Origin of the sequence: Pseudomonas sp. SWRI179, assembly GCF_014268705.1 — a bacterium.
GTDB classification, from domain to species: Bacteria; Pseudomonadota; Gammaproteobacteria; order Pseudomonadales; family Pseudomonadaceae; genus Aquipseudomonas; species Aquipseudomonas zanjanensis.
In genome coordinates this window covers 1-115,343 of sequence record NZ_JABWRA010000016.1, presented here as the reverse complement: position 1 = coordinate 115,343, position 115,343 = coordinate 1, and the positions used below count along the sequence as shown (strand labels likewise).

Here is a 115,343-nt window from a genome sequence, read left to right as displayed (position 1 = left end):
CAGCGTGCCGTCGTCCGCGACTTCGCCTACCAGAGCCACCACCTTGGAAGTGCCGATATCGAGACCGACGATCATTTTCCCGCTTTGCACGTTTGCCATGGGTCCTGCCTCTTCTTAATTCTTCGCGACGGCGGGTTCGGCCGTCGTCGGCGCTACAGGTTCCCGCCAGCCAACGGCCAGGCCGTTGGCGTAGCGCAGATCGATGCGCGCAATGTTCGTAATCTGTTCTTTGAGCGTCTTGTCATAGATGGCGATGAAGCGGCGCATCTTTTCCACCAGGTTGCCGCGACCGAGCAACAGCTCGATGCCCGGCCCCGAGCTGCCCGCGCCAGTGGTCAGGAACCAACTGCCGCGCTCACGCAACTCCAGGCGCGCGATGGAGAAGCCCAACGGCCGCAACATCTGGCTCAACACCTGGTATTGCTGCATGACTTGCTGCTGGGCCCGCTGTGGACCGAACAGTTGTGGCAAATGTTCATAGTTGGCCAGTTCCCGCGGCGTAAACGCCTGGCCCTGGTTGTTCAACAGCGACTCGTCGCCCCAACGGGCCACCGGCAGCTGTTCTTCCAGGCGAATCGACACCTGGTCGGGCCACACCCGCCGGACTTCGGCGTGGGCGATCCAGGGCATCTGCTCCAGCTCCGTGCGCATGCCCGCCAGGTCGATGGTGAAGAAGCTCGACGCGACGAACGGCGCGATCCGCTGCTGCACCGCCTGCTGGCTGATGTAGCTCAGGTCGCCCTGGACGTTGATCCGCGCGATTGGCCGATCGGCATACGGCAACAACCGTTGCGCGCCTTCATACGTACCGAACCCCAGCGCAACCAGCATCACTGGCCAGAACAGGCTCTTGAGAAAGCCAAAATTGGCTTTCGGCAAGCGCGCCGACATCGGCTCTTTGGCCACCATTCGGCTGGCACCCCGCGGCACCGGCTTGCGACCGGGTGCGGATGGCTGATGACGAAGCGATGCGCCTTGCATGGCTTAACCTCTTGGCTCTTGTTGGCCGACACTGGCGGCCAGGATCGAGAGCACCAGTTGCTGGAAATCCAGGCCGGCGGCGCGGGCCGCCATCGGTACCAGGCTGTGATCGGTCATGCCAGGGGCGGTGTTGACTTCCAGGAACCAGAACTGCCCATCGGCGTCCTGCATCACGTCCGCCCGGCCCCAACCGGCGATACCCAGCGCCTCACAGGCCTTGGCCGTGAGGTCCATCAGTTGTTTTTCCTTGGCCGCATCCAGCCCGCAGGGAATGCGGTACTGGGTATCGTTGGCGATGTACTTGGCGTCGTAGTCGTAGAACGTGTGGGGCGTGCCCAGCGCAATCGGGGGCAACACCTGGTCACGCAGGGTAGCGATGGTGAACTCGGGACCGGTGATCCACTGTTCGACCAACACTTGCGAATCGTAGGAACTGGCGTCCTTCCAGGCTGCGGTCAACTCAGGCAGCGAATTCACTTTCGCCATGCCGATACTTGAACCTTCATGGGCCGGTTTGACGATCAAAGGGAAGCCCAGTTCCGTGGCCGCCGAAATACAATCGGCCTCGGACGCCAGCACGGCGTGACGCGGCGTCGGAATGCCGAGGCTGTGCCAGACCTGCTTGGTACGCAGCTTGTCCATCGCCAGGGCGGACGCGAGGATGCCGCTGCCGGTGTAGGGAATGCCCAGGCATTCGAGCAGGCCTTGCATGCTGCCGTCTTCACCGCCGCGACCGTGGAGAATGATAAACGCGCGGTCGATCTTTTCGCTGAGCAGGCGCTGCAGGAAATCGTCGCCCACATCGATGCCGAAGGCGTCGACGCCGGCACTTTGCAAGGCTTGCAGCACGGCGTTGCCGGACTTGAGGGAGACCTCGCGCTCGGCGCTCTTGCCACCGAACAGCACGGCAACGCGGCCGAAGGCTTTCGGATCGAGGGTCGAGACCAGGTTGGCGTAGGCAGCAGTCATTTCAGTTTCCCCTCGCTGGACGCCACGATGGCTCCGGCGAATAACGGACTGTTCAACAGTTTCGGGGCCAGGCCACCGATGTCGCCGGCACCCTGGCACAGCAGGATGTCGCCGGCGCGCAGCAGCGGCTTGACCAGCGGTGCGAGGTCCACGCCGCGTTCGATGTAGATCGGGTCCAACTGGCCACGCTGGCGAATGCTGTGGCACAGCTGGCGGCTGTCGGCCCCCGGGATCGGCTCTTCACCGGCCGGGTAGACTTCCATCAACAGCAGCACGTTGGCGTCGGCCAATACCTGGACGAAATCGTCGTACAGGTCGCGGGTGCGGCTGTAGCGGTGCGGCTGGTAGACCATCACCAGGCGCCGCTCCGGCCAGCCACCGCGCACGGCCTTGATCACCGCCGCGACTTCGGTCGGGTGGTGGCCGTAGTCGTCCACCAGCATCACGTTGCCGCCATCCACCGGCAATTCGCCGTAGACCTGGAAGCGTCGGCCCACACCCTGGAACCCGGACAGGCCCTGGACGATGGCTTCATCGCTGACGCCTTCGTCGGTGGCGATGCAGATAGTGGCCAAGGCGTTGAGCACGTTGTGGTTGCCAGGCATGTTCACCGACACGTCCAACGGCTCGCGATCAGGACGCAACACGGTGAAGAACGTCTGCATGCCCTGCTGGCGCACGTTGATGGCGCGTACGTCGGCGTCTTCGCCAAAACCGTAGGTCACGGTCGGACGCTTGATCAGCGGCAGGATCTCACGCACCACCGGATCGTCCAGGCACACCACCGCCAGACCGTAGAACGGCAGGTTGTGCAAAAACTCCACGAAGGTTTTCTTCAGCTTGTTGAAGTCGCCGTCGTAGGTCGCCATGTGGTCGGCATCGATGTTGGTCACCACGGCCACCAGCGGTTGCAAGTGCAGGAAACTCGCATCGCTCTCGTCGGCTTCGGCGATCAGGTAGCGGCTGGTGCCCAGTTGGGCATTGGTGCCGGCGGCATTCAGGCGGCCACCGATCACGAACGTCGGGTCCAGGCCACCAGCGGCGAACACCGAGGCGATCAGGCTGGTGGTGGTGGTCTTGCCATGAGTACCGGCGACGGCGATGCCGTGGCGATAGCGCATCAGCTCGGCGAGCATCTCGGCCCGTGGCACCACCGGGATGCGGCGTTCCAGGGCGGTGGCGACTTCCGGGTTGGACGTGTTCACGGCGCTGGACACCACCAGCACGTCGGCATTGGCGGCGTTCTCGGCACGGTGGCCGATAAAAATCTGCGCGCCGAAGGATTCCAGGCGCTCGGTGACCGAGGAAGCCTTCAGGTCGGAACCCGAGACCTGGTAACCCAGGTTCAGCAGCACCTCGGCGATCCCGCACATGCCCACGCCGCCGATACCGACGAAGTGGATGCGGCGGATACGGCGCATTTCCGGTTGCGGCATGGCTTTGCGATTCTCAACCATGGGCCACCTCCAGGCAGGTATCGACCACTTGGGCCGTGGCATCGGGTTTGGCCAGGCGGCGCGCGGCGCGGGCCATGTCTTCAAGTCGTTGCGGCTGCATCAAAACCTCTGTCAGGCGGGCGGCAAGATCCGCGGCGCCAGTCGTTCTTTGCGGCATCAGGAAGGCAGCGCCTTCACGGGCCAAATAATCGGCGTTACGGGTCTGGTGATCGTCGATGGCGTGGGGCAAAGGCACCAGCATCGAGGGCAGACCGGCGGCAGCCAGTTCACTGATGGTCAGCGCGCCTGCGCGGCAGACCACCAGGTCGGCCCAGCCATAGGCTTGGGCCATGTCTTTGATGAAAGGCTGCACTTGCGCCTCGACGCCGGCGGCGCGGTAGCGCTCGGCGGTCACTTCATCGTGGTTTTTGCCGGCCTGGTGAAACACTTCCGGGCGCAGTTCGGGGGCGACCTGCGACAGGGCTTCGGGCAGCAATTTGTTCAACGGTTCCGCCCCCAGGCTTCCACCCAGGACCAGCAAACGCGCCTTGCGTCCGGCCAGGGCCGGGCGCGGTGTTTCGAGGAACAGCTCGGTACGCACCGGATTGCCGGTGGTGCGACGGCTGCCCGACAGGGTAAAGGTGTCGGGAAAGGCTTCACAGACCCGGGCGGCCAACGGCACCAGTAACCGATTGGCGGTACCGGCCACGGCGTTCTGCTCGTGGACGATCACCGGCACACCGGCCAGTTTTGCCGCAACGCCGCCCGGCCCGGTCACATAACCGCCGAACCCGACCACGCACACCGGCCGCAGCCGACGAATGATTGCCCGCGCCTGCCAGACCGACTTGAGCAGCATCAGCGGTGCCTTGAGCAACGACAGCTTGCCCTTGCCCCGCAGGCCGCTGGCGTCGATCCGGTGCAGTTCGAGGCCGGCGCCGGGCACCAGTTCGTTCTCGATGCCCCGTGGCGTGCCCAGCCAGTGCACGGTGTAGCCGCGTGCCTGAAACTCCCGGGCACAGGCCAGCGCCGGGAATACGTGCCCGCCGGTACCGCCCGCCATGATCAGCACGTTAGCGCCCATGAGTCGGCTCCTCGGCGAAGTCGCTCTCCTGGAATTCCATCTCTTCGCTGCCCAGGTGGGTTCGACTCTCCCATTCGATGCGCAGCAACAGGCCGAGACAGGCACAGCAGATCACCAGGGAGCTGCCGCCGTAACTGAGGAACGGCAGCGTCAGGCCTTTGGTCGGCAACAGGCCGACGTTCACGCCGATGTTGATCAAAAACTGGCCGATCCACAGGAACGACAAGCCATACGCCACATAGGCGGCGAAGAACTGTTTGGCCTTTTCCGCCCACAAGCCGATGTACATGCCACGCACGCAGACGAACACGAACAGGGCGACGGTGCACAGGGAACCCACCATCCCCAGTTCTTCGGCCAGGACCGAGAACACGAAGTCGGTGTGGGCTTCCGGCAGGTAGAACTGCTTCTGCACGCTGTTGCCCAGGCCCACGCCCAGCCACTCGCCGCGACCGAAGGCAATCAGCGCCTGGGTCAATTGATAGCCGGAACCGAACTGGTCGGCCCACGGATCGGTAAAGGTGATCAGGCGCGCCATCCGATACGGTTGTGCTTGCACCAGCACCGTTACCGCCGCCACCGCCAGCGCGACCATCAAGGTGAAACGGAACAGCCCGACGCCGCCGAGGAACAGCATCGCCGCCGCCGCGCCCATCATCACCACCGTGGCGCCGAAGTCCGGCTCCATCAGCAGCAGGCCGGCCATCGGCAGCAACACGATGAACGGCTTGAAGAACCCCATCCAGCTCTCGCGCACTTCCTTCTGGCGACGCACCAGGTAACCGGCGAGGTAGATCACCACGAAGACCTTGGCGATCTCCGAAGGCTGGACGTTGAAGAAGCTGAAGCCGATCCAGCGCATCGAGCCGTTGACCTCGCGGCCAATACCCGGCAAGAGCACCATCACCAACAGGCCGAAGGCACCGAGCAACATCATCCAGCCCAGGCGTTGCCAGGTGGCGATCGGCACCATCATGGTGACGATGCACGCGCCCAGGCCGATCACCAGGTAAATCAGGTGGCGGATCATGTGGTAAAGGGTGTTGCCCGACTGCACGGCGGCCACTTCCGACGACGCGGAGGTGATCATCACCAGGCCCAGGCCCAGCAAGGCCAGGCAACCGGCGAGCATCGGGAAATCCAGATCGATGCCACGACCGGTGATCAGCGGCGACGGGTACGGCTTGATGATGTTCATCAGGTTCATGCCAAGCCCTCCGCGGCCTGGGCGAACAACTGCCCACGCTCTTCGTAGTTCTTGAACATGTCGAAACTGGCGCAGGCCGGCGACAACAGGACTGCATCGCCCGGTTGAGCAAGGGCGCGGCATTGCTGCACCGCCTCGTCCAGCGAAGCGACGCGCACCAGCGGCACGGCATCGCCGAGGGCCTGGGCGATCAATTCGCGATCACGGCCCATCAGCACCACGGCGCGGCAGTTGGCGGCAACGGGGTCGCGCAGGTCCTTGAAATCGGCACCCTTGCCGTCGCCGCCGGCGATCAGCACGAGCTTGCCGTCGATGTCCGCGCCCAGGCCGTCGATGGCCGCGAGCGCGGCACCGACGTTGGTGGCCTTGGAGTCGTTGTACCAGGCCACGCCATCGAGGTCGCGTACCCACTGGCAGCGGTGCTCAAGGCCGGCGAAGGTGCGCAGGGCCGAGAGCATGGCGTCGAACGGCAGACCGACCGCATGCCCCAGGGCCAACGCAGCCAGGGCATTGGCCTGGTTGTGGGCGCCGCGAATTTTCAACTCGCGCACCGGCATCAGGACCTGGAATTCGAAGGCCAGGTATTTCTCGCCATTCTCTTCACGCAGCCCGAAGCCTTTGAAATCCGGAACGCCCAGGCCGAAGGACCAGCACGGCATGCCCTCGCCCAGCAACGGCCGGGTCAAGGCGTCCTGGCGGTTGAACACCACTTGCCGGGCACCGCGGAAGATCCGGTGCTTGGCCAGGTGATATGCCGGCAGGCCGCTGTAGCGGTCCATGTGGTCTTCGCTGACGTTGAGCACGGTGGCCACTTCGGCGCCGAGGTGGTCGGTGGTCTCGAGCTGGAAGCTCGACAGTTCCATCACGTACAGCTCGACGTCATCGCTGAGCAGGTCCAGCGCCGGGGTACCGAGGTTGCCGCCCACGGCGACGCGCTTGCCGGCCGCCGCGGCCATCTCGCCCACCAGGGTGGTGACGGTGCTCTTGGCGTTCGAACCGCTGATGGCAATGATCGGCGCCTTGGCGTTGCGCGCGAATAGCTCGATGTCGCCGGACAATTTCACGCCACGGGCAGCGGCAGCCTGCAGGGCTGGGGTCGCCAGGGCCAGGCCGGGACTCACGTAGAGCTCATCGGCACGGCACAGGAATTCGACGTCCAGCTCGCCACAACGCACGTCCACCTGTGGATAGTCACGGCGCAGCGTGGCCAGCTCAGGCGGATTTTCCCGCGTATCGGCCACGGCAAACGACACGCCCCGGTTCGCCAGGAAGCGAACCAGGGACATGCCGCTCTTGCCGAGGCCGACAACGATGCGGAAGTGGTCAGAAGCGATCAGGGACACTCGTTCTACCTCAGCTTCAGGGTGGCAAGGCCGACCAGCACCAGGATCACGGTGATGATCCAGAAACGGACGATCACGCGTGGCTCGGGCCAGCCCTTGAGTTCAAAGTGGTGGTGGATCGGCGCCATGCGGAATACGCGGCGGCCGGTCAATTTAAAGGAGGCCACCTGAATGACGACTGACAGGGTCTCCATCACGAACACACCGCCCATGATGAACAGGACGATTTCCTGGCGAACGATCACGGCGATGGTGCCCAGGGCCGCGCCCAGCGCCAGCGCGCCGACGTCGCCCATGAAGACTTGCGCCGGGTAGGTGTTGAACCACAGGAAGCCCAGGCCGGCACCGATCAGCGCACCGCAGAACACAATCAATTCGCCCGCGCCCGGCACATACGGGATCAGCAGGTATTCGGCGAACTTCACGTTACCCGACAGGTAGCAGAAGATCCCCAGGGCGCCGCCGACCATGACCGTCGGCATGATCGCCAGGCCGTCGAGGCCGTCAGTGAGGTTGACCGCGTTGCTCGAACCGACGATCACCAGGTAGGTCAACACAATGAAACCAGCGCCCAGCGGAATGCTGTAGTCCTTGAGCATCGGCAGGATCAGGGTGGTTTCCACCGGCGAGGCGGCGGTCATATAAAGGAAGATCGCCGCGCCGAGGCCGAACACCGATTGCCAGAAATATTTCCAGCGGCTTGGCAGCCCACGGGAGTTCTTCTCGATGACCTTGCGATAGTCGTCGACCCAACCGATGGCGCCGAAGAACAGCGTCACCAGCAGCACGACCCAGACGTAGCGGTTCGCCAGGTCGGCCCAGAGCAAAGTGCTGATGCCGATGGACGACAGGATCAGCGCGCCCCCCATGGTCGGGGTACCGGATTTGGACAGGTGCGATTGCGGACCGTCGTTACGGACCGACTGGCCGATCTGCAGGTTCTGCAGGGTGCGGATCATCCACGGGCCCAGGAACAGCGACAACGACAACGCGGTCAGCACACCCAGGATCCCGCGCAGGGTCAGGTATTGGAAGACCGCGAAGCCTTTGTGGAACTGTTGCAGGTACTCCGCTAGCAGCAGCAGCATTAATGTTTCTCCGTGGTGGTGCCGCACAGCGCCGCGACGATGTTTTCCATCGCTGCGCTGCGTGAACCCTTGATCAATAAGGTGGTGTTCGGGTCCTGCTCGGCGCCCAGGGCCTGGATCAATTCGGCTTGAGTAGTGAAATGCCGTGCGTGCTCGCCAAACGCAGCGACCGCATGGGCCATCATCGGACCGACCGCATACAGCGCATCGACCTTGCCACGCGCATAGGCACCGACATCGTGATGTCCCTGTTGCGCCCATTCGCCCAGCTCGCCGATATCCCCCAGCACCAGCACGGTACGGCCGGAGAAACCGGCGAGGATATCCACCGCCGCGCACATGGACGACGGGTTGGCGTTATAGGTGTCGTCGATCACGCGCATGCCGTTGCTGGCCAGTTGCGCGACAGAGCGCCCCTTGACCGGCTGCACGGCGTTCAGTCCGGCAACGATGCCCGGCAGCGACACGCCCAGGGCATGGGCGGCAGCCGCGGCGGCCAGGGCGTTGGCAACGTTATGGGTGCCCAGCAGGTTCAATTGGACCCGCTCGGCACCGTCGGGGCTGTGCAGGTTGAAGGCCGGGCAACCGCGGGCATCACGGTCCAGGTCGCTGGCGTAGAAATTCGCGGCGAGGTTGCTCAGGGCAAAGGTCAGCACCTTGCGCTCCCCCGCCCGGGTCTTCCAGATTTCGAAGGCCTTGTCGTCGAGATTCAGCACGGCGACGCCATTGGCATCCAGCCCTTCGATGATCTCGCCCTTGGCCTCGACGATTTTTTCCGGGCCGCCGAACTCGCCGACGTGGGCGGTCCCGGCGTTGTTGAGCACCGCCACGTGGGGCTTGGTCATGGCCACGGTGTAGGCGATCTCGCCGAGCCGCGAAGCCCCCAATTCAATGACGGCGGCGCTGTGTTCCGGCGCCAGTTCCAGCAAGGTCAGGGGCACACCGAGGTCGTTGTTCAGGTTGCCACGGGTTGCCAACACCGGACCACGAGTGCGCAGGATGCTGGCAAGCATTTCCTTGACTGTGGTCTTGCCGCTGGAACCGGTAATGGCCGCGACCGGGTTGCCATACGCTGCGCGGTTCAGCGCACCGAGCTGGCCCAGGGCCTGGCGAGTGTCGCTGACGAGCAATTGCGGCAACGTGCTGTTGCTCACTTCCCGCTCGACCAATGCGGCGACCGCACCTTTGCCCGCGACCTCGTTCAAGTAATCATGGCCATCGAAACGCGGCCCGGCCAGGGCGACAAACAATTGCCCCGGCGCGATCGCCCGGCTGTCGATGCTCACGCCGCTGAAGGCGGCGTCCGCAGAAATGAGGCGCGCATTCAGGGCGTTGGTCAGTTCGCTGAGTTTCAAGGCTTTAAGCATGGGCCACCTCCCACGCGGTCAGGGCGTGATCGGCTTCCACCAAATCGGAGAACCCATGGCGTTCGCCGTTGATTTCCTGATAGTCCTCATGGCCCTTGCCGGCCAGGACGATGACATCGTCCGCCGAGGCGCTGGCGATCAACTGTGCAATGGCCTGGCCGCGGCCGGCGACGAAGGTGACGTTATCCACAGCGGTAAAACCGGCGCGGATGTCGTCGAAGATCCGCAGCGGGTCTTCGCTGCGCGGGTTGTCATCGGTGACCAGCACGCCGTCCGCCAGACGCTCCACCACTTCTGCCATCAACGGGCGTTTGCCGCGATCGCGATCGCCGCCGCAGCCGAACAGGCACAGCAGCCGACCCTTGGCGTGAGGACGCAGGGCCGTGAGGACTTTTTCCAACGCGTCGGGGGTATGGGCGTAATCGACCACAACCAGTGGCTGAGTCCCACCGCCCAGGCGTTGCATGCGTCCGGCTGGCCCCTCGAGTTTTGGCAAGACCTTGAGAATTTCGTCCAGCGCGTAGTCCAGGCCGAGCAAGGCGCCGATGGCCGCCAATACGTTGCTCAGGTTGAAGCGGCCGAGCAAGGTGCTGCGCAGATGGTGCTCGCCCTGGGGCGTGACCAGCGTGGCGCGCACGCCTTCATCGTCGAACTGCGCCTGGCGTATATAAAGGTAGGCGCTGGTATCTTCCAGGCTATAGGTGATCAGCCGGGACTCGCGCTTGTCGGCGGCCAGTTGCCGGCCGAACTCGTCGTCGAGATTGATGACCCGGCATTTCAAGTCATTCCAGGCGAACAGCTTGGCCTTGGCTTCGCCGTAGGCCTGCATGGTGCCGTGGTAGTCCAGGTGGTCGCGGGACAGGTTGGTCAACACCGCGACGTCGAACGCCAGCGCCGTCACACGACCCTGGTCCAGGCCATGGGACGAGACTTCCATCGCAACGGCCTTGGCACCGGCCTTCTTCAAGTCCGCCAGGGTCGCTTGCACGGCAATCGGGTTCGGCGTGGTGTGCAGGCCGCTTTCCAGCGCGCCATGAAAACCGTTGCCCAAGGTGCCGACAATGCCGCAATGCTGGCCGAGCAGGTCCAAGGCCTGGGCCACCAGTTGGGTCACGCTGGTCTTGCCGTTGGTGCCGGTCACGCCCACCAGGTTCAGGTGGCGGCTCGGGTCGCCATAAAACCGCCCGGCGATGTCCGACAGTTGCGCCGCCAGGCCCTTCACCGGAATCAGCGGCACGTCAGTGATCGGCAGCACGGTCGCGCCTTGCACTTCGTACGCCACGGCAGCCGCGCCGCGCTTCAGGGCGTCGGCGATATGGTCGCGACCATCGACACGGCCACCCGGCACCGCCAGGAACAAATCCCCGGCACGTACATTGCGGCTGTCCAGGGCCAATTCACGAATCAGCAGATCGTGACCGGCGTGGGCAAAAATCTTGTTCAGGCTCAGGGACATCAGCCACGCCCTCCTTCGGCTTTCAAGGGAATGACCGGTGCGGTATTGGCCTGCTGGGTCGGCGGCAGGTTATCCGGCGTAATGTTCATCAGGCGCAGGGTGCCTGACATCACTTTGCTGAACACCGGCGCCGAGACCAGGCCACCGAAGTAGCCCGCCTTGCTCGGTTCGTCGATGACCACGACGATGGCGTAGCGCGGGTCGCTCATCGGACCGAAACCGGCAAACAGCGAACGGTAGGAATTCTCGGCGTAGCCTTTGGTGCCCACGGAGGTTTTGCGGGCCGTACCCGACTTGCCTGCCACGTGATAGGCCGGCACCTGGGCGCGGTAGACACCACGCGGCGCCTCGATCACCTGTTGCAGCATGCCCTGCATGGTCTTGGCGACGTTTTCCGGGATCACCTGGGTGGCCTGCGGTGGCTTGTCGGTCTTGATCAGGGTCAGCGGTGCCATGCGCCCGTTGTTCGCCAGCGCGGAAAACGCGTGGACCAACTGGATCGCGGTCACGGAAACGCCGTAGCCATAGGACAACGTCGCGGTCTCAGCCTTGCGCCAGTCACGGTAGTTCGGCAGGTTGCCGACACGCTCGCCCGGAAAGCCCAGGCCGGTGTCCTGGCCGAGGCCGATTTTCTGGGCCAGGCGATAAATCGTCTCGCCGCCGATATCGAAGGCGATCTTGCTCATGCCGACGTTACTGGAGTTGATCAGGATGCCGGTCAGGTCGAGCACCGGGCCTTCAGTCTTGGACACGTCACGGATGGTGTACTTGCCGATCTGCAGGGTGCCCGGGTAGACCTCGACGGTGTCGCTTGGCTTCCAGCGCCCGGTTTCCAGGGCGGCGGCCATGGACACGGCTTTCATGGTCGAACCCGGCTCGAACACGTCGATCATCGCGCGGTTGCGCATCATCGCCGGTTGCAGGTTGCGGCGGTTGTTCGGGTTGTAGGTCGGCTGGTTGACCATCGCCAGGATCTCGCCGGTCTTCACGTCCATGATTACCAGGCTGCCGGCCTTGGCACCGTTCTCGACGATGGCGTTGCGCAGCTCGCGGTTGGCCAGGTATTGCAGGCGCAGGTCAATGGACAACGCCAAGGGCTTGCCGGCCTTGGCGTTTTTGGTGACTTGGACATCCTTGATCAGCCTGCCGCGCCGGTCCTTGATAACCTGGCGTTTGCCGGCGACCCCGGCAAGCCATTCGTCATAGGCCAGTTCGACCCCTTCGCGCCCTCGATCATCGATGTCGGTAAACCCGACCATGTGGGCGGTGACTTCACCGGCCGGGTAGAAACGCCGGAATTCTTCGATGCCGTAGACACCGGGCACTTTCAGGTCGAGCACGCCCTGGCCTTGCTCGGGCGTCAATCCGCGCACCAGATAGATGAATTCTTTATTGGCTTGGGCTTCAAGACGCTCGGCCAGGGCCTTGGGGTCCTGCCCGAGGGCGGCGGCCAAGGCCGGCCATTTTTCCTTGGCTTGCTGCATTTCCTTGGCGTTGGCCCACAAGGTGGTCACCGGGGTACTCACGGCCAGGGGTTCGCCGTTGCGGTCGGTGATCAGGCCACGGTGCGCCGGAATTGGAATATGACGCACACTGCGAGCGTCGCCCTGCCCCTTGAGGAAGTCACGGTCGATGACCTGCAGGTCGATGATGCGCCACGAAATCGCCGCCACCATGATCCCGAGCAAGCCCAGGACCAGACGAAACCGCCACGGGAACAGCGCCCCTTCGAGTTTCATCATGGCGCCACCATTTGCACTTCGGCGGCGCCGGGAATGCGCATTTTCAGCTGTTCGGTGGCCAGTACTTCGATACGGCTATGGGCGGTCCAGGTGCTTTGCTCCAGGATCAACCGGCCCCACTCGGCCTGCGCCTTGTCGCGCACGCTCAGCTCGTTGTAGAGGGTATTGAGCAACTGCCGGTTCCAGTGCGCGCTATAGGATACGGCGATGGCCGACACGAGCACGCCGATAAACAGCAGCAGCATGAAAAAGCTGCCGCCAGGCAGGGGCTTGGCGAAGAGCTTGCTCACCGCAACTTCTCCGCGACACGCATGACGGCGCTACGGGCACGTGGGTTGGCCTTGAGTTCGGCGTCGGAGGCGAACTGCGCTTTGCCATGGATCTTGATTTTCGGCACGAAGGCTTCGAAACGCACCGGCAGGTTGCGCGGCAGGTTATCGGCTTCGCCTTTGGTGAGCTTGCGCATGAACAGCTTGACGATGCGATCTTCCAGGGAATGGAAGCTGATCACCACCAGCCGACCACCGATCTCCAGCGCTTCAAGCGCCGCTTCGAGACCGACTTCCAGGTCGCCCAGCTCGTTGTTCACGTGGATGCGCAAGCCCTGGAAAGCACGGGTCGCCGGGTTCTTGCCCTTTTCCCAGGCCGGGTTGGCCACTTTCAGCACTTCGGCCAGGTCGCCGGTACGCTCGAAGGGCTTGATGTCGCGGCGCTCGACCACGGCGCGGGCCATGCGGCCGGAGAAACGCTCTTCGCCGTATTCCTTGAAGACACGGGCGATTTCTTCCACCGGAGCGGTGTTGACGAATTCGGCGGCGCTGATCCCACGGGACGGGTCCATGCGCATGTCCAACGGACCGTCATTGAGGAAACTGAAGCCGCGTTCCGGGTCGTCCAGTTGCGGCGACGACACGCCCAGGTCGAGCAGCACGCCACTGACCTTGCCGGCCAGGCCGCGCTCGGCGACTTCGGCGCCCAGCTCGGCAAAGCTGCGCTGCACAACGACAAAGCGGCCGTCTTCGGCCGCCAGCGCTTGCCCGGTGGCAATCGCTTGAGGATCCTTGTCGAACCCCAGCAACCGGCCGTCCGGACCGAGCTGGCTGAGAATTAGCCGGCTGTGTCCGCCACGCCCGAACGTACCGTCCAGATAGCAGCCATCAGGACGTACGGCGAGAGCCTCGACGGCTTCGTCAAGCAGTACGGTGATGTGGTTAAAGCCGCTATCAATAGTCACAGGATCAAATCACGCAGTTCATCAGGCATGGCGCCCGGTTGTTGAATAGCAGCGAGGTCAGCGGCAGAAACCGCATTCCAGGCATCTTCGTCCCACAGTTGGAACTTGTTCAGTTGGCCCACCAGCATCGCGCGCTTGTCCAGCCTGGCGTACTCGCGCAGGCGCGGCGGCACCAGGAAACGACCGCTGCCATCGAGCTCGAGGTCGACGGCATTACCGATCAGCAAGCGTTGCAGCCGGCGGTTTTCTTCACGCAGCGAAGGCAATGCGCGCAGTTTGGTTTCGATGATTTCCCACTCATCCAGAGGGTAAACGCACAAACATGGGTCAACGGCGTCGATCGTGACGATTAACTGCCCCGAACTTCGCGAAACGAGCTCGTCACGATACCGGCTAGGCATGGCGAGCCGGCCTTTTGCATCGAGACTGATAGCGTTAGCTCCGCGAAACACGTCTGCGTTTCTCCACTTTTTGGCGTTTTACCTTCAAGAAAACCCACTTCATGCCACTTTCCGCCACTTGCGCACACTATAGGAATGCGCCCACCGCACCGTCAAGGCGCGCAATGAAGGAAAAGCCTTATAGATCGGAGATTTAGGAGCGTTTCAGGAGGGGTAACAAAGAATCTGACGTAGGAAAAATCGCCCTAACCTGAAGCAGCACAGGGGACTGCGCGCACAAGTTAAAGTGATTTGTTAAGAGTAAGATTTTTTTGGTATTAGGAACTGCGTCTGCCAGTGATTCCGGCAGGAAGGGAAAAGGTGGAGAGTCGATCTGTAAGCCGGGTTCTGTCTTGAACAGTCATTCGTCTACGATGGCCATCACTGGACATCTTTAGCAACCTACCCGGTCCCAGCGCGGGCCACGCCTTGGGACCCTATTTGGTCTTGCTCCAAGTGGGGTTTACCTAGCCACGAACTGTTGCCAGCCGTGCGGTGCGCTCTTACCGCACCTTTTCACCCTTACCGGCGCCGAAACGCTTAGGCGGTTATTTTCTGTGGCACTTTCCGTAGGCTCACGCCTCCCAGGCATTACCTGGCACTTCGCCCTATGGAGCCCGGACTTTCCTCCCCCCTCTAATTTTCATAGAGGGCAGCGACTGTCCGATCGACTCTCCGCCGCGAAGGTTAACGGTAGAGCGCTTGAAGAACAAGCGCTAAAAGCCCCGGGCCAGCACCGTGTCCCGGTTTCACTGGTCTTTCTGTTTTTCCAGTGCGACCTGGTACAGCACATTCTTGCGCTCGCCGGTGATCTGCGCCGCCAGCGCCGCGGCGCGCTTGAGGGGCATTTCCTCCAGCAGCAGGTTCAGGACGCGCATCGCCTCGCTGCTGACGGCGTCCTCGTTTTGCGGCGGTGTCCAGCCCGCCACCAGCACGACGCACTCGCCACGCTGCTGGTTGCTGTCGCTTTCGACGAAGGCGCGCAACTCGGCCAAGGGCAGGCCCTTGAGGGTTTCAAAGGTCTTGGTCAACTCCCGGGCCAGCAGCGCCTGGCGCTCGGGGCCGAACACCCACTCCATGTCTTGCAGGCATTCGAGGATACGGTGCGGCGCCTCATAGAAAATCAGCGTGCGCGGCTCCTCCTTTATAGCCTCCAGGCGCGCCCGCCGGCCCACCGCCTTGGCCGGCAGGAAACCCTCGAAAATGAAACGGTCCGACGGCAGGCCTGCCGCCGACAGCGCCGCGATCAACGCGCAAGCTCCCGGTACAGGCACCACACTGATGCCGGCCGCCCGGGCCTGGCGCACCAGATGATAGCCGGGGTCGGAAATCAGCGGCGTACCGGCATCGGAAATCAGCGCAACGTTATCGCCCGCTAACAGCCGAGTAATAAAACGACTGCCTTCGTCCCGCTCATTGTGCTCATGACAGGCCGCCAACGGCGTGGAAATGCCGAAATGCTGCAGCAGGCGCTGGGAGTGGCGCGTGTCTTCAGCCGCGATCAGTGCGACCTCCTGCAGGATTTTCAGCGCCCGGGCACTGATATCGTCCAGGTTGCCGATGGGCGTCGCCACCACATAAAGCGAGCCGGCAGCGGAATTCAAAGCACCTGGAGCAGTCAAAACGCGCACCTCATGATCGGTAAAAACCGCCATTGTAGCGTGTAGCGGCGGTCTCGGCTGTTCGCGGTAACGGGTAACCCGAAGCAATGCCGGCCTCTGGAAGGTTGCACCAGCCTTTGTGGCGAGGGAGCTTGCTCCCGCTCGGCTGCGCAGCAGCCGTAAAATCTGCCAGCCACATCCTGAGGTAGCGTGTTGAATGTTTTTTGGGGCTGCTACGCAGCCCAGCGGGAGCAAGCTCCCTAGCCACAAAGGGTCAATGCCTGTCTTTTGTGCTGCGCCGCACTCTTTGAAATACCTAAATTGATCGATTCACGCCACTAACATCGCGCCCCGGCCAGTGCTTGGGTACAATTCGACGCTAATTTGATCTCGTATCAGGAACACTTACATGATCGCTTGCCTGCGGCTGCTCTCCGCCCTCTGCCTCGCTGCCCTCCTGGCGGCTTGCGCCAGCTCGCCCTCGTCCAGCCTTGGCGAACTCCCACGGACCCCGGATGCCAGTATCGAGCAACTGCTCGAACAGGCCACCCAAAGCAAAAACCCGGAAAAAGCCGCCCTGCTGCGCCTGAGCGCCGCAGACCTGGCCTACCGCCAGGGCAATGCCGGCCAGTCCGCACAGATCCTGCAACAAGTGCCGATGGAGCAACTCAAGCCCGGCCAGCAGATTTTCGCCAGCACGCTGTCGGCTGAACTGGCAATGACCCGCAACCAGCCCAAGGCTGCGCTGACCGCCCTGAGCCATCCAAGCCTGCAACACCTGAGCGAAATGCCGGTGGAGCAGCAGGTCCGCACCGGCACCGTCCGTGCCCGCGCCCTCGAGGCCGATGGCCAGACCCTGGCCGCCGCCAAGGAGCGCATTTTCATTGCGCCCCTGCTGGAGAACGACGCCGCGGCGAAAAACCACGAAACCATCTGGTCGCTGATCGCCTCGCTGCCCACCGACCAGTTGCAGCCCACCTCCGCCGACGACCTCGGCGGCTGGCTGAGCCTGGCCCAAGTCGTCAAGACCGCTGGGACCCTGGAACAGCAGCAGGCGGCCATCGACCACTGGCGCGAACAGAACCCGAAGCACCCTGCCGCCCTCCAACTGCCGACACCCCTGGTCAAGCTCAAGGAACTGGCCAGCCAGCCACTGAGCAAGATCGCCCTGCTGCTGCCACAGAATGGCCAGTTGGCCGCGGTTGCCAAGGCCTTGCGCGAGGGCTTCATGGCTGCCCACTACCAGGCCCAGCAGGCCGGGCAGACGCCGCCAAGCATCCAGTTCTATGACAGCGCCAGCCTGACCTCCATGGACGAGTTCTATCGCAAGGCCCAGGCCGACGGCGTGCAACTGGTCATCGGCCCGCTGGAAAAACCGCTGGTCAAGCAGATCAGCACCCGCCCGCAATTGCCGATCACCACCCTGGCACTGAACTACAGCGAAGGCGAACAAGGGCCACCGCAACTGTTCCAGTTCGGCCTGGCGCCTGAGGATGAAGCCCGCGAAGTGTCCCGCCGCGCCCGTGCCGATGGCCTGCACCGCGCCGCCGTCATGGTACCGAAGGGCGAATGGGGCGATCGCGTGCTCAAGGCCTTCAGCCAGGACTGGCAGGCCAACGGCGGCACCATCGTCGCCATCGAACGTGTCGACCAGCCGGTCCAACTGGCCCAGCAGATCGCCGACATGTTCCAGTTGCGCCAGAGCGAAGGTCGCGCCAAGAGCCTGCAAAACACCGTCGGCACCACGGTCGCGGCCCAGCCGTCCCGTCGCCAGGACATCGAGTTCATCTTCCTTGCCTCGACACCGCAGCAGGCCCAGCAGATCAAGCCGACCCTGAACTTCCAGTACGCCGGCGACGTGCCGGTCTACGCAACGTCCTCGGTGTTCAGCGCCAGCGGCGACCAGAACCAGTACAACGACATGAGCGGCATCCGCTTCTGTGAAACCCCCTGGCTGCTCGACGCCAATGACCCGTTGCGCAAGCAGGTCACCGCGCAGTGGCCCCAGGCGGGTGGCAGCCTGGGTCGGTTGTACGCGATGGGGGCGGACGCCTATCGCCTGGCGCCGCGCCTGGGCCAGCTCAAGACGTTGCCGGACAGCCGCATCGAAGGCCTATCGGGCAGCCTGGCCGTGTCTCCCACCCAGCGCGTACAGCGTCAACTGCCTTGGGCCGAGTTCGTCAATGGCCAGGTGCAGCGCCTGCCGGACACCCAGCGCTAATGCCTGACCGATCACGCCAGCAAAGCGGACGGGATGCCGAGGGCCAGGCCCTCGCGCATCTCGAGCAACACGGCCTGCGGCTGCTGGCGCAGAACTGGTTGTGTAAACGTGGTGAGCTTGATCTGGTCATGCTTGACGGCGATACAGTAGTATTCGTCGAAGTCCGCTATAGAAAAAATACCCAATGGGGTGGCGCGCTCGACAGCATTGACGGGCGCAAGCGCCAAAAGTTGATTTTCGCCGCGCAGTACTTCCTGCAACGCGAGTCTCGCTGGGCCGATCATCCCTGCCGCTTCGACGTGGTTGCCATCGACAGTAACGCCGACCAGTTGAACTGGCTGCAGAACGCCTTCGACAGTTGAGCGCCCATGCTGAGCCGGACACCTTCACCTAACTTTTTTGCTCTTTGCTTTGCGCGCCGCACATGTTTGTGCCGATAAGTCGCGCTACTTAAGGTCACACAGATGGACATGCAATCGCGAATTCGCCAGCTTTTTCAGGCCAGTATCGACACCAAGCAACAGGCGATGGACGTACTTGCACCGCACATCGAGCAAGCCAGCCAAGTGATGGTCAACGCCTTGCTCAACGAGGGCAAGATGCTTTCGTGCGGCAACGGCGGCTCGGCCGGCGACGCCCAGCACTTCTCCTCGGAACTGCTCAACCGCTTCGAGCGCGAACGCCCGAGCCTGCCGGCAATCGCCCTGACCACCGACAGCTCGACGATTACCTCGATCGCCAACGACTATAGCTACAACGAAGTCTTCTCCAAACAGATCCGCGCCCTCGGCCAACCCGGCGATGTCCTGCTGGCGATTTCCACCAGCGGCAACTCGGCCAACATTATTCAAGCGATCCAGGCCGCACATGATCGCGAAATGATTGTCGTAGCATTGACCGGTCGTGACGGCGGCGGCATGGCGTCACTGCTATTGCCCGAAGACGTCGAGATCCGCGTACCGGCCAATGTCACCGCACGTATCCAGGAAGTCCACCTGCTGGCGATCCACTGCCTTTGCGACTTGATCGACAGCCAACTGTTCGGGAGTGAAGAATGACCCCTAATCGCCTAGGCCTTCTGGCCCTGACCCTGTGCCTCGGCATCAGCGGCTGCACATCGGTGGTTAACGCCAGCCGGGAAAAGCCGATTGAAGATGACCGCGGCACCCGCACCTTCGGCAGCAAGATCGACGACTCCCTGATTGAAACCAAGGTCGGCGTGAACATCGCCAAGGCCGATCCGGACCTGGACAACAACTCGCACATCGTCGTCACCAGCTTCAACGGTGTCGTCTTGCTGGCCGGCCAGACCCCACGCGCCGACCTCAAGGCCAAGGCCGAACAGGAAGCCAGCGCTGTGCAGCGGGTCAAGACTGTGCATAACGAGCTTCAGGTTCTGCAGCCTTCTTCGCTGCTGGCGCGCCAGAACGATGCCTGGCTGACCACCAAGATCAAGACGCAGATGCTGACCGACGCCAGCATCCCTGGTTCGCGCATCAAGGTTGTGACTGAGAATGGCATCGTGTATCTGCTGGGGTTGCTGACCAAGCAGGAAGCGGCGCAGGCGACCAATCTGGTGCAGGGTGTGTCCGGGGTGCAGAAGATTGTGAAGTTGTTTGAGTACATTGACTGATATAGATGCTGGTACACGAACGGCGCTTTTCTTGGAAAGGAAGGCGCCGTTTTTTTATGGCTTCGTTTTGGGGCTGGTTGGTCGGTGTGTATATCCATTGCTGCGATAACGGCCGCTTAGTGTTCCGCCCTGACGGCGGGTCACCTTCGAAAAGCCCGGAAGCCGGCCCAGTCGAAAGTAACCAAAGCGCTTCTGCCCCACCACTCGGCGCCTCGCCTAGGCTCGGCATGCCTGAACGATGGCATTGCTCCGCGGGCCGCCGCGAAGGCGGTAACTCAGTCACATGGATGTTGGGTTTACTGACCTCATCGCGAGCAAGCCCGCTCCCACAGGGGTTCTGTGTTGGATATGAATTTTGTGTTCACTGGAGATTGAATGTGGGAGCGAGCCTGCTCGCGATGGCGATGGTTCAGTCAAATGGATACTGGGCTTGTCGGCCTCTTCGCGAGCAAGCCCACAGGACCTTGAAAGGGATGGTTGTAAGAGCGGAACCATAAGCACGCGTTACCGCAGAAACGGATATACACATAAAACCACGACACAAAAAAATGCCCGCATCTCACGACACAGGCATTTTCTTAACCAAGCTGCAGACTTTCACACGATCAGTGACTGGCACTTATCTACAACCTACTTCACCACTTTCAAACTCGGCCGCCCGCTAGGACGCGGCGGCTCGTCATCCGGTGGCGGCAAATCATCATCCGGCTCGAACTCTTCCTCACCGTCCAGCGGCGCTTCCAGCTCGAACACCATGCCCTGGCCATTCTCCCGGGCATAAATGCCCAGGATCGCAGCAACAGGCACGTACAGGGTATGCGGCACACCACCGAAGCGCCCTTCGAAACTGACAGCGTCGTTATCCATGTGCAAATGACGCACGGCGGCTGGCGACACGTTCAGGACAATCTGCCCGTCATTGGCAAAACCCTGCGGCACCTGCACCGACGGAAACTCGGCATTGACCAGCATGTGCGGGGTGCAATCGTTGTCCACAATCCACTCATAGAGCGCGCGGACCAGATAAGGTCGACTGGAGTTCATAGCGGCTCCCTAAGCCTTAGCGCATGTCGCGTTCGACACCAGACAGACTCGCCTGGAATGCCTCACGCGCAAATTGGCGCTCCATATAATCAAGCAGCGGCTTGGCAGGCCGCGGCAGTTCGATACCCAGAATCGGCAAACGCCAGAGTATGGGCAATAGGCAGCAATCCACCAGACTTTGTTCCTCACTGAGGAAAAACGGCTTGTCGACGAACAGCGGCGATACGCCTGTCAGGCTTTCACGCAATTCCTTGCGCGCCACGACCCGCGCCGGCTCCTTGGTCCGGGAATCCAGGATCAAGTCCACCAACCCGCACCAGTCACGCTGGATGCGATGGATCAGCAAACGGCTGTTGGCACGCGCGACAGGATAAACCGGCAGTAAAGGTGGATGCGGATAACGCTCATCCAAATATTCCATCACCACAGTCGACTCCCACAACGCCAGGTCACGATCGACCAAGGTGGGCAGGCTGCCGTAAGGGTTCACCTCGATCAGCTTCGGCGGCTGACGGCCCGCTTCGACGTAAATGATCTCGGCGCTGACACCCTTCTCTGCCAGTACGATGCGTACCCGGTGGGAATAGTGGTCGGCGGGGTCGGAGTAACAGGCCAACCGATTGGTCACGCCCATGGCGATCCTCCTCGCTTGTTGAAATTATCGAAAAACGGAAAAGCGAGCGCGCCCAGAGGGCGCCTCCCGTAACACCTGGCTGGCCAGGCTCGTTACATTTTCAGAGACGCCCTTGGGCGCGCACGATTAACAGCAATGGCTTACAGCTTTATCAATGCACGTCTTTCCAGTATTCACGCTTGAGCAGGTAAGCGAATACGAAGAAGAACGCCAGGTACAGCAATACATAGGTACCGATGCGCTGATGTTCCAGCTTCACCGGGTTGGCCGAGTAGGCCAGGAAGGTCACCAGGTTCTTGACCTTCTCGTCAAACTGCTCCGGGGTCAGGCTGCCGGTATTCGGCAATACGGTCAGTTGGTCGCAAGCTTCGTGAGTCAACGCGGAGCCGGTCAGCGGATCGAATTGCTTTTTACCGTCTTCAACGATCTGGACCTGTTTGCAGCCTACCACCTGGCGACCTTGGAGGCCGACCAGAACGTTAGGCATGCCGACGTTCGGGAAGACCTTGTTGTTCACGCCCCATGGACGCGAAGGATCTTCGTAGAACGAGCGCAGGTAGCCGTAAAGCCAGTCGGTGCCACGCACACGGGCAACCAGCGTCAGGTCCGGCGGCGCGGCGCCGAACCAGGTCTTGGCGTCCGCCGGCTGCATGCCGATGTTCATGTGGTCACCCAGCTTGGCACCGGTGAACACCAGCTTCTCGAGCATCAGCTCATGAGGGATGCCCAGGTCATCGGCAACACGCTCGTAGCGCTGGAACTTGGCACTGTGGCAACCCATGCAGTAGTTGGCGAACGTACGGGCGCCGTCCTGCATGGCCGCTTTGTCGGAAACGTCGATGTCGACTTTTTCGAGCTCCGGGCCACCGTGTTCAGCCGCGAAGGACAGTACAGGCATAGCAGCAAGAATCAGTACAGCAAATAGCTTTTTCATCAGCCAGTCACCCTTTCCGGAACCGGTTTGGTCTTCTCGAGCCTGGTGTAGAACGGCATCAAAATGAAGTAGGCGAAATACAGGAAGGTGCAGACCTGCGACAGCAGCGTCCGGCCCGGTGTCGGTGCCAGTACGCCCAGCACGCCCAGGATCACGAACGAGACGCAGAACACCACGAGCCAGATCTTGCTCAGCCAGCCTTTGTAGCGCATCGACTTGACGGGACTGCGGTCCAGCCACGGCAGGACGAACAGCACGGCGATGGCCGCGCCCATGGCGATAACACCCAGCAGCTTGTCCGGGATCGCCCGCAGAATCGCGTAGAACGGCGTGAAGTACCAGACCGGGGCAATGTGCTCAGGGGTCTTGAACGCGTTCGCCTGCTCGAAGTTCGGCTTCTCGAGGAAGTAACCGCCCATTTCCGGGAAGAAGAATACGATGGAGCAGAAGATGAACAGGAAGACCACCACGCCGACGATGTCTTTCACGGTGTAGTACGGGTGGAAGGCGATGCCATCCAGCGGTACGCCGTTCTCGTCCTTGTGCTTCTTGATATCCACGCCATCCGGGTTGTTCGAACCGACTTCGTGCAGCGCGAGGATGTGCAGCACCACCAGGCCGAGGATCACGATCGGCAGGGCCACGACATGCAAGGCGAAAAAGCGGTTCAAGGTGATACCCGAGATCAGGTAGTCACCACGAATCCATTGGGTCAGGTCGTCGCCGATGACCGGGATCGCACCGAACAGCGAGATGATCACCTGGGCACCCCAGTAGGACATCTGGCCCCACGGCAGCAGGTAGCCCATGAAGGCCTCGGCCATCAGCGCCAGGTAGATCAGCATGCCGAAGACCCACACCAGCTCACGAGGCTTCTGGTACGAACCGTAGAGCAAGCCACGGAACATGTGCAGGTAGACCACGATGAAGAACGCCGAAGCGCCGGTGGAGTGCAGCAGACGCAGGATCGAGCCGTACTCGACGTCGCGCATGATGTATTCGACGGAGGCGAACGCTTCTTCCGCCGACGGGGTGTAGCTCATGGTCAGCCAGACACCGGTGACGATCTGGTTGACCAGAACGAGCAGCGCCAGGGAGCCAAAGAAGTAGAAGAAGTTGAAGTTCTTCGGGGCGTAGTACTTGCTGAGATGGTCTTCCCACATTTTGGTCGCGGGAAAGCGCGCATCAACCCAATCCATAAGTTTGCTCATCACGCTTTCTCCGTATCGACGCCAACGACAATGATGTCATCGGTTTCATAGGAATGCGGGGGAACTGGCAGGTTCAGAGGTGCAGGCTGCGATTTGTAGACGCGACCGGCCAGGTCGTAGTGGGAGCCGTGGCAAGGGCAGAAATAGCCACCGACCCAGTCCTTGCCGAGATCGGCAGGGGCCACTTCAGGACGGAACGTTGGCGAGCAACCCAGGTGCGTGCAGATACCGATCAGCAGCAGAACCTCTGGCTTGATCGAACGCGTTTCAGGGTTGACGTATTCCGGTTGGACCGAGTTCTTGGAGGACGGGTCGGACAACTGACCCTCGATCTTTTTCAGATTCCCCAGGATTTCCTCTGTACGGCGGACGATGAATACCGGCTGGCCGCGCCACTCAGCAATCATCTGCTGGCCTGGCTCGATCTTGCTGACATTCACTTTCACCGGTGCACCTGCGGCTTTCGCCTTGGCGCTGGGAAACCATGACCCCACGAACGGGACCGCAGCCCCCACCGCTCCTGCAGCACCCACCACGGATGTGGCTGCTACCAGGAAGCGACGCCGGCCTGCATTCACGCCGTCATTGCTCATTCAGTCCTCTCCCATCAGCTTTGTGGCCTGTTAGATCAGGCGTCTACTAAGTAAAAATCTGAACTTATAAAAATTTTGCCGAATGGTAATGAAAAGCCCCAATTCTGACAAGGTAATTACCAAGCGGCCAAACCGCCAAGCCTTGTAGTATAGGGGCTCTACGAATGTGGCAAGTTGTCACAGAGCAATTCTTTTGCCCATAAAAAAACGCCCAGCTCCGTGAGGAACTGGGCGCCTTTTGAAAGCGGAAGCGAAATTAACGCTTCGAGTACTGCGGACGCTTACGCGCTTTACGCAGACCGACTTTCTTACGTTCAACTTCGCGAGCATCGCGAGTTACGAAGCCGGCTTTGCGCAGAGCACCACGCAGAGTCTCGTCGTAATCCATCAGGGCGCGAGTGATGCCGTGGCGGATTGCGCCAGCTTGACCACTTACACCACCACCGATAACAGTGACGTAGATGTCGAATTTTTCGACGGTCTCGGTCAGTTCCAGCGGCTGACGAACTACCATGCGGGCAGTTTCGCGGCCGAAGAAGTTATCCAGGGAGCGGTTGTTGATGGAGATGTTACCAGTGCCCGGACGCAGGAAAACGCGTGCGGTTGCAGTCTTGCGACGGCCAGTGCCGTAATTTTGAGTCGCCGACATAATGAACTATTCCGTTAAAACTTCAGTTCTTGGGGCTGCTGAGCAGTATGAGGGTGAGCAGCGCCCGCATAAACCTTCAGCTTACGATACATGTCGCGACCCAGTGGGTTCTTAGGCAGCATGCCTTTAACCGCGGTCTCGATCACGCGCTCAGGGGCTTTGGCGATCAGCTTTTCGAAGTTGATCGACTTGATGCCGCCAGGAAAACCGGAGTGGGAGTAGTACATTTTGTCAGTGGTTTTAGCGCCAGTAACACGTACTTGCTCAGCGTTGATCACGACGATGTAGTCACCGGTGTCAACGTGAGGGGTGTACTCAGGCTTGTGCTTGCCACGCAGACGGCTCGCGATTTCGGTGGCCAGACGACCCAGGGTCTGACCAGCAGCGTCGACGACAAACCAGTCGCGCTTTACTGTTTCCGGTTTAGCAGTAAAAGTTTTCATTCTTTATAGCCTCAGGGGCCGCCCTGTAAATTAGACGGCGGATCTTACTGAATAGTGCGTACTTTGACAAGTCAAAGGCAGCCGGATACAGACGCTTTCGGGGGCTCGGGTCGGCGCGTCCGTTCAACGGCAAGATTCTTCGGCGGCGGCGCATCACTTCCACTGCAGAAAGAGGTGCGCAATTATGCAGATTGCGAAAAATATTTCAACCTGCTTTTATGATTGTTTTGCCCAAGGAGTTCCCGATGGACTATCGCCAGCTAGGCCGTACCGATCTGAATGTCAGCGCCCTGTGCCTCGGCACCATGACCTGGGGTGAGCAGAACAGCGAGGCAGAGGCCTTCGCCCAGATCGAACGCGCCAAGGGTGCCGGCATCAATTTCATCGACACCGCCGAGATGTACCCGGTACCCCCCAAGGCCGAGACCTACGCCACCACCGAGCGCTACATCGGCAATTACTTCAAGAGCCGTGGCGACCGTGCCGACTGGATCCTGGCGAGCAAGATCGCCGGCCCCGGCAACACCATCGACTACATCCGCGACAAGAACCTCAAGCACAATCGCCGCCACATCGTCGAAGCGGTGGACGCCAGCCTCAAGCGCCTGCAGACCGACTGGATCGATCTCTACCAGCTGCATTGGCCCGAGCGCAGCACCAATTTCTTTGGTCAACTGGGCTACCAGCACAAGGCCGACGAAACGTTCACCCCGCTGGAGGAAACCCTCGAAGCCCTGGACGAGCAGGTCCGCGCCGGCAAGATCCGCCACATCGGCCTGTCCAACGAAACGCCTTGGGGCACCATGAAATTCCTCGCCCTGGCCGAGGCCCGTGGCTGGCCGCGGGCGGTGTCGATCCAGAACCCGTACAACCTGCTCAACCGCAGCTTCGAGATCGGCCTGTCGGAAATCGCCATTCGCGAACAATGCGGCCTGCTGGCTTATTCGCCACTGGCGTTCGGCTTCCTGTCGGGCAAATACGAAAACGGCGCACGGCCCGCCAAGGGCCGCCTGACCCTTTACAGCCGCTTCATGCGTTACTTCAACCCGCAATCGGAGGCCGCCTGCAGCCGTTATGTCGCCCTGGCCCGTGAACATAGCCTGGACCCGGCGCAGATGGCCCTGGCGTTCGTCACCCAGCAGCCGTTCGTGACCAGCAACATCATTGGCGCCACCACGCTGGAGCAGCTGGACAGCAACATCGCCAGCTTCGATCTGAAGCTGTCGGATGAAGTGCTGGCGGGGATCGAGGCGATTCACAAGGATCAGCCGAACCCGGCGCCCTGATCGCCAAGTAAAAAGCCTTCGCGAGCAAGCCCGCTCCCACATAGGATTTGTGATCGACACAAATTCTATGTGGGAGCGGGCTTGCTCGCGAAAGCAATCTTGAATTCACCCCATGATCAAAGCGACCGCGCAATGATCTCCTTCATGATTTCATTGGTCCCGGCATAGATCCGCTGCACCCGCGCATCCGCCCACGCCCGGGCAATCGGGTACTCCCACATGAAGCCGTAGCCACCATGCAACTGCACGCACTCGTCGAGCACCTTGCATTGCAGGTCGGTGCCCCAGTACTTGGCCATCGCCGCCGTCGGCACGTCCAGCTTGCCTTGCAGGTGCAACTCCAGGCAGCGGTCGACGAAGACCCGGCCAATCTGGATTTCGGTGGCCATTTCCGCGAGCTTGAAACGGGTGTTCTGGAAGTCGGCGATGGATTTGCCGAACGCCTTGCGATCCCGGGTGTAGTCCAAGGTCCATTGCAACGCCGCTTCGGCCGAAGCCAGGCCACCGATGGCGACGGTCAGGCGTTCCTGGGGCAGCTCTTGCATCAGGTAGGCAAAGCCCATTCCGGCCTGCCCAAGCAGGTTTTCCTTCGGCACGCGGACATCCTGGAAGAACAATTCCGACGTGTCCTGGGCCTTCATGCCGACTTTCTCCAGGCGCTTGCCTTTTTCAAAGCCCGGGGTGCCCGCCTCCACCAGGAACAGGCTGGTGCCCTTGGCGCCGGCCTTGGGGTCGGTCTTGGCGACCACAATCACCAGGTCCGCCAGGAAACCATTGGTGATGAAGGTCTTCGAGCCGTTGATGACGTATTCATCCCCGTCGAGCACCGCCGTGGTCTTCACCCCTTGCAGGTCGGAACCGGCGCCCGGCTCGGTCATGGCGATGGCCGTGACCATTTCGCCAGACACCAGTTTCGGCAGGTACTTGTGTTTCAACGCTTCGCTGCCGTAGTGCAGGATGTACGGCGCGACGATGTCGGAATGCAGCGAGAAGCCGATCCCCGTCAGCCCCAGGCGACCGATCTCCTCGATCACCACGGTGCTGTAGAGGAAATCCGCGTCGAGGCCGCCATAGGCCTCTGGCAGGTGCGAGCACAACATGCCCGCCTCCCCCGCCTTGTTCCAGAGTTGACGGTCGACATGCCCCTGTTTTTCCCACTGACTGTGGTACGGCACGGCTTCTTTTTCGAGGAAGGTTCGTACGCTGTCGCGAAACAATTCGTGCTCGGGACTGAACAGGGTTCTTGGGATCATGGCGCACCTTTGGTTATTGTTGGGCGTGGTTATCCGACAAAGCCTAAGCCTGCGATGTACGACAGGACACTGGACACATCCGACAAAAAATAAGACGATCCAGCCGTCTGTTGACCACTTTCCCCTATAAAAATAAAGATGAATTATGTCTATGCACGCCTCCACGCCCTTGCGGCGCGTCAGCATCCTGGCAGTCGACCGGGTCTTCGCCTCTACCCTCATGCAAGCCAAGGATTTTTTCCACCTGGCCAGCCTGCGCTATGGCAAACAACTGGGCCACGGCCTGACGCCGGCGTTTGAAACCCGGCTGGTCAGCCCCGATGGCAAACCGGTGAACAGTTTCAGCGATGTGATCATGCCGGTGGACGGTGGCCTGGAAAATACTGACGTCATCATCCTGCCGGCCTTCTGGGATGATTTCGCCGGCCTCTGCCAACGTTATCCCCAGGTCTTGCCTTGGCTGCGCGAACAACACGCTCGCGGCGCAGTACTCTGCGGCGAAGCCACCGGGGTGTTCTGGCTGGCCGAGGCCGGGCTACTCGACGGCAAGGAAGCCACCACTTACTGGCGCTTCTTCAATGCCTTCAAGGAGCGCTTCCCCCAGGTGCACCTGAACCAGGACAAGCACCTGACCGACGCCGACAACCTGTTCTGTGCTGGCGGCACGACCTCAGCCTGCGACCTTTACATCTACCTGATCGAACGCTTCTGCGGCGCCAACGTGGCCCAGGCCGTGGCGCGGGACATCCTGTATGAAGTGCAACGCAGCTATTCGCCAGGACGGATCGGCTTCGGCGGGCAGAAACTGCACCAGGACGTGATCATCCTGCAGATCCAGCAATGGCTCGAAGAGCACTTCGCCGATAAATTCCGCTTCGAGGACGTTGCCCGGGAGCATGGCATGAGCATCCGCAATTTCATGCGCCGCTTCCAGACCGCCACGGGCGACAAACCGCTGCATTACCTGCAACGGCTGCGGATCGAAACCGCCAAGGGCCTGCTCTCCGGCAGCCGCAAGAGCATCAAGACCATCAGCTACGAAGTCGGCTACGACGACGCGAGCTTTTTCGCACGACTGTTCCGGCAACACACCGACCTGTCGCCGAACCAGTATCGGCAGCAGTTTCAGCAGGCGGCGTGAACCGAAACTGAATACGATCCAGTGTGGGAGCGGGCTTGCTCGCGAAGGGGGCGGCATGTTCAGCATAGATGCAAGCTGACCCGCCGCTTTCGCGAGCAAGCCCGCTCCCACAGGGTTATGCAGTGAACTGCTCAACTCACGCGTACAAAAAAGGCCTGCAATCGCAGGCCTTTTTTGTTTTCCGATGCCTTAAGGCTTATGCGCCCGCGCCAGGAATTCGTGGGACTGCATCTCCAGCAAGCGACTCAGGGTCCGCTGGAATTCGAAGGTCAGGCGACCGCCGGTGTAGAGGTCCTTGAGTTCGACTTCAGCCGAAATGATCAGCTTCACGTTACGGTCGTAGAACTCGTCGACCATGTTGATGAAGCGACGGGCGATGTCGTCGGTGGTGACGCTCATCTGCTCGACGCCGCTGAGCAACACGGCGTGAAAGATCTTGCCCAGTTCGATGTAATCGTTCTGGCTACGCGGGCCATCGCACAGTTCGCGGAAGTCGAACCAGGCGACGTCGTCGCAGGTGCGAATGGCGCGGATCTTGCGATTTTCGATGATCAGCTCGTCGTTTTCGACCGCTTGGGTGCATTCCGGTGTCAGGGCGCGGAAGCTCTTGCGCAGGCTTTCTTCGGCGGCCGCATCCAACGGGAAGTGGAACAGCTCCGCTTGTTCGAGGTGGCGCAGACGGTAGTCGACGCCGCTGTCGACGTTGACGATTTCGGTGTGTTCCTTGATCAGCGCGATGGCCGGCAGGAAACGCGCTCGTTGCAGACCGTCCTTGTACAGGCCGTCCGGCACGATGTTCGAGGTGGCGACCAGGGTCACGCCGTTCTTGAACAGCTCTTCCATCAAGGTGCCGAGGATCATCGCGTCGGTGATGTCGGAAACGAAGAACTCATCGAAGCAGATCACCCGGGTCTCGTCGGAAAAACGCTTGGCGATGATGGTCAGCGGGTTCTTTTCGCCACCCAGGGTCTTCATTTCCTCGTGCACGCGCTTCATGAAGCGGTGGAAGTGCGTGCGTGTCTTTTCCTTGAACGGCAGCGCTTCGAAGAAGGTATCCACCAGGTAGGTCTTGCCACGGCCAACGCCGCCCCAGAAGTACAGGCCCTTGACGGGCGCCTGGTCTTTTTTGCCGAACAGTTTGCCCAACAGGCCCGGCTTGTTGTTCGAGGCCGCGACCAGGTCGTCGTACAGGCGCTGCAAATGCCGCACCGCCGTTTCCTGGGCTGCGTCGTGGAAGAACTCCGGGCGTTTCAGATCAGCTTGATATCGTTCTAGGGGCGTCATATTCGTTAGCAAGGCAACAAAAACGGGCCGTCACTGTAGCGATGGCCCAGAAGAATGGCAATCGGCCCTTATTCGGGCCGATGGTCGGGTGACGTGCCGGATCAGTCCTGGGCAGGCGTCAGGGCAATGCGCAAGGCATCAATGGCCGCGTCCCGGGCGGCACTGTCGGTGAACGCTGCGCTATTCGCCACGCATTCGCCTTCGAGCCAGACGCTGAAACTCAGCTCGTCGCTGCGTACGTCCAGGGGTTGGCCGGCCTGCAATTGCTTGGTCACCTGCCCTGCGGTCTTGCCGTCGGCAAAATTGTTCGAGAGCAACAGTTGCTCACCCTCGGCGGAAAGCAGGCGGAAACGGAAACTGCCGTCCTCCTCGCGGAAGCTGACGAAACGTGCCGCCTTGGCCGCTTTCTTTTTGGTCTGGGTGGCCACCTGGACCTGGCTGACGAAGGACCGCAAGCCAACGGCCTCGCGCAGTTCATTGAGGAACGGCGTTGCCACGGCCCGGGCTTTTTTCGCGCCCAGTTGCAGGATGTCTTCAAGGTCCGATGGACGTTCGATGAACTGGTGATAACGCTCGCGGGCCTCACCCAGCTCGCTGTCGAGCAACTGGAACAGGCGGTTCTTCGCTTCGCCCCAACCCAGGCCCTGCAACAGTTCGCTGCGGAACTCGGCGGACTGCTCGGCAGTGGCGAAAGCCTGGAACAGGGTGAACAGGTGCGAATTGTCCGGGTCCTTGGCTTCGCCCGGGGCACGGGAGTCGGTGACGATTCGCGAGATCGCGTCCTTCATGTCCTTGGCGCTGCTGAACAACGGAATGGTGTTGTCGTAGCTCTTGGACATCTTGCGGCCATCGAGGCCCGGCAATGTGGCGACGCTTTCTTCAATCAGCGCCTCGGGCATGGTGAAGAACTCCTTGCCTTGGCCGAACAGATGATTGAAGCGCTGGCCGATGTCCCGGGCCATCTCCACGTGCTGGATCTGGTCGCGACCGACCGGCACCTTGTGGGCGTTGAACATCAGGATGTCGGCGGCCATGAGGATCGGGTAGCTGTAGAGGCCCATGGTGACGCCGGCGTCCGGGTCTTCGCCGGCCTCGACGTTCTTGTCCACCGAGGCCTTGTAGGCGTGGGCGCGGTTGAGCAGGCCCTTGGCGGCGACGCAGGTCAGCAGCCAGGTCAGCTCCGGGATCTCGGGAATGTCGGACTGGCGATAGAACGTCACGCGGTCCACGTCCAGGCCGCCGGCCAGCCAGGTAGCGGCGATTTCCAGGCGCGAACGCTGGATACGCAGCGGGTCATCGCACTTGATCAGGGCGTGGTAGTCGGCCAGGAAGTAGAACGAATCGGCGTTGCTGTCGCGGCTGGCGAGGATCGCCGGACGGATGGCGCCGGCATAGTTGCCCAGGTGTGGGGTGCCGGTGGTGGTGATGCCGGTCAGGATACGGGTACGCGTCGTCATGGGTTATCGCTTGTCAGACTGCTGTCAATTCGAGAGGCGCGGCAGGATCAGATCCTTGAGATCAGTCAGCTTGCCATGAAAAAAGTGTCCGCATTCTGCCACTTTCAGCAGCTCATGGGGACGTTGGAGCGTGTCGGACCATGCGTAGACCAGCTGCGGATCGACCACTTCGTCGGTTTCCGGCTGGATCACGGTCAATTCGCCACCGGTCGGCAAGGGCGACTGCTCATCCAGGCGCATCACCGCCGGGGCCACCATGAACAAGTGCTTGACCGGTTGTCCCTGGGCTTCCAGGCGCCCGCCCAGGCTGGCGGCGACGAATCCGCCGAAGGAAAAGCCGAACAGGGTCAGGGGCAATTGCGGGTATTTTTCCCGCAGCCATTGGGCGACCGCCTGGGCGTCGTCCACTTCACCAGTGCCCATGTCATGAGTGCCGGCACTGGCGCCCACGCCACGATAATTGAAACGCAACGTAACCAGCCCGGCGTCCCGGGCGGTGCGTTGCAGGGTCGAGACCACTTTGTTGAGCATGGTCCCGCCCTGCACCGGGTTCGGGTGGCAGATCAGCGCCAGGCCACGGGGGGCCTCGTTGTCCAGGTACAAGGCTTCCAGTTGGCCCACGGGGCCATCGATGACTACAGGGGTTTCGCGCATAAGCAAGGGAAAGAACTCCGTGACCCCGAATGGGGTCGACTCGTCTAGCTAAAAGTCTGTGCCTGGCATGATTGCGATGTTCTTCGCGGTATACAGCGCAGGTCCGAGCCGTTAACGTAAAGCAAAGCCGTTTATAGAGGAAGGACTCGTGGAACACTCGCTCTTAGTTTGGTTGTTGCCGACTCTTGCCCTGGTTGCCGGTGTCGCCATTGGATTCCTGCTTGCCCGCCTGCTGCCCAACGCGGTGCCCAACAGCACCCAACGTCAGCTGGACGACATCCAGGAACGTTTCGACAGTTATCAGAATGAAGTGGTCACCCACTTCAACAGCACCGCCTCTCTGGTGAAAAAACTCACCCAGAGCTACCAGGAAGTCCAGGATCATCTGTCCGAGGGGGCCAATCGCCTTGCCTTGGACGAGCAGACTCGCCAGCGCCTGCTGGCTGCCCTGCAAGCCGATGCGGCACAGACGCCACGGGAACGCCTGACCCCACCCAAAGGGATCCAGGAACCGCCACGGGACTACGCGCCAAAGGCCCCGAATTCGCCCGGCATGCTCGATGAGCATTACGGTTTGAAGAAGTAATTTCCAAGCGACACCCAAAAGCCCGCCCGATCCCATGATCAGGCGGGCTTTTTATTGGTTCCAATTCCCTATTTCAATTTGATCCCCCGTGGCGAGGGAGCTTGCTCCCGCTGGGCTGCGGAGCAGCCCTATAGCAGCGAACTCGATTTTCCTGGCACACCGAGTTGCCTGGTTTTGGGGCCGCTTCGCGGCCCAGCGGGAGCAAGCTCCCTCGCCATAGGGATCGGTGTACTGAGGCATCTCAGTTAAGCCAACACCTCTTCTGCCACCTGGTCGATAGCCCCTTTGGTGATGTCGACGATCAGGTCCGCATCCTCCCGGGTCAGGATCAGCGGCGGGGCGAAGCCCAGGATGTCGCCGTGGGGCATGGCGCGGGCGATCATGCCGCGCTCCAGGCAGGCAGCCGAGACCTTCGGGCCGACTTTGAGTGCCGGGTCGAACGCCGTGCGCTGTTCACGGTCGGCCATGAACTCCACGGCGGCCAGCATGCCGTCGCCGCGAACCTCCCCCACCAGCGGATGACCTTCCAGCGTTTCACGCAACCGACGGTTCAAGTAGCCGCCAACATCCTCGGCATTGGCCGTGAGGTTTTCCCGTTCGAGGATGTCGAGGTTGGCCAACGCCGCCGCTGCGCAGATCGGATGCCCGGAATAGGTCCAGCCATGGCCCATGGCGCCTTCGGCCTGGGAGGCCTTTTCAATCACGCTCCAGACCTTTTCGCCGATGATCACCGCCGACAATGGCGCATAGGCGCTGGTCAGCCCCTTGGCGGTGGTGATCAGGTCCGGCTTCATGCCGTAGCGCTGGCTACCCATCTTCGACCCCAGGCGACCAAACGCGCAGACCACCTCGTCGGCAATCAACAGCACGTCGTACTTCTTCAACACGGCCTGGATCGCATCCCAGTAACCGGCGGGCGGGACAATGATGCCGCCGGTGCCCATCAGCGGTTCACCGATGAACGCCGCCACGGTGTCCGGGCCTTCGGCAAGAATCATCTTCTCCAGCTCATCGGCGCAATAGCGCACGAATGCCGCTTCGTCCATGCCCACCGGGGCCTTGCGATACCAGTGCGGGCACACGGTGTGCTTGACCCCTTCCACCGGCAGGTCGAAATGCTGGTGGAAGGTCGCCAGCCCCGTCAGGCTGCCGGTCATGATGCCCGAACCATGGTAGCCACGGTCCCGCGAGATGATTTTTTTCTTCAACGGCCGGCCCAGCACGTTGTTGTAGTAGCGCACCAACTTGACTTGGGTCTCGTTGGCATCGGAGCCGGACAATCCGTAGTAAACCTTCTTCATCCCTTCCGGCGCCCAGTCCATGATGCGACGGGACAGTTCGATGATCGCCTCGCTCGAGTGGCCGACGTAGGTGTGGTAGTAGGCCAGCTCCTTGGCCTGCTTATAGATGGCGTCAGCCACCTCCGTGCGGCCGTAGCCGATGTTCACGCAGTAGAGCCCGGCAAAGGCGTCGATGAACTCACGGCCCTCATGGTCGCGAATGCGAACGCCCGACGCGCTCTTGATGATCCGGCCCTTGAGCGCGCCGCTGGCGTGGTCATGGGCGTGGGTCGAGGGGTGCATGAAATGCGCACGGTCTTGTTCGAACAGCGTGTTGAATTCTTGGCTCATGCGGACTCTCCTGGGAACTGGCCTTGATGGTGCAGGCAAAAATATTTGGTTTCGACAAAGGGCTCGAAGCCCTCGCTGCCACCCTCACGACCGAGGCCGGAGGCTTTCATGCCACCGAAGGGGATCGGGTGGCCGGTGAACTTGACGCCGTTGACCGCGACCATCGCGTGGTCGAGACGGCGGATCAGCGGATAGATGACGTCCAGGCGGTTCGAACAAATATAGGCCGCCAGTCCGTATTCGGTGTCGTTGGCCATTTCGATGGCTTCGTCCAGGGTGTCGAACGGCATCACCCCGGCAATGGGCGCGAAGTTTTCTTCACGGTAGATGCGCATCTGCGGCGTGACATCGGCCAGCACGGTCGGTTGATAGAACAACCCGCCCAAGGCGTGGGCCTCGCCCCCCAACAGGCGCTGAGCGCCTAGCGCCAGGGCATCGGCGACACGATCAGCGGTCGCATCGAACGCCGCCTGGTGCATCAACGGCCCGACATCCACGTCCTGTTCCTGTTGACCGACCATGGCCGGCCCGACGCGCAAGGCACGCACCGCTGCGGCGAAACGACTGAGGAACGCTGGGTACACCGGGCGTTGCACCATGATTCGGTTGGCCGCGCAGCAATCCTGGCCCGAGGTCTGGAACTTCGCTTCCACAGCGACTTTCACTGCCAGCGTCAGGTCGGCATCGGCGCAGACAATGAACGGCGCGTTGCCGCCCAGTTCCAGCGCGACTTTCTTCACGTCATGGGCCGCCGCTTGCAGCACCAGTTTGCCGACCCGGGTCGAGCCAGTGAAACTCACCGAGCGTACACGACGGTCCTTGACCAGGGTTTCCATGGCCATTTGCGGCTCGCCCAAGACCACGTTGAAGACCCCGGCGGGAAAGCCCGCTTCCTCGGCCAATTGCGCCAGGGCCAACGCTGAGTACGGCGTTTCGTGGGCGGGCTTGATCACCACCGTGCAGCCGGCAGCCAGGGCCGCGGCTGCCTTGCGGGTAATCATCGCCGAAGGGAAATTCCACGGTGTGAGCAGCGCGCAGACGCCCACCGGCTCCTTGATGGTGCCCAGGTGCGCATTCGGGATATGGCTGGGGATGTTCTGGCCGTAAAGGCGCCGGGCTTCCTCGGCGAACCAAGGGATGAAGCTGGCGGCATAGGCGATTTCGCCACGGGACTCGGCCAACGGTTTGCCCTGTTCCAGGCTGAGGATGTGTGCGAGGTCTTCGCTGTGTTCGGTGATCAACGCTGCCCAGCGCCGCAGGATCGCGCCGCGCGTCTCCAGGCTCTGCTCGCGCCACGTCGGGAAGGCGCGATGCGCTGCGTCCACCGCCGCGACGATCTGTGGCTGATCGAGCATCGGCACATGGCCGATAACCGTGCGGGTGGCAGGGTTGTGCACCGCGATGCTCTGGCCACTGTCGCTGTGGACCCAATGGCCATCAATGTAGCAAAGCGCTTTGAACAGCAGCGGATGTTGGTAAGGCATGACGTTCACTCCAGAGCGTGTGCGTGAATCCATGCTAGGGCAGCGGCGCTTGGGCTTTCGGGTGTTTGCGCGGGGTCAGACCTTGGCTTTTTTCTGGAAACGACCTGCTGGACAGTGTTTTCTGCGGTACTCAGGAAGAGGACGCCAACTCCGCCGGCAAGGCACCGGCAGTCTTGATGGTCTTGGTGACGATGTAGGTGAAGTAGCGTTCGATGCCGAGATCTTCGAGCAGCAGTTGATCGACGAAACGCTGGTAGGCATCGACGTCTGGGGACTGGATCATCGCCAGGTAATCCACACCGCCACCGGTGGCGTAACAGAACGCCACTTCGGGCGCGGCGATCATGCGTTGCTCGAAACGGCGCATGTCCTGGGCGGTGTGTCGGGCCAGGGTGATCTCCACCAGCACCTGCTGGCGCTTGAACACCCCGCCCCAATCGATCTGCGCCCGGTAACCGATGATCAAGCCCGCCGCTTCCAGCTTGCGCACCCGCTCCCAGGCCGGCGTCACCGACAGGTTGATGGCCTCGGCCAGGCTCGACTTGGTGATGCGCCCATCCTCGGCGAGGATCTGCAGGATCTTGAGGTCGTAGCGATCGAGTTTGTGCATGGGGCCGGGCTCCGGGTGGTTAAAAAACTCAGACTCAACGCAGGCCTTTGTGGGAGCGGGCTTGCTCGCGAAGAGGCCATCAAACTCAACATATCCATTGCATGTCACACCGCCTTCGCGAGCAAGCCCGCTCCCACATTTATCTGTGGCGGATCACCAACCTGCAATCACCGTAAATCCCTGTGGGAGCGAGCCTGCTCGCGATGAGGCCATTACATTCAGCACCTCTATCATCTGTTATACCGCCATCGCGAGCAGGCTCGCTCCCACAGGTTTTATATGTACACAGGAAATTTGTGGCTGGCTGTTATCAAGCCAACACATCCGCAATCACCGCCAAGGTATCGCCACACTGCACCAGCCCGGGAAAGTGCCGGGCCGCCAGGAGGCCGCTGCGGGCGGCGCGGTATTGGACCGGGGCGACGCCGCTGCGGGTGGTGTCATGGATACGCGCCACCACCTCACCCTGGGTGACGTTGTCACCAAGATCACGGCACATTTCCAGCAAACCGTTGTGTTCGCTGGCGATGAAACAACTGGCGTCCGGCATGTCGAGCACCAACGACGGCTGCAACTCGATCGTGCCCCGCAGGATGCCGGCGTGGATCAGCAGGTTGCGCACCCCGCGCTCGGCAATCGCCACGCTGCGGGCGGTTGATGAACCGCCGCCGCCCAGTTCGGTAGTGACAAACACCTTGCCCTGGGATTCGGCCGCCGTGTCGTACATCGCCTCGGCGTCCAGCTCCAACATGCGCATGCAATACGGCGCGTTGAACGCCAGCATCCCGGCCTCGCAGCGGGCCTGTTGCTGTTTGTCCGGCAAGACGTGGCAGGCGGCGAACGGCAGGAAATCCAGGGTCCGGCCACCGGAGTGAATGTCCAGGACAATGTCCGCCAACGGCAACAACGTGCGATTGAAATAGTCGGCGATTTTCTCGGTAACGGAGCCGTCCGGCCGGCCGGGAAAACTGCGGTTCAGGTTGCCCTTGTCGATGGGTGAAGTCCGGCGCCCGGCATGGAACGCCGGGGTATTCATGAACGGCACGATGATCACTCGCCCGGTGACGTCCTCGGCGGTCAACTGCTGGGCCAGTTTGCTCAAGGCCACCGGGCCTTCGTATTCATCACCGTGGTTGCCACCGCTGAGCAGCGCCGTCGGGCCGCTACCGCGCTGGATCACGGTGATGGGGATCATCACCGCCCCCCAGGCCGAATCGTCCCGCGAATACGGCAGCTTGAGAAAGCCGTGCTGCACGCCCTCGCGGCTGAAGTCGATCGTGGCGCTGATGGGATTGTTGGGCAAGTCGGGCATGGCTCAATCCTTCACAAACAATTGACGAGGCACGTTGCACAGCGTCTCGACGCCGGTTTCGGTGATCAAAATGCTCTCGGTGATTTCCAGGCCCCAATCGTCCATCCACAGCCCCGGCATGAAGTGGAAGGTCATGCCCGGTTGCAACACGCTGTTGTCGCCAGGGCGCAGGCTCATGGTGCGCTCGCCCCAATCCGGCGGATAACTGATGCCGATGGGGTAGCCGCAACGGCTGTCCTTGTGGATGCCGAACTTCTCCAGCACCTTGAAAAACGCCACGGCGATGTCCCCGGTGGTGTTGCCCGGCTTGGCCGCGTCCAGGCCGGCGGCGATGCCTTCGACCACGGCTTTTTCACCGTCGAGGAAATGTCGGGGCGGCTTGCCCAGGTAAATGGTCCGCGACAACGGGCAGTGGTAACGCTTGTAGCAACCGGCGATTTCAAAAAAGGTCCCGGCGCCCCGTTCGAACGGCGAATCGTCCCAGGTCAGGTGCGGCGCGCTGGCGTCGGCGCCGGTGGGCAACAGCGGCACGATGGCCGGGTAGTCGCCGCCATGACCATCCGCACCGAGAATGCCACTGCTGTAGATCTCGGCCACCAGTTCGTTCTTGCGCATGCCCGGTTCGATCCGTTCGAGGATCCGGCTGTGCATGTTCTCGACGATGCGCGCGGCGATGCGCATGTAGGCGATTTCCTGGGGCGACTTGACCGCTCGCTGCCAGTTCACCAGGCCCACCGCGTCTACCAGCGTCGCGTCGGGCAAGTGCTTTTGCAGCGACAGGTACGCGGCGGCGCTGAAGTAATAGTTGTCCATCTCCACGCCGATGCTCAGCGCCCCCCAGCCACGGGCGATGATCACCTCGCGGGACAGGTAGTCCATGGGGTGGCGCTCGCGGGACTGCACGTAGATGTCCGGGTAGCCGACGATGTTGTCGGCCTGCATGAACACCGTGCGCTTGGCACCGTTGGCATCCTGACCGCGACCGAACCACACGGGCTCGCCCTCCAGCGCCAGCAGCACGCACTGGTGCACATAGAACGACCAACCGTCATAGCCGGTGAGCCAAGCCATGTTCGACGGATCGGTGACCAGCAGCAGCTCCAGGCCCTGGGCCTGCATGGCCGCGCGAACCTTCGCCAGGCGCTGGGTGTATTCCTCCCGTTTAAACGGAAGATTGACGACGATCTCTGACATCCACCTGCCCTCTGTTCAATGACTCATGAAGAAAATGATCTAGCGACCGAACGCAAAGCCCTTGCCCGCCGCCCTCGCCCGCTCGAACGCCAGGTTGGCGATGGCGGTGTCCTGGGCGCCGGTGCCGGTGAGGTCGCAGAGCGTCACTTGCGCCGTATCGGAACGTCCAATCCGCTGCCCTGCCAATACTCGTCCCAATTCCAGAAGCGCCAGGTCATCGCGTACGGTGCCGGCCGCCAGGGCGTGGTGCAGTTCGCCGAGTACGCGGGTCTGGCTCAGGCGATCGGCGACATAGCAATCGGCGGCCGCCAGGGCTTGCGGGGAAATTTCATTCTTGTGTTCCGCGTCCGAACCCATCGCCGTGATGTGCAAGCCAGGGTGCAAATGGCGGGCTTGGATCAGCGGCTCGCGACTGGGGGTGCAGGTGATGGCGATGTCCACGCCTTCCAGGGCAGCGTCAATGGAGGCGCAAGGCGTGACGGCCAGTCCGCTGTCACGCGCCAAGTCTTGGCTGAACGCCTTGGCCTTTTGCGCATCCCGCGCCCAGACCCGCACCTCGTCGATGGGCCGCACCAGGCGCAGCGCCTGAAGCTGCAACGCCGCCTGTTCGCCGGCACCGATCAACGCGACGCTGCGGCTGTCCTCGCGAGACAGGCACCGCGCCGCCACGGCACCGGCGGCGGCGGTGCGCACGGCGGTGAGGTAACCGTTGTCCAGCAACAGCGCCTCCAGCAAACCGGTGCGTGCCGAGAGCAGCATCATCATGCCGTTAAGGCTGGGCAGGCCAAGCTTGGGGTTATCGAAAAAACCCGGGCTGACCTTGATGGCGAAGCGTTCCAGGCCCGGCAGGTAAGCGGTCTTCACATCCACTTCGCCGTTGTGCTCGGGGATGTCCAATCGCAGGATCGGCGGCATCGCCACGGCGGCGGTGGCCAACAGCACGAAAGCCTGCTCGATGGCGTCGATGCTGGCCAGGTCGAGGGCCACGCAACTGCGCAAGTCGGCTTCGCTCAATAGGGTGACGTCACTCATGACAGGGCTCCGTTAACGGTTATCAGGCATTGGCGCCAGCGATCACGCGGGCATGTTGTTCGATGTCGACGTTGCGCCCGCTGACCACCAGGACGATGGGGCCGCGCGGCTCGACCAGGCCGTCGAGCAGCGCCGCGATGCCCACCACGGCGGCGCCTTCGAGCACCAGGCGTTCGTGGTGATAGGCGTGGCGGATGGCATTGGCGATGGAGGCTTCCGAGAGCAGGTGCAGGTCATCGCGCAATTGCCGGGTCATGGCGAAGGTGTAGCGGTTGTCCAGGCCGATGCCGCCCCCGAGGGAGTCGGCCAGAGTCGGCAACTCTTCGATGTCCACCGGTTGTCCGGCGGCGAGGCTGGCGTGCATCGCCGCACCACGGGCCATGCTGATGCCGTGGACCTGGATCGCGGGGTTGGCACCTTTGAGGGCCAGGGCGACCCCGGCGAACAGGCCGCCACCGGACAACGGCACCAGGACCTGGGCCACGTCCGGCTGCTGCTCGAGGATCTCCAGGCCGAGGGTGCCCTGGCCGGCGATGATCGCTGGGTGATCGAAGGGCGGTAAAAACGTCGCCCCCTGCTCCCGGGCGATGCGCTCGGCTTCGCGCTGGGCGTCGTCCTGGGACTGGCCGACGATGCACACCTCGGCGCCCAAATCGCGAATCGCCTGCACCTTGTTGGCCGGTACCAGGTTCGACAGGCAGACAATCGCCCGGACGCCCTGCTGCGAGGCCGCGTGGGCGAGCGCCCGGCCATGATTACCGGTCGACGCGGTGACCACGCCCTGGGCCTTCTGCTCGGAACTGAGTTGCGCGACGGCATTGCTCGCCCCGCGCAGCTTGAAGCTGCCGGTGATTTGCAGGGCTTCCAGCTTGAGGTATACGGGCACGCCGATCCGTCGCGACAGGCTCGGGGAATGCTCCATGGGCGTGCGCCTGACCTGCGACTCAATGCGCTGGCGGGCGAGGTAAATGTCCTGAAGCTGCAACCCTGTCATGACTGCGTCCCGAGCAGATGTGTTGGGCGCAGTCTAAGAGGGCTGGATTGTGGTGATGAATGTACTAGGGCAATTTACTTTGCATTCAGTGTCGGCTGAAAGATCGACAAATTCAGCATGACCCACCTATCCCTGTGGCGAGGGAGCTTGCTCCCGCTGGGCTGCGCAGCAGACCCAAATCCATTCAACCAGATGTATCTGAAGACAGTTAACTGTTTTTACGACTGCTTCGCAGCCGAGCGGGAGCAAGCTCCCTCGCCACAAAAGCACATGCAACTTCGGAGAAAGCCCACTGCTTGCCTATCAAAAATCATGAATCTGCGGATACTGGTTGAAGATCTCGCGCATGCCGATCAGCGCATGGCGCATTTCTTCATCGCTGCATTCGGCGCCGACACACACTCGCACCGCGCGCGGCCGGGGAGTGCCGCGTACGGTGAACGGGTCGGGGGAAGTGACGGCGATGTGCTTGTGGCGCAGCGCCCGCACCAGGCTGTCCACTTCCCAGTGGGGCGGGATGCCGATCCAGGCGTTCAAGGCATGAGGATGCTGGGCCAACACATGCTCGCCCATGTATTCGGTGACCATCGTCTGGCGCCCGGCCAACAGTTGGCGCTGCAACTGCACCAGCGACTCGGCGCGGCCATCGCGAATCCAGCGGGTGGCGATCTCCGAGACCATCGGCGTGGCCATCCAGCTGTTGACCCGCAGGATGCTCTCGGTACGCAACGCCAGGCGCTTGGGCACCACCAGGTAACCGATGCGCAACCCCGTGAGCACCGACTTGGTCATGCTCGTGCAGTAGAACGACAACTCCGGCAGATAATGACTGATGGGCGGCGCGCGGCGTTCGTCCAGCAGCGGACCGTATACATCATCCTCGATAATGTGCACACCGAAGCGCCGGGCGATCTCGGCGATTTCCCGGCGCCGGGCGTCGGGCATCAGGCTGGTGGTGGGGTTGTTCAGGTTCGGTGTGCACACCAGCGCCGTGATGCGCTCGTTGCTGCACATGTCTTCGAAATGTTCGGGATCGATGCCATGGCGATCCATCTCCAGGCCCTTGAGGGTGAAGCCCAACACCTGGGAATTGCCGATCACGCCGTGGTCGGTCAAGCCTTCGCAAAGCACCACATCGTCGGGGCCCGCCAGGGAAGCGAGCGCCAGGAAGATCCCATGGGCCGCGCCGTTGGTGATCAGCACATCGTTACGGTCGACTTTCAGCCCTTGCCGGCCAATCCACTGCGCCGCCGCTTCGCGATGGGACTCGAAACCGGCGATGGGCCGAAACGCGTGAATCCACGGCTGGTCCTCTTCAGTGCTCAGCGCCGCGCAGGTATCCCGCCAGGCCTGGTCGTGCTCGCGAGTGTGGAGGATGCGAGTGATGGAAAAATCCACCAGCGCCCGCTCGGGGCTGTCGAGTATGTAGGTGGCGACCCGGTCGCTCATGCGCCGCGAAACAAAACTGCCGCGCCCTACTTCGCAACGGACCAGCCCTTGGCGTTCCAGCTCCTTGTAAGCATTGGTGACGGTCTGCACGCTGATGCCCATGGCGTCGGCCACCTGCCGCTGCGGCGGCAGGCGCTGGTCGTTGGCCAAGGCGCCCTGTTCGATATCGTCGGCAATGGCCTGCACCAGGATCTTGTATTTGGATTCACCGCTGCGGGCGAGGTCCAGGGCTGATTTCCACTTATCCATAACGGCTGCAACCGGCGTGAGAACGGGTGCGCACAGCATTGCGCGGCCATGGCGGCAAAGCAATTGTCCTAGTGCAATACAATCCGCGTCGGGGCTTTTGTATGCTCGGTCCAAGGTCGTCCTCCAGGCGGGTTCATTGCCCCGATAAAAAGCCGGATCGACCTGTACCGGCGCCGTTACCGCTTCCAGGCCCCGCCCGGATCCGCCGCTGTACGCTTTGCTCTTGTCACACTGCCTCCTAACACAGAACCGTCCGCTGACGGATCCACAAGAAACAGGAGATTTTATCGATGAGCAATTTTCTTCCCCGCACTTGCACACCCTTGCGCCGACTCTTGTTGACTTGTGCCGCACTGGGCCTGGCCGGCAGCGTTCAAGCGGCCACCTTGGATACCGTCAAAAGCAACAGCAGCATCCGGATCGGCTACGCCAACGAAACCCCATTCGCCTTCACCGAAACCGACGGCACCGTCACCGGTGAGTCGCCGGAGATCGCCAAGATCATTTTCGCCAGGATGGGCATCAAGCAGGTCAATGGCGTGCTCACCGAATGGGGCTCGCTAATCCCTGGCCTGCGCGCAGGTCGCTTCGATGTGATTGCCGCCGGCATGTACATCACCCCGGCGCGCTGCAAGCAAGTGTTGTTCACCGATCCGCAGTATCAATTGCCCGACGCCTTGCTCGTGGCCAAGGGCAACCCGAAAAAACTCCACAGCTATGAAGACATCGCCAAGCAACCGGACGTGAAGCTGGCCATCATGGCCGGCACGGTGAACCTGGCCTATGCCCGCGACTCCGGGGTCAAGGACGATCAGATCCTCCAGGTCCCCGACACCACCGCGCAATTGCAAGCCGTGCGCGCCGGTCGCGCCGACGCGGCCGTCGGCACCCAACTGACCATGAAGGGCCTGGCCAGCAAGGGTGGCGATAAAGTAGAGGCGATGACCGAATTCAAGGACGACCCGTCCCACATCGGCTACGGCGCCTTGGCCTTCCGCCCCGAGGACAAAGACCTGCGCGACGCGGTCAATGCCGAGCTGAAGAAGTGGCTGGGTTCGGAGGAACACCTCAAGGCCGTCGCGCCATTCGGTTTCGACAAATCCAACGTCACCAGCAAGACCGCGGCCGAGCTTTGCGCTCAGCCCTAATGGCACGCCGAAACGGGCATGACGCGCAGAGCGTGATGCCTGTTCCCTGCTTCATCGGATATCGGGTTGAACCATGGGCGAATTACTTCCGTTATTGATTCAAGGGGCCTGGGTTACGCTCCAGGTAACGTTCTTCGGCTCGCTGCTGGCGATTGTCGCGGCGGTACTCGCGGCCCTCGGGCGGCTGTCGCCGTGGCGCGCGTTGCGCTGGTTTTCGATTACCTACATCGAAGTGTTCCGAGGCACGTCGCTGCTGGTGCAATTGTTCTGGCTGTTCTTCGTGCTGCCGCTGCCGCCCTTCAATGTGGAGCTGAGCCCCTACGCCGTGGCCATCGTCGGCCTGGGCCTGCACATCGGCGCCTACGGGGCCGAAGTGATGCGCGGCGCCATCAGCTCGGTTGCCAAGGGCCAATACGAAGCCTGCACGGCGCTGAACTTCAGCGCCTTCACGCGCTTCAAGCGGATCATCCTGCCCCAGGCATTGTTGGCGGCGATTCCACCGGGCACCAACCTGTTGATCGAGTTGCTGAAGAACACCTCGCTGGTATCGCTGATCACCTTGTCCGACCTGAGCTTCCGGGCGCGCCAGTTGGATCAGGCGACGTTCCAGACCCTGGAGGTCTTCAGCCTGGCGCTGGTGCTGTATTTCATTCTCGCCCAAGCCATCAACTTCGGCATGCGCAACGTCGAGCGACGGCTGAGCCGGGGCCGGATGCGTGGAGGTCTGTCATGACGCTGTTCGACTGGTCCTACGCCGCACTGATCCTGCCGGACCTGCTGCGCGCCTCCCTCAATACCGTGGGCATTACCCTGATCGGTTTCCTCATCGCAATCGTGCTGGGGCTGTTCCTGGCGATTGGCCGGCGCAGTCGCAGATTCTGGCTGTCATGGCCGGCCACGGCGGTGATCGAGTTCATCCGCAGCACGCCGCTGCTGATCCAGGTGTATTTCCTCTACTACGTGCTGCCCAACTACGGCTTGAGCCTGACGGCCATGCAAGTCGGCATCCTCGGCATCGGCCTGCACTATGCCTGCTACATCGCCGAGGTCTATCGCAGTGGCCTCGACGCGGTGCCACGGGCGCAGTGGGAAGCGGTGACGGCGTTGAACATCGCGCCGTACGACGCCTACCGCAACATCATCCTGCCCCAGGCGCTGCGACCGATCGTGCCGCCCCTGGGCAACTACCTGGTGGCGATGCTCAAGGACACGCCGGTGCTGTCGGCGATCACCGTGGTGGAAATCATGCAGCAGGCCAAGAACATCGGTTCCGAGCATTTCCGTTACCTGGAACCCATCACCCTGGTCGGCCTGTTCTTCCTCGCCCTGAGCCTCGCCTTGGCTTATCTGGTACGGCGCCTTGAAACGCGCATGGAGCTACGCTAATGACTTTACCCCTGTCCACGCCCACCGATTTGTCCCGGCGCAGCACGCTGGCGTCACAGCAGGAGGCCCCGGCCATGCAAATTCCGACACCGTCCCGGCCGATTGTGAGTTTCCAGGACGTGACCAAAAGCTACGGCAGCTTCACCGTACTCGACCATCTGAACCTGGATGTCGCGCCCGGTGAAAAAGTCGCGATCATCGGCCCCAGCGGCTCGGGCAAGTCCACGCTGCTGCGGGTGTTGATGACCCTGGAAGGCATCGACCAGGGCCAGATCCGCGTCGAGGACGACTCGCTGACCCACATGCCCAACCGCAACGGCGTACTGGTGCCGGCCAACGACCGGCACATCCGCCGGGTGCGTGGCAAGATCGGCATGGTGTTCCAGAGCTTCAACCTGTTCCCCCACATGACCGCGCTGCAGAACGTGATCGAGGCGCCGGTCCAGGTGCTGGGCATGAACCCGAAGCAAGCCCGGGAGCGCGCCGCCGACCTGCTGGAACTGGTGGGGCTGGGCAATAAGCTCGACCATTACCCGTCGCAGTTGTCCGGCGGCCAGCAACAGCGGGTGGCAATTGCCCGGGCGCTGGCGATGCGGCCCAAGGTGATGTTGTTTGACGAGGTGACTTCGGCGCTCGACCCGGAGCTGTGTGGCGAGGTGCTTAACGTGATCCGCAAGCTGGGGGCCGAACACAACCTGACGATGCTGATGGTGACCCACCAGATGGGGTTTGCGCGGGAGTTCGCTGATCGGGTCTGTTTTTTCTACAAGGGCCAGATTCATGAGCAGGGCACACCGGCGCAGATCTTCGAAAACCCGCAGCAGGAACGGACGTGTGCGTTCTTGAGTGCGGTGAAAGAGGCGAACTAAACCTACCCACTGGCGTGAACACTGTTGTGGCGAGGGGATTTAGCGAAACGTCGCACCGCCCCGCTGGGCTGCAAAGCAGCCCTAAAAGCCAGACACCCTGTGTGTCTGGTTGATTGAATGGGTTTGGGGAATTCCGGACATGTGCGTCTCGAGTCAGGTCTTGACGATTAGTCTCCACAATCGTGGTCTGTCCCTGAGGTATACGGCTCGCTCGTGACCAGCGGTAAGCCGTCGGTCGGGTTCTTCACCGCCTGAACGTCAGGGTACGTTCGTTTGAATTTACCGGGCCACTGCTGTGGTAGAGGGAGGCAGCGTAAAATCTACAGAAACCTTCATCCCTTATGACTGTGGGTCTAGACCATACGCCGGTTATTGGATCGGCTCTCGCCACCCCCTGGAAAACCGGAGGGGTTTTACCGCTGTCGTATAACTCGACCAGACAGCCCTTACTTGCCTGCCCCGACAATGTCATTGCTCCGTAACGGGTGGCTCCGCCATTCGGAATCTCCTGTCCATACATATCCTTGACATTGTCAAGGCGCGGAGTCATTCGTTTGACCGTATAAGTGCGTGAAGGGAAGACTGTGGCCTGGCTCTCTTGGGTGCTTTGACCGAAAGCAACCTTGAACTCCAGCGTCAGCGTGCTGCCACCCCCCAGCTCCTGCAGATAATCGTAGGAATCTGAAACCAATTTGTTGTAAAACTCGTCCTCAAGCCAGCGTTCGTTGACCTTGGCGCTCGGCGCTGCCCATATGTCGAGGTTGTGCTCCGCTCCATCAGCCTTGCTGCCTTTCAAACGCAACCATAGGTACTGGCCTACGGCAATATGCGGCCATATGCCTGTTCGTACAGTGATATCACCCGACACGCTGTCCATGTCGAGTTCGTCACCGCTGCCGCTATCCGCAGCCTGAAGAATACGCGGCCGACCCGGTTCCAAATCACTCTGCGACAAAACGTCCACGGCCAGCGCCAAGGCAGCGGACGGCGGCTTGGTACCGCTATTGCGAGTGACAGTGTAGGAAACCGTCACCGACGTGCCCAAATTGAAGGCAATCACCGACACCGGCATTTCGATCTCCCGGTTGCTGGGCAGCGCTTGCACATCAGTAGTATGGGATCCGCCCTCGGCGGTCCCGGCCGCCCCCGTCCACGTCACGCTGACCTGATCGCCAGGTTGGATACCGTAGTCCGGAATCACCACCGTCAGATTGTCCTTAGCCTCCATCGGATTCAGTTGCTGGGTGGGCACATTGCCTCTGGCCTGCTTGACGCTAGGCGCGGACGCGTTAAAGGCTGCGCGAATGGTGTAGGTGCGTAAAGGGAAGGCTATGGATTGGGTCTCTTCGATGCTCTGACCGAAAGCAACCTTGAACTCCAACGTCAGCGCGCTGCCGTCGCCCAGTTCCCTCAAGTAGTTGGAGATTGCTGTACTCAGCCTATAATAACCCTGCGTCAGCCAGATCTCGCTGACCTTTGGGCCCGGCGGTGTCCAGATATTCTGGTTGTGCTCAGTCCCATCGGCCATATAGCCTTTCAAACGCATCCATAGATGCTGACCGACAGCGATATGTGGCCAGATGTCTATCTGTATCGAGACACTATCCGGCAGGTTGCCCACATCCAGTTCGGCACCATCCTCCTGCGCAACATGGCGAATATACGGCCTGCTCGGCGCCAGCGCGCTCTCAGCCAACGAGCCCACAACCAGCGTCAAGGGAGCGGACGGCGGTTTCACTCCAGTGTCGCGAGTAACGGTATAGGTGACCGTTACCGTTTGACCGAGGTTATAGGCGATCACCGACACCGGAACTTCAATCTTCCGGGTGGTGGGCAGCGGTTGCGGACCAACCGTTACGGTTCCCCCCCCAGCCGTCCCGGTCCACGTCACACTGACCTGATCGCCGGATTGGGTACCGTAGTCCGGAATCACCACTGTCAAACTATCCTGTGCGTCCAAGGGTTCCAGTCGCTGGTTGGGCGCAGTGTCCGTGGCCTGTTCGACGCTGGGGGCACCCGCGTCAAATGCTGCGCGAATGGTGTAGGTGCGCAGCGGGAAGAGAGTGGCGTGAGCTTCATCGGTGCTTTGACCGAAAGCGACCTTGAACTCCACCGTCAGCACGCTGCCGTCGCCCAGTTCCCTCAAGTAGTTGGAGATTGCTGTACCCAGCCTATAATAACCCTGCGTCAGCCAGATCCCGCTGACGGATGGGCCCGGCGGTGTCCAGATATTGTTGTTGTGCTCAGTCCCATCGGCCTTATGGCCTTTCAAACGCATCCATAGATGCTGACCGACAGCGATATGTGGCCAGATGTCTATCTGTATCGAGACACTATCCGGCAGGTTGCCCACATCCAGTTCGGCACCATCCTCCTGCGCAACATGGCGAATATACGGCCTGCTCGGCGCCAGCGCGCTCTCAGCCAACGAGCCCACAACCAGCGTCAAGGGAGCGGACGGCGGTTTCACTCCAGTGTCGCGAGTAACGGTATAGGTGACCGTTACCGTTTGACCGAGGTTATAGGCGATCACCGACACCGGAACTTCAATCTTCCGGGTGGTGGGCAGCGGTTGCGGACCAACCGTTACGGTTCCCCCCCCAGCCGTCCCGGTCCACGTCACACTGACCTGATCGCCGGATTGGGTACCGTAGTCCGGAATCACCACTGTCAAACTATCCTGTGCGTCCAAGGGTTCCAGTCGCTGGTTGGGCGCAGTGTCCGTGGCCTGTTCGACGCTGGGGGCACCCGCGTCAAATGCTGCGCGAATGGTGTAGGTGCGCAGCGGGAAGAGAGTGGCGTGAGCTTCATCGGTGCTTTGACCGAAAGCGACCTTGAACTCCACCGTCAGCACGCTGCCGTCGCCCAGTTCCCTCAAGTAGTTGGAGATTGCTGTACCCAGCCTATAATAACCCTGCGTCAGCCAGATCCCGCTGACGGATGGGCCCGGCGGTGTCCAGATATTGTTGTTGTGCTCAGTCCCATCGGCCTTATGGCCTTTCAAACGCATCCATAGATGCTGACCGACAGCGATATGCGGCCAGATGTCTACCTGCATCATGATATTGTCCGGCAGGTTGCCCACATCCAGTTCGACACCATCCTCCTGCGCAACATAGCGAAAATACGGCCTGCTCGGCTCCAGCGCGCTTTCAGGCAGAGGGATCACATTCAACGTAAGCGTATCCGGCGCCGGCAGCGACGTGCTACCACGCGTCACCGTATAGGTAACCGTCACCGGCTTGCCCAGAGCATAGGCGATCAACCCCACCGGCAGCTCGATCGACTTCGCCCCGACGGCTCCCACCTCAACCGGTGTCGTGCTGTGTGATCCCTCCTGCGGGCTGCCCGTCTCACCGGTCCAGGTAACGCTGATCTTGTCAGTGCCCCGCATGTCATCGTATTGCGGCACTACCGCCGTCAGAGTGGCTACCGCCGCAAGCGGATCGAGCTGATTGCCGTCCGCCTCGGCGATTGTCAAGGCAGGCAAACGGTTGGTGGTTCCCGTCCATGTCGGCGACTGTTTGAAGCGAATGCAGCCGAGGCTCAGGGTAAAGTCACCAATATCCACGCTTGACGTCGTAACGGTCCAAGTGAGGCCACCCTCGACCAGCGTTCGAGCCTCCGTCGGCTCAACTTGCAGCCTTGGCTCATCGACGGTGAGCGTCAGGTCCTCACCGATCATCACACTGCCGGACCGTGGCTTGAGCGTCACTTCGTAGGATTGACCGGGCAGTATCCGCCAAGGATCGCCAGGAGAAATATCCTCTGCGTCGACACTCAGTTCGAACTGTGTCCATTTACCGGTCGGGATGGTCTTGATGTCGAAGGCTTGCGCATGCGTATCAGACTCGGCCTTGTAAGGACTGTCGATGGTCGCGACCAATTGGGTATCGCCGGTTGGTGTGTAGCGATAGGCAGACCAACCATCATCCCGAGTGGGAATGGTGGTCAGTAGATCGCCATCATGACGCCATTGCACGTCGATACCAGGCTCAATCTTATCGGAAACGGTGTAACGAACTTTGACATGAAGGTCGATGGTTTCTCCTTCCTCCACGCTTGGCCAGAATTCCGGCAGGATGTGCCTGGTAATATCAAGCTTGTAGGGCCCGACAATGCAGGCCAACGTCTCATGGTTCGGGGCATGATAGACACTTTCGAAGCGCAGCGTGGCAGTCTTGCCGTCCACGCTGTCATCGCTCGCATCGGCATCGTTGCGAATGTCCCAGACCTTGGCGATATGCTGCGCCTCGTCATCCGCATCAGGTTCGGTCGGCGTCACTTGCAGCCTGGCCTGCCCGGCCTCGTCCTGATTGGTGAAGGATGCGTAGGCGCTGGTGCCTTTATAAATCCCGCCGCCGGCCCAGCCGCAGGCTTCGGTTACCGGCAAGTCAAGGTGATGCGACCCTCCTCCCCGGCAGATCGGCATATAGGTATGGCCGCCTTTTTCCACCCAATAGCGGGCGACGACGCCATCCAATTCGGGCATGGGTTGATCGGTGGCCAGTTGCAACGGTTTAAGGTGCAGGAATAACGACACACCGAATGCCACTTCGGGAGCGACATCCGATCCCTGGGCCTTGCCGGAAAAATGCAACTCACCACGACCACCCGGCCAACCAGGCTCTTGGGCGATAGGCTGGTCGTTTTCTGGCCCGCTCGTGATATCGACATCAGGGCTGGATGGATCGAACAGTCCGGATTGAAAGGCCAGGACAGCTTTTGGCTGGGTGTTCTCGTCGATCAGAGCGATCGTTTCGTCGCAGGTCAACCAGTCTCGTGGCTGCTCCACGCCCTCTCTCACGTTGCTCGTGTGCAACTCGTATTCCCAGTAGTGCGCCCTGGCGTTGAAGTACGCCCGCACTTTAGGATTTTCGCTCGACCGTTGTGTCGGTTGATAAAGAAACCTGACTTGATACCCGGCCTCTGCCGTCAGGTTAAGGTCGACTGGCAGATCGAATTCGATCGAGGCCTCCACCGCGCCATAGAGATAGACATAACGGCGTTCGATGTCGGGGCTCGTCACATAGACGAGATCGGCACCGCCGTCGTCCCCGTCTGCGCGCCTCGTCCATTGCGAAGGCCAAGTAGGCGTGAGCAAATCGCCTGCTTCTCCCAGCAAGTTGCGCTCGACTTTCTTCTGCACGCTCATGTCCACGCTCCCTGACAGGTTGTGTTACGTCAGTTCGGTGACTACAGGCCAAGCTTGAACGAGGTTTATGGACGCCTCGTCCTACTGGCGAAACACCGTCTCTTTTAAAAGCTCTGTGATGATCTCGGCAAAGTCGTTGCCGCCATCGTGGGCGGTGTATTCCACTTCGACGATGATGTCGGTCAACGACTCAAGAATTTCTGTTTGCTTGTCTGAGTCGGGCCGTGGAAAGGCGATTTGCCACGAAGCAATCGCGCCGGTTCGTTCGAAGGACGCATAACGGTCTTCGTCGAAAGCGAAGCGTGAGCCGATGCCGTCATCGTCCAGCCCGTCGGAAACGGCGATTTGCGGCTGGGCGCGCAGGTTATAACGCACATAAGTGGTATCGGCGTCGGCATGCGCCGGATCATAGAGATGCCGGGCGCCACCAGGATCGGGTTTGATCAGCAGCTTGCTGGAGAGTTGCGTGAGCGTCATGCACGCCGTCTCGTAGGGACCGAACAGCGCCGGCAGGGTGATCGACACGCGACGAATCTGGCGCAAATAATGGCCGGGATAATCGCTGTCGTAGCAGCGGCTATCGAGGGTGAAATCCAGTTTCCCGCTGGTTTTGAGCGTCTCGAATGTCTCTGGCCACGCATCCCCGAAATAGTCGCGTAGCGACACCAACTTCCTGATCGTCAAGCGCCGTTCATAGCGATGTAAAAAAGCTGACTCCATGCGCAGCAGGCCCAGCGTCAGCGTCTCGCCAGCGGTGAAGCCGTGATGGCTGTCGACCCATGCGCCGGGTAGGATGAAGTGGCTTTCATAATCGCCAATCTCGTATTGCCAACAGGCCTGCACCGACAAACACAGGGCGGTCACCGCATCGTAGGTCTGGAAATACAACGTGGCCATTTTGCTCTGCATCCAACGATAGAGCGATGCCCGGGATGTGCGGGTCTGGGTGAGAAAGGTGTACATCTCCTTGGCCTGTTCGATGGCCCGAACTTGCTGATTGACCGAGACCGTCGATGCCTGGATCTGGATCTGCTGGGCTTGTACTTGTTTTTCCAATGCCTCGAGTTCGGCATTCGCCGCCTTGTACTGGAAACTCCACTCTTCACGCAGGCGCTGTTGCGAGCCGTAGCGCTCATGGAGGTTGGACCAGAACGATTCACTTTGACTGTAAGCGCTCGTCGCTGCGGCAGCAGCGTGTGCCGGGGCACTCCACTTGATGCCGCCGGCCGCCAACCCAACAATGTTGACGGCAAAATCCAATGCGTGTCCGAAGCTGGTGGTGGACCCCGTAGCCACGGCGCCTTTTCTTGCATGCTTTAGATTTTCGGCCGCCTCGATTTCCTCCTTATTCAAATCCTTCTCGACCAATCCATGAAAATAGTTTTTGCGCTCACCCACCATCAGTTGGGAAGCCTTGAGAGCGTCAAGCGTGACTTCGGCGTGGCGCAACAATTCGGTTTGCAGCTCACGACTGAAATGGCTCATCTCGATGAGGTGTTCTTGTTGCAGGGTTTCCTGGTCGCAGCGATCCGCCTGCTCCATATATTGCCGAAGCTGGTCACCAAACCGGCACAGGGTCTGCACCGCTTGCTGCGCGCGGGGCAAGATGGCCATGAAGCGATAAGGCGGTACGATCGGTGGCGTCAGGATGTCCCGCAGGTTGAAGCCACCACCGCCAGCCTGGGCCCGCATCAGGTCCTTGGGATTGATGGGCGTGTCGTAAAGCGGCAAGTCGATGGGCTTGCCGTCGAGGGTCAGGTAATGCCGCAGGTTGTGCAATCGTGCCTTCAGGACGTCCCAGACATCCAGCAGGTCGCGATTGATTTCCGCGCGAAAATCCGGGTGATCCACCAGGGGCGCCAACAGACCATGGTCGGACGTCGGCGGCAGATTGATCAGGGTATCGACCGACAGCGATTGAATGAGCGCGTCGAAACACTCGAGGTTGCGTGCACCTTCCAGTTCACCGAGGGACTTTGGTGTCCAATTCGAAGCCCCGCGCACATCAGGCGCCGGTCCCATCATGCGCGCGGCCTTCAGATAGAGCATTTTGGCTTCGGTCAAACTGTCGCGTGTCAGTTGCCTGTAGAGCCAATCGCCCCATTCGATCAGGGTCTCGACATAATCGCGAAAAATCCGTTTGCGGTAATGAATCGGATTGCTGTAGGCGATGGCATCCGGATCGGCGGGCGATGCCACTTCGAAGCTGGGATCGCCCTCCATCAGCAACGGCCGCGAGCGCCAATAGGGGGTGGTTTCTGTACGTCCCGGATTGATCTTGGCGGACGGATCGAAGAGATAGTGCAACCATCCCAGCGCATCCTCGAAGCTCATTTCGCGGCGCAACTGTACGGCTACCAGATGCGGGAGATGGAAGAATATTTCCCAGAAATAACGCCCGTTCGCGCCATGGAAATCTAAAAACTCTGGTTCATTGGAGCCCGGGCGCGGCGGCTCTTCGGTGTGCTGGCTGTCCCAGGAGAGCAAATTGCCAATGGAAAGCCCCGCCCGCTCCACCAGCTCGCGACCGAACGTGGTGTTCAAGCGGATGGATTGGACGGCGTTACCCACTCCGAATTCAGCACCAAAATCGAGAAACTGACTGGCCTGGCCCTGACCAGTCTCGGGGCCTAAGACAATTTGTGGCCCTGTGGGTGGCGGGGCCTTGAGTGTAATTTCGTACTCTTGATAGCCTTCGCTCCAAGTATCCTCTTTATATTCCCCCAACCCGACGGCAACGATTTGCTGATTGCTATTCAACGGGAGCCGTTTCAAGTGCAGCGCAGCCCCATTGAATGTAAACGACCGAAGATCCCCTGCGGGCTCTTTGCCCTCGCCTACCCAGATGGGCAGAGAGAGAGGACCTACTGATCCAGTTCCACGGTTTGAAAACTGGCCATTGATTACAAAATCCGAACCGTTGCTGGTGATTTTCAACCAGGTTCCATGACGGGCATATTCGGCATCTGGCAGGTTTGCCATGTGCCGAAAAATACTCCTATAAGTGCCATCGTTATTTAGAACCGGAATAGCCAAGGAGATTACAGCGCTACCTCCCTCAAACGTCACGGTTGCCCCCGGCACACCCTGCTCGTCTATGAACTCGACCTGTGCAGGCGCCGTGAAGTTACCCGAGGAGAAGTCCATGACTATTTTGTAATATTGGTTATACCGAGCATCGCCGAAAGACTCATTGTAGGTATAAATATGAATGTCAAAAAAAGAATGCGTTACTAAAATATTTTTATGAACGCGCGTGCGGGAATGGGATAGCCGCTTCGCAGAAGCGCTATGAAAGCTACCGACTGTTATCCCGAGAAATCCAGCGACGTTTATTGCCCGTAGGTAGAGATAATTCGTATATCCCGGCTCGTCCTCGGGGTTCTTGACTTGAATGGATTCTACTCCCCACCCTTTGTAGTCTCTTTCGCCACCCAGCTGCGGCAGGCGTCGTTGGAGATAAGACGTCCCCGCCCCCTCCGGAAAATATTGCTCGAACAGCTCATCGATGTGCGCCTGCTCGGCTTGCGCGAGGTCGATGCGGTTCAGCAATTCATCCCATGCGTAATAGCATGTGGTGCACTCACCATCGGCGGTTGACAGCACCACGCCAAGCACCATCTGCGCGGCTTCTTTGGTAATCCCGCTTTCACTGGTGATTGCCAGAAGCTTATTGTTTCCTTCTGCCGCACGTGCGCGCCGATGGCGCCGATCGGGCTGCGGGCTTTCGCGCTTGAGCATGACCGTGTCAACGACAAACGGCGGGCTCCAGCCGCCGCTCAGGTTGCGATAAGAAAAGCGAATATCAAACTGGTCCCATTGGAGCCCTTCAACCTCGCCAATATCATTCAAGGATGATCTGCTCACCCAGAAGACATAAAGCCGGCTGCCAAAAGAAGTCAGGCGCACACTCACGGCATCGCCTATCGCGGCCTCAATGGGTTCCCACTCACTCCAGGCGCTGGGCGGAATCCGTGTCTGCCCCTCACCGCGAACGATGCCAACCTTGCGCCAGTAATATTTGTTATCGACGGGCTTGCGCCCGAGGAAATAATAGTCCGCTTGATAAACAGTTGAATCGGACAGCACAAAAGGCCCATCAATGTACCCGCTGAGCACCTGGATATCGGCGATATCTTCGAATTGCTCGAGATAATTGAGCACGGACGATTGTGCACGCTCGGTATTGAGACGTCCTTGCGCAAGGCCCCCTTCCAACTCTTCATAAAAGCGCGTTTTGACAATGCGCAATTGCGGATCGATATAGTTTTCCGGATAATTTTGCAGTTTCTCCGCGCCCGCCCAAATCGCATAACGGCTTTCCCACTGACGCCAGGTTTCCACTTCCCGCTCATCGAAGTGCTGCCCGAAACCCGGTTCGTCGCCGGAATAAATACCGTGGATATAGCGCTGCAAGCTGGCGATCATCTCGCCCACGGCGGATGTTTTCGGCGCCGTGTCGACATGGTGGTCGAACAGGTGATAGGCATCGAGGTCATCGGCCGCGGCCAGCACATGGGTATCGCCGTCCCGGGCCGCCACGGCGCCCAAGTAACATTCAAGAAGTGCCTCCTGGCGCTGCTTGTTCAAGGCTTCGAGTTTCGTCGTAAGATCCTTCATGACCGCGCCTCTGGGATTTCATACCTGATGGCTGATTCGCTGCTCCGATCCTGGGATCACCGCAGGGAGCGTCGATGTGGGTGTGAATGGGTAAGGACCCGTTCAGGATCCCGGTCGGCGGGATGACTGGCCATCCCATTGGATTTTCGTGCGCAGGATCCGGCTATAACGGGTGCCTTGCAGCGCCGCGCCGATCGAAAAGACCGCCCTGGGATCGGGCAGTTGTCGGCAGTCGATTTGCCAGCTCAAGAGTCCGTTCCCAGGAAGCTCGCGCATCTGCAAAAAGCTCGGGTTCGCCACCAATCCCTGGCCGACCGGATTAACCCCACTCCAGGTCAGGGCGATCTTGCGATCTGTCCTATCGCTGGCGTCGGACGTATCCACCAGGGTCAGGGTGTAGCGCTGGCCGACGACGAAGGTCAGCGAGTCCGACTCGGCTTCGGTCGCCTTCTGATCGACCCGCGTCAAGGTGAATTGCCAATTCGGCTCGGCAAGGACTTTTATCGTGAAGCTGACCACCTGCCCCCCAAGTGCATCGAGTGTTGCCGTGAGCGCATATTCGCCAGCTCGATCAATCGGTACGGCAAAAACCGCCATGCCTTCGGAATCGGTCCGCGTCTCTTTCGGTCCATCGGGGTCCAGAATCCATTGCACGGGATACTCGCCCACCCCCTCAAACCCCGCAGGGGTGCCCGGCTCGACCTCGGCTTCCACCCGCACCCGCATATGCGCCACCTCACCCGCCTGGGCAATCACCAGCACATTGGCTGGGGACGCCGCGGCAAGCCTGGGCACGGGGAGAATGGCCATGGCTTGTTCGAACGAGTCCTCTCGGTCGTCCTGCCTGCTTGGAGGCAAGAGGCTTGCGCGAACGGTCATGGCGCCTTCCTTGAGCTCCGCCGCGGGCAGCTCGAAAACTGCGTATCCATCAGAGTCTGAAACAGCCACTGCCGACGGTGTGTACTCTGTCCCATCGGCGAATTGCACGTGCCAGTCGATTTGTGCTTCCGACTTGCCCGCTCCGCTCAGCGAGAGAACGCGGCAGGCAATTGTTACGTCCTGGCCGAGCACATTCGGCCCCCTGAAGCGCAACCTGTAGAAATTCTTATCGATATAAGGCGCATCGATGAAGCGAAACGTGGCAAAACCTTGGAGGGTCAGCTCCGCACCGAGGGTGGCCTGGACCTTCGTTATCCCCTCCTCGTTGCTGAACAGCTGGGCGCGGGCGACACCGCTTGCATCGGCAATCGTCGTATCCTTCTTGAACTGACCGGCGCCTTCGACAACGCTCCAACGTACACGCCGATTACGTCCCCGGTTGCCAAAATCGTCGTACACCGTGGCGGACAATTCAAAGGATTCACGGCGACCGGCGAGTTTGGGCGCGCCGTCCTCTTCGGGCCTGGGCTGACGCAAGCCTAGCGTTTCCTCGTCGCAGTCGATTGTCACCGTAGGCATTGCAATACGCTGGTCGAGTCCGATGATCGCAAAAACCGTTGCAATGCCCATCTGCGAAGCTGACGTCAATGTGACATTCACTACCCCATCGAAATCGGTGTGGGATATATCCGAGTCCAAGACGCCTGGGCCTGTCAGGGCCCAACGCACCCGAATATTGACCAGCGGCTTTCCGCTCAGGTCCCGCACCAGCAGGCGATACCTCGCCTGTGCTTTTACCGGATCTAACTCCAGCGCGTTGGCCACCAGGCGCGTCCGGTCGACCGACGTCTCGCTCGTTGTCGCCTGGCCAACCTCGGGGGCGTTGCCGGAACCGCCCAATTGAAGCCGACCGGCGTAGAGACTACCGAGCGCGTATTGCACGGCGTTGCGATAATCTTCGGTATTGGCGGACACCGGCAGTCCGCCCAGTTCATGCAGGGCCAGAATGCTTAGCTCGCTCGTGCGAGCCATCTCCAGCATGCGGATCAAACCATTGAATTGACTCAGCTGTGTAAGCACTCCCGACGGTGCGATGAAACGTACCGCTTCAAGCACCTCGCGCGCGCTGAGGCCCAGCATCTCCGCGACCTTGACGGCGGCCGCATCCTGCATCAGCCGCGCGTAATCCTCACTCTCGATGAACAGATCAGGGTCAAACGCCTGTGGATCGTTGACCAAGGACAAGTAATCCATCAGTGCCGAAGGGGACGCCTGCATACGAGATGCGACATCACGGTAGGTTTGAAGGTGGTACAGCGTGGCGAGCGTGATCGCCCCGCTGTCATCCAAGCCTGGCCGAAATCCAAATAAATCGGGCGCGTCAGTCCAACCTTCCACCTGCCGCTTGTTTGCCGCATGACGACTCAGGAACTCGCCATCCAGCTCGAACTGACGGGCGATATCAGCCAAACGACGCAAGCTCCCCAGCTTCTGGAGCATAACGTCAACATTGCTCCAGTTTTCCAGGTCGTCTTCCTCGCCCATGAAGGCGGCGTCCTTGGGCAAGACGGCGGCGCGCAAACGTCGTGCAACCGGATCGGAGCGGCTCAACCGCTGCAAAGCCATCGCGAGCAAGGACGCCGCGGGGGTTACCACGCCATCCGTCTCCCACACCCAGCGCAAAATGTCGTAAACGCTCTGGTCGGCCCAATCCATAAGAGGCAGCACGAGATCGGACGATATCGCCAGGTAAGTGGCTAGATGCTCTTCGACCAGAGCGCGCTGGGAAGCCCGCATCCGCAGGATGACCGCCGTCACGGACTCCACCACCATATTTTTCAGGGTGTCCGCCTCCCCCCGGTCCTCCCGGATCAAATCCTCGTTTGAGGCGAGCCTTTCCACCACATCGGCCACAATGTTGCGAATGCTGAGCGCATAATCCGTATCCGAACCCGAGACGCCGTCAAGCACAATGCCCTGTGCATCGACAACGTCTGTAAGTGCTGAAACCCAGTCGATGCCAACCTTGGTGTCCATGTTATCCAGCGTTGTGGGAACACCGGCTTGCCTCAGGACCTCATTGGTAATACGCAGGCCTTCCAAGCTCGTATGCAAGCTGAAGACCAGTTGTCGCTCGCTATCACTGGCCACGGGGACGGTCGTATTTGAGCGCAGCGCTTGCACAAGCCAGGCCAGATCGATGCCTTTGTCCCGGCACCAACGCACACATTCGACAACAGCCATCAACGCGGCGGTAAAGTCCGTCGCGCCCAGCGAAGGCAGTGCATCGATCGATGGTACGCCAGCAATCTGCTTCAGAATCGGTCCCGTCTGGCCGAGCGTCTGCACGAGCCCGATCAAGACGGTCGGAGGAACTTGCAGGTACCGAGCGATGCTGGCAATGCGATAAAAGGAAGACAAAATTTCCAGGTTACGGGTGAGTTGTGGCGGGTCGTAGGCACTGGCGACAACCCGAGCCATATAAGTGTACTCGGACGTATCCAAGCCAAGGCTGGCACAAATCGCCTGGACGGTTTCCCGCCCGCGTTCATCCATGTTGTCTTCTACCCGCGCGCTGAACGGCGAATCGTCGAGAATCAAGGGCCTTCCCAAAAGCCCGTGATTGACAAAGATACGGTCGTACTGGGGAAGCATTTCTCCGGCGCCAAAAATCGATACCTTGTCGAGCCAAGCGGCAAAATCCTCGGCGGTCACGCCATAACGCGTGCGCATCTCACAGAAAATCCCAAGCACCTTCAAGGTATTGCGGGTGATTTGTGGCGTTCCGGTTTTCTTCTCGGCGCGATGGGCCGCGACGATCAGTTGATCCATCTCTCGAAAAGAGGTGCCAAGCCATCGGCTGAGCCGCATCAGCCGGTGGATCCGATCCGCGTGGTCATTCGTCAGGTTCTCAAGCTGAACCGGTGGATTGACTGGGACAGTTTCCATGTCCTCTGGCAGCTCTCGCAGATGGACGCGCCGCGTTTCATCCGTTGCCCGCAGCTCAATGGCAGGGGGCGTTGCACCATTGATGTAGACCGCTCCAAAATCCTGTGGACCAGGCTCCTGCTGGGAAACGGTCGATGGCGACACATGCGGGGACAACGTCGGCGCCTGTTCCCCCACCGCGAACAATCCTGGCAGTGCTTCGCGCGTCGCCCCAGTACGCGTGCAAAATTCCGCACTGTCTTCCAAGGATGACTTGGAATAAACCCGATAGGTCGTCCAGTAAAAGTCCGCTATTTGCGCTTCGTTTGTTGGTTGGGCGCCGTTGAATCGCGCCTCCAGGAGAAGTTCCCGGCGCGCCGGGCCGATCGGCAGGCTCAGGAGAAACGTATCGTCGCCGCGGTCGGTCTGCATGCTGGGCAAGGCAAAGTAATGAAAATCCGGATCGGTGGCACGCGCCAGTTCACCAAAAGCTGAAACCGACTGGTCAAAAAGCGACAAAATTACTTCAAGCTGCTCGACCCAATGCTCGTAGGGCATGCTAAGCGGATAACGTGCGCTCGCCAGTAGCTTATCCGCCTCAACGGCATCGGGATCCGATGATCGCCCAGCACTGAGCAGCGATGCTTCCAAGATCTTCGTCGACAGCGACAGCACCGAGCATTCCCGTGTCATCGCCGCCGAATCAAGCAGCTGGGCGGCGATATCCGGTCGCCGAACCTCTAGACGGTACCGTTTATCCTCGCCTCCCGCTTGTTCCAGCGAGAGCACTTTTTTGTACAGACTGACCAGATAAGCGACTGGCGAGGTTCGTGCTTCGATGGCGTTCGGGCGGGCCATGTTTGACCAGTCCTCATCGAACTCCATGTCATAGCGCGCCCCATCCGTGAGCGAAGCAAAACCCCGATGCACATCGTAAGTCAGGCTATCGGCTCCACGAAGTTCGCGCTCGCGATATTGGCGCACAATCCATATTGCCGCGCTCATCGCACGTTCGTGAAGCTCCTGCGCCGGACCGCTGCGCAGCCCCTGGGCAAGCCACCGCTCAGGGCGCCCGCGCGCAAGTTCAAGAATAGAACCTGCCTGCGCGACAATGGCATTGATTGTTTCGCTTCCTGACGGATTCAATAGCCCAGCCATGGTTGTCGTCAGCGGCGCCCGGGACGCTGAGGGGTCAGGATTCGAAGGCAAGAGGCGGTCGGATGGCATCAATTTCTCCAAGGATTTTGGAGCGCCCCTACGGGCATCGCTTCCAATAAATCCGGGGCACGTATCATTTCGGTATGCGGGGTAATCAAACTCCAGACTTTGGGGAACGGCTACTGTCAGGACTTACAGGTCGCCGTGGGTTTTAGATAAGCGGTTGAAGTGGATCTGTTCATCGCCAGGCCTGCCAGTTCCTGACTGGGGCCGGCTTGGAATTGCTGGAGAGCCTCGTTCGTCAGCGGCAGGCTGCTCAGGTTCATTCGAACCAAAACGTCGCCACCATTATCAAGTACGTCATTGACGCTCCGTCGGTTGACGAAACCACGATCAGCGATCAAAACATGACCTTCCTGCACAGAGCACAGAGTCAACGACTCGCCGGTTTTGGACGGTGTTATTTACACCAGCCTGGTGCCTACCTACGCTTCGCCCTATGCAAAACGAAATAAACCTGCGCCGCGTTTTCTTATTCCATTAACAACTAGGCAACTGTCAATCCTGACAGTAGATAGGCGCGCCGGTTCGCGCCAAATTGGGCACCTGCACACCCGTTCGGAGCCCGGCGATGGACCAGCAGGAACGCTTGAGCGTTACACTACCTTCCCTGCCCAAGGGCGGCGGCGCCATCCAGAGCGTCGGCAAAGGCTGGGGTGGCGTCGGAGCCACCGGCAAGGCGTCCTTCGACCTGCCCTTGCCAATTTCTCCTGGGCGCGGCTACGCCCCCACCCTGCAACTCAGTTACGGCAGCAGCGTCGGTAACAGCCTGTTCGGGATCGGTTGGGCGCTGTCCCTGGGCTGCGTGGCACGACGGACCAGCAAGGGGGTTCCGGATTACACCGACGACGATGTCATATTGGGCCCCGATGGCACCGTCTGGATGCCGGAGCGCAACAGCGCCGGGGAAATCATTCGCACGACAGTGAGCACCTATCGAGACCTGGCCTTGGGCATCGATTATCAGGTCGCACGTTATTTTCCGCGTATCGAGGGCGCGTTCGAGCGTATCGAACATTGGCGCTCAGCGGATGACTACCCAGGGTTCTGGCTGATCCACGGAGCCGACGGCAGCTTGCAGTTGTACGGTTTCAACCCATCGTCACGTAGCACGGACGTGGAAGACGCCCTACGCGTTGGCGAATGGCTGCTGGAAGAAACCATGAACGCCCGCGGCGAACATATCCTCTACGAGTATGCCGGCGAAGATCATGCCGGCATGCCCACCGATACGCCACGCGACTTCCGCGCCCAGTGCTATTTGAGCCGGGTGCGCTATGGCAATGCGCAGGCAAATGCCCACCTCTTTCATTGGGTGCCAGAGCAGTTGGCACAGGCGCAATGGCACTTCGACCTGATTTTCGATTACGGCGAGCGCGACACCGGGCTGGAGCAAATCCCCACCTACGATCCAGTCGGTACGTGGCCGGTGCGCAGCGATCCTTTCGCGACCTACGGCTATGGCTTCCTGCTGGGTAACCTGCGGCTGTGTCGGCAAGTGCTGATGTTCCACAATTTTGCGGAACTGGGCAGCGATCCGCTGTTGGTGCAACGCCTGCTCTTCGAATATCAGACCACCGACCTGGGCTACAACTTGCTATCCGCCGCGCACCAACAAGGCTATGACGAACAAGGGCAAATCGAATCGCGACCGCCAGTGGCGTTCGACTATTCGCCGTTCAAGACCGACGACGCCCAGTATCAACAGTTCGAGGCCATGCCCGGCCTCAACGACGGCCAGCAATACCAGTTGGTCGACCTGTATGGCGAGGGTGTTCCAGGCGTGCTTTATCGCAGTGACAAGGCCTGGTACTACCGCGAGCCGCTCCGCGCTCAACCGACGCGAACGGCCGATGAGGTGGTCTACGACGAGTGGCAACGACTGGATGCGATTCCCGTGATGGACAGCCGCAAACCGGTTCGCCAGTCACTGATGGACCTCACCGGCGATGGCCGTCTGGATTGGGTCATGGCGCAACCCGGTGCGAGCGGCTTTTTTACCCTCAACCCGGATCGCAGCTGGTCGAATTTCGTTACCTCTGCGGCCTTCCCCCGGGAGTTCTTTCATCCTCAAAGCCAACTGGCCGACCTGGTGGGCGGCGGCCTGTCCGACCTGGCGCTGATCGGGCCACGCAGCGTGCGCTTGTATGCCAATCGCCGCGAAGGCCGTTTCGCCAAGGGCCTGGATGTGCCGCATCGCATCGAAGCCGCACCTAAGGATCGCCTGCCTTTATTGAGCCAGGCACAGACCGAACTGGTGGCGTTCAGCGATGTATTGGGCACAGGTCAGCAGCATCTGGTGCGCATTCGCCACAACGAAATCGTCTGCTGGCCCAACCTCGGTCATGGCCGGTTCGCCCCAGGTTTTCACCTTGGCACCCTGTCCTATACTTACAAGTCTTTCGACGCCTCGCGAATCTTGCTCGCCGACCTGGACGGTTCCGGCGCCGCTGACCTGATCTACCTCACCAGCGAACATGCCGAGATCTACATGAACCGCACCGGCATGGGTTTTGAAACCAACCCGCGGATTTTGCCCTGGCCGACGGGCGTGCGTTACGACCGGTTATGCCAAGTGAGCGCCGCGGATTTGCAAGGGCTGGGTTGTTCGAGCCTCGTGCTGACCGTACCGCACATGAAGCCCCGGCACTGGCGCTGCGACTTTGTCGAGGCCAAGCCGTATCTGCTGCACCGGACAAACAACAATATGGGGGCGGTTGGGGAAGTGTTTTACCGCAGCTCGGTCCATGAGTGGCTGGATGAGAAACAGGAACGACGGGCGGCGGACGCGGAAGTTGCCAGCTATGTACCGTTTCCGATGCCGCTGGTGTCACGGCAAACCCAACAGGATGAAATCACCGGCAACCTGTTGACCCAACATTTCGAGTATCGCCAAGGCTTTTATGACGGCCAGGAGCGCGAGTTCCGTGGCTTTGGCCTGGTGATGCAAAATGACAGCGAAACCGCCGGTGACGAACAGCGACAGGCCGGTTTTACCGCGCCGGTGCTGCGCAAGAGCTGGTTCCATACCGGTCGTACCCCCGATCTACCGGGCCTGGATTACGACCAATCAGACCGCGTGGCCAAGCCCCTCGGCCCGGCGCTGCTGTTGGCACCGCAAGACGGCGAGCCGGACGAAATTATCAGCAACGCTGACGAAGACACCTGGCATGACATGGCCTATGCGATGGCCGGCATGCCGCTGCGGGTCGAAGTGTTCGCCCCGTTGCAACCCCTTCCCTATTCGGTGCAGCAGTCACGCCTTGCCGTACGTTTGTGGCAAACACGGGGTGACGACCAACCCTATTGCAGGACGCAACCGCTGGAACTGGAATCGATTGCCTATACCTACGAGCGCCTGCCGGACGACCCGCTGTGCCACCACCGTATCAGTCTGGCCTGGGATCGTTACGGCGGACTGATCCATGAGGTAACCGTCGCCTATGCCCGGCGCAAGGACATCGATGATGACCCTCCGTTCGATAAAGACCACGAACAAACCTGGTGGTGCGCTTCCCACGATGACGCGCAGAGTTTTTACTACCTGAGCGAAAACCGCGCTCAGTTCATTCATCTGGACAACGATCCGCAAGCCTGGCGTCTGGGCCTGCCCTATCTATCCCGAGGCAATGCGCTGGTGTTGTCAAAGGCCGTGTTGGGGCCGGAGGATATTTCCCATGAGGCGATGTTCGATCGCCTCAATGCACCGCCCAGCGAACCTTTCCAGCGGGAACTGGCCCACCTGTCCGAGCAACGGTACCAAGAGGAAGGCCAAACCCTGCCAGCGGGAGAAGCCAGCTTCGAGGCCTTGGCCGACTACCTTGAGTCTGCCGAATTGGATGAAACTGCGTTGCAGGCCTATGCGTCGGTGCTCAGTCCCGAGGAACTGGATGCCCGGCTGCCCGAACTCGGCTATCACCCCATGCCCGCTCAACTGCCGGCAGAACCCGACAGGGTGTTGTGGTCCGTTCGCAAGGGCTTCATGACTTATGCCGGACTGGAAGGCTTCTATCGCGTCATCAGCAGCCGAGCCACCCAAAGCCAGGGGCCAACGGACATCGGCTTCGATCCTTATTATTGCCTGCCCCTCAGTGTCACCACCGCCGACGGCTGCAGCACCCGCGTGGTCGATACGGACTATCGCTTCCTGCTGCCGCGTCGCATCGTCGATCCGAACCGGAACATCCAAGAGGCCCGCTATGACGCCTTTGGCGAACTGTCAGTCAGCAGTTTCCACGGGACCGAGCGCGGCGAAAACGTAGGTTTCGACCCACTGGACGAGCACCAACCCTTCACCCGCTCTCCCACTGAAGCCATTGCCGATCCGGAGGCCGCCTTGCAAGGCGCCGCCAGCGCCTGCTTTCGCGACCCTTTCAGTTGGATGCGCGACGGGGAACCGGTCCACGCGGTGACTCTGCAAGCCGACCGCTACCCGCAGTTCCCGGACAACCCCGAGCGCAAGATCCGCATCGCCGTTCAGTGCTGGGACGGCTTTGGCCGCGTCCTGCAAAGCAAGCAAAAGGTCGAGCCGGGAAACGCCTACCAAATCGCCGACGACGGCACCCTCGTGCTGGACGGCGACCAGCCCGTCACCGCCCCGGCCATCGAGCGCTGGCGAGTCAGTGAACGGGTCGAGTACAACAATAAGGGCCTGGCGGTGCGGGTTTATCGACCTTACTTCGCCGATGGCCATCGCTACATCAAGGACGAATCGTTCCGCCGTTTCGGGCATTGCGACCAGCAATTCTACGATCCGCTCGGGCGGCCTACGTTGACCGTGACGGCCATGGGGTATTGGCGGCGTCAGCGGTATCTGGGGTGGTATGGGATTTCGGAGGATGAGAACGATACGTTGGAAGAGTCTTCATTGGGGAATCCGCCGAGTCTATTAGCTTCCTAGTTGAAGGTTAAAAGAGGTTTGAGCATGTCGAGGTTTACCGCCAGCATTCACGTCCACACACCTACCTTGGCCGTAGTGGATCCTCGCGGGCTCGATGTTCGTTCAGTCGCCTATTGCCGCGCCATCGAAGCAGCAGAACCCGAAGAACGAATCAACCGCAGCGCTCGCGACGCCATCGGCCGCCTGGTCAAACAGTGGGATCCCAGGCTAGGGACTCTCAGTTCTGAAGGTGCGCCCGCTAATTTATCCAACCACTATTCGTTGTCCGGCAAAGTGCTGGGTTCGCTCAGCGTCGATGCGGGTGAGCGGATCAGCCTGTTCGGCGATGGCGATCAGCTTGTTCACACCTGGGACAGCCGGTACACCGAACGGCGGCTGGAGTACGACAATCTGCTCCGTCCTTTGGCCATCCTCGAACAGGGCAAAGGCGAAGAGGCTCGCTGCACCGAACGCTACGAGTATGCCAACGCCGATGATGATTTCGCCGCCCACAACCAATGCGCCCAATTGATCCGACACGACGATCCGGCAGGCACCCAGACCTTGGAGGAATACGCACTGACGGGTGGCGTCCTCGAGCAAACCCAGCGATTCCTGCAAGCGCTGGCCTCACCGGATTGGCCGCTGCTTGTGCCCGATCGCGATGCCCTCTTGGAACCCATGGCCCAAGCGGCCACCAGCGCAACACGCTTCAACCCGCTGGGCGATGTGCTGGAGCAGACCGATGCCAAGGGCAATCGGCAACTGTTCGACTACACCGTCGATGGGCAGTTGTTCGCCAGCCATCTGCAGCTGAGCAGTCGAACCACGCCTCAGACGCTGGTCAGTGATATTGCCTACAACGCCTACGGCCAGGTTGAGCAGGAAACCGCCGGTAACGGTGTGGTCAGCACACTGACTTACCGGGCCGAGGACGGACGCCTTCTTCAGTTGCGCGCCGCGCGCGGTGCCGGCGAACCGCTGCAGGATCTGCACTACGACTACGATCCTGTGGGCAATGTCCTGAGCATTAGAGACGATGCCCTGCCGATCCGCTACTTCGCCAACCAGCGGGTTGAACCGATCAACCGTTATAGCTACGACAGCCTTGATCAACTGATCAAGGCCACCGGCTGGGAGGCTGGAGCAGCCAGTCGCGGACCAGGGTTCAACCGTTTCGACGATCCGGGCGCCGTCGCCAACTATCAGCAAACCTACCACTACGACGCCGGTGGCAACTTGCTGGAACTGGTCCATGTCGGCCCGCAAGGCCACAGCCGCAAACTGAGGGCGGCGCGTTATAGCAACCGCTGCCTGCCTGAGCGCAACGGCCAGCCACCGACCGAAGCGGAAATCGCCGCCGCGTTTGATGGCAATGGAAACTTGCTGGAGTTGCAACCAGGACAAACGATGGCTTGGGACCTGCGTAATCAACTGCGCGAGGTGAGACCGGTCGAGCGTGAAAGTGCTGATGATGATCGCGAACTGTACCTCTACGGTGGTGACGGGATGAGACGGCGCAAGGTCCGCTCGACCCAAACCAACGCCCGTTCACTGATTTCGGAAGTTCGTTATTTACCGAGTCTGGAAATCCGTACCCACGCGGGCACGGGTGAAGTGTTGCAGGTGATCTGCGTGCAGGCCGGACGCAGTGCCATGCAGGTGCTGCACTGGGAAACGCCACCGCCCTCCGGTATTTCCAACGACCAATACCGCTACAACTTGACCGACCATATGGGCTCCAGCAGTTTGGAACTCGATAGCGATGCCCAAGTGATCAGCCGCGAAACGTATCATCCGTATGGCGGTACGGCCTGGTTTGCCGGGCGCGATGACGTGGAGGCGAGTTACAAAACCGTGCGTTATTCAGGGAAAGAGCGGGATGCGACGGGGCTTTATTATTATGGGTTCAGGTATTACGCGACGTGGTTGCAGCGGTGGGTTAATCCGGATCCCAGCGGAACCTTGGATGGCTTGAATTTGTATCTCATGGTCAAGAACTGCCCCATTGTATTGCGCGATATCGCAGGCTTGGCACCTGTCTTGGCGGACGGCTCAGAGCTCAAGTCGCCGATTGCGAACGAAACGCTTGCATTGCGCATCGAGAATAACAAACCGACCTCTCTCATTTCGTATGAGGTCGATGATCTGGGCAGTCGTTTAGCCAAGGTGGATAAAGAATCGCAAGGCAGGGCGGAACGTATCGCCGAACAGTTCAATCATAAAATCGTCCTAGGGTTCATTGCCAAAACGACCCCAAAAGTGACCGACCTGCAGGAACCGAGCAAATACTTCAATGTGTTCAATAAGCATGAATGGGAGTTCAAGCAAAACTTTAAATACGCCGACTCCGGCAAAATTTTCGCGAATGATGTGGCTCGACACCAATATCGGCTTGTTGCTGAAAAAAATAATTTTTTTGGCCATTTACCCAGTACGATCAGACGATCGAAAGTGATAAATGCCGAAACGCTAAACAAAACAAAGTCGCTGGAGAGCGGCTCTGCTGAGTTATTCAATGCCTTTTGGAGTACACCAAATGGCAAAACAACACAGAGAGTCATGGAAGATTTTGGTTTGAAAGCCTTGGCGGTCAGGAAAGAGACGAACGGAAAGTACACCGACTTTATCGTGGATGTCGAACCGATTGGAGCCTACCGCAAAGTTGAGTCCTGCACCACCGTTCCAATCGCCAACGCAAACCTTGAAGCCCCCGCTGCCGCAAGACCGATATCACCAGGATTCTTGGCACGCTTTCGAGCTCGAACAATGGCGGCGTGAGGGCATTAGAAACCTTCCGCTCCCAGCCGAGCCGGAGCAAGCTCTCATGGAACAAATTACAACCTACTGATTTTTAACAAGTAGATTTTTCCGCTAAAAACAGTTTGGCCATTTGCCTCAGTTGATCGCCCCCCATTGTGGCGAGGGGATTTATCCCATAAGCGCTAACCAAATTCCAAAATAGTAAACTGATCGTCAATGAAAGAGCTGCAAGGAAAGCAAGCGTGACACCAGGACTAGATGAAGTGTCTAGTCCTGAAATAGGTCTACACCTTTTTCACCTACAGCCCAGCGATCAAGGATACTGCTGGTAAGTTTGCCCCTGCTGCTGCGGCGCCTGGTACTGCTGCCCAGGAATCGCCTTGAGATTGACCTCGACCCGACGGTTCTGCGCGCGGCCATTGACGTCTGCGTTGCTCGCCACCGGGTTGTCCGGGCCGGCGCCACGGGCCGACAGGTTGGCACCGCTCACGCCCTGGGACGTCAGGTAGGTCGCCACGCTCTGGGCGCGTCGCTGGGACAGGTCCATGTTGTGCTGGCGGCTGCCGGTGCTATCGGTGTAGCCGACGATTTCGATCTGGTTCTGGTTGAACTCCTTGAGGGAGTTGGCCAGGTTGTTCAGCGGCTGGTAGAAGCTGGACGCGATGTTCGCCGAGTCGGTGGCGAAGGTGATGTTGCCCGGCATGATCAGCTTGATCTGGTCGCCCTGGCGCTGCACTTCAACACCGGTATTGGCCATGCTGGCGCGCAGTTTCTTTTCCTGCTGGTCGGCGTAGTAGCCGTAGCCGGCCGCGGAAGCCCCCACCACCGCCGCGCCGATCAAGGCGCCCTTGCCACGGTTATCGTGACCGATGGCCGCACCGGCCAGCGCCCCCGCCAGTGCACCGAGGCCGCCGTACTTGGCGGTTTTGCTCATGCCCGACGATTCGGTAGAGGCCTGGCCCTGGTTGTCATAGGGGTTGGGCGACGCACAGCCGGACAACAAGGCCACGGCAGTAGCGACAACGATCAAGCGACGCGAGGTGAACATGAAGATGCTCCTGGGATTTTCAGTCTGGTTGCCAAAGTGTAGGCAATCGACTCTGGCAGGCGTTGGAACGCGACAACCGTTAAAAATTCCGTCCCGCTGCGTTGCGCTTCGCCCGGCTGCCGGATAAGAATCCGTCGTCCGGGCGAAGTATCCTCAACCCTGCGCCAGACAGCGGCTCACGCCCCTGACAATCATCTCCACTTCGCGCCCATCGATCGTCAGCGGCGGCAGCAGGCGAATGGTCTGGCCCCGGGTGACATTGATCAGCAGGCCGTGGTCCTGGGCAGCACGAAGGGTCAGGTCGCGGACCGGTTGCTTGAGTTCGATGCCGATCATCAAGCCTTGGCCGCGAATCGCCAATACGTTCGGGTTGTCCGCCAGTTCGGCCCGCAGCCGACCCAGCAATTGTTCGCCCTGCTGCCTGGCGTTATCCACCAGGGCTTGTTCCTCGATGATGTCCAGCACCGTGCAGCCGACCCGACAGGCCAATGGATTGCCACCAAACGTGCTGCCGTGACTGCCCGGGGTAAACAGCTCGGCGGCCTTGCCCCGCGCCAGGCAGGCACCAATGGGCACGCCGTTGCCCAGGCCTTTGGCCAGAGTCATGACGTCCGGCACGATGCCCTCGTGCTGGAACGCGAACCATTGGCCGGTACGACCGATGCCGGTCTGGATCTCGTCGAGCATCAACAGCCAGGCGCGCCGGCTGCACAGCTGCCGCAAGGCCTTGAGGTAACCCGGCGGGGCGAGTTGCACGCCGCTTTCACCCTGGATCGGCTCCACCAGCACCGCGACGATGCGCTCGGCGTGAACCTGCTGGATTTGTTCCAGCGCCGCGAGATCGCCGAACGGCACCTTGATGAAGTCCCCCGGCAAGCGGTTGTAGCCCAGCCGCACGGACGGACCGTCACTGGCGGACATAGTGCCCAAGGTGCGCCCATGGAACGCGTTGTCCATGACCACCACCAACGGCTGCTCGATGCCCTTGTGCCAGCCATAGAGGCGCGCCAGTTTCAGCGCGGTTTCGTTGGCCTCGGCGCCCGAGTTGTTGAAAAACGCTCGCTCCAGGCCGGACAGCCGGGTGAGTTTTTGCGCCAGGCGCTGCTGCCAGTCGATGCTGTACAGGTTGGACGTATGCAACAGCAGGCCGGCCTGCTCGCTGATGGCAGCCACCAGCCGCGGGTGGGAGTGGCCGACATTGGTCACCGCCACGCCCGCCACCGCATCGAGGTATTCGCGGCCGTCCTGGTCCCACAGGCGCGTCCCCAAGCCATGGGTGAAATTCAACGCCAGGGGTTGGTAAGTGGTCATCAGGCAGGCAGCGGTCATGGCATCAAGCTCCATCGGGTGGTTTTTTCCAGTATGGTTAGCCACCCTCGATGGATAAACGTCACTTTACTTCAATCATCTATAAGCTGAGCTTGATAATGGACCTGTTCCAGGCAATGACCGTTTACGTGAAAGTGGTGGAGACCGGCAGCCTGACAGCGGCGGCCCAGGCCTGCGAAATGTCCACCACCATGGTGGGCAATCATCTTCGCGCGCTGGAGCAACGTCTCGGCGTGCGCCTGATCAATCGTACGACGCGGCGCCAACGCCTGACGGAATTCGGCTCGGCCTACTACCAGCGCTGCCTGGAAGTGCTGGGGCTGGTGGCCGATTCCGAACGCCTGGCCGAACAGACCCAAGGCGAGCCCACCGGCACCCTGCGCATCACCGCGCCGCTGACCTTCGGCACCGAACGCCTCGCGCCGGCCCTGGCCGAATTCAGCCAGCGCTTCGCTCAGGTCAAACTCGACGTGGTACTGACCAACCAGCGCTTGGACCTGCTTGACCATGGTTTCGACGTCGCCATCCGCCTCGGCCTTCCCGACCCGAAATTGATCGTGCGTCCGCTGGTGGACTACACCCTGACCATTTGTGCTGCCCCTGCTTACCTGGCGCGCAAAGGCACGCCGCAAAAGCCCGATGATCTGCAACACCACGATTGCCTGTCGTTTGCCTATTCCGCCGGCGACGAATGGCGCTTCGCCCAGGAGCACTGGCCAATCAACGGTCCGGAAGGGGAAATCAAAGTCCCGGTGACCGGGCCGATGCTGATCAACAGCTCCTCGGGCCTGCACCGCGCCGCGTTGGCCGGCATGGGTGTGGTGATGCTGCCCGACGCGCTGGTGGCAAAGGATCTACAGCAAGGGGATCTGGTGGCGCTGCTGCAGGATTATCAACTGCCCCATCGGCCAATGAGCCTGATGTACGCCCAGGATCGCTACCGTTTGCCGAAGCTGCGCAGTTTTGTCGAGTTTGCGCTGGAGAAATGGGGCAAACCCTGATGGGCGTGCTCGATAAGTGTTGGATAAATCCCGTGGCGAGGGAGCTCGCTCCCGCTGGGGCGCGAAGCAGCCCTGCTTTGGGGCTGCTACGCCCGAAGCGTCGGACCGGCCCAGCGGGAGCAAGCTCCCTCGCCACAGTTCAGGCGTTCACCCGAAGCGCTGCCCGCTAGTGACGCCGAGCCCCATCGGCTACTCTTCTCCCCTGAAGAGCATTTTGATATCAGGGCTGATTGAGGGAACAACGATGGACGACGCCTCGAAGATCGATTTGCTGCGGTTCGATTTGTCCGATCTGGACGAAAGCGTGCTGCACACCATCATGGAGCTGGTCAGCGACGGCATCTGGGACTGGAACGCCAATACCGGGTTCGTCTATCGCAACCCCGGCTGGTACACCATGCTCGGCTATACGCCCCATTCCCTGAGCAATACCGTGCTGACCTGGGAGAGCGTGATCCATCCAGAGGATTATCCCCAGGTGATGGCCCTGTTCGACGATTACCTGGAACAACGGTCGCCGAAATACCAAGCCGAATACCGCTGCCGGGCCCATGACGGCTCTTATATCTGGATCGAAGACCGCGGTTACGTGATTGCTCGCAACCCCGACGGCAGCGTTGCTCGAATGATCGGCGCCCATCGCAGCATCGACGACAAGAAGCGCCTGTTCGAGCAACTCGAACGGCGCAACAAATCCCTGGAAGCGATCATCGAAGAGCGCACTCGCGAGTTGTCTCGAGTCAACCATCAACTGCAGATCCAACTCGACGAAAACCGCAGGCTCGCCGAAACCGACGCGTTGACCCTGGTCGCCAACCGCTATCGCCTGGAGCAGGCGCTGCCACTGGCCTGTGAGCGTGCCCAGCGCTTTCGCGAACCGTTGTCGCTGATCGCCATGGACGTCGACGACTTCAAGGACATCAATGACCGCTACGGCCACGCCTTTGGAGACGCAGCGCTGGTGCAGGTGGTGCAGGCGGTCAAACGCTGCGAGCGCGACGGTGACCTGTTGGTGCGCTGGGGCGGCGATGAATTCATCATGATCTTGCCAAACACGTCGTTGGCCGATGCGGTCCTGATGGCTGAAACCATTCGCCGAGGCCTGTCCGACCTGCTCCCGGTGGGCGACTTCCCGATCACCATGAGCTTTGGTGTGGTGCAGCGGCTCGACGACGAGACGCAAGAGGTCCTGATGGATCGGGCGGACCAGGCGTTGTATCGCTCCAAGATGGCCGGCAAAAACGTGATCTGCCACTGAAGCCGCAATTGCCAGGAATGAACCCATGAGGCGTTTGTCGCGGTCATAGCTTTATCCCCCCCGCGATAGGTCTCCCACGTTGCCGACTCGACTCCCCCGCTCTCCTAACCTTTTCCTGGGCTGTGCCGGCTGGTCGTTGCCCAGGGCACATTGGCCGGCATTTCCCGATGAAGGCAGCCATTTGCAGCGCTACAGCGCACGCTTCCCGGCGGTGGAGATCAATAGTTCGTTCTATCGCCCACATCGTCCCGCCACTTACGCCAAGTGGGCGGACAGCGTGGGGCCGGACTTTCGCTTCTCGGTCAAGGTGCCAAAGCAGATCACTCACGATCGACGACTGCACGATTGCGAGGGGCTTGTGGATGAGTTCCTTGGGCAGTGTTCACAGTTGGGCGAAAAACTGGGTTGCCTGTTGATCCAATTGCCGCCATCACTGGCCTTCGACAACAGCCAAGCCGAGCGCTTCTTCGAGGCTTTGCGGGATCGGTATCAGGGCCCCGCGGTTCTCGAACCCCGACACCCGAGCTGGCTCGCGCCGCAGGCCATGGCGATGCTGGAGAACGAGCGGATCGGTCGTGTTGCTGCCGATCCGTCCCCCTTATCGGGGGGCGATCTACCGGCAGGCTGGCCTGGCATTCGTTATTACCGTTTGCATGGCTCGCCGCGAATCTACTATTCCCCTTATGACGAGACCTGGCTGAAGCAGCTCGCGCAACAGTTGAAGAGCGCTGCGGATACGCCGACCTGGTGCATCTTCGACAACACCGCCAGCGGCGCCGCAACGCCGGACGCATTGCGGCTGATGGAACTGATGCGCGAATGAAATACGTACCGGCCACCGCTCCGACCGTGACAACACCGCCCGCGTCCAATAGATTAGGCGGCCGGAAAAAAGCTCAATGCCTTTCTCGCCTCATCCCGCTAACAGAAGTAGTGAAATTTCAATGTCCGATTCCAACACCGCTGAATCCGTAGTCACCCTGTCGTCCAAAGCGGAATACGAAAACTCCATCAATCTTTCACAGCATCTGCCCCAGGCCAAGACCATCAGCGAAATGGTCCTCGATGCGTTCCAGTCGAACCGCGAAAGCGACCAGATCCGCGAACTGCGCAACGCCATTCGCCAGGCCCACGATGCGTTCGATGACGACAAGGCCTACGAGTTGATGGGTCAGCTCAAGCAGCTCAAGGACGCTGAGGCTGCGGATTTTGCAGCCTTGGAAGACCTGGGCAGCCGCTTCCCGATCAGCCGCATTCTTTCCAGCTACAAAGACGACCCGTCGTTCCAGGAGCTGGTCTACGGCCTGGCCCTGAAAGTGCTGAACCAGACTCACCAGGCCATCAGCAACCCGAGCGGCAGCAAGGGCAAGGCCTCGCGGCCCAAGAAGGAAGCCGAAGTGTTTGTTATCAGCAAGGACGGCATCAGCGTCACCCTGCCCCTGCGCACGCCGCGCTCCAAGCCGAACGTGGACCGCGAAGCCTTCGAGTTCCTGGGTTTCAACTTCGTCGGCGAAGGCGAAGAAGCCGAGCTGGAAAGCGAAACCTTCCTGGACAACGACGGCACTGAACAACCGGTCACCCGCAAAAGCATCGTCACCGCGCTGCAACAGCAGAAAGCGTTCGACGGCTACAGCATCGCCCAGCAATAAGCCCAGGTTGAGTTTCCCCTGTGGGAGCGGGCTTGCTCGCGAAAGCGGTGGGTCAGTTAAGTTGAAGTTGGCTGACCGGACGCATTCGCGAGCAAGCCCGCTCCCACAGGAACATCGTCAGCGGAAATAACACCCAAGAAAAAGCCCCGCACTTCTCTCGAAGGTGGGGCTTTCCCATGGCTATGAGCGGATCAAACAGCACCAAGCCGCTCGACCATATCCGGAAACTTCTCGACCAATTTGATCAACAAAGCCGCCTGGGCATTAGGCTTTGACTTTTCCTGCTCCCAGTTTCCAAGGGTGCCCGGGCTGGTCCTGATGCTCTTGGCGAAAACGGCTTAAGCGTGATCTTGCCCTCGCGGTGAGCGGCCATCTCCTCGACGCCTTGCATCATCTCGGCAAACAGATCGCGCTTTTTCATAAGGTACCTCGTACTTTCAACTCAGCTTCTATGGCGCACCGGATATTTTCTCTTGATCGGAGATCGGCTCCCACAACTCTCCCTTAGCGAACATCCTGCGCGGACCAGCATTCATAAAGCAATAATGGATACGCAGCAATCCTTGTGGGAGCGGGCTTGCTCGCGAAGGCGCCGTGTCAGTCAACATCATTTCAACTGACCCACCGCATTCGCGAGCAGGCTCGCTCCCACAAAAGTCAGAAGTAACACCCAAAAAAAGCCCCGCGCTTCTCTCGAAGGCGGGGCTTTTTTTTGCAGCTCTGGCGCTTAAGGCGCGTAAGTCAGCAACAACTCACTCGGCACCTTGAAATCCAGGGACATCATGACGCTCAGGGCGGTGATGGTGAAGATCGAGAACACGAACAGCTTGCGTGCCCAGACCGTATCGTCCACCGCCTTGTAGCCGGTCCAGGCCATGTACAGCCAGTACATGCCCATGGCAGCGGCGACGGCGAGGTAGCTCATGCCGGCGTAGCCGCTGAAGGTCAGCATCAAGGTCGCCACCAGGAAGGCCAGGATGTAGAGCAGGATGTGCTTCTTGGCCACGCGGATGCCGCGCTTGACCGGCAACACCGGAATCGAGGCTGCCAGGTAGTCGTTGAAGCGGAAGATCGCGATGGCGTAGGAATGCGGCATCTGCCACAAGCTGAACATCACCAGCAACGTCAGCGCCGCCATGTCGAAGCTGTTGCTCACGGCCACGTAGCCGATCACTGGCGGCATCGCCCCCGACAGGCTGCCCACCAGCGTGCCGTGGACCGACTTGCGCTTGAGGTACAGGCTGTAGAGGCCGACGTAGATGACAAAACCGATCACCGCGAACAACGCCGCCAGCGGATTGGCCACCCAGTACAGCAGCGCTACGCCGGCCACGCCCAGCACCGTGGCGAAGGCCAGGGCCAGTTGCACCGGAATCAGGCCTTGGACCAGCGCCCGGTTCTTGGTGCGTTCCATCTTGATGTCGATGTCGCGGTCGATGCAGTTGTTGAACACGCAACCGGACGCCACCACCAGGGACGTGCCGATCATCGCCGCCAGGAAGATGGCCAGATCGACATGCCCTTTCGAGGCCAGGAAAAACCCGCCCGCCACAGAAAGCACGTTACCGAAAATGATCCCCGGCTTGGTGATTTGGATAAAGTGCTTCAGTGACATCCGGACTTTCCTCAGTGCGCCATCATGTTGGTGTGGATGCTGAACATGATCCACAACGACAGGCCGACCAGCAGGACAATCACGATCGCGGCAAACACAAACGCGACCACGTTGTTACGTTGGGCAGCGGAGCGGTCCAGGTGCAGGAAGTACACCAGGTGCACCAGTACCTGGACCACGGCGAAGATCAGGATGATCCACAGGGTCAGGGTCTTGGGCAGCGACGGGTACATCACCAGGCCGAACGGAATGACGGTCAGGATCACCGACAGGATGAAACCGATGGCGTAGGACTTGACGCTGCCGTGGCCGGCGTCATGGCCATCATGGGAATGTGCGTTAGCCATTTACAGGGTCCCCATCAGATAAACAACGGTGAATACGCAGATCCACACCACGTCCAGGAAGTGCCAGAACAGGCTCAGGCAGCTCAGGCGCGTCTTGTTGGTGGCGGTCAGGCCGTTTTTCTGGACCTGGTACATCATGATCGCCATCCAGATCAGGCCGCTGGTCACGTGCAGGCCGTGGGTGCCGACCAGGGTGAAGAACCCGGACAGGAAGCCGCTGCGGCTAGGGCCGTAGCCTTCGGCGATCAGGATATGGAACTCGTTGATCTCCATGGCGATAAAGCCGGCGCCCAGCAGGAACGTCATGGCCAACCAGCCCAGGACCTGGGTTTTCTTGCCCTTGAACAACGCCAGCATGGCGAAGCCGTAGGTGATCGAACTGAACAGCAGCAGCGCGGTTTCGCCCAGTACATAAGGCAGTTCGAAGATTTCGTGGCCCGACGGGCCACCGGCGACGTTGTTAACCAGCACCGCGTACACCGCGAAGATCGACGCAAACAGAATGCAGTCGGTCATCAGGTAGAGCCAGAAACCGAATACGGTCATCTCGCCCGAGTCGTGGTGATGGTCATCGTGCCCATGGTCATGACCATGGGCGTGTCCAACATTGGTCACTAAGTTCGACATGGTTTAAGCCTGTTCCAACGAGGTTTCAACACGGGTGGCGGTGGCGGGGACTTTCCCGGCCGCGACCAGGCGCTTGTGCTGCTCGGCTTCGATGCGTTCGATGACATCCACCGGCACCATGTAGCCCTGATCGTCACGGGCGGCATGGATCACGAAATACGCCACGGTGCCGACCAGGCTGGCGATGGCCAGCCACCAGATGTGCCAGATCATCGCGAAACCGAACACGGTCAACAGCGCACCCATGACCACACCGGTGGCGGTGTTGTTGGGCATGTGGATCGGCTCGTACTTGGCCGGAACCTGGTACGCGGTACCGGCTTCCTTGGCTTCGGTGAACGGGTCGATGGTTTCCGCTTTCGGCAGCACGGCAAAGTTGTAGAACGGTGGTGGCGACGAAGTCGACCATTCCAGGGTATGGGCATTCCACGGGTCACCGTGTTCGCACATGTTTTCCGGTTTCTTGCGATCACGCACGCTGACGTACAGCTGGATCAACTGGCAGGCGATACCGACCGCGATCATCACCGCGCCGAACATGGCGACGTACAGGTACGGCACCCACTCAGGGTTGGTGGTGGCGTTCAGGCGACGGGTCATGCCCATGAAGCCCAGTGCATAGAGCGGCATGAACGCGACGAAGAAGCCCGAGATCCAGAACCAGAACGCTGCCTTGCCCCAACCTTCGTGCAGCTTGAAGCCGAACGCTTTCGGGAAATAGAACGCAAAGCCTGCGATGTAGCCGAACACGGCGCCGCCGATGATCACGTTATGGAAGTGCGCGATCACGAACAGGCTGTTGTGCAACACGAAGTCCGCACCCGGGATGGCCAGCAGTACGCCGGTCATGCCGCCGATGGCGAAGGTCACCATGAAGCCCAGGGTCCACAGCACGTGGCTGGTGAAACGCAGGCGGCCCTGGTAGATGGTGAACAGCCAGTTGAACAGCTTCACACCCGTCGGGATCGAGATCAGCATCGTCGCCAGGCCGAAGAAGGCGTTGACGCTGGCCCCCGAGCCCATGGTGAAGAAGTGGTGCAACCAAACCATGAAGCCCAGTACCGAGATCGCGCCGGAAGCGTAGATCATCGAGTGGTGGCCAAACAGCTTCTTGCCGGAGAAGGTCGAGATGACTTCGGAGAAAATACCGAACGCCGGCAGGATCAGGATGTACACCTCGGGGTGACCCCAGGCCCAGAACAGGTTGACGTACATCATCGGATTTCCACCCAGTTCATTGGTGAAAATGTGGAAATCCATGTAGCGGTCAAGCGTCAGCAGCGCCAGGGTAGCGGTGAGGATCGGGAACGAAGCGACGATCAGCACGTTGGCCCAGGTGCAGGTCCAGGTGAAGATCGGCATGTCCATCAACTTCATGCCAGGGGTACGCATCTTCAGCACGGTGGCCAGGAAGTTGACCCCCGTCAGCGTTGTCCCCAACCCGGATAGCTGTAGCGCCCAGATGTAGTAATCCACCCCCACGCCCGGACTGTATTGCAGCCCCGACAACGGCGGATAGGCAACCCAACCGGTCTTGGCGAATTCGCCGACACCCAGGGACACGTTGATCAGCACCACGCCGGACACCAGCAGCCAGAAGCTGAGGGAGTTCAGGAACGGATAGGCAACGTCGCGCGCGCCGATCTGCAGCGGCACTGCAAGGTTCATCAGGCCGGTGAAGAATGGCATCGCCATGAAGATGATCATGATCACACCGTGGGCGGTGAAGATCTGGTCATAGTGTTCAGGCGGCAGGTAGCCAGGCGAACCCTCGGTGGCCATGGCCAACTGGGTACGCATCATGATGGCGTCGGCAAAACCGCGCAGCAGCATGACCATGGCGACGATGATGTACATCACGCCGATTTTCTTGTGATCGACCGAGGTCAGCCACTCTGTCCACAGGTAGGTCCACTTCTTGAAATAAGTGATACCGGCGAACAATGCCAGACCACCGAGCGCGATGATGGCGAGGGTCACCATGACAATCGGCTCGTGGAACGGGATCGCTTCCCAACTTAATTTACCTAACATCGTTTACTCCTCTGCCCCGGCAGCTGAATGCGAGCTCATGTCCATCCCTTCCATGTTGTGAGCCACTTCCTTGTCTTTCTTCTCGTGGTGCATCGGCTTGCCCGGATTCATCCCTTCATACTTGTCGATGATGGTCTGGAACAGGTTCGGCGTAACCGACGAGTAGAGTTCGACTGGGTTGTTCTGGCTCGGCTTGGAAAGGGCTTCGTATTCAGCTTTTTCAAGCTGTTTAGGTGCCTTCTTCACTTCGTTGACCCAGGCGTCGAATTCTTCCTGGGTGGTGGCGGTCGCTTTGAACTTCATGCCGGTGAAACCCGCGCCGCTGTAGTTGGCGGAGATACCTTCAAGTTCGGTGTTCTGGTTGGCGATCAGGTGCAGCTTGGTCTGCATGCCGGCCATCGCATAGATCTGGCCGCCCAGGCCCGGGATGAAGAACGAGTTCATCACGGTGTCGGAGGTGACCTTGAAGTTGATCGGCGTGTGGGCCGGGAACACGATCTTGTTGACCGTGGCGATGCCTTGTTCCGGATAGATGAACAGCCACTTCCAGTCCATCGAGACCACTTCGATGGTGATCGGCTTGACGTCGGATTCAAGCGGACGATAAGGGTCCAGGGCGTGGGTCGACTTGTAGGTGACATAACCCAGGGCAATGATGATCAGCACCGGAATGGTCCACACCGCCACTTCGATCTTGGTCGAATGCGACCATTTCGGCGTGTAGGTGGCCTGGGTGTTGGTTGCGCGGTACTTCCAGGCGAACAGGAAGGTCATGACGATAACCGGCACAACGACCAGCAACATCAGCAGCGTGGCGGTGATGATCAGGTTTCGTTCATCCAGGCCGACCTGGCCCTTGGGATCGAGCAAGGTCATGTTGCAGCCTCCCAGCAGCAACGTGCCGAGCAGCGGCAACAAGCCTAGTAATCGGGGGTACCTGTTTTTACTCATCTCACGACCTCTAAAGCAGCTTGCGCAATGCAGTTGGGTTTTGATCGCCAACACTTCACCCTGCCAAGGGTTGGCATTTTCTTGGATTGAATAAGGGCTGCCCGTCGAACGTCAGCGGCTGTTCGACACATCCTGGGCCAGCAGTGAGTTCTTATTCGTTGGTCAAAAGGCCTAGTTCAAGCCCAATTCCATTTGGTGCGGATAGTTGGAGGCACCGACACCTGGGGTCGCATGGGGCGCTGGCGCCCTTCGACCACTCTCGTGCTCAAGCTTGAGCCGGGTCGGAAAATCGGTGCGGGCGATTGTAGTGAGGTGACGCGCTGTAGACCATGTCTCATCCCGAAATAATTTTTATCCGATCCGGCAACAATCTCTTGCTGATATTGCAACGGGCCAGCATCTTATCGAAATTCATTCTCAACAAGAACCCCAAAAAACGTAGGTCTACTACGCCCGATTTAGACAGCTCGAGCCGATTCGCAAGAGCTTTTTTGTCCGGCAAGCGCCCATTTTCAGGGGCCTGCGCCGCCTGACGCCGCGCTGTTAAAAATGCCTGCTGCAAGCGAGACGCTGGCTGCGAAACCAGACGTTTTTTTGTTACAGGAATGAGCGTTTAACTGCCGTCGGAAAGGCTGAGCGTCGCAAGATATGTGACAACGTGTCGCACGTTGTCGCAGGTCATTCTTGCCTCGGATCAAGGACGCTCCGGCTCAGGGGTGAAACAGAAAACGCCCCGGCTCTCCAAGGGAGAAACCGGGGCGTTTCATTGAGGCGTTTCAGCGAAGCGTTTTGCGGTTACGCGACACCAGCAATGGCACCAGCACCACCGTCAACACGAAGGCCACCAGTGCCCATTGCGCCAGGGACAGGCCCAGGATCGGTGGGTAGGGCGTGGAGCAAAAACCGTCGACCTGGAACCCCAGCGGAAAGATCTTCGCCAGCGGCAGGTCATCGACAATCGGTTGCAAGACATCGATACCGCAACTGACCGCGGGGAAGAACTGGGTGTACACGTGATGCCCGGCTACACCGGCCCCGGCCAGGGCGCAGAGCACCACCAGGCCTTCGAAGATCGTCAGGCTGCGGCGGGTGCGCATGGCGGCGCCGATGAAGGCGAAAATCGCGATCAGCAACAACGCATAGCGTTGCAGGATACACAGCGGGCACGGCGCCTCGCCGAGGGCCACCTGCATGTACAGCGCACCACCGATCAGTGCCAGGCAGATCAGCCCCAGCAGCACCAGATAGCGCCGCTCGCGGCCCAGCCGCATCATTTCCTCACTCATTGCGTTTCCCTTTGTCTGTATGGATCGACGCGCAGCCTCGCAACACCCGGCGCGCGATCGGACGTACCGAAGTCTACACGCTGACCATGACAGTGAACGAGCAGCGGGCGTCGACAATTGAAGGGAATAGAGCGCAAGAAAGTTAAGCGGGGATTAATGCGGGTCAGTTGGACAGGGGTGGAGCTGCGGCCGCCATCGCGAGCAAGCTCGGCTCCCACATGGGTTTGCGGGTTGTTCACAGATATCGTACTCATCACAAATCCCTGTGGGAGCTGAGCTTGCTCGCGATGGCGGTGGGTCAGTCAGTGAACAAGCTGGCTGTACTACCGTCTTCGCGAGCAGGCTCGCTCCCACAGTTTTTTGTGGTGCTCACAGGAATCGTGTCCACCGCAATTCCCCTGTGGGAGCGGGCTTGCTCGCGAAAGCGGTAGATCCGCCTGCATTGATGTCGGATGTGCCGACGTCTTCGCGAGCAGGCTCGCTCCCACCCTGGATCTGTGCTGGCCGTCAGACCTGTGCAAATCCCTTGTGGGAGCGAGCCTGCTCGCGATGAAGGCAACCCGGTCTCCCGGCTTGCCGCGACCTTATTCCAGCGCCGCCGCCGGGCCGAAGAACTCGTAGCGGCTCTGCCGGTCGGGCACGCCCAGGGCCTTGAGGTGGCGCTTGACGGCGCCCATGAAGCCCTTCGGCCCAAGGAAATAGGCGTCCAGGTCACGCTGCTCCGGTAGCCACTGCGCCAGTTGCTCCTGGCTCAACAGCCCCACCTTGTCCGCCGCCGGGCTTACCCCGTCGTCTTCGTCGTAGCAGTAGAAGCGCTTGAGTTGCGGATGCCGCTTGGCCAGATCGTCGATCCAGTCACGGAAGGCATGGACGCGGCCGTTACGTGCGCAGTGAATGAAATGCACCGGCCGCTCGGTTTGCAGCGCTGCCTGCAACATGGCCAGGGTCGGGGTAATGCCGACGCCGCCGCTGATCAGCACCAACGGTTTTTCGCTGGCAGTCAGGTAGAAATCCCCGGACGGCGGGAACAACTGGATGCGACTGCCGACCTCAAAATGATGATGCAGGAAGTTCGACACCCGCCCGCCCGGCTCGCGCTTGACGCTGATCCGGTACTGGCCATTGTCCGCCAGGGCCGACAGCGAATAGTTGCGGCGCACTTCCTCGCCATCGAGCACGAGCTTCATGCCGATGTACTGGCCCGGCTCGGCCATCAGGATCGGGCCCTTGTCCGCCGGCTCGAAGTAGAACGAGGTGATTTCCGCGCTTTCCTGGACCTTGGCCGCCAGGATGAACTCGCGCTCGCCACGCCAGCCGCCCAGCGCCTCGGCCTTCTTGTCGTACATGTCGGCTTCGGCGCCGATCAGGATATCCGCTAGCTGGTTGTAGGCAGCGCCCCATGCCGCGATCACTTCGGGGGTGGCGATTTCTTCGCCCAGCACCTCAGCAATCGCCCGCAGCAGGCACGCACCGACAATCGGGTAATGTTGCGGCAGGATCTGCAGGGCAACGTGCTTGTTGACGATTTTCGCCACCAGGTCGCCCAATTGGTCAAGCTGGTCGATGTGCCGCGCATACATCAATACACCGTTGGCCAAGGCACGTGGTTGGTCGCCGCTGGCCTGGTGAGCCTGGTTGAACAGCGGGCGGACCTGAGGGTACTCGGACAGCATCATGCGATAGAAGTGAGTGATCAGCGCCTCCCCACCGCTTTCCAGCAAGGGCACGGTGGAGCGAATGATGGCGCGTTCTTCTCGACTGAGCATAGGGTGACTCCTGGCGTATGATCGATAACAGTTGCTTATGTCATATCAGTTTCCGTGCCATATTTTTTTATCTTTAATATCAACAAGTTAAAAACAATGTAGTCATATCGACACGGCTCACCTTATAGTCGTTTCGACTACACGGAGTCATTATGACCGCAACCGCCCTGCTGACCTCCCTGCTGCCGCTGGTGGCCGACCTGTCCCGTGAACTGCCTGAAGGTGAACGTTATCGGCGCCTGCTCGGCACCCTGCGCGCCCTGCTGCCCTGCGATGCGGCGGCGTTGTTGCGTCTGGACGGAGATTGCCTGGTGCCGCTCGCCGTGGATGGCTTGAGTACCGATACACTGGGCCGGCGATTCCGGGTCAGCGAACACCCGCGCTTCGAAGCGCTGCTGGCCAACCCGCACCCCACCCGCTTCGCCGCTGACAGTGACCTGCCCGATCCCTACGACGGGCTGGTCGAGGGGCTGGCCAAGCATCTGGAAGTTCATGACTGCATGGGTTGCCCACTGTTCATCGACGAGCGCCCCTGGGGCCTGCTGACCCTGGATTCGCTGGACCCGGAGCGCTTCGAACCCATCGACCTCAGTGCCCTGCAAGCCTTCGCCAGCCTCGCCGCCGCCACGGTCAGCGCCGCCGAGCGCATCGAGCGCCTGGCCTTGAAAGCCGAGGACGAACATCGCCGCGCCGAGGTCTATCGCCAGGCCAGCGGCCAGCAACACCGCGACATGGTCGGCCAGAGCAAGGCCCACAAGCGCCTGGTGGAAGAGATCACGCTGGTGGGCGGCAGCGACCTGACGGTATTGATCACCGGCGAAACCGGTGTGGGCAAGGAACTGGTCGCCCAGGCCATCCACGCCGCGTCGAAACGCGCCGGCCAGCCACTGGTCAGCCTCAACTGCGCCGCCCTGCCGGATACGCTGGTGGAAAGCGAACTCTTCGGCCATGTCCGGGGCGCCTTCACTGGGGCCACGAACGACCGCCGCGGCAAGTTTGAACTGGCCGACGGCGGCACCTTGTTCCTCGACGAGGTGGGTGAGCTGTCCCTGACTGTCCAGGCCAAGTTGCTGCGGGTGTTGCAAAGCGGCCAACTGCAGCGCCTGGGTTCGGACAAGGAGCACCGGGTCGATGTTCGCCTGATCGCCGCCACCAATCGCGACCTCGCCGAAGAAGTGCGCAACGGCCGTTACCGGGCCGACTTCTATCATCGCTTGAGCGTGTATCCCTTGCAGGTGCCGGCGCTGCGTGAGCGTGGGCGGGACGTGCTGCTGCTCAGCGGCTTCTTCCTCGAACAGAATCGTTCGCGCATGGGCCTGGGCAGCCTGCGCCTGACCAGCGACGCCCAGGCCGCATTGCTGGCCTACGACTGGCCGGGCAACGTGCGCGAACTGGAACACCTGATCGGCCGTAGCGCCCTGAAGGCCTTGGGTCGCTACCCGGCGCGCCCGAAAATCCTCAGCCTCAGCGCCCAGGACCTGGATTTGCCCCACGCCCCTGTGGATAACGCCGAACCGTCATCCCCCAACCCGGCACCGGTCGCACCAGGCGTGACGGGGGATTTGCGCGAAGCGGTGGACGCGTTCCAACGCAATCTGATCGCCGCCTGCCTGGAGCGTCACCAGCACAACTGGGCCAGCGCCGCCCGGGAGCTGGGGCTGGACCGAGCGAACCTGGGGCGGATGGCCAAACGGCTTGGCCTGAAATAGTGGTTGGAGGTGCTTTTGTGGCGAGGGAGCTTGCTCCCGCTGGGCTGCGAAGCAGGCCCATCAACCGCAGCGCGGTTTCGAATCTTACGACCGCTGCGCGGCCGAGCGGGAGCAAGCTCCCTCGCCACAAAAGCTATCCCGCACAAGGATCTTGTTACAACGATCCATGCGATCGACAGGCTTTCACCCTAAAGCCTGCCCCCGACAAGTCGATAACCCAATATCACAAGCTGTTCTGGCGACCTTCATGCTCGCCCCACCTTTTTCCACAGAAGGTTTTTATGTCTTCCAACAAAGCCCGCGCAGATTCACTTTCGCTTCTGCTGTTTACCTTGCGCAGCGGCAAGCTGATGGCGATCAACCTGCTCAAGGTCAGTGAAATCATTCCCTGCCCACCGTTGACCAAGCTGCCGGAGTCCCATCCCCACGTCAAAGGCATCGCCACCCTGCGCGGGACCTCGCTGTCGGTGATCGACCTGAGCCGCGCCATTGGCGAGCGGCCGCTGGAAGACCCGGACGGCGGCTGCCTGATCGTCACCGACGTCAGCCGTTCCAAGCAGGGCCTGCATGTGCAGGCGGTCAGCAAGATCGTGCATTGCCTGACCACCGACATCAAACCGCCGCCCTACGGCTCCGGCGGCGTGCGCGCATTCATCACTGGCGTGACCTCGGTGGACGGCACGCTGGTGCAAGTATTGGATATCGAAAAGGTCATCCACGGCATCGCGCCGGCGCAGATCGAAACCGCGCCGACCGAATTGAGCATGGAAGACGCCGAAGTCCTGGGCAACGCCCGGATCCTGGTGGTCGATGACAGTCAAGTCGCCTTGCAGCAATCGGTGCACACCCTGCGCAACCTGGGCCTGCAATGCCATACCGCCCGCAGCGCCAAGGAAGCCATCGATTGTCTGCTGGAGCTGCAGGGCACGGCGCAGGAGATCAACCTGATCGTCTCCGATATTGAAATGTCGGAAATGGACGGCTACGCCCTCACCCGGACCCTGCGCGAGACGCCGGATTTCGCCCACCTCTACGTGTTGCTGCACACCTCGCTGGACAGCGCCATGAACAGTGAGAAAGCGCGATTGGCCGGCGCAAACGGGGTGCTTACCAAATTTTCGTCGCCCGAATTGACCAAGTGCCTGATCACCGCGGCCAAGGCCGTCGCCGAACAAGGTCGCTGAGCCCCCCGCGTCGATGCGGGCCAAGTTCAAGGAGGCTGCGATCGTCGCGGCCTCTGACCCCTGCCCCGACCTCATGCATACTCCTGTCCTCGTTCCCCCGAACAAGGACATTGTCGATGAAAACCCCTGCACTGATGCTCCTCGGCCTCACTGCCGCCATCGCCTTTCAGGCTCAGGCTTCCAGCCCCGACGCGTGGGCCGCCTACGACAAAAAAGTGCTCGCCAGTTGCCTCAAGGCCAGCGGTTTGAAAGATCCCGAACCTGTCGGTACCGCCGCGCAATTTGATGACCGGGTAGGCTATACGGCGCTGTTACTGCAAGGCCAATACCCACAGAAGCACATGAACGGCGCGACGGGCACCGAGCTGTGCCTTTATCGCAAAAAAACCAAGACCGCCTTCGTCACCGAGTGGGACTCGATCCGCCCGGCCGAAGCCCCTCAATGAATGGCGCATAACTTGCTTCGCACGGCTTATCGCGGCGTTTTTCTGTCGCCGCTTTCAGCCTATTGCCTTCGGTCGATCAATGAACACAACGTTTTCCTGCGTAGGGTGCGGTAAATGCTGCACCGGTCATCACGTTCCCCTGACGCTCGACGAAGCCAGGATGTGGGCGAATGACGGCGGCCAGGTGATTGTCCTGGTCGAGGCCTTCCTGCCCAATGGCCTCGGCCTTCCGGTGGCGCAGCGCGAACATGCCGAACGCCGTTCGGCAGTGGTCCGCAGCGGCACGAGCGAGGTGCTCGTGGCAATTACCTTCGCCGCTTATAACCCAGGCCCTTGCCATAATCTGGACGCCGACAACCTGTGCCGCATCTATGAGCGCAGGCCTTTGGTTTGCCGCATCTACCCCATGGAAATCAACCCGCACATCCCGCTCAATACCGCCGCCAAGGACTGCCCGCCAGAATCGTGGGAAACGGGGCCGCAGTTGATCATCGGCGGTGAGTTGGTGGACCAGGAGCTGGCTCGGTTGATCGAACGTTCACGCCAGGCCGATCGTGAAGAGATCGCGATCAAGGCGCGCATCTGCGTGTCCCTGGGCATCCACACAACGGCGTTGAAGGGCGACGGATTCACGGCCTACCTGCCGAACATGGCCGCGTTCGCCATCGCGATTGATCAGGCCCGCTCGCAGCCGTTGGACCCCGAAGCGGGTGAATGGCAGTTCCACCTGTCCGGCGAGGACGTTGCCAGCCAAGTGACGGCCAGTGGCGCAAGCGTGGTCACCGAGGCACCGGTCAACTACGCCTTCATTTCCCTGCGGGCTGCCTAGGATTATCAGAAGTTACAAAATCACAGCCCACCACAGATCAAATGTGGGAGCGGGCTTGCTCGCGAAAGCGGTCTGGCATTCAACATCAATGCAAACTGACCCGACGCCTTCGCGAGCAAGCCCGCTCCCACAGGTGGAGTTTGCGATATCCCAATCAAACTCCCCTCTCGCCTAACCCGCGCCAGGAATGTTAGCGTGCTTGGTATTCCCTGCAGATGAGCCTTGCACGATGAAAAAAACCGTACTTGCCTTCAGCCGTATCACACCTCCCATGATCGAGCGCCTGCGCCAGGACTTCGAGGTGATCGTCCCCAATCCGTCGAACGGCGACATCAACGCGCAGTTCAACGACGCCTTGCCCCACGTCCATGGGCTGATTGGTGTCGGTCGCAAGCTCGGCCGCGAGCAATTGCAGAACGCCACGAACCTGCAAGTGGTCTCCAGCGTGTCGGTGGGCTACGACAACTACGACCTGGCCTACTTCAATGAGCGCGGGATCATGCTCACCAACACCCCCGACGTGCTCACCGAAAGCACCGCCGACCTGGCCTTCGCCCTGCTGATGAGCAGCGCCCGGCGCGTGGCCGAACTGGACGCCTGGACCAAGGCCGGGCAATGGCAAGCGACCGTCGGTCCGCAACTGTTCGGCAGCGACGTGCATGGCAAGACCTTGGGCATCGTAGGCATGGGCAACATCGGCGCAGCCATTGCCCGGCGTGGCCGGTTGGGGTTCAACATGCCGATCCTGTACAGCGGCAACAGCCGCAAGACCGAGCTGGAAAACCAATTGGGCGCACAATTTCGCGAACTGGACCAGTTGCTGGCCGAAGCCGATTTCGTCTGCCTCGTGGTGCCATTGAGCGAGAAGACCCGCCATTTGATCGGCCAGCGTGAACTGGGGCTGATGAAGCCAAGCGCCATCCTGGTCAACATTTCCCGTGGCCCGGTGGTGGATGAGCCAGCGCTGATCGAAGCCTTGCAGAACGGTCGCATCCGCGGTGCCGGGCTGGATGTCTACGAGAAAGAACCGCTGGCTGAATCGCCGCTGTTCCAGCTGAAGAACGCCGTGACCCTGCCCCATATCGGCTCCGCCACCCACGAGACCCGTGAGGCCATGGCCAACCTTGCTGTGGATAACTTGCGCAGTGCCTTGCTGGGCGAGCGACCGAAGAACCTGGTCAACCCACAAGTCTGGAAATAAAACACACTGTGGCGAGGGAGCTTGCTCCCGCTGGGCTGCGCAGCAGCCCCTTGCGGTTTATCTGATGCACCGTGGCGGCAGATACACCTTGGGGGCGCTTCGCAACCCAGCGGGAGCAAGCTCCCTCGCCACAGGATCTATCGCCAGAGGCAATCGCTCAGCGAGCACCCAGCGCGACTTTCACGGCTACTGGCCGGGGCTTGCGAAACACCAGCACGTTCCCCAGCATCACCAGCACCAACCCCACCAATGCCGGCGCCGTCCACTGGTAGCCCTCGACAAACGCCGAGACGTTCAACGCCACCACCGGGAACAGCACGGTGCAATACGCCGCCCGCTCCGGCCCCATGCGCCCCACTAGCGTCAAGTAGGCGGTAAAGCCGATGACCGAACCCGGGATCACCAGATACAGCAGCGAGCCGACGTAACGTGCATTCCATTCCATATCGAACGGAATGCCTTGGAACAGACACCACACCGACAACATCGCCGCCCCGTAAGCCATGCCCCAGGCGTTGGTCGTCAACGGCTTGAGGCCAGCCTTCTGTTGCAGGCTCGAAAGCATGTTGCCCGCTGAAAAACACAACGTCCCCAGCAGCGCCAGCGCCAAGCCGAGCACCGTTTGCGGGCTCGCGCTGTGACCGGCCAGCTCCGGCCAGAACAACAACGCCAGCCCGAACAGCCCCAAGGCGCCGCCCAGCAATACGTTACGGGCAATCCGTTGACCGAAGAAAACCCGGGCATTGAGGGCGTTCCAGAGCGTGGCGGTGGAAAACACCACGGCGACCAAACCACTGGGGATCCACTGGCTGGCGGTCAGGAAGCACATGAAATTGATGCAGAACAGGCACAGGCCCTGGGCAACGCAAATCAAGTGGCCGCGCCGGTTCATCACCTGCAAGCGCCGGCTGAGCAAGAGCATGGCAAACAGGATCAATGCGGCGAGGCCAAAGCGATAAACGATCGACACCGGGATGGCGACGACACCCAACTGCAGTTTCAGGGCAATCCAGGTGGTGCCCCAGATGAGCACGGTGAGCAGGTACAACGAGAGGTTCATGACGGTGACTCCTGGCAATGACCCCCAGTGTCACGCCGATGCTTGCCCGTCGCTTGCGTAATCTTGCGGTTTTTATGAGCGATGGGCTGGCAGGGAACAGTCTACGGAGTAGGATGCAAACGTTGGAGAACCGATCATGTCCACACTGCAGACCCTACAAGTCTTCCAAGCCCTCAACAGCTCGCCCAACGCTCGCCTGGAGCACAGTGCCGAGCTCGGAGACGGCATGGCGGCCGCTTTGTGGACCAATCACCACGACGCCCGGGACTACGAGGCGCCGACGCACCATACGCTGTCGTGCTACATCGCGGGGGGCACCGGCACGTTTCGTCGTGAACGGCCCGATACCACAGGCGCACCGGACAAACTTTGCATCTTGCCGGCCGGGCATGAGTCCGCCTGGGTCATCAATGGCGACATCCGCCTCGCCCACCTATATTTCAGCGCGGAGCAATTCGCCCTTGGCTGCATCACCCTGCTGGACCGCGAACCCCGGCAAGTGCAACTGCACGAGGAAACGTTCCTCGACGACCCGCAACAGGCCCAGCGCTTTCGCCAGTTGATCGCACTGAACTGGGACGAACCCGGCGAACGCCTGCTGACGACCAGCCTGGCCCATGACCTGCTCAACCACCTGTTGCTCAGCCAGGTCGGCCAGCGCCAGGGGCTTCGCCTCAAGGGCGGCCTGGCGGCTCACCAGCGACGGTTGCTGGTGGATTACGTCGACAGCCATCTGGCCGAGGCCATCAGCCTCGGGCAATTGGCGGCGCTGTGTGCGTTGTCCGAATATCACTTTGCGCGGATGTTCCGCGAAAGTTTCGGGCTGCCACCCCATCAATATGTACTGGCCCGGCGGCTGGCCCGCGCGCGGCAATTGTTGCGCAGCACGTCCCAGCCGTTGGGCGACGTGGCGCTGGCCTGCGGGTTTGCCAGCGCCAGTCATTTCACCCACCGTTTTCGCCAGGCCTTGGGCGCAAGCCCCGGAGAGTATCGACAGGCATTCTTGCGCTAAGCACCCGCGTGCCCCGGCCAAATGAAACAACCAGGCACTCGTCCCGATTGCCGTAGCCACCATTGCGCCCCTACAATGCGAACAATTCTTGTTCTCTAGCACAGCTAAGCGCTGTCGGGATGTTCCTCGTTGCCGCCTGCACACACCGTCGAAGTGCTCTACAACGCCCATCACCGTTGGCTCAACGGCTGGTTGCGAAGAAAACTCGGCTGCCCCGACAGTGCCGCCGACCTGGCCCAGGACACGTTCATGCGCGTCCTGACTGCGCGCGATCCGCAGCCGGTCCTGGAACCCCGTGCGTTTCTCACCACCATTGCCAAGCGCGTCTTGTTCAACCATTACCGCCGTCAAGACCTGGAGCGCGCCTACCTCGATGCCCTTGCCCAATTGCCGGAGCTCGTGACGCCATCGGAGGAAGACCGGGCAATCATCCTGCAAACCCTGATGGAACTGGACCAACTGCTCGATGGGTTGCCGCGCGCGGTCAAGCAGGCGTTTCTGCTGGCTCAGGTCGATGGCCTGACCTACAACGAAATCGCCCGTGAATTGGGGATTTCCCTGGCGACGGTCAAGCGTCACCTGAACAAGGCAGCGATGCGCTGCTACTTTGCCTTATGACCCCACCGATCAACGGCGCACCGGGCGTCAGCGCGCAAGTCGCCGAGCAGGCCGTGCACTGGCTGCTGGAAATGCAGCAAGGCCCACTCGATACCCGCCAGCAGCAAGCCTGGGAACACTGGCTCGATGCCCACGGCGAACATCGCCGTGCCTGGGAGCATATCCAGCGGGTCAATCAGCGACTGCGCAGCGTGTCGCCTCCGCTGGCCCATGCGGCCCTCAATGCACCGAAGTCCGCGGCGCGGCGTCGAGCTCTGAAGATGTTGCTGGTGCTTGGCGCCGGCTCGGCGTTGACCTGGGGCCTGCGTGAGCGCCAACTGCTGCCGCCATTGATGGCCGATTTTCGCAGCCCGGTGGGCGAGCGGCGACGCCTGACGCTGGATGACGGCAGTCAGTTGCAGCTCAACACTGGCAGCGCGGTAGACGTTCGCTTCGACGCTCAACGCCGCTTGATCCGCCTGCTGGAAGGGGAACTGTTGCTGACCGTCGCCCGGGACCCGAGGCCCCTGCAAGTCGTGACGGCCTACGGCCTGCTGGAAAGCCGCGACGCCCGGTTCAACGTCCGCGAATATCCGGAACACACCCAGGTGACGGCGTTTGAAGGCCAGGTGGACATTCATAGCCGAGACGGTCCGGCCTTGTCACTGGCGACAGCACGACAACTGAGCCTTGGCGTCAACGGTGCCGGGCCCTCCACGGCGCTGGACGCCAACAGCGGCGCTTGGACGGAAGGCATGCTGATAGCCGCGCATATGCGCCTCGTGGACTTCCTCGACGAACTCGGCCGTTACCGACGCGGCCAACTGCACTGCGACGAGGCAGTCGCCAACCTTCTGATCTCCGGAACCTATCCGCTGGACAACAGCGAACGAATCCTCGACCTGCTGGAGGTCAGCCTGCCGGTAAAAGTGCGTCGTTTCACCCGCTATTGGGTCACGGTCGAGGCTCGCGCGTGAACCAATGGCCGCCCCTCCTGAAAAAAAGTGGTGCGCCAGTGAGCCGTTTTTCCCGTCTCGGGTGACAGAGAAGGAAAGCACTTCGATACAACCTTCTCGGGATCCTCATCCATGCCGCAGCAACCCACCCGCCTCACCCCGCTCGCCCGCACCCTGCGCCACCTGCTCCTGGGGGCCAGCTTGAGTTTCGTTACTCTGCCTTGCGTGCAGGCTGCCGAGGCCAAGGCCTATCACATCGCGCCGTCATCATTGGAAAATGCCCTCAATCAGTTCGGGCGCGAGGCCGGGGTGTTGATTTCCTTTGGCTCGCAGACAACCGCAGGCCTGCAGAGTCGTGGCCTGGAAGGCAGCTACAGCCCGGAACAAGGGCTGAACGCGCTGCTCGAAGGCACCGGCCTGCAAGCCCGGCCGGAGGGAAACAACGCCTTCAGCCTGCAACCGGCCACCAGCACTGCGCTGGACATCGGCACCACCACCGTGGTCGGTGACTGGCTCGGCGATGCCGCGCAAGCCAACGTTTTCGAACACCCTGGTGCCAGGGATGTCATCCGTCGTGAGGAATTCGAACGCCAGGGCGCGACCCAGGCCCGGGACGTACTCAATCGCATCCCCGGCGTCAACGCACCGGAAAACAACGGCACCGGCAGCCATGACATGGCGCTGAACTTTGGTATTCGCGGGCTCAATCCGCGCCTGGCCTCACGTTCTACGGTGTTGATGGACGGCATCCCGGTGCCGTTCGCACCTTACGGCCAACCGCAGCTCTCGTTCGCGCCGGTCAGCATGGGCAACATGGACGCGGTGGACGTCGTGCGTGGCGGCGGCGCAGTGCGCTACGGCCCGCAGAACGTCGGCGGCGTGGTCAACTTCGTGACGCGAGCGATTCCCGATGCCCCCACGGTGAAGGGCGGCTTCCAGACCGAGACGAGCCCGTCCTCCAGTCACGACGGCTTCAAGACCTCCTCCAATCTGCTGGCTGGCGGCACCGCCGACAACGGCCTGGGCGGCGCCCTGCTGTATTCCGGCACCCGTGGCGGCGACTGGCGCGAGCACAGCGACACACAAATCGACGATCTGATCCTCAAGGGCAACTACCAGCTGGACGACGCCAACAGCTTCAATGCCATGGCCCAGTATTACGAAGGCGAAGCCGACATGCCCGGCGGCCTGAATGTGGCCGACTACGACGCCGACCCGTACCAGTCCACCCGGCCGAACGACCGTTTCTGGGGTCGTCGCACCCTGGTCAACGTCGGCTACCGCTACCAACAGGACCGCCGGGAATTCACCGCCAGCACGTTCTTCACCAAGACCTTGCGCAGCGGCTACCTGGACCAGGGCAGCTTCCTGTCCCTGTCGCCTCGCGAATATTGGGTGCGCGGCCTGGAAACCCGTTTCGCCCAAGGTTTCGACCTCGGCCCGACCAGCCATGAGGTCGGCGTCGGCTACCGCTACATCAACGAGGCCGGCCATGAACTGCGTTATCGCACGCCCATCGCCAGCAACGAATTGCCAACCACCTCCAGCCGCAACGACCGGGATACGCGTGGCGGCACCGAGGCCAACGCGTTTTTCATCGATGACCGGATCGACATCGGCAAATGGACCATCACGCCTGGCGTTCGCTACGAAATGATCGAATCTCAGCAGACCAACAACCTGACGAATGTGAAATACAAGGGTGACTACAACACGGCCTTGCCGGCACTGAACGTGCTCTATCATCTGACCGATGAGTGGAATCTGTATGCCAATACCGAAGGTTCGTTCGGCAGCGTGCAGTACAGCCAGATGCCCAACCGTGTCAGCAGCGGCGAAGTAAAACCGGAAAAAGCCCGCACCTGGGAACTGGGCACCCGCTATGACAATGGCAACCTGCGGGCAGAGATCGGCGCGTTCCTGATCAACTTCGACAACCAGTATGAAAGCAACCAGACCAACGACTCGGTGATCGCCCGAGGCGAGACCCGCCACCAGGGCATCGAAACCAGCATCAACTACGCCCTCGACGACCTGAGCCCGGCGCTGGCCGGTTTTGATGTATATGCCACGTATGCCTTTGTCGATGCCTCCATTCGTGAGGACGGACCAAACAAAGGCAACCGCGTGCCCTTCTCTTCGAAGCACAAAGGTACGCTAGGCGTGGGTTATACGGACGGGCCTTGGAAGTTGAACCTGGACAGCACCTACCAGAGCGCGCAGTTTGCCGATAACGCCAATACCCGTAATGAAAGCGCCGACGGCAGTACCGGCAATATCCCCGGCTACATGCTGTTCAGCAGCCGCGCCGCCTATGATTTCGGCCCGCAACTGTCGGACCTGAACGTGGCGGTAGGCGTGAAGAACATCTTCAATACCCAGTACTTCACCCGTTCGTTCGATGACAACAACCGGGGCAAGTACGTGGGAGAGCCGCGCACGCTGTATGTGCAGACGTCCGTGGCGTTCTGACTCGGGGTCGCGGTGGATAGCTGAAGCGAAACGGGCCTGCGATTGCAGGCCCTTTTGTTCGGTGAGTATTTTTAAGTGATCGTGCTTAGCCGTTGAGTGCGGCCCGCTCGTTCTCCAGGAATTCTTCTTCCAGCATGGCATCAGCCAGGGCAATCGAGTCGGTCGGGCCTTTGGTGGCGGCGCGCTTGCCGCGCAGTTTGCCGAACAAATGCTCCAGTGCACTTTCAAGTTTGGTGGCTGCACCTTCGATCGCCAGTTCCAGCGAATCGGCCTTGTGGGTCACGGAAATCGGCTGATGGCCCTTTGGCCGTGCTTCAAGCTGGCAACGCAGGTCATGAGGGCCGGGCTTGTCGCCGTTCTCATCGCGCAAATGAACCTCGACCCGTGTCAGGTCTTCTTCGTAACGTTCGAGCGTGCTTTCGATGGTAGTACGTACCCACTCCTCCAGTCGGATGCTGCTTTGAATATGGTTATCGCTGTTGACTTGGATTTGCATAGTTCATCCCTTATTTCAGCTAGCTCGCCGGGGGCCGTCGACGTTAGCGCAGCGGCCCCTTGAATACAGAGTCGGGCTGGCGGAAGAACAATTCAAGCCCTAAAAAAAGATAAATATTCATATGCAAATAAAGCCGGACAACGGGCAAAAGCGCTGTTAATGTCGGGAGTTGCCCCGCCCTGCCTACCCGCTGCAAATCACCTCCACGCCTGCACCGTCAACGAACATCCGCACGTTATTGCCCCGAAACGGGCAGCCGCATTCCAGAGCGTTTGGCGCTTGGGCACCGGGATCATTGTCCGACGTTTTTTCCGGCATGCCCCTTGCTAACTCCCTTTAGGAGCTGCCGCAGGCTGCGATCTTTGATTTTGAAGCCTGCCTGGCCCCAGGAACCTTCAGATGAACACGATCATGGAATGGCCGATGGTCCGGTGTTGCGAACTAATCCCGATCACGGCCGGTCAACAACTGCACGTTCAATCAGGCGGTGACGCATCATGGACAACCCTTTTCAGCTCATTACCGACGCTTTTGCGCCGCATTATCAAATCAACCTGAGTATCCAGGGACTGGATGGCAGCATCATGCTGACCCTGTCCAAGAGCGGGCGCATCGTCGCCAAACGCATGATCAGCGCCCAGCAGCGCAACGACCCGGAGCGGCTCAAACGCCTGGTGCAAAGCATTCAGTTCGGCATCGCCATTGAGCAGGGCCACAGCGCCGTGGCCATCCTCGAAGCCATGACCGGCGGTGACAACATCAAGCTGCCACCGCCGCATGCACAGGGGCCGGCGCCCTCGGCCGCCGGGATCTAGATTTCGCCTTTCTCCACTTCGGCATGCTCGCTGGAACCCGCGCCAACCTTGCGGTGCGGGTGCTCGATCTTCACCGAGGGGAACTGCGACGAAGCGTAGCGCACCACCAGGATCGAAAACGCCAGCAGCAAGATACCACCGCACAAGTAGATGATCCCCAGGTCGGGCGGGCTGTGGTGGGAAACGTTGGAAATCAGCAGCCGCGTCAGCGCGGTAATCGCCACGTAGATCAGGAATCGCACCGGCATGTGGTTGGTCTTGAAGTAGATCCCGACCATCGCCCCCAATTCCAGGTAGATGAACAGCAGCAGGATGTCATCGATCTTGATGTGCCCCGCCTCGAGCATCTGCAAGAACTCCATCACCGCCGCCCACGCGGTCACCGCACCGATGGCGAACAGCGCCAGGTAGTGGAAGGTCTCGACGAAGAGGTTTCCCAGGGACTCGGCCAGCTGATGGACGTTCTGGCGCAGGTTCTCGGCCCAGTTGATTTTCACGATGTAGTTTCCTTAGGTCGGTTCGACCGGATGATGCGGGTTGGACGTGACGGTTGTTCTGCATGCAGAAAAAAGGCCAGCGAGTGAGGGTGAGATGGCGATAGGCTGGTATGCGGCACTTTGGAAGCTTCATGCGGCCTGATCGCGAGCAAGCTTTGCTCCCACAAGGCTTGCTCCTACCCAAGCTTTGTCCACATCATCTTGGCGCTCACATGTCGAAATCGGTCTACATTAAAAAGCCACTATCCAAAGCAAGAGGATTCGCTTATTCTTTTGCCTGTATATAAATACAGTAGTCGCAAAGACAAACCAATGTGAAGGCATGTGAGGTGGTGAATGGCCGTCGAAGTGGTATACCGCAGCAGCCGAGATCTGGAGCGCTTGTTCATGGATAAAGCCGAAGCTGACCGTCATGACAAAATGCTGGAACTCGCCGAATTGCTGGCCGAAGTGTTGCAAAAAGCCGTTCCATCGCTAAGCGAGCAGCAGGTCGAGGAAGCCGGGATCTACATGGCGAAAAATCGCGATGTGTTCGCCAAGGCATTCAAGAGCCAGCCGGACGCCTTGTCCGAACTGCTCAACCCGTCGGAAGAATAACCAAAAGATCGCAGCCCTCGGCTGCGCCTACACCGCGTAGGCGCTGCCGAAGGCTGCGATCTTTTTAGTAATAACGACGCGGATCCGAATCGATCAGGCTGGCCAACTTGGTCAGGGCGAAGCGCAGTTCGTCCTGGCTGGTGGGCGACATCAGCACCAGCCGCACGCACCGGGTGGTGCCTGAACGCTCAGCCTGGAACTGGGTGCCACTGAGCACCAATACGCCGTTGGCCCGGGCGAGCATGGTGAACTCGTCGCTCGTCCACGGCTCGGGCAGCGTCAACCAGACGTGATAGGAATACGGCTGGGTCTTGAGCTCGAAATTGGCGAAGATTTCCCGAGCGATCGCTTGCCGCCCCGCCGCCTCGTTGCGCTGGATGCGGATCAATTTCTTGTCCAGGCCTTCGGTAATCACGTTGCTGGCCAGTTGCGCAGTCAACGGCGACGGCATCCACACACTGCTGCGCACCATCGACGTCAGGCGCGAGAGCAATTTCGGCGGACTGTAGATGTAACCAATGCGCAGCGCCGGCATGACCGATTTCGACAGGCTGGTCAGGTAAACCGAGCGATCCGGCGCAAAGGCCGACAAGGGTTTGATCGACGGATCGGTGGCCAGGAAGCCGTAGATGTCATCGTCCAGGATGATGAAGTCGAATTCCTCGGCCAGCGCGGCAATCTGGGCCCGACGTTTCTGCGACATGATCGCCGCCGTCGGGTTCTGGCAGGTCGCCACGCAGACCAGCATCGCCGGCTTCTCCCGCAGGCACAGTTCGCGCAAGGCTTCGGGAATGATGCCTTCGTCATCCATCGGCACGCCACGCAGGCGACGCTCAAGACCGTGGGCCAGGGAAATGATGCCCGGGTAGCACAGCGTCTCGCAGAGCACCAGGTCGCCAGCGTTGGTCAGGGCGCTCATCGCGACCATCAAGCCATGCTGGGCCCCGGCGGTAATCACCACTTGCTGCCATTGCGCGTCGGGCAATGAATGACGCAACCATTGCGCCCCCGCCTCGCGATGGGCCGGGTGGCCGCCGTCCGGCGCGTAATCGAGCGCGCGGGCGAAATCGGTGCTTTTGGCCATGCCCACCAGCGCGCCGCGCAACCAGTACTCCAGCGTCTCGCTATAGGGCTTGATGATCGAAAGGTCGAGCAGTTCGGACTGCCCCAGGTTCAGCGGCGCGGACGCGCTGTTACTGGCCGGCAGCTCCAGCTGCTTCTGGTTGAGCACATAAGTGCCACGTCCCACTTCCCCCTGCACCAGCCGACGCCGATGGGCTTCGCTGTACGCCCGACTGATGGTACCTGGCGTGACATTCAAGGTGGTGGCCAGCTCTCGCAAGGTCGGCAGGCGATCACCCTCGTTCAGTACGCCGTTGTTGATATCGCGCGCCAACGCATCGGCAATCGACAGATACATCGGCTGGCTGAACTCGCTTAGCTGGGGAACCCACATGAATGATCACTGCCCATCGTAGAAATGATGAATATCCGAGCATATCACATGGAGGTTAGGCAACTAATAATTCGACGCATTCGATCCATTGAGTCGATTGATGCGATTATTGAATTGTTTATCAGCGTGGATTAAAGAAATTTTACAACAAATAATATCCATATAAATCAATATATTATCTGCAATAAATTGCAGAATAGCGCCGTGATATCAGAAAAATATCTCGTAACAATCACACCCCCTATTGAATCAACTCAATCCATTCAAATACACTGATTACGAATCGAAGCAATCGACTCAATCCCCCACTGCGCGCTCCTGCCGCGCCAAGTCGAGACATCATGGACACATTCAGAAAGGATCTATCCCTGTCAGCGGTCATCGCGGGCTTCATCGCCGTGATCATTTCCTACGCCGGCCCGCTCATCATCGTGTTCCAGGCAGCCAAGGAAGCGCACCTGCCCAACGACGTGGTGTCTTCGTGGATCTGGGCCATTTCCATCGGCAGCGGGATTACCGGCCTCCTCTTGAGCTGGCGCCTGCGTGTCCCGGTCATCACCGCATGGTCCACACCGGGGGCGGCGCTGCTGGTGTCAATGCTGCCCACCGTGACCCTGCCCCAGGCCATCGGTGCCTATGTGGTGGCGTCGGTGATCATCGCCGTGGTCGGTTTGTCCGGGGCGTTCGACAAGTTGATGAGTCGCCTGCCCAAGGCCATTGCCGCCGCCATGCTCGCCGGCATTCTGTTCCGCTTCGGCGCCGAGCTGTTCACGTCGATCAAGCTGCAGCCGGCGATGGTGCTGGCAATGATCGCGGCGTACCTGGTCTTCAAGCGATTCTCGCCACGCTACGCCATCCTGTCGGTGCTGATCATCGGCTGCGCGGTGGCCGCCTCGTTCGGTGAACTCAACAGCACCTCGATCACCATCGCCGTGGCTCATCCGGTCTTCATCGCACCGGAATGGAGCTGGCACGCAATCATCAACATCGGCCTGCCATTGGCGCTGGTGACCTTGACCGGCCAGTACGTACCCGGCATGGCCGTATTGCGCACCTCGGGCTACAACACGCCGGCGCGCTCGATCATTTCGGTCACCGCGATTGGCTCGGCCCTGATGGCCCCGTTCGGGTCCCACGGTCTTAACCTGGCGGCCATTACCGCCGCGATCTGCACCGGCCGCGAAGCCCACGAGGACCGCGACAAACGCTACATCGCCGGGATTGCCTGCGGGGTGTTCTACATCCTGATGGGCACTTTCGGCGCGACCCTGGCCTCGGTGTTTTCCGCCCTGCCGAAAGAATTGATCGCCTCCCTCGCCGGCCTCGCCCTGTTTGGCGCGATCAGTGCCGGGCTGACCGGCGCCATGGCGGATGAGAAGCAACGGGAAGCCGCGCTGATCACCTTTCTGGTCACCGCTTCGGGCATGAGTTTCCTCGGCTTGGCCGCCGCGTTCTGGGGGCTGATCTTTGGTCTCGTGGCGCATTTCGTGCTGACCTACACCCGGGAAAGCAAAGCCGCCGTTATCGCCGAGGGCAGCCGACCATGACTGCTCGTTACGACTTCATCGTGGTCGGTGGCGGCATCGCCGGCGTCTCAGTCGCTTATGAACTGGCGGCCCATGGCAGCGTCTGCCTGCTCGAACAGGAACAACAACTGGCCTACCACACCACGGGGCGTTCGGCCGCGATCTCGATGGAAAGCTACGGCAACCAGCAGATCCGTTCGCTGACCTGCGCGTCCCGGCGCTTTTTCGAGAATCCGCCCGAAGGTCTGGCCGAGCATCCACTCTGGGCGCCACGGGGCGCGTTGATCGTGGCCCAGGCGGCGCGGGTGGAAAAACTCAAAGCGCGTTTCAGCGCCGTATTGGGCCAAGTGCCTACGGCCGAGTTGCTCGACGACAAGCAAGTACAGGAACTGGTCCCCTACCTCGCCGAAGGCACCTGGAGTGCCGGGATCTACGAGCCCAGCGCCTTCGACCTGGATGTGCACGGCATTCACGGTGCCTACCTCAGCGGGTTGCGTGCCCGCGGTGGCGTGGTCAAGCGCGAGACCGAAGTGCTGCGTGGCGAATATCCGACGGGCATTGGCGCTTGCACATCCGGGACGGCCAGCAGCTGCAAAGCGCCATCGTGGTCAACGCCGCCGGTGCCTGGGCCGATGAGTTCGCCGAGCGCTGCGGCGTGCCCAAGGTCGGTGTCCGACCATTGCGGCGCACCGTGCTAGCGGTCGATCCACAGTGCGACGTGCACCACACGCCGTACCTGGGCACGGTGGACGAGGACATTTTCATCAAGCCTGAAGCCGGGCGACTGATCGTCTCGCCCTGCGATGAAAACCCATCGTTGCCCTGCGACGCGCTGCCGGAAGAGCTCGACCTGGCCATCACCATGGATCGCCTGCAAAACACCACGCGCCTGCGCCCCCGCTCGATCATCAACAAATGGGCGGGCCTGCGCACCTTCGTCGCCGACCGCTCGCCGGTGCTCGGCCAAGACCCACGGCAAGAAAGTTTTATCTGGCTCGCCGCCCTCGGTGGCTACGGCATCCAGGCCGCGCCCGCCATTGCCCGCCTATGCAGTCATGCGGCGCTGGGCATCGCCCTGCCGGCCGACCTGGCGGCGCTGCAACTCAACTACCAGCATTTTTCCCCGGCCCGTTGTCGCGACGAGGAATTTTCCAGCCTGGCCGTCAAGCAGGTTGCCGATTTGCACTAACCCATCCACTTAACAAGGAACGTCACTATGCAAACCACCGCTCACATCCAGTCCGCCGCCAAACCTTTCCTGGGCGAAGAGAACGTCATTTTCACCGACAAGGCGCCGCTACCGCTGGGCTCCTATTCCCAGGGCATCAAGGTCAGCCACGGGCAGACCATCTACCTGTCGGCGCAGACCCCGGTCTCGGCGCTGAACAACGAAGTGCTGGCCAAGGATTTCGAAGGCCAACTGCGCCAGACCCTCGACAACCTGGTGCAAATGGCCGAAGCGGCAGGCGGCACCCTGGCGAACGTGGTCAAGGTCACGGCGTTCATTACCGACCTGAGTGAGTTCCCGACCCTCAACCGCGTGATGGAAGAATATTTCACCAAGCCGTACCCGGCCCGCACCACCGCCGGCGCCAGTGCGCTGGCCCGCAATACCCTGGTCGCCATCGACGCCATCATGGTGATCTGAAACACCTGCTGCCAGCGGAGTGCCCGTCGGTCCGGTGCGCCGGACCGACGTTGGCAAGGAAAGCACCAGCACAGCGTACTTTCAGAGGGTGACCATGAAAAATTCGTACAGAGCGTATGTATTGCAGTGCCTGGCTTGCGATCGAAGCTACCAGCCCCATGAGGTCAGCTACTACTGTCCTCATTGCCAAATCGATGGTGCCCTGGATGCGCTTTACGACTACCCCACACTCAAGCGCGAATGGTCCCGGGACAGCCTGGCCCATGACCACGCCCGTGGCATGTGGCGCTATGACCGCTTGATGCCGTTGAGCTCGACGCAGTTCATTCCACCGTTACTGGTGGGCAATACGCCGCTGTACTCGCGCCCGGAATTGCTCGGCAAGGGTGCCCGGATCAAAGTCTACGTAAAAGACGAATCGCGGCAACCGACCGGGTCATTGAAGGATCGCGCCAGCGCGCTGGCGGTGGCCCACGCCATGCAATCCGGTGCGCGCACCGTGGCGGTGGCCAGCACCGGCAATGCGGCTTCGGCATTGGCCGGGATGAGCGCCAGCCTGGGCTTGCACAACGTCATCTACCTGCCCAAGAGCGCGCCCCGGGAAAAGCTCGCGCAGATGCAGGGCTATGGCGCCGAGATCGTGCTGGTCGACGGGCAATACGACGAAGCCTTCGAACAATGCCTCGACGCCTGCGAAAAACACGGCTGGTACAACCGCACCACCGGGATCAACTCGTACATGAGCGAAGGCAAGAAAACCGTCGCCTTCGAGATGTGCGAACAGCTCAACTGGCAGGTGCCGGACCTGGTATTCGTGCCCGTCGGCAATGGCTGCATCCTGGGTTCGGTCTACAAAGGCTTTTTCGACCTGCTGCAACTGGGCTGGATCGAACGCATTCCGCGCCTGATCGGCGTGCAGGCCGAGCACAGCAACTTCATGTATCGCGCCTGGCGCTACGACCGCTCGATGCAACAAACCGAACGCCTGCCGCCCACCAGCCTGGCCAGCAGCATCAACGTGGCGCTGCCGCGTGATCGCCTCAAGGCCATGCGCGCGGTAACGGCCAGTGGCGGCGAGTTCATCTGCGTCAGCGACCCAAGCATTGTCGCCGCCGCCTCTCGATTGGCCGCCAGCACCGGCGTGTTTCCGGAAGCCGGCGCCGCCAGTGCCTTCGCCGGCCTGCTCAAGTACGCAGAAACACACCCCGACACCCCGCAAACCGCCGTGATCCTGATCACCGGCAGCGGTTTGAAAGACACCTCCATTTTTCTGTCCGATTCGTCCAAAAGCCAGCCGCGGGTGTTGCCGCACACCATGACTGCGCCGCTGGCCGAAGCGTTTATCTAAGGAATCACACCATGAGTCTGCAAAATTTCGATCCCGCCGTTGCCCGCCTGATCGACCGCGAGCGCAACCGCCAGGAAACCCACCTGGAACTGATCGCTTCGGAAAACTACGTCAGCGAAGAAGTGCTCCAGGCCCAGGGTTCCGTGCTCACCAACAAGTACGCCGAAGGCTATCCGGGCAAGCGTTACTACGGTGGCTGCAAGGTCGTCGATGAAATCGAGAACCTGGCCATCGAGCGTGCGCGCAAATTGTTCAACTGCGAATACGTCAACGTGCAGCCGCATTCCGGCTCCCAGGCCAACCAAGCGGTTTTCCTGGCGGTGCTGGAACCCGGCGACACGATCCTGGGCATGTCACTGGCCCACGGCGGCCACCTGACCCACGGCGCCTCGGTGAATTTTTCCGGCAAAATCTACCGGGCCTTTTCCTATGGCCTGGACACGGAAACCGAAACCCTCGACTACGAAGAAATGGAAGCCCTGGCCCGGGAGCACCGGCCGAAGATGATCATTGCCGGAGCCTCGGCCTATTCGCGGACCATTGATTTCCAGCGCTTTCGCAAGGTCTGCGATGAAATCGGCGCCTACCTGATGGTGGACATGGCGCACTACGCCGGGTTGATCGCCGCCGGCGTGTACCCCTCGCCGGTGGGCATCGCCGACTTCATCACTTCGACTACCCACAAGACGTTGCGCGGCCCCCGCGGCGGCCTGATCCTGGCCAAGGCGCAATACGCCGCCCTGCTCGACAAGACGATTTTCCCGGTGTACCAGGGCGGCCCGCTGATGCACGTCATCGCCGCCAAGGCCGTGGCTTTCAACGAAGCCCTGGGCGACGGGTTCAAGCATTACCAGCAGCGGGTGGTCGACAACGCCCGGGTCATGGCCGACGTCCTGACCCGGCGTGGCTTGCGGGTGGTGTCCGGCGGTACCGACTGCCACATGTTCCTGCTCGACCTGCGCTCGATGAACATCACCGGCAAAGACGCCGAGGCGCTGCTGGAAAGCGCCCATATCACCCTGAACAAAAACGCGATCCCCAATGACCCGCAGAAACCGGCGATCACCAGCGGCATTCGCATCGGCACCCCTGCCCTGACCACACGCGGTTTTGGTGAAGCGGAATGTGCCGAAGTGGCGAACCTGATAGCCGACCTGCTGGAACAGCCGAACAACGCCGCACGCCTGGATAACACCCGGCGCCGAGTGATGCATTTGTGTGAATGCTTTCCGGTTTACCTGCTGAGGTAATTGCGGAAAAACTGTGGCAAGGAAATTTATCTGTGGGAGCAAAGCTTGCTCGCGATGAAGATGACTCGGTTAGCCTGAACAGTCGCGGCGCCTGCATCGCGAGAAAGCTTTGCTCCCACAGATAGGTTGCTTCACTGCTTCACTGCTTCACTGCTTCACTGCTTCACTGCTTCACTGCTTCACTGCTACCAATGATTTCCTTTTTGATTTTCAGCGGTACAACAGGCGCTCCGCCAGTTCATCGGCCACCCGGGCCGGTGAGCGCTTTTCCGCCTGGGCATGCGCAAAGACTTCCGTAAGCCTTGCACCGATTTTCGACAGGTGCGCGGTGATCGTCGGCAGCTCTTCACCACGATGCTTGAGGGCGACGTAGATCAGCCCGCCGGAGTTGATCACATAGTCCGGCGCATAGAGAATCCCGCGTCTTTCCAACTGATCGGCCACCTGCAGGTTGCTCAACTGATTGTGGGCTGAGCCGGCAACGGCCGAGCAGCGCAGTTGCGCCACGCTTTGGCTGTTGAGGACCCCGCCCAGGCCGCAAGGGGCGAGGATGTCGCAGGGTGTGCTGAGCAGCGCGTCGTTGGCGATCGGATGGGCGCCCAGTTGCTCCATGGCCAGTTGCACCTTGCCAGGGTCGATGTCGCTGACCAGCAATTCGGCCCCCGCCGCATGCAGCTGTTCGGCCAGGGCATAACCGACATTGCCCAGGCCCTGGATCGCCACCCGCAGGCTTTCGAGGTTATCGCTGCCCAGGCGAGCCATGGCGGTGGCACGGATGCCGGCAAAGACACCCATCGCCGCGTGGGGCGCAGGGTCTCCCGCGGCGGTGGTACTGGTGACATGGCGGGTCTGCTGGGCGATGCAATCCATGTCGGCCACCGACGTGCCGCTGTCGATGGCGGTGATATAGCGCCCGTCTAATTGCTCGATGCAACGACCAAAGGCTTCGAACAGCGCCGCCCGACTCTCCACATGGGCCGGACGCATGATCACCGCCACCCCGCCGCCCACGGGCAAACCAGCCAGAGCCGCCTTGTAGCTCATGCCTTGGGCCAGGCGCACGGCGTCTGCCACGGCACTTTCGTCGTCGGGGTAGGCAAGATAACGACAGCCTCCCAGGGCAGGCCCGGGGCGGCTGCAATGAATGGCAATCACCGCCTTCAACCCGGTCGTCGGGTCTACGCTTAAGTGCAGCGATTCAAGGCGGGAGCTTTGCATGAGAGCAAACATCGTAAGGCTCCCGAATCACTTTTGTTTGTTTCGCCAGTATAGGCGTGCAGTCGAAAATTGCTGGAGCACGCCGGAATAAGTCGCCTGGGTGGTCAGTCTTTTTCGGCATAACCTGTCACAGCATCTTTTGGAGACTGGACGAAAATCCATGGCAGGGCTAAAACGGGAGCATAGCCCGGAGAGTTCGATGAAACCGCGCCAAGCCTTTTTTGATTGCCTGCACCGCTCGCCGCCGGCGTTGTTCGAAGCAGCGTTGTGGATCGCTGCCGAACATGATCGCGACGTCAACGTTCCGGTCTTGCTGAGGGAATTCAAGGAACTGCAACAGCGGGTCAGCCATGACCTGCCGATGCTGCCTGTCAGCGAGCTGGGCCAGCCTCTGCTACGACGGCTCAACGACCTGGGTTTCGCCCAGGACGACTTCACACCGCTGCGGCCGCGAGCGGCGCTGTTGGATAAAGTCCTGGCGCGCAAACGCGGGCAGCCCCTGGCCCTCGGGCTGATTGCCCTGGAGTTGGCCCGCGGCCTGGAAATTCCGATGGTCGGTGTCAATTTCCCCGGGCATTTCCTGTTGAAGGTACCTGGGGCCGACCACCTGCTCGACCCATGCGGTGGCCGCCGGTTGTACCCCAACGACTGCCGGGAACTGCTGCAACGCCAATACGGCGCGAATATGTCGCTCAAGGCCGAGCACTTGGTCAACGCCGAGCCGATGCAGATGCTGCAGCGCCTGTCGCGCAACCTGCGCCAACTGCATCTGGCGAACGACGACTACATCGCGGCCCTGATCGACGCCGAACGGGTGCTGGAACTGGGCAACGCCAGCGCCGCCGACTACCTGGCCCGCGCCAGCCTGTACCAGCGGCTCGATTGCCCCAACGCCGAACGCTTCGACCTGGAGCATGCGCTGATGCTCAGTGACGATCCGATCCAGCGAATCCGGCTGACGGAGCGGCTGGGGCATCTGCCGCCGAATTCGGTGGTGCATTGAGTTGTCGTGAGACTGCACCTCTTTGTCGACCGTTGAATCGTCTTCGCGAGCAAGCCCGCTCCCACATTTGATCGGCGTACACCCGGATCAATGTGGGAGCGAGCTTGCTCGCGATAGCGGCAGACCAGCCAACATCAATATCAAGTGGGTGTATCCGGCTGATTCGCCGGGTGCGCCTGCTGGAACGCCGGATGCCCAGCCGCCAACGCCGCCACGCGCCGGATCCGCGGATACCCTTGCAAGGAAACAGTGAACCGCTCGGCGGCGTACAGCTGCGGGATCAGGAACACATCCGCCAACCCCGGCAGCGCGCCGAAGCAATAGCCGTCGTCGCCAATCAACTGCTCCACCGCCGCCAATCCCCGGCTGATCCAATGCCCGATCCACTCCGTCACCTGCGTTTCATCGTGGCCCCGCTGCCGCAGCTGGTTGAGCACGCTGACGTTGTGCAAGGGATGAATGTCGCAACCGATCAGCGCGGCGACGCCACGCTCGTGGGCACGCACAATCAGGTCGGCGCTGAGCAGCGGCACCTGGGGATAACGCTCCTCCAGGTATTCGATGATGGCGGGTGATTGCACCAGCAACGCGCCCTCATCGGTACGCAGCGTCGGCACCCGCCCCTGGGGGTTGATCGCCAGATAGGCTGGCTGGCGATGCTCGCCCCCCGGCGCAGCGATCAGGTTGACGGGCAAGGCCTGGTAATCCAGGCCTTTGAGGGCCAACGCAATGCGCACCCTGTAGGACGAGGTGGAGCGGTAGTAGGTATAGAGTTCCATGGCTACCCTCAACGCGCCGGCAGGATCTTGCCCCGGCATTCGCCGAAGCCGATGGAGGCGAAACCTTCGCGGCGGCAACGGGCGCGCAAGATGATTTCGTCACCGTCCTCGAGGAATCGGCGCACTTCGCCAGACGCCAGTTCGATTGGTTTTTTCCCGCCTTCGGTGATTTCCAGCAGGCTGCCGAATTGATGGTTTTCAGGCCCAGACAAGGTGCCCGAGCCAAACAGGTCGCCGGCCTGCAACTGGCAGCCGTTGACGCTGTGATGCGCGATCATCTGCGCCACGGTCCAGTACATGTATCGGGTGTTGCTCAACGTCAGGCGCTGAGCCGGCAGGTTCTGCTCGACCATAGCCTCGGTCAGCAACAGAACTTCCAATTCGATGTCGAGGGCGCCGCCGGCCTGGTCACGGGTGTCCAGCAGATAAGGCAGCGGTTGCGGATCGCCTTCCGGGCGCGCCGGCTGTGGGCGGCGGAACGGCTCCAAGGCTTCAGCCGTCACCACCCACGGCGAAATGCTGGTCAGGAAACTCTTCGACAGGAACGGCCCCAGGGGCTGGTATTCCCACGCCTGGATGTCCCGGGCCGACCAGTCGTTGAGCAGGCAGAACCCGCCAATGTGCTCGGCGGCATCGCCAATGGGGATCGGTTCGCCCAGGGCATTGCCCTTGCCGATCCAGATGCCCAGCTCCAGCTCATAGTCCAAGCGCGCGCACGGGCCGAAGGTCGGTTCGGCCTGGCCGGCCGGCAAGGTCTGGCCCTTGGGGCGACGCACGTCGGTGCCGGACGGGCGAATGGTCGAGGCACGACCGTGGTAGCCGATAGGCACGTATTTGTAGTTGGGCAATAGCGGGTTATCGGGGCGGAACAGTTTGCCGACATTCTGGGCGTGTTCGATACCGACGTAGAAGTCGGTGTAGTCGTTGATCCTGGCGGGCAGGTGCATCTGGCAGTCGGCGGCGACGAGCAGCAGCTTCGCCGTTTCAACTTTGCCACGCAACGGACTGTCTTCGCGCAACAGTTCCAGCAGTCGTTCACGCAGGGCCACCCGGGCGCTGCGGCCCAGGTCGAAAAATTCATTCAATTGGCCGTCGGCCATGGCTTCGACGGCTTGCCGCGCCGCGCCGTCAAACAGGCCCGCGTGCAGCGCCGCCTGCAGATCGAAAATCCGCTCGCCAATCGCCACGCCGCTGCGCAAGGCACCGCCATCGACGCTGAAAATACCCAATGGCAGGTTCTGCAACGGGAAATCGGCGTGGCCGTTGGCGCTGGCGACCCAGCTACGGGCAGGGGAAAGTTGAGTCATGGTTATCTCCGGGTCGGGTCGAACGTGACAGGCAGCGAGGCCCAACAAGCATCGTAGTCGGTTTGCAGTTGCGGGCAGTCCAGGGCGAAACGACTTGGGCGCAGCACTTGGCTGGTCTCGAACATGAACGCCATGGTGTTGTCGATTTTCGCTGGCCGAAGATCAGCGTTGATCGCCTTGGTACAGGTTTCGCCGTCCGGGCCATGGGCGCTCATGCAACTGTGCAGGGACGCACCGCCCGGCAGGAAACCTTCGGCCTTGGCGTCGTAGGCGCCCTGGATCAGGCCCATGAATTCGTTCATCAGGTTGCGGTGGAACCACGGTGGACGGAAGGTGTTTTCCGCCACCATCCAGCGTGGCGGGAAGATCACGAAATCGAGGTTGGCCAGGCCGTGGACACTCGTGGGCGAGGTCAGCACGGTGAAAATCGACGGGTCAGGGTGATCGAAACTGACCGTGCCAATGGTGTTGAATCGGCGCAGGTCATATTTGTACGGCACGTTGTTGCCGTGCCAGGCCACCACATCGAGGGGCGAGTGATCCAGCTCGCACACCCACAACTCACCGAGGAATTTCTGCACCAAGGTTGTCGGTTGCGCGAGGTTCTCGTAATGGGCGACCGGCGTCAGGAAGTCCCGCGGGTTCGCCAGGCCATTGCTGCCGATGGGCCCAAGGTCCGGCAGACGCAACGGCGCACCATGATTTTCGGCGAGGTAGCCACGGGCCTGGGGGTCGAGCAGTTCAACGCGAAACTTCAGGCCCCGGGGCAGCACGGCGATTTCCAGCGGTGCCAGTTCCAGCACGCCCAGCTCCGTAGCGATCCGCAGCCGCCCCAGTTGCGGCACGATCAGCCACTCACCGTCGGCATTGAAAAACACCCGTTCCATGGAGCGGTTGGCCCGGTAGTGATAAAGGCTGACGCCCGCCGGTTTATCCGCGCCGGCATTGGCCGCCATGCGCACCAGCCCGTCGATGAAGTCGGTGGGCTCGTCGGGAATATCCAGCGGGTTCCAGCGCAGGCGATTGGGGGTGACGTCGCCCAATGGGCCTCCCGCCACTTGCCGTTCGAGCTTGGTGAAGGCCGGATGGTTGGCCGACGGTCGGATGCGATACATCCAGGTGCGCCGCGCCTCGCTGCGGGCCATGGTGAACGCCGTGCCAGAAAACAACTCGGCATAGAGACCGTACGGGGCTTTCTGCGGGGAGTTCTGGCCGACGGGCAAGGCGCCGGGCAAGGCTTCGCTGGCAAATTCGTTGCCCAAGCCTGACTGATAAACCAGATCCGACGCGGTGGAATCGAGGTTCATGGAGCCTCCTGGGGATGCGGCCCGTCACTCAACGGAGGGGTTGAGGCGCACCGGGTTATTTTTATCGTAATTCAATTACGCATAACGTAATTTGCTCAGTAACCACCGTCAAGCTATAAAGACGCCCATTCGCCCCAATGCCGATCAGTTAAGCGAAATAAAACCCGACAGTAACCCTGTGGCGAGGGAGCTTGCTCCCGCTGGGTCGCGAAGCGGCCCTGTTTTTGGGGCTGCTACCCCCGAGGCGTCGGACCGGCCCAGCGGGAGCAAGCGCCCTCGCCACGGTTTATGTGTTTGCCCGTGCTATCCACTTAACTGACAGGCATTAGCCCATTCGCCTCTGGACCCTGCGCCTCCATGGAAATCCCGCTCAGCAACGGTAAACAGAAAGTTCGCTCGGCCGAAGTCGGCACCGACATTCTCAAGGCCCTGGCCGAACTCTCCCCCTCCACGTCGCTGTCGCGCCTGGCCGAACATGTGCAAATGCCGGCGAGCAAGGTCCATCGCTACTTGCAGGCGTTAATCGCCAGCGGGTTTGCCGAGCAGAACGCCGCCACCAACCACTACGGCCTGGGCCGTGAAGCCCTGCGTGTGGGCCTGGCAGCGCTGAATGGCATGGACGTGCTGCAAGTGGCCGCCCTGCCCCTGGCCGAGTTGCGCGACGACTTGAACGAAACCTGCTTCCTCGCCGTGTGGGGCAACCATGGCGCGACCGTGGTGCGCATCGAACCCGCCGTGCGAGCCGTGACCGTGGTGACGCAACTGGGCTCGGTCTTGCCGTTGCTCAGTTCGTCCACCGGGCTGGTGTTCAGTGCTTATCTGCCGGCGCGCGAGACCATCGGCCTGCGCGAGCAGGAAGTGCAAGGCACCGAGCAGCACGCCCTGGCCGACGACCGCGCCTATGCCACCTTGTGCGAGCAGATCCGCAGCCGCGGCCTGCACCATGTGCATGGCTTGCTGATGCCGGGCGTGGACGCCTTGTCCGCCCCGGTCTTCAATGCCGTCGGCGAGGTGAAGGCGGTGATGACCATCGTTGGCCCGACCTCGTTGTTCCACGCCGACGAAAACGGCCCGGCGGCGCAACGATTGTTGGCGGCGACCCGGGCCGTGAGTTGGCGGATGGGGTATGAGGCGGCGCCAGGATCAGTCGAGGAAATCCGGGACAATCCTGATCACTAGATCATTGAGGTGCGTAGTGATCAATTGCGGATGGACATGGCTGTCTTCCCCGCTGAAGCGAACGGTATAGATACCCTGGTGGTTGCCCTCCGAGTGATAAGGAATCACATCATTCTGGAAATGGCCCAGCAGGTACTCGACCAACCCCTCGGAAGACGACACCAGGCGCTGGCCGGTGTCATCCTCAATGAAGTTAGTCACGTATACGCCACCAGCGTTGATACCCGGCGCGTGGACTTTCAATGCGCCATGCACGTCCTCGGCGATCAAGGGCCTGAGGGGACGCAGGGACAGCTCGATTGCCGGCTGTTGAGTCAAACTTGCAACAATGTCTATGACGATTTTTTCAAATGCTATCAAGTCCAATGTCTTGAGCTGGTCTTCAGCGGCAAAGGAATAACGTTTGCTGAATAGATTGCTGGCGCCTTGCGTATAAGTGGGCAGGTGTTGCTTTTCAACGCAGGCCAGGGTTTCGTCGAACAATGTTCGGGAGCTTCCCACTTCAGGACTTGGGAAGTCCTTCAATGTATTCACGTAGGCAGTGAATGGGTTGATGCCCAGTGGCTCCAGGTAATGACCCAACAGCACCTGCACGGCAAAATCCACGCGGGTGTTCTTCAGGGCGATCAGTCTTTCGGAGTGGGAAGAGAACAACGGGGTATTCATATTAGACGTCCTTGTCATTTCATGGCCTCGAACTTCCTGTTCGAGCCGTTATTGATGGTGCGGTTGAATGCAACAGCACGGCATCTCGGTTCAACTGAAGTCGCAACTTATCGCTGAACTTCAGTCACGCCGTTATACACAGGCTAATAGCCGACTGTAAAAAAGTAAGTGTAAGCGTGCGTGAAGTTTCAAGCATTCATCGCCCTAACCCATCACCCCCATGACCTTGGCTTTCGCCACCGCTTGCGTACGCCGTTGTACGCCCAACTTGCTGTGGATTCGTCGCGCATGGGTTTTCACCGTATGCAGTGATATGAACAACTGTTCGGCTATCTGTTGGTTTGAATGACCTTGGGCAATCAGCTCCAGGACCTCCAGTTCGCGATGACTGAGCAAGGTGTCCTCGACGGTGGCAGGCGACTCGACCTGTTCTGCCGATTGGCCCCAGCGCAACAGCTCGGGCTGGCGCAAGCGCAGCTCGCATAAGGCTTGCTGGGCCCGCCAGCAAGTAACTCCCTTGAGACCTTCCTGCAAAAGTGAACGGGCCTGGGCACGATCGCCGGACAACCAGACGACCTCTGTCAGCACCAGGTGCAGTTCGGTTTCCAGGCTGTGCATTTCACCGTGCTGTGCCTGGGCGATCATGGCCTGCAGGCGCACCTGTGGTTCCTGCGCCCGTTGCAAGTAGACCTCGGCGAGCACCAGCAGGTATTCAAGTCGCGCGATCAACTCCAGGGTCGCGGGTGGCGCGTGCTTGGCCTGCGGTCCACGAAAATGCCGCAAGACGCGGGTCAGCGCTTCATGGGCCAGTTCCGCCCGTCCCTGCTGCAACCAGAACTGGCAGCTGGTTTGCAGCAACACGCCGCGGTAAACGGTGTCGGGGATGTGCCGCTGCTGCATGGTCCGCTCGGCATCACGCAAATGCATGAAGGCCTCGCCATAGTCGCCTTGGTTGGCCGCCAGGCAGGCCTTGCCGAGAAAGCCATAGAGCACCTGTTTGTCCTGGCTGAGCAGGCCCGTTTCCAGGCCGGTTTGAAAGTGCTCGGCGGCCAGTTCCTCAAAGCCCATGCGCAGCGCCAGGCGCCCGCGCCGCAAGGCAATACGCCCCAACAACGGAGAAAAATCCTGGCCCGGTTTATCCAGCAGCGCCTGGACGGCGGCCAGCAAATGATCGGCCCGATGCGGTGCGCCGCGTTGCTCCAGAACCTGGGCGTGATCCAGCTCCAGCAAGCCCTCGAAGACCAGCGAACCCTGTGCACGCGCCAGGCACAACGCCTGGCGGTTGATCCATTGCGCCGAGGCCAGATCGCCAGCCAGCAGCGCCTGCTGCGTCAGCCCACCCAGGCACAGCACCCGTTGGGACCAGGCCTCCGTGTCCAGGCTGGCCTGGGCCTGGAGAAAATGCTCGCGCGCCGGTTCGCCATCGCCCGAGAGGTGCAGCAACCAGCCCTGCAAGACCTGCCACCTGGCCAGCACCTGTCGCTGCCGACAGGCCGAAGGCTGCGGCATAAATCTGGCCAGTTGTTCGATGCACATTGACGCCTGGTCGAAGCGCCCGGCGAACAACAGCGCAGCGGTGACCAGCCCCACCGATTGCGGCGTACCGAGGGTCAGCGCGTCGCCTTGTTGATCGTGCAAGCTCAGCAACAGCACCACGTTGCGGCGCTGCAAGACGTGCTCGAAGCTCAAATGCTGCAAGAAACTGACGGCGGTCTCGAACTCCTCGGCCAACATCGCTTGCTCGAATGCCATTTGCCAGTCCTGCTCGGCCGCAAACCATTGGCAGGCCCGTCGATGCCAGGAGCGGCCCTGGGACCAGGGTTCTTCACGCACCAACCGGGCCAGGGCCGGGAAGATCTGCAACCAATCCGAGGTCTGCTCCCACGGTTCGATGAAACAACCCAGCTCCAGCAACAACGGCAGGCATTGCGCGCCCACCGTGTCGCCGAACAGGTGCTCGCACAGCCGGGCATTGAAGCGCGGCAGATGCGCCAGCACCCGCCAGGCCTCTGCCAGTTCCGGGGTCAGCGTGCTGAACAGCTCGTACTCCAAGTAGTCGACCAAGGTTCGCGGCCGTCCCGGCGCCACATGACTGCGTGCCCATTCGCAGCGCTCAAGCAAGCTGATGCGCACCCCGGCACACCAGCCGCCACTGCGCTGGATCACCTCGCGGGCCGTGCGGGCAGCCTGGGGACCGGGCAGATGACGAAGCAGGGGCTCGACATCGTCAGGGGTGAAAAACAGCGCCTGCGGGTCAAGCTCATGCAGCTCGTCGTCGAGCAGCAGCCGCGGCCAGTTGCAATGGGGACGACGGCGACCGTTGAGCCAAAGGTGCAACGCCGGACTGCTGGTATTCAACAGACGGTCGAGCAACTGGTCCAGTTCGGGATTCGGTACCCGGCAATAGTCGTCCAGGAACAACCAGGTGGGCGTTTGCAAACGGGCCAGATGAGCCAACAGCCCCGCTTCGTCCAGCATCGGCAACCCGAGGGTCTGTGCCAGGCACTCGCACATTTGCACCGTGCTCAACGCCGCGCCCCCCAGGGGCAACCAATGCAGCCGGCAGTCACTGGGAGCCTGCAAAAAACACTCGGCAAACAACGCACTCTTGCCACTGCCCGCCGGCGCGCAGAGCAGCTTTACCCGCGCTTCGGAAATCAGCAGCGGCTCGCTCAGGGACCGCCGCGGCACATGCGTCGAGGACAGGCGAGGCAGCAATCCTGGACGGTCCGGACACGGGGTCATGGCGGTCATGTGGGCGATCCTGTTTATTGTTATCTCACCACCCTAGACCTGTGTCGCCGACCTTTGGAGAAGTATTCAGCGCGCTGATTGGCGCCCATAAAAAAACGACCGGCAGGGGCGCTGCCGGTCGTCATGTCTGGATCAAATCAGACTCGGTTCCGTGGCGAGGGAGCTTGCTCCCGCTAGGCTGCGCAGCAGCCTCAAAAAGGACCACTCGATGCACCTGATACATCGAGCCGCCTGGTTTCCAGGGCCGCTGCGCGCCCCAGCGGGAGCAAGCTCCCTCGCCACGAGCCCTCATCACTCAGGAAAGGACTTACCGAACCCCGGTCGAACGCAACGCCGCCGGCGTGTAGTC

91 protein-coding genes, 1 other RNA gene and 2 pseudogenes (1 of these 94 running past the window's edge) are annotated in these 115,343 nt (G+C 60.9%); 35 read left to right on the top strand and 59 right to left on the bottom strand.

What is annotated here, in order from left to right; all coding sequences use genetic code 11:
* From ftsA to rsmI, 16 genes are all read right to left on the bottom strand, one after another.
* On the bottom strand, nucleotides 1-99 hold the 5' portion of the coding sequence (gene ftsA, locus HU767_RS11700) for a cell division protein FtsA (protein ID WP_058542749.1). Its footprint begins 1,161 nt before the window's first position; the window shows 99 of its 1,260 coding nt (coding positions 1-99); it begins with the start codon at nucleotides 97-99; the stop codon falls past the left edge of the window.
* A gap of 15 nt (nucleotides 100-114) precedes the next feature.
* On the bottom strand, nucleotides 115-981 hold the full coding sequence (locus tag HU767_RS11695; RefSeq protein ID WP_186705128.1) for a cell division protein FtsQ/DivIB: 867 nt from the start codon (nucleotides 979-981) through the stop codon (nucleotides 115-117).
* A gap of 3 nt (nucleotides 982-984) precedes the next feature.
* Nucleotides 985-1,950 carry a D-alanine--D-alanine ligase gene (locus HU767_RS11690; protein ID WP_053124955.1) on the bottom strand — a complete coding sequence of 322 codons (966 nt, stop codon included), beginning with the start codon at nucleotides 1,948-1,950 and terminating at the stop codon, nucleotides 985-987.
* Nucleotides 1,947-3,407, bottom strand: a complete 1,461-nt coding sequence (gene murC / locus HU767_RS11685) for a UDP-N-acetylmuramate--L-alanine ligase (RefSeq protein WP_186729583.1) — start codon at nucleotides 3,405-3,407, stop codon at nucleotides 1,947-1,949. Before murC ends, HU767_RS11690 begins: the two co-directional genes overlap by 4 nt.
* Complete coding sequence (murG, locus tag HU767_RS11680) at nucleotides 3,400-4,470, bottom strand: undecaprenyldiphospho-muramoylpentapeptide beta-N-acetylglucosaminyltransferase (RefSeq protein WP_186705126.1); 1,071 nt, start codon at nucleotides 4,468-4,470, stop codon at nucleotides 3,400-3,402. The genes murC and murG overlap by 8 nt, the downstream gene beginning before the upstream one ends.
* Complete coding sequence (gene ftsW, locus HU767_RS11675; RefSeq protein WP_186705199.1) at nucleotides 4,460-5,671, bottom strand: putative lipid II flippase FtsW; 1,212 nt, start codon at nucleotides 5,669-5,671, stop codon at nucleotides 4,460-4,462. Before ftsW ends, murG begins: the two co-directional genes overlap by 11 nt.
* Nucleotides 5,672-5,673: 2 nt before the next feature.
* Nucleotides 5,674-7,020: a UDP-N-acetylmuramoyl-L-alanine--D-glutamate ligase gene (gene murD, locus HU767_RS11670; RefSeq protein ID WP_186729582.1), complete on the bottom strand. Its 1,347-nt coding sequence runs from the start codon at nucleotides 7,018-7,020 to the stop codon at nucleotides 5,674-5,676.
* 5 nt (nucleotides 7,021-7,025) lie between these two features.
* Nucleotides 7,026-8,108 (bottom strand): phospho-N-acetylmuramoyl-pentapeptide-transferase, encoded by a 1,083-nt coding sequence (mraY, locus tag HU767_RS11665; RefSeq protein ID WP_063324484.1) that lies wholly within the window; start codon nucleotides 8,106-8,108, stop codon nucleotides 7,026-7,028.
* Complete coding sequence (gene murF, locus HU767_RS11660) at nucleotides 8,108-9,475, bottom strand: UDP-N-acetylmuramoyl-tripeptide--D-alanyl-D-alanine ligase (RefSeq protein WP_186729581.1); 1,368 nt, start codon at nucleotides 9,473-9,475, stop codon at nucleotides 8,108-8,110. Before murF ends, mraY begins: the two co-directional genes overlap by 1 nt.
* Nucleotides 9,468-10,931: a UDP-N-acetylmuramoyl-L-alanyl-D-glutamate--2,6-diaminopimelate ligase gene (locus HU767_RS11655; RefSeq protein ID WP_186705123.1), complete on the bottom strand. Its 1,464-nt coding sequence runs from the start codon at nucleotides 10,929-10,931 to the stop codon at nucleotides 9,468-9,470. Before HU767_RS11655 ends, murF begins: the two co-directional genes overlap by 8 nt.
* The gene (locus tag HU767_RS11650) at nucleotides 10,931-12,670 is read right to left on the bottom strand and encodes a penicillin-binding protein 2 (protein ID WP_186705198.1); all 1,740 of its coding nucleotides are present in this window, start codon (nucleotides 12,668-12,670) and stop codon (nucleotides 10,931-10,933) included. The genes HU767_RS11655 and HU767_RS11650 overlap by 1 nt, the downstream gene beginning before the upstream one ends.
* Nucleotides 12,670-12,963: a cell division protein FtsL gene (gene ftsL / locus HU767_RS11645; protein WP_003178214.1), complete on the bottom strand. Its 294-nt coding sequence runs from the start codon at nucleotides 12,961-12,963 to the stop codon at nucleotides 12,670-12,672. Before ftsL ends, HU767_RS11650 begins: the two co-directional genes overlap by 1 nt.
* Nucleotides 12,960-13,901, bottom strand: a complete 942-nt coding sequence (rsmH, locus tag HU767_RS11640; protein WP_186705197.1) for a 16S rRNA (cytosine(1402)-N(4))-methyltransferase RsmH — start codon at nucleotides 13,899-13,901, stop codon at nucleotides 12,960-12,962. The genes ftsL and rsmH overlap by 4 nt, the downstream gene beginning before the upstream one ends.
* A gap of 2 nt (nucleotides 13,902-13,903) precedes the next feature.
* Nucleotides 13,904-14,359 (bottom strand): division/cell wall cluster transcriptional repressor MraZ, encoded by a 456-nt coding sequence (mraZ, locus tag HU767_RS11635; RefSeq protein WP_186530428.1) that lies wholly within the window; start codon nucleotides 14,357-14,359, stop codon nucleotides 13,904-13,906.
* A 309-nt stretch (nucleotides 14,360-14,668) separates the two neighbouring features.
* Nucleotides 14,669-15,022, bottom strand: an RNA gene (rnpB, locus tag HU767_RS11630) — RNase P RNA component class A.
* 74 nt (nucleotides 15,023-15,096) lie between these two features.
* Nucleotides 15,097-16,002 carry a 16S rRNA (cytidine(1402)-2'-O)-methyltransferase gene (rsmI, locus tag HU767_RS11625; protein ID WP_186729580.1) on the bottom strand — a complete coding sequence of 302 codons (906 nt, stop codon included), beginning with the start codon at nucleotides 16,000-16,002 and terminating at the stop codon, nucleotides 15,097-15,099.
* 355 nt (nucleotides 16,003-16,357) lie between these two features.
* Between rsmI and HU767_RS11620 the strand changes: the two genes are divergently transcribed.
* From HU767_RS11620 to HU767_RS11605, 4 genes are all read left to right on the top strand, one after another.
* The gene (locus tag HU767_RS11620; RefSeq protein ID WP_186705121.1) at nucleotides 16,358-18,169 is read left to right on the top strand and encodes a penicillin-binding protein activator; all 1,812 of its coding nucleotides are present in this window, start codon (nucleotides 16,358-16,360) and stop codon (nucleotides 18,167-18,169) included.
* Nucleotides 18,169-18,531, top strand: coding sequence for a YraN family protein (locus HU767_RS11615; RefSeq protein WP_186705120.1), 363 nt, complete (start codon nucleotides 18,169-18,171; stop codon nucleotides 18,529-18,531). Before HU767_RS11620 ends, HU767_RS11615 begins: the two co-directional genes overlap by 1 nt.
* 102 nt (nucleotides 18,532-18,633) lie before the next feature.
* Nucleotides 18,634-19,227 (top strand): phosphoheptose isomerase, encoded by a 594-nt coding sequence (locus tag HU767_RS11610; protein WP_007928463.1) that lies wholly within the window; start codon nucleotides 18,634-18,636, stop codon nucleotides 19,225-19,227.
* Nucleotides 19,224-19,802 carry a BON domain-containing protein gene (locus tag HU767_RS11605; RefSeq protein ID WP_030139689.1) on the top strand — a complete coding sequence of 193 codons (579 nt, stop codon included), beginning with the start codon at nucleotides 19,224-19,226 and terminating at the stop codon, nucleotides 19,800-19,802. Before HU767_RS11610 ends, HU767_RS11605 begins: the two co-directional genes overlap by 4 nt.
* A gap of 630 nt (nucleotides 19,803-20,432) precedes the next feature.
* On the opposite strand, the gene HU767_RS11600 is transcribed toward HU767_RS11605, so the two are convergent.
* From HU767_RS11600 to rplM, 7 genes are all read right to left on the bottom strand, one after another.
* Nucleotides 20,433-20,846 (bottom strand): ClpXP protease specificity-enhancing factor, encoded by a 414-nt coding sequence (locus HU767_RS11600; RefSeq protein ID WP_053124982.1) that lies wholly within the window; start codon nucleotides 20,844-20,846, stop codon nucleotides 20,433-20,435.
* Between the two features lie 16 nt (nucleotides 20,847-20,862).
* Nucleotides 20,863-21,480: a glutathione S-transferase N-terminal domain-containing protein gene (locus HU767_RS11595; RefSeq protein ID WP_003178195.1), complete on the bottom strand. Its 618-nt coding sequence runs from the start codon at nucleotides 21,478-21,480 to the stop codon at nucleotides 20,863-20,865.
* A gap of 151 nt (nucleotides 21,481-21,631) precedes the next feature.
* Complete coding sequence (locus HU767_RS11590; RefSeq protein ID WP_186729579.1) at nucleotides 21,632-22,414, bottom strand: cytochrome c1; 783 nt, start codon at nucleotides 22,412-22,414, stop codon at nucleotides 21,632-21,634.
* Complete coding sequence (locus tag HU767_RS11585) at nucleotides 22,414-23,625, bottom strand: cytochrome bc complex cytochrome b subunit (protein WP_186705118.1); 1,212 nt, start codon at nucleotides 23,623-23,625, stop codon at nucleotides 22,414-22,416. Before HU767_RS11585 ends, HU767_RS11590 begins: the two co-directional genes overlap by 1 nt.
* The gene (gene petA, locus HU767_RS11580; RefSeq protein ID WP_039591565.1) at nucleotides 23,625-24,218 is read right to left on the bottom strand and encodes a ubiquinol-cytochrome c reductase iron-sulfur subunit; all 594 of its coding nucleotides are present in this window, start codon (nucleotides 24,216-24,218) and stop codon (nucleotides 23,625-23,627) included. Before petA ends, HU767_RS11585 begins: the two co-directional genes overlap by 1 nt.
* 256 nt (nucleotides 24,219-24,474) lie before the next feature.
* A complete protein-coding gene (gene rpsI, locus HU767_RS11575; RefSeq protein WP_003205364.1) occupies nucleotides 24,475-24,867 on the bottom strand; it encodes a 30S ribosomal protein S9 in 393 nt (130 codons plus the stop codon).
* 14 nt (nucleotides 24,868-24,881) lie between these two features.
* Entirely contained in the window at nucleotides 24,882-25,310 is a 429-nt protein-coding gene (gene rplM / locus HU767_RS11570) for a 50S ribosomal protein L13 (RefSeq protein ID WP_003205365.1), read from the bottom strand.
* Nucleotides 25,311-25,555: 245 nt separating this feature from the next.
* Here rplM and HU767_RS11565 point away from each other — a divergent pair, with 245 nt between their 5' ends.
* Nucleotides 25,556-26,596 carry an NADP(H)-dependent aldo-keto reductase gene (locus HU767_RS11565; RefSeq protein WP_186729578.1) on the top strand — a complete coding sequence of 347 codons (1,041 nt, stop codon included), beginning with the start codon at nucleotides 25,556-25,558 and terminating at the stop codon, nucleotides 26,594-26,596.
* 116 nt (nucleotides 26,597-26,712) lie between these two features.
* Here the strand turns inward: HU767_RS11565 and HU767_RS11560 are convergent, their stop codons facing one another.
* A complete protein-coding gene (locus HU767_RS11560) occupies nucleotides 26,713-27,849 on the bottom strand; it encodes an acyl-CoA dehydrogenase family protein (RefSeq protein WP_186729577.1) in 1,137 nt (378 codons plus the stop codon).
* A gap of 244 nt (nucleotides 27,850-28,093) precedes the next feature.
* Here HU767_RS11560 and HU767_RS11555 point away from each other — a divergent pair, with 244 nt between their 5' ends.
* Nucleotides 28,094-28,990 (top strand): GlxA family transcriptional regulator, encoded by an 897-nt coding sequence (locus tag HU767_RS11555; protein WP_186705196.1) that lies wholly within the window; start codon nucleotides 28,094-28,096, stop codon nucleotides 28,988-28,990.
* Between the two features lie 189 nt (nucleotides 28,991-29,179).
* Here HU767_RS11555 and zapE read toward each other — a convergent pair whose 3' ends face one another.
* The 3 genes from zapE to HU767_RS11540 all read right to left on the bottom strand — a co-directional run bounded on the left by zapE (nucleotide 29,180) and on the right by HU767_RS11540 (nucleotide 32,385).
* Nucleotides 29,180-30,274: a cell division protein ZapE gene (zapE, locus tag HU767_RS11550; RefSeq protein ID WP_186705116.1), complete on the bottom strand. Its 1,095-nt coding sequence runs from the start codon at nucleotides 30,272-30,274 to the stop codon at nucleotides 29,180-29,182.
* Between the two features lie 101 nt (nucleotides 30,275-30,375).
* Nucleotides 30,376-31,731: a tryptophan--tRNA ligase gene (locus HU767_RS11545; protein ID WP_186729576.1), complete on the bottom strand. Its 1,356-nt coding sequence runs from the start codon at nucleotides 31,729-31,731 to the stop codon at nucleotides 30,376-30,378.
* A 24-nt stretch (nucleotides 31,732-31,755) separates the two neighbouring features.
* Nucleotides 31,756-32,385: an alpha/beta fold hydrolase gene (locus HU767_RS11540; protein WP_053124997.1), complete on the bottom strand. Its 630-nt coding sequence runs from the start codon at nucleotides 32,383-32,385 to the stop codon at nucleotides 31,756-31,758.
* A gap of 148 nt (nucleotides 32,386-32,533) precedes the next feature.
* Between HU767_RS11540 and HU767_RS11535 the strand changes: the two genes are divergently transcribed.
* Nucleotides 32,534-32,971, top strand: coding sequence for a DUF1043 family protein (locus HU767_RS11535; protein WP_181287677.1), 438 nt, complete (start codon nucleotides 32,534-32,536; stop codon nucleotides 32,969-32,971).
* Nucleotides 32,972-33,216: 245 nt separating this feature from the next.
* Here the strand turns inward: HU767_RS11535 and HU767_RS11530 are convergent, their stop codons facing one another.
* The 8 genes from HU767_RS11530 to HU767_RS11495 form a co-directional block, all read right to left on the bottom strand.
* The gene (locus HU767_RS11530) at nucleotides 33,217-34,602 is read right to left on the bottom strand and encodes an aspartate aminotransferase family protein (RefSeq protein WP_186729575.1); all 1,386 of its coding nucleotides are present in this window, start codon (nucleotides 34,600-34,602) and stop codon (nucleotides 33,217-33,219) included.
* Nucleotides 34,599-36,086 carry an NAD-dependent succinate-semialdehyde dehydrogenase gene (locus HU767_RS11525; protein WP_186729574.1) on the bottom strand — a complete coding sequence of 496 codons (1,488 nt, stop codon included), beginning with the start codon at nucleotides 36,084-36,086 and terminating at the stop codon, nucleotides 34,599-34,601. The genes HU767_RS11530 and HU767_RS11525 overlap by 4 nt, the downstream gene beginning before the upstream one ends.
* A gap of 130 nt (nucleotides 36,087-36,216) precedes the next feature.
* Nucleotides 36,217-36,696: an Lrp/AsnC family transcriptional regulator gene (locus HU767_RS11520; protein ID WP_186729573.1), complete on the bottom strand. Its 480-nt coding sequence runs from the start codon at nucleotides 36,694-36,696 to the stop codon at nucleotides 36,217-36,219.
* A 310-nt stretch (nucleotides 36,697-37,006) separates the two neighbouring features.
* On the bottom strand, nucleotides 37,007-38,008 hold the full coding sequence (gene doeB, locus HU767_RS11515; protein ID WP_186729572.1) for a N(2)-acetyl-L-2,4-diaminobutanoate deacetylase DoeB: 1,002 nt from the start codon (nucleotides 38,006-38,008) through the stop codon (nucleotides 37,007-37,009).
* A gap of 3 nt (nucleotides 38,009-38,011) precedes the next feature.
* Entirely contained in the window at nucleotides 38,012-39,202 is a 1,191-nt protein-coding gene (gene doeA, locus HU767_RS11510) for an ectoine hydrolase DoeA (RefSeq protein WP_186705110.1), read from the bottom strand.
* A 39-nt stretch (nucleotides 39,203-39,241) separates the two neighbouring features.
* Nucleotides 39,242-40,234, bottom strand: coding sequence for a cyclodeaminase (locus HU767_RS11505; protein WP_186729571.1), 993 nt, complete (start codon nucleotides 40,232-40,234; stop codon nucleotides 39,242-39,244).
* A gap of 22 nt (nucleotides 40,235-40,256) precedes the next feature.
* A complete protein-coding gene (eutB, locus tag HU767_RS11500; RefSeq protein WP_186729570.1) occupies nucleotides 40,257-41,228 on the bottom strand; it encodes a hydroxyectoine utilization dehydratase EutB in 972 nt (323 codons plus the stop codon).
* 303 nt (nucleotides 41,229-41,531) lie between these two features.
* The gene (locus HU767_RS11495) at nucleotides 41,532-42,926 is read right to left on the bottom strand and encodes a PLP-dependent aminotransferase family protein (protein WP_186729569.1); all 1,395 of its coding nucleotides are present in this window, start codon (nucleotides 42,924-42,926) and stop codon (nucleotides 41,532-41,534) included.
* 290 nt (nucleotides 42,927-43,216) lie between these two features.
* Here HU767_RS11495 and ehuB point away from each other — a divergent pair, with 290 nt between their 5' ends.
* From ehuB to ehuA, 4 genes are all read left to right on the top strand, one after another.
* On the top strand, nucleotides 43,217-44,074 hold the full coding sequence (gene ehuB, locus HU767_RS11490) for an ectoine/hydroxyectoine ABC transporter substrate-binding protein EhuB (protein ID WP_186729568.1): 858 nt from the start codon (nucleotides 43,217-43,219) through the stop codon (nucleotides 44,072-44,074).
* 73 nt (nucleotides 44,075-44,147) lie between these two features.
* On the top strand, nucleotides 44,148-44,807 hold the full coding sequence (ehuC, locus tag HU767_RS11485) for an ectoine/hydroxyectoine ABC transporter permease subunit EhuC (protein WP_186705105.1): 660 nt from the start codon (nucleotides 44,148-44,150) through the stop codon (nucleotides 44,805-44,807).
* Nucleotides 44,804-45,460 (top strand): ectoine/hydroxyectoine ABC transporter permease subunit EhuD, encoded by a 657-nt coding sequence (ehuD, locus tag HU767_RS11480; RefSeq protein ID WP_186729567.1) that lies wholly within the window; start codon nucleotides 44,804-44,806, stop codon nucleotides 45,458-45,460. Before ehuC ends, ehuD begins: the two co-directional genes overlap by 4 nt.
* A gap of 74 nt (nucleotides 45,461-45,534) precedes the next feature.
* On the top strand, nucleotides 45,535-46,329 hold the full coding sequence (gene ehuA, locus HU767_RS11475) for an ectoine/hydroxyectoine ABC transporter ATP-binding protein EhuA (RefSeq protein ID WP_189674317.1): 795 nt from the start codon (nucleotides 45,535-45,537) through the stop codon (nucleotides 46,327-46,329).
* A 244-nt stretch (nucleotides 46,330-46,573) separates the two neighbouring features.
* Here ehuA and HU767_RS11470 read toward each other — a convergent pair whose 3' ends face one another.
* The 4 genes from HU767_RS11470 to HU767_RS11455 form a co-directional block, all read right to left on the bottom strand.
* Nucleotides 46,574-51,484, bottom strand: coding sequence for a hypothetical protein (locus HU767_RS11470; RefSeq protein WP_186729566.1), 4,911 nt, complete (start codon nucleotides 51,482-51,484; stop codon nucleotides 46,574-46,576).
* An 81-nt stretch (nucleotides 51,485-51,565) separates the two neighbouring features.
* Nucleotides 51,566-56,104: a neuraminidase-like domain-containing protein gene (locus HU767_RS11465; protein WP_186729565.1), complete on the bottom strand. Its 4,539-nt coding sequence runs from the start codon at nucleotides 56,102-56,104 to the stop codon at nucleotides 51,566-51,568.
* Between the two features lie 102 nt (nucleotides 56,105-56,206).
* On the bottom strand, nucleotides 56,207-61,138 hold the full coding sequence (locus tag HU767_RS11460) for a Tc toxin subunit A (RefSeq protein ID WP_186729564.1): 4,932 nt from the start codon (nucleotides 61,136-61,138) through the stop codon (nucleotides 56,207-56,209).
* Nucleotides 61,139-61,254: 116 nt separating this feature from the next.
* Complete coding sequence (locus tag HU767_RS11455; RefSeq protein WP_186705100.1) at nucleotides 61,255-61,473, bottom strand: hypothetical protein; 219 nt, start codon at nucleotides 61,471-61,473, stop codon at nucleotides 61,255-61,257.
* Between the two features lie 227 nt (nucleotides 61,474-61,700).
* On the opposite strand from HU767_RS11455, the gene HU767_RS11450 reads away from it, so the two are divergent.
* Entirely contained in the window at nucleotides 61,701-66,029 is a 4,329-nt protein-coding gene (locus HU767_RS11450; protein ID WP_186729563.1) for a SpvB/TcaC N-terminal domain-containing protein, read from the top strand.
* A gap of 24 nt (nucleotides 66,030-66,053) precedes the next feature.
* Nucleotides 66,054-68,789, top strand: a complete 2,736-nt coding sequence (locus HU767_RS11445; protein WP_238349457.1) for an RHS repeat-associated core domain-containing protein — start codon at nucleotides 66,054-66,056, stop codon at nucleotides 68,787-68,789.
* 295 nt (nucleotides 68,790-69,084) lie between these two features.
* On the opposite strand, the gene HU767_RS11440 is transcribed toward HU767_RS11445, so the two are convergent.
* Nucleotides 69,085-69,819, bottom strand: coding sequence for an OmpA family lipoprotein (locus HU767_RS11440; protein WP_018604257.1), 735 nt, complete (start codon nucleotides 69,817-69,819; stop codon nucleotides 69,085-69,087).
* A gap of 153 nt (nucleotides 69,820-69,972) precedes the next feature.
* Nucleotides 69,973-71,148 (bottom strand): aspartate aminotransferase family protein, encoded by a 1,176-nt coding sequence (locus tag HU767_RS11435; RefSeq protein WP_186729562.1) that lies wholly within the window; start codon nucleotides 71,146-71,148, stop codon nucleotides 69,973-69,975.
* A gap of 98 nt (nucleotides 71,149-71,246) precedes the next feature.
* On the opposite strand from HU767_RS11435, the gene HU767_RS11430 reads away from it, so the two are divergent.
* The 4 genes from HU767_RS11430 to HU767_RS11415 all read left to right on the top strand — a co-directional run bounded on the left by HU767_RS11430 (nucleotide 71,247) and on the right by HU767_RS11415 (nucleotide 75,056).
* Entirely contained in the window at nucleotides 71,247-72,149 is a 903-nt protein-coding gene (locus HU767_RS11430) for a LysR family transcriptional regulator (RefSeq protein ID WP_186729561.1), read from the top strand.
* 244 nt (nucleotides 72,150-72,393) lie between these two features.
* Entirely contained in the window at nucleotides 72,394-73,407 is a 1,014-nt protein-coding gene (locus HU767_RS11425) for a sensor domain-containing diguanylate cyclase (protein ID WP_186705095.1), read from the top strand.
* A 79-nt stretch (nucleotides 73,408-73,486) separates the two neighbouring features.
* Nucleotides 73,487-74,230 carry a DUF72 domain-containing protein gene (locus HU767_RS11420; RefSeq protein WP_186705094.1) on the top strand — a complete coding sequence of 248 codons (744 nt, stop codon included), beginning with the start codon at nucleotides 73,487-73,489 and terminating at the stop codon, nucleotides 74,228-74,230.
* Between the two features lie 121 nt (nucleotides 74,231-74,351).
* A complete protein-coding gene (locus HU767_RS11415; RefSeq protein WP_186705093.1) occupies nucleotides 74,352-75,056 on the top strand; it encodes a hypothetical protein in 705 nt (234 codons plus the stop codon).
* A gap of 191 nt (nucleotides 75,057-75,247) precedes the next feature.
* Here HU767_RS11415 and HU767_RS28800 read toward each other — a convergent pair.
* The 8 genes and pseudogenes from HU767_RS28800 to hmpA all read right to left on the bottom strand — a co-directional run bounded on the left by HU767_RS28800 (nucleotide 75,248) and on the right by hmpA (nucleotide 83,682).
* A pseudogene (locus HU767_RS28800) lies at nucleotides 75,248-75,477 on the bottom strand (transcriptional regulator).
* Between the two features lie 306 nt (nucleotides 75,478-75,783).
* The gene (gene cyoE, locus HU767_RS11405; protein ID WP_003178131.1) at nucleotides 75,784-76,671 is read right to left on the bottom strand and encodes a heme o synthase; all 888 of its coding nucleotides are present in this window, start codon (nucleotides 76,669-76,671) and stop codon (nucleotides 75,784-75,786) included.
* An 11-nt stretch (nucleotides 76,672-76,682) separates the two neighbouring features.
* Nucleotides 76,683-77,018 (bottom strand): cytochrome o ubiquinol oxidase subunit IV, encoded by a 336-nt coding sequence (cyoD, locus tag HU767_RS11400; RefSeq protein WP_186705092.1) that lies wholly within the window; start codon nucleotides 77,016-77,018, stop codon nucleotides 76,683-76,685.
* Nucleotides 77,019-77,645: a cytochrome o ubiquinol oxidase subunit III gene (locus HU767_RS11395; RefSeq protein ID WP_186705091.1), complete on the bottom strand. Its 627-nt coding sequence runs from the start codon at nucleotides 77,643-77,645 to the stop codon at nucleotides 77,019-77,021. It lies immediately after the preceding gene.
* Between the two features lie 3 nt (nucleotides 77,646-77,648).
* On the bottom strand, nucleotides 77,649-79,679 hold the full coding sequence (gene cyoB, locus HU767_RS11390; protein ID WP_053187161.1) for a cytochrome o ubiquinol oxidase subunit I: 2,031 nt from the start codon (nucleotides 79,677-79,679) through the stop codon (nucleotides 77,649-77,651).
* A gap of 3 nt (nucleotides 79,680-79,682) precedes the next feature.
* Nucleotides 79,683-80,630 carry a ubiquinol oxidase subunit II gene (gene cyoA, locus HU767_RS11385; protein ID WP_186705089.1) on the bottom strand — a complete coding sequence of 316 codons (948 nt, stop codon included), beginning with the start codon at nucleotides 80,628-80,630 and terminating at the stop codon, nucleotides 79,683-79,685.
* Between the two features lie 776 nt (nucleotides 80,631-81,406).
* Nucleotides 81,407-81,916, bottom strand: a complete 510-nt coding sequence (locus tag HU767_RS11380; protein WP_186705087.1) for a disulfide bond formation protein B — start codon at nucleotides 81,914-81,916, stop codon at nucleotides 81,407-81,409.
* Nucleotides 81,917-82,500: 584 nt separating this feature from the next.
* The gene (gene hmpA, locus HU767_RS11375; RefSeq protein WP_186729560.1) at nucleotides 82,501-83,682 is read right to left on the bottom strand and encodes an NO-inducible flavohemoprotein; all 1,182 of its coding nucleotides are present in this window, start codon (nucleotides 83,680-83,682) and stop codon (nucleotides 82,501-82,503) included.
* Between the two features lie 152 nt (nucleotides 83,683-83,834).
* Between hmpA and norR the strand changes: the two genes are divergently transcribed.
* The 5 genes from norR (at nucleotide 83,835) to HU767_RS11350 (ending at nucleotide 89,051) form a co-directional block, all read left to right on the top strand.
* Nucleotides 83,835-85,391 carry a nitric oxide reductase transcriptional regulator NorR gene (norR, locus tag HU767_RS11370; protein WP_186705085.1) on the top strand — a complete coding sequence of 519 codons (1,557 nt, stop codon included), beginning with the start codon at nucleotides 83,835-83,837 and terminating at the stop codon, nucleotides 85,389-85,391.
* Nucleotides 85,392-85,672: 281 nt separating this feature from the next.
* Entirely contained in the window at nucleotides 85,673-86,575 is a 903-nt protein-coding gene (locus HU767_RS11365; protein ID WP_030139917.1) for a chemotaxis protein, read from the top strand.
* A 116-nt stretch (nucleotides 86,576-86,691) separates the two neighbouring features.
* Nucleotides 86,692-87,021: a hypothetical protein gene (locus HU767_RS11360; RefSeq protein WP_186729559.1), complete on the top strand. Its 330-nt coding sequence runs from the start codon at nucleotides 86,692-86,694 to the stop codon at nucleotides 87,019-87,021.
* 79 nt (nucleotides 87,022-87,100) lie between these two features.
* Entirely contained in the window at nucleotides 87,101-87,850 is a 750-nt protein-coding gene (locus HU767_RS11355; RefSeq protein ID WP_186705083.1) for a YkgJ family cysteine cluster protein, read from the top strand.
* 229 nt (nucleotides 87,851-88,079) lie between these two features.
* Nucleotides 88,080-89,051, top strand: coding sequence for a D-glycerate dehydrogenase (locus tag HU767_RS11350; protein ID WP_186705082.1), 972 nt, complete (start codon nucleotides 88,080-88,082; stop codon nucleotides 89,049-89,051).
* A gap of 157 nt (nucleotides 89,052-89,208) precedes the next feature.
* Here the strand turns inward: HU767_RS11350 and HU767_RS11345 are convergent, their stop codons facing one another.
* Nucleotides 89,209-90,111 (bottom strand): DMT family transporter, encoded by a 903-nt coding sequence (locus HU767_RS11345; protein WP_186705081.1) that lies wholly within the window; start codon nucleotides 90,109-90,111, stop codon nucleotides 89,209-89,211.
* A gap of 136 nt (nucleotides 90,112-90,247) precedes the next feature.
* Here HU767_RS11345 and HU767_RS11340 point away from each other — a divergent pair, with 136 nt between their 5' ends.
* The 4 genes from HU767_RS11340 (at nucleotide 90,248) to fecA (ending at nucleotide 95,148) form a co-directional block, all read left to right on the top strand.
* Nucleotides 90,248-91,123 carry an AraC family transcriptional regulator gene (locus tag HU767_RS11340; RefSeq protein ID WP_186705080.1) on the top strand — a complete coding sequence of 292 codons (876 nt, stop codon included), beginning with the start codon at nucleotides 90,248-90,250 and terminating at the stop codon, nucleotides 91,121-91,123.
* 129 nt (nucleotides 91,124-91,252) lie between these two features.
* Nucleotides 91,253-91,741 carry a sigma-70 family RNA polymerase sigma factor gene (locus HU767_RS11335; protein ID WP_186729558.1) on the top strand — a complete coding sequence of 163 codons (489 nt, stop codon included), beginning with the start codon at nucleotides 91,253-91,255 and terminating at the stop codon, nucleotides 91,739-91,741.
* The gene (locus HU767_RS11330) at nucleotides 91,738-92,697 is read left to right on the top strand and encodes a FecR domain-containing protein (protein ID WP_186729557.1); all 960 of its coding nucleotides are present in this window, start codon (nucleotides 91,738-91,740) and stop codon (nucleotides 92,695-92,697) included. Before HU767_RS11335 ends, HU767_RS11330 begins: the two co-directional genes overlap by 4 nt.
* A gap of 111 nt (nucleotides 92,698-92,808) precedes the next feature.
* The gene (gene fecA, locus HU767_RS11325) at nucleotides 92,809-95,148 is read left to right on the top strand and encodes a TonB-dependent Fe(3+) dicitrate receptor FecA (RefSeq protein ID WP_186729556.1); all 2,340 of its coding nucleotides are present in this window, start codon (nucleotides 92,809-92,811) and stop codon (nucleotides 95,146-95,148) included.
* 85 nt (nucleotides 95,149-95,233) lie between these two features.
* On the opposite strand, the gene HU767_RS11320 is transcribed toward fecA, so the two are convergent.
* A complete protein-coding gene (locus HU767_RS11320; protein WP_053125063.1) occupies nucleotides 95,234-95,644 on the bottom strand; it encodes an HPF/RaiA family ribosome-associated protein in 411 nt (136 codons plus the stop codon).
* 497 nt (nucleotides 95,645-96,141) lie between these two features.
* Here HU767_RS11320 and HU767_RS11315 point away from each other — a divergent pair, with 497 nt between their 5' ends.
* Nucleotides 96,142-96,459 (top strand): DUF3509 domain-containing protein, encoded by a 318-nt coding sequence (locus HU767_RS11315; RefSeq protein WP_186705076.1) that lies wholly within the window; start codon nucleotides 96,142-96,144, stop codon nucleotides 96,457-96,459.
* On the opposite strand, the gene HU767_RS11310 is transcribed toward HU767_RS11315, so the two are convergent.
* Entirely contained in the window at nucleotides 96,456-96,956 is a 501-nt protein-coding gene (locus HU767_RS11310; protein ID WP_053125067.1) for a phosphate-starvation-inducible PsiE family protein, read from the bottom strand. The genes HU767_RS11315 and HU767_RS11310 overlap by 4 nt on opposite strands.
* Before the next feature lie 336 nt (nucleotides 96,957-97,292).
* On the opposite strand from HU767_RS11310, the gene HU767_RS11305 reads away from it, so the two are divergent.
* On the top strand, nucleotides 97,293-97,553 hold the full coding sequence (locus HU767_RS11305; protein ID WP_186729555.1) for a YebG family protein: 261 nt from the start codon (nucleotides 97,293-97,295) through the stop codon (nucleotides 97,551-97,553).
* Nucleotides 97,554-97,617: 64 nt separating this feature from the next.
* Here the strand turns inward: HU767_RS11305 and HU767_RS11300 are convergent, their stop codons facing one another.
* Complete coding sequence (locus HU767_RS11300; RefSeq protein ID WP_186729554.1) at nucleotides 97,618-99,009, bottom strand: PLP-dependent aminotransferase family protein; 1,392 nt, start codon at nucleotides 99,007-99,009, stop codon at nucleotides 97,618-97,620.
* A gap of 341 nt (nucleotides 99,010-99,350) precedes the next feature.
* On the opposite strand from HU767_RS11300, the gene HU767_RS11295 reads away from it, so the two are divergent.
* The 5 genes and pseudogenes from HU767_RS11295 to glyA all read left to right on the top strand — a co-directional run bounded on the left by HU767_RS11295 (nucleotide 99,351) and on the right by glyA (nucleotide 104,781).
* Entirely contained in the window at nucleotides 99,351-100,556 is a 1,206-nt protein-coding gene (locus HU767_RS11295; protein WP_186729553.1) for a benzoate/H(+) symporter BenE family transporter, read from the top strand.
* A pseudogene (locus HU767_RS29185) lies at nucleotides 100,553-101,724 on the top strand (FAD-dependent oxidoreductase). The gene HU767_RS11295 and the pseudogene HU767_RS29185 overlap by 4 nt, the downstream one beginning before the upstream one ends.
* Before the next feature lie 27 nt (nucleotides 101,725-101,751).
* The gene (locus HU767_RS11285; RefSeq protein ID WP_186729552.1) at nucleotides 101,752-102,183 is read left to right on the top strand and encodes a Rid family detoxifying hydrolase; all 432 of its coding nucleotides are present in this window, start codon (nucleotides 101,752-101,754) and stop codon (nucleotides 102,181-102,183) included.
* A gap of 94 nt (nucleotides 102,184-102,277) precedes the next feature.
* Entirely contained in the window at nucleotides 102,278-103,531 is a 1,254-nt protein-coding gene (gene thrC, locus HU767_RS11280; protein ID WP_186729551.1) for a threonine synthase, read from the top strand.
* An 11-nt stretch (nucleotides 103,532-103,542) separates the two neighbouring features.
* Entirely contained in the window at nucleotides 103,543-104,781 is a 1,239-nt protein-coding gene (gene glyA, locus HU767_RS11275) for a serine hydroxymethyltransferase (RefSeq protein WP_186729550.1), read from the top strand.
* Nucleotides 104,782-104,991: 210 nt separating this feature from the next.
* Here the strand turns inward: glyA and HU767_RS11270 are convergent, their stop codons facing one another.
* Nucleotides 104,992-106,011 carry a Glu/Leu/Phe/Val dehydrogenase gene (locus HU767_RS11270; RefSeq protein WP_186705070.1) on the bottom strand — a complete coding sequence of 340 codons (1,020 nt, stop codon included), beginning with the start codon at nucleotides 106,009-106,011 and terminating at the stop codon, nucleotides 104,992-104,994.
* Between the two features lie 187 nt (nucleotides 106,012-106,198).
* Between HU767_RS11270 and HU767_RS11265 the strand changes: the two genes are divergently transcribed.
* Nucleotides 106,199-107,002, top strand: a complete 804-nt coding sequence (locus HU767_RS11265; RefSeq protein WP_186729549.1) for a transglutaminase family protein — start codon at nucleotides 106,199-106,201, stop codon at nucleotides 107,000-107,002.
* A 140-nt stretch (nucleotides 107,003-107,142) separates the two neighbouring features.
* On the opposite strand, the gene maiA is transcribed toward HU767_RS11265, so the two are convergent.
* From maiA to hmgA, 3 genes are read right to left on the bottom strand one after another with little or no spacing between them, the layout of a single operon-like run.
* The gene (maiA, locus tag HU767_RS11260; protein ID WP_186729548.1) at nucleotides 107,143-107,781 is read right to left on the bottom strand and encodes a maleylacetoacetate isomerase; all 639 of its coding nucleotides are present in this window, start codon (nucleotides 107,779-107,781) and stop codon (nucleotides 107,143-107,145) included.
* A gap of 8 nt (nucleotides 107,782-107,789) precedes the next feature.
* On the bottom strand, nucleotides 107,790-109,088 hold the full coding sequence (fahA, locus tag HU767_RS11255; protein WP_186729547.1) for a fumarylacetoacetase: 1,299 nt from the start codon (nucleotides 109,086-109,088) through the stop codon (nucleotides 107,790-107,792).
* A 2-nt stretch (nucleotides 109,089-109,090) separates the two neighbouring features.
* A complete protein-coding gene (gene hmgA / locus HU767_RS11250; protein ID WP_186705066.1) occupies nucleotides 109,091-110,395 on the bottom strand; it encodes a homogentisate 1,2-dioxygenase in 1,305 nt (434 codons plus the stop codon).
* Between the two features lie 357 nt (nucleotides 110,396-110,752).
* Between hmgA and HU767_RS11245 the strand changes: the two genes are divergently transcribed.
* The gene (locus HU767_RS11245) at nucleotides 110,753-111,574 is read left to right on the top strand and encodes an IclR family transcriptional regulator (protein ID WP_186705065.1); all 822 of its coding nucleotides are present in this window, start codon (nucleotides 110,753-110,755) and stop codon (nucleotides 111,572-111,574) included.
* Here the strand turns inward: HU767_RS11245 and HU767_RS11240 are convergent.
* Together HU767_RS11240 and HU767_RS11235 are read right to left on the bottom strand one after the other, a co-directional pair.
* Nucleotides 111,539-112,240, bottom strand: coding sequence for a hypothetical protein (locus HU767_RS11240; RefSeq protein ID WP_186705064.1), 702 nt, complete (start codon nucleotides 112,238-112,240; stop codon nucleotides 111,539-111,541). The two genes, HU767_RS11245 and HU767_RS11240, sit on opposite strands and share 36 nt — an antisense overlap.
* A gap of 204 nt (nucleotides 112,241-112,444) precedes the next feature.
* Complete coding sequence (locus tag HU767_RS11235; RefSeq protein ID WP_186705063.1) at nucleotides 112,445-114,994, bottom strand: LuxR C-terminal-related transcriptional regulator; 2,550 nt, start codon at nucleotides 114,992-114,994, stop codon at nucleotides 112,445-112,447.
* Nucleotides 114,995-115,343 lie beyond the last annotated feature (349 nt).

Bases quoted from the DNA above. Each gene is read 5' to 3' on its own strand.
- HU767_RS11305 (WP_186729555.1), top strand. From the start codon at position 97,293: ATGGCCGTCGAAGTGGTATACCGCAGCAGCCGAGATCTGGAGCGCTTG.
- ehuA (WP_189674317.1), top strand. From the start codon at position 45,535: ATGCAAATTCCGACACCGTCCCGGCCGATTGTGAGTTTCCAGGACGTG.
- HU767_RS11355 (WP_186705083.1), top strand. From the start codon at position 87,101: ATGAACACAACGTTTTCCTGCGTAGGGTGCGGTAAATGCTGCACCGGT.
- HU767_RS11605 (WP_030139689.1), top strand. From the start codon at position 19,224: ATGACCCCTAATCGCCTAGGCCTTCTGGCCCTGACCCTGTGCCTCGGC.
- HU767_RS11245 (WP_186705065.1), top strand. From the start codon at position 110,753: ATGGAAATCCCGCTCAGCAACGGTAAACAGAAAGTTCGCTCGGCCGAA.
- HU767_RS11450 (WP_186729563.1), top strand. From the start codon at position 61,701: ATGGACCAGCAGGAACGCTTGAGCGTTACACTACCTTCCCTGCCCAAG.
- HU767_RS11350 (WP_186705082.1), top strand. From the start codon at position 88,080: ATGAAAAAAACCGTACTTGCCTTCAGCCGTATCACACCTCCCATGATC.
- murF (WP_186729581.1), bottom strand. From the start codon at position 9,475: ATGCTTAAAGCCTTGAAACTCAGCGAACTGACCAACGCCCTGAATGCG.
- HU767_RS11540 (WP_053124997.1), bottom strand. From the start codon at position 32,385: ATGCGCGAAACCCCTGTAGTCATCGATGGCCCCGTGGGCCAACTGGAA.
- cyoE (WP_003178131.1), bottom strand. From the start codon at position 76,671: ATGTCACTGAAGCACTTTATCCAAATCACCAAGCCGGGGATCATTTTC.
- HU767_RS11285 (WP_186729552.1), top strand. From the start codon at position 101,752: ATGCAAACCACCGCTCACATCCAGTCCGCCGCCAAACCTTTCCTGGGC.
- doeB (WP_186729572.1), bottom strand. From the start codon at position 38,008: ATGCCCGACTTGCCCAACAATCCCATCAGCGCCACGATCGACTTCAGC.
- HU767_RS11495 (WP_186729569.1), bottom strand. From the start codon at position 42,926: ATGGATAAGTGGAAATCAGCCCTGGACCTCGCCCGCAGCGGTGAATCC.
- petA (WP_039591565.1), bottom strand. From the start codon at position 24,218: ATGAGCAATGACGGCGTGAATGCAGGCCGGCGTCGCTTCCTGGTAGCA.
- HU767_RS11430 (WP_186729561.1), top strand. From the start codon at position 71,247: ATGGACCTGTTCCAGGCAATGACCGTTTACGTGAAAGTGGTGGAGACC.
- HU767_RS11470 (WP_186729566.1), bottom strand. From the start codon at position 51,484: ATGAGCGTGCAGAAGAAAGTCGAGCGCAACTTGCTGGGAGAAGCAGGC.
- HU767_RS11445 (WP_238349457.1), top strand. From the start codon at position 66,054: ATGTCGAGGTTTACCGCCAGCATTCACGTCCACACACCTACCTTGGCC.
- HU767_RS11530 (WP_186729575.1), bottom strand. From the start codon at position 34,602: ATGAGCCAAGAATTCAACACGCTGTTCGAACAAGACCGTGCGCATTTC.
- cyoB (WP_053187161.1), bottom strand. From the start codon at position 79,679: ATGTTAGGTAAATTAAGTTGGGAAGCGATCCCGTTCCACGAGCCGATT.
- HU767_RS11315 (WP_186705076.1), top strand. From the start codon at position 96,142: ATGGACAACCCTTTTCAGCTCATTACCGACGCTTTTGCGCCGCATTAT.
- doeA (WP_186705110.1), bottom strand. From the start codon at position 39,202: ATGTCAGAGATCGTCGTCAATCTTCCGTTTAAACGGGAGGAATACACC.
- HU767_RS11695 (WP_186705128.1), bottom strand. From the start codon at position 981: ATGCAAGGCGCATCGCTTCGTCATCAGCCATCCGCACCCGGTCGCAAG.
- HU767_RS11615 (WP_186705120.1), top strand. From the start codon at position 18,169: ATGCCTGACCGATCACGCCAGCAAAGCGGACGGGATGCCGAGGGCCAG.
- zapE (WP_186705116.1), bottom strand. From the start codon at position 30,274: ATGACGCCCCTAGAACGATATCAAGCTGATCTGAAACGCCCGGAGTTC.
- HU767_RS11360 (WP_186729559.1), top strand. From the start codon at position 86,692: ATGAAAACCCCTGCACTGATGCTCCTCGGCCTCACTGCCGCCATCGCC.
- HU767_RS11465 (WP_186729565.1), bottom strand. From the start codon at position 56,104: ATGAAGGATCTTACGACGAAACTCGAAGCCTTGAACAAGCAGCGCCAG.
- HU767_RS11610 (WP_007928463.1), top strand. From the start codon at position 18,634: ATGGACATGCAATCGCGAATTCGCCAGCTTTTTCAGGCCAGTATCGAC.
- rpsI (WP_003205364.1), bottom strand. From the start codon at position 24,867: ATGTCGGCGACTCAAAATTACGGCACTGGCCGTCGCAAGACTGCAACC.
- HU767_RS11525 (WP_186729574.1), bottom strand. From the start codon at position 36,086: ATGCCTTACCAACATCCGCTGCTGTTCAAAGCGCTTTGCTACATTGAT.
- HU767_RS11690 (WP_053124955.1), bottom strand. From the start codon at position 1,950: ATGACTGCTGCCTACGCCAACCTGGTCTCGACCCTCGATCCGAAAGCC.
- glyA (WP_186729550.1), top strand. From the start codon at position 103,543: ATGAGTCTGCAAAATTTCGATCCCGCCGTTGCCCGCCTGATCGACCGC.
- HU767_RS11650 (WP_186705198.1), bottom strand. From the start codon at position 12,670: ATGAAACTCGAAGGGGCGCTGTTCCCGTGGCGGTTTCGTCTGGTCCTG.
- HU767_RS11240 (WP_186705064.1), bottom strand. From the start codon at position 112,240: ATGAATACCCCGTTGTTCTCTTCCCACTCCGAAAGACTGATCGCCCTG.
- rplM (WP_003205365.1), bottom strand. From the start codon at position 25,310: ATGAAAACTTTTACTGCTAAACCGGAAACAGTAAAGCGCGACTGGTTT.
- hmgA (WP_186705066.1), bottom strand. From the start codon at position 110,395: ATGAACCTCGATTCCACCGCGTCGGATCTGGTTTATCAGTCAGGCTTG.
- HU767_RS11655 (WP_186705123.1), bottom strand. From the start codon at position 10,931: ATGTCCCTGAGCCTGAACAAGATTTTTGCCCACGCCGGTCACGATCTG.
- HU767_RS11365 (WP_030139917.1), top strand. From the start codon at position 85,673: ATGTCTTCCAACAAAGCCCGCGCAGATTCACTTTCGCTTCTGCTGTTT.
- HU767_RS11235 (WP_186705063.1), bottom strand. From the start codon at position 114,994: ATGACCGCCATGACCCCGTGTCCGGACCGTCCAGGATTGCTGCCTCGC.
- HU767_RS11415 (WP_186705093.1), top strand. From the start codon at position 74,352: ATGTCCGATTCCAACACCGCTGAATCCGTAGTCACCCTGTCGTCCAAA.
- HU767_RS11345 (WP_186705081.1), bottom strand. From the start codon at position 90,111: ATGAACCTCTCGTTGTACCTGCTCACCGTGCTCATCTGGGGCACCACC.
- HU767_RS11265 (WP_186729549.1), top strand. From the start codon at position 106,199: ATGAAACCGCGCCAAGCCTTTTTTGATTGCCTGCACCGCTCGCCGCCG.
- HU767_RS11565 (WP_186729578.1), top strand. From the start codon at position 25,556: ATGGACTATCGCCAGCTAGGCCGTACCGATCTGAATGTCAGCGCCCTG.
- HU767_RS11520 (WP_186729573.1), bottom strand. From the start codon at position 36,696: ATGCACAAACTCGATCGCTACGACCTCAAGATCCTGCAGATCCTCGCC.
- HU767_RS11620 (WP_186705121.1), top strand. From the start codon at position 16,358: ATGATCGCTTGCCTGCGGCTGCTCTCCGCCCTCTGCCTCGCTGCCCTC.
- HU767_RS11595 (WP_003178195.1), bottom strand. From the start codon at position 21,480: ATGGGCGTGACCAATCGGTTGGCCTGTTACTCCGACCCCGCCGACCAC.
- HU767_RS11295 (WP_186729553.1), top strand. From the start codon at position 99,351: ATGGACACATTCAGAAAGGATCTATCCCTGTCAGCGGTCATCGCGGGC.
- HU767_RS11395 (WP_186705091.1), bottom strand. From the start codon at position 77,645: ATGTCGAACTTAGTGACCAATGTTGGACACGCCCATGGTCATGACCAT.
- HU767_RS11425 (WP_186705095.1), top strand. From the start codon at position 72,394: ATGGACGACGCCTCGAAGATCGATTTGCTGCGGTTCGATTTGTCCGAT.
- ehuC (WP_186705105.1), top strand. From the start codon at position 44,148: ATGGGCGAATTACTTCCGTTATTGATTCAAGGGGCCTGGGTTACGCTC.
- cyoD (WP_186705092.1), bottom strand. From the start codon at position 77,018: ATGGCTAACGCACATTCCCATGATGGCCATGACGCCGGCCACGGCAGC.
- fecA (WP_186729556.1), top strand. From the start codon at position 92,809: ATGCCGCAGCAACCCACCCGCCTCACCCCGCTCGCCCGCACCCTGCGC.
- HU767_RS11585 (WP_186705118.1), bottom strand. From the start codon at position 23,625: ATGAGCAAACTTATGGATTGGGTTGATGCGCGCTTTCCCGCGACCAAA.
- rsmI (WP_186729580.1), bottom strand. From the start codon at position 16,002: ATGGCGGTTTTTACCGATCATGAGGTGCGCGTTTTGACTGCTCCAGGT.
- HU767_RS11435 (WP_186729562.1), bottom strand. From the start codon at position 71,148: ATGACCGCTGCCTGCCTGATGACCACTTACCAACCCCTGGCGTTGAAT.
- HU767_RS11440 (WP_018604257.1), bottom strand. From the start codon at position 69,819: ATGTTCACCTCGCGTCGCTTGATCGTTGTCGCTACTGCCGTGGCCTTG.
- HU767_RS11270 (WP_186705070.1), bottom strand. From the start codon at position 106,011: ATGTTTGCTCTCATGCAAAGCTCCCGCCTTGAATCGCTGCACTTAAGC.
- fahA (WP_186729547.1), bottom strand. From the start codon at position 109,088: ATGACTCAACTTTCCCCTGCCCGTAGCTGGGTCGCCAGCGCCAACGGC.
- HU767_RS11460 (WP_186729564.1), bottom strand. From the start codon at position 61,138: ATGCCATCCGACCGCCTCTTGCCTTCGAATCCTGACCCCTCAGCGTCC.
- cyoA (WP_186705089.1), bottom strand. From the start codon at position 80,630: ATGAGTAAAAACAGGTACCCCCGATTACTAGGCTTGTTGCCGCTGCTC.
- ehuB (WP_186729568.1), top strand. From the start codon at position 43,217: ATGAGCAATTTTCTTCCCCGCACTTGCACACCCTTGCGCCGACTCTTG.
- HU767_RS11320 (WP_053125063.1), bottom strand. From the start codon at position 95,644: ATGCAAATCCAAGTCAACAGCGATAACCATATTCAAAGCAGCATCCGA.
- HU767_RS11600 (WP_053124982.1), bottom strand. From the start codon at position 20,846: ATGAACTCCAGTCGACCTTATCTGGTCCGCGCGCTCTATGAGTGGATT.
- thrC (WP_186729551.1), top strand. From the start codon at position 102,278: ATGAAAAATTCGTACAGAGCGTATGTATTGCAGTGCCTGGCTTGCGAT.
- maiA (WP_186729548.1), bottom strand. From the start codon at position 107,781: ATGGAACTCTATACCTACTACCGCTCCACCTCGTCCTACAGGGTGCGC.
- HU767_RS11505 (WP_186729571.1), bottom strand. From the start codon at position 40,234: ATGAGTGACGTCACCCTATTGAGCGAAGCCGACTTGCGCAGTTGCGTG.
- murG (WP_186705126.1), bottom strand. From the start codon at position 4,470: ATGGGCGCTAACGTGCTGATCATGGCGGGCGGTACCGGCGGGCACGTA.
- murC (WP_186729583.1), bottom strand. From the start codon at position 3,407: ATGGTTGAGAATCGCAAAGCCATGCCGCAACCGGAAATGCGCCGTATC.
- HU767_RS11560 (WP_186729577.1), bottom strand. From the start codon at position 27,849: ATGATCCCAAGAACCCTGTTCAGTCCCGAGCACGAATTGTTTCGCGAC.
- hmpA (WP_186729560.1), bottom strand. From the start codon at position 83,682: ATGCTCAGTCGAGAAGAACGCGCCATCATTCGCTCCACCGTGCCCTTG.
- HU767_RS11340 (WP_186705080.1), top strand. From the start codon at position 90,248: ATGTCCACACTGCAGACCCTACAAGTCTTCCAAGCCCTCAACAGCTCG.
- HU767_RS11330 (WP_186729557.1), top strand. From the start codon at position 91,738: ATGACCCCACCGATCAACGGCGCACCGGGCGTCAGCGCGCAAGTCGCC.
- eutB (WP_186729570.1), bottom strand. From the start codon at position 41,228: ATGACAGGGTTGCAGCTTCAGGACATTTACCTCGCCCGCCAGCGCATT.
- HU767_RS11590 (WP_186729579.1), bottom strand. From the start codon at position 22,414: ATGAAAAAGCTATTTGCTGTACTGATTCTTGCTGCTATGCCTGTACTG.
- HU767_RS11545 (WP_186729576.1), bottom strand. From the start codon at position 31,731: ATGACGACGCGTACCCGTATCCTGACCGGCATCACCACCACCGGCACC.
- ehuD (WP_186729567.1), top strand. From the start codon at position 44,804: ATGACGCTGTTCGACTGGTCCTACGCCGCACTGATCCTGCCGGACCTG.
- mraY (WP_063324484.1), bottom strand. From the start codon at position 8,108: ATGCTGCTGCTGCTAGCGGAGTACCTGCAACAGTTCCACAAAGGCTTC.
- HU767_RS11380 (WP_186705087.1), bottom strand. From the start codon at position 81,916: ATGAGTGAGGAAATGATGCGGCTGGGCCGCGAGCGGCGCTATCTGGTG.
- norR (WP_186705085.1), top strand. From the start codon at position 83,835: ATGACCGCAACCGCCCTGCTGACCTCCCTGCTGCCGCTGGTGGCCGAC.
- HU767_RS11300 (WP_186729554.1), bottom strand. From the start codon at position 99,009: ATGTGGGTTCCCCAGCTAAGCGAGTTCAGCCAGCCGATGTATCTGTCG.